Raw genomic sequence first — 113,153 nt, 5'->3', positions numbered from 1 at the left:
GCGTCGGTGAGGTCGGGCTCGGTGAGGCCGTAGGCGCGGAGCATGCCGTGGGTGATCTCGGCGGTGCGGCGCAGGGCGGGGGAGTCGGCGACGAGGGACTGGTCCATCCGGATCTGCGTCGCGGCGTAACGGCCGGGATGCCGCAGGGCGTAGGCGCGGTAGGCGCCCGCGAACGCGGCCAGCGCGTCCTTCCCGGCCCGGCCCGCCACCGCCGCCGCGATCTCGTCGATCAGCTCGCCGCCCGCCAGCAACGCCATCCGCACGCGCAGGTCCTGGAGGTTCCTTACGTGCGTGTACAGGCTCGCGTCGCGCACGCCGAAGTGCCGGGCGAGGGCGGACACGGTGACGCTCTCGAAGCCGCTCGCGTCGGCGAGTTCGGCCGCGGCCGCGACCACACGGTCCGTCGTGAGGCCCGCTCGGGGCATGCGCCACCTTCCTGACTCTCCGGGACTCCTGAAGATCCCGGGGCACATGCTAGGCCAGCGCCCGTAAACCAGGCTGCGCCGGACGCCTCCCGGTCCGTAGGGTGTCGCCGACCGCGGAGGGCGAGCAGGGGGAGACGACCGGTATGCGACAGCCGACGGCGACCCCGGGATGACCCAGGAGGCACACGACGCCGGGCGGGCCGCCGGACGCGCCCCCGAGGACCCCCGGCCCCTGTGGCGGCAACGGGACTTCGGCGTCTTCTGGGCCGCGCAGACCCTCTCCGTGCTCGGCGACTCCTTCGCCCTGATCGCGTTGCCCCTGCTGGTCCTCGAGGCCACCGGCTCGATCGCCCGGATGGGCCTGCTCACCGCCGTGGGCGGCGCCGCCGCGGTCCTCGCTGCCGTGTTCGCCGGTGCCGTGGTCGACCGCGTCGACCGCCGCAAGCTGCTCATCGGCTGCGACCTGGCGCGCATGGCCGTGTACGGACTGGTCCCGGTGGTCTGGCTGTTCGGCCCGCAGATCTGGCTGCTCTACGTCGTCCTGCCGCTGTGCGAGGCCGTGGGCATGCTGTTCGCCGTCGGCTACGTCACCGTCGTGCGCTCCCTGGTCGGCACGGAGCAGCTCACCGAGGCCAACGGGCGCCTCAACGCCACCGCCGCCGCGGCCGGCGTACTGGGACCGCTGTGCGCCGGAGTGGTGGCCGCCTGGTCGGGCCCGGCCACCGCCATCGGCGTCGACGCGGCCAGCTTCGGCGTCTCGGCCGCCTGCGTCGCCCTCGTCCGCTTCCGCTCCCGCCCCGCCGACGACGCCCCCGCCTCGGGGAAGCGGCCGGGACTGTGGCAGGACCTGCGCACCGGGGTCGTGTTCCTGTACGGGCACCCCGTGCTGCGCTCGCTCACCGTGCTGCTGTGCGGCTTCAGCTTCCTCACCCTCGGCCTGAACGACCTGGTCATCTACCACCTCAAGCACGACCTGGGCCGCGACGACGGCACCGTCGGCACCGTCATGGCGGTCGGTGCGCTCGGCACCATCACGGGCGCCCTGCTGGTGGCCCGCGCCCGGCGCCTGCTCGGCTTCGGCCCGACCTGGACCGGAGCGGTCGCGGTGTGCGGCCTGGCCTTCGCCGGCCTCGGCCGGGTGAGCGAGGTGCCCGCCGTCGCCCTCCTGAGCGCCGCGTTCCTCGCCTGCGTCGGCATGGCGGGCACCTGCTCGATGTCCCTGCGCCAGGAGGTGACCCCGGAGCACCTGCTCGGCCGGGTCACCTCCGCCTTCTGGACCCTCCAGTACTCGGTGGCCCCCATCGGCGCGGCCGTCCTCACCTGGGCGGCGGAGCACCACGGCACCACCCCGGTCGCCCTCACGGCGGGCGCCTGCTGCGTCCTCATCGCCGGCACGGCCCTGCTCACCCCGATCCGGCGGGCGGGGCGGGCCTGACCCGTACCGGGAATACGGCGGGCCTCGGCGGTACCGGGAATACGACGGGCCCCGCCGCCCTTCTTATGCGATAGGGGGGCCTCGTCCAGCAGCACAACGAGCCTCACGTCACGGGGACGATGCGCCATGAGTCCTGAAGACCGCACCGCGCTCGCGACCGCCGTCGACTCCGTGGTGGCGGGAGCGGGAGAAGGCGCGGCAGCGGCGCTCCGCTCCCTCCTCACCCGGTCGGACGCGGCCATCGCCACCTGGGACACCGACCTGAGATGCACCTGGGTGAACGACGCCCTCGAGCGCTACGACGGCATCCCGCGCGCCCGACGGCTGGGCCGCCCGCCCCAGGAGGCCCTGGCGGGTGACGCCTCCGAGCCGGCGGCGGTCATGCGGCGCGTACTGTCCACCGGGGAGAACGTGACCGGCCTCGAATACCGGGTACCGGCCGCCGGAACCGGCCGCGACAGAGCGCTGTCGGCCTCGTTTCTGCACCTGCGCGACGCGGCGGGCCGCACGCTGGGCGTGTGTCTCGTCGTCGAGGAGAAGTCGCCCTGGGCCGGAGACCGCCTCGCCGTGGTGAGCGAGGCCGGCGCCCGGATCGGCACCACGCTGGACGTCATGCGCACCGCGCAGGAGCTGGCCGACTTCACCGTGCCCCTGTTCGCCGACTACGTCACCGTCGACCTGACCGAGGCGGCCCGGCTCGGCGAGGAGCCGCTGGACCGGTACGGGCTGTCCGAGGGGCGCGTCCCCACCTTCCGGCGCGCGGGCAGGGCATCGATCCACCCCGGGGCCCCGGAGTCCCTGTGGACCACCGGTGACGTCGTCTACGTCCCTCGGCCCTCCCCCTTCCTCCAGGTGCTGTCCTCGGGCCGGCCCCTGCTGGAGCCGACGCTCGACCCCGCCTCCGACGCGTGGCTGGACAACGACCCCGCCCGCGCCCGGAAGATCATCGAGTTCGGCATGCACTCCCTGCTGATCCTCCCGGTCCTGGCCCGCGGGATCCTGCTGGGTGTGGCGGTCTTCGTGCGGACCGAGAACCCGGCCCCGTTCAACGAGCGCGATCAGCTGCTGGCCGAGGAACTGGTCGCCAGGGCCGCGCTGAGCCTGGACAACGCCCGCCGCTACACCCGCGAGCGGACGACCGCCCTGGCCCTCCAGCACAGCCTGCTGCCGCGCCACGTGGACGGCGGATCGGCCATGGACGTGGTGGCGCGCTATCTGCCGGCCGACGGCCGGGGCAGCGTCGGCGGGGACTGGTTCGACGTCATCACCCTGCCGCGGGGCCGCCTGGCCCTCGTCGTCGGCGACGTCGTCGGACACGGCATCGACGCCGCCGCCACCATGGGCCGGCTGCGCACGGCCGTACGTACGCTCGCCGACTTCGACCTGCCCCCGGGAGAACTGCTGACCAGGCTGGACCGTACGTTCATCCGGCTGGTGGAGGACGACGAGGCAGCCGGGGATGCCGTCCCGTCCATGGGGGCCACGTGCGTGTACGCCGTCTACGACCCCGCCACGCGGACCTGCTCGGTGGCCTCCGCCGGACACCCGCCGCCCGCCGTGGTGCGGCCCGGGGGCGGCGCCTCCTTTCTCGACGTGCCGCAGGGCACCCCGCTCGGGGTGGGGCTCGCGCCGTACGAGACCGCCGAGTCCGAGGTGGCTCCCGGAAGCCTGCTCGCGCTGTACAGCGACGGGCTGGTCGAGGAGCGCTACGAGGACATCGACAAGGGCATGCGGAGGGTGCGCGAGATCCTGGGACGGCGGGAGGAGTCGCTGGATGACCTCGCCCGCGCCGTGATCGGCTCACTGCCGGCGGAGGTACCCGACGACGACGTCACCCTCCTGCTGGCACGCGTCCTGCCGCCCGGTCACTCACCCAGCACCCCCCGCACGAACCCGTTGCCGAACTTCCCCGCCGGGTCCAGCGCCCGGGCCAGGGACCGGAAGTCGTCCAGTCGCGGGTAGAGCGCGCGGAGTGCGGCGGAGGGGGTGGTGAAGACCTTGCCCCAGTGCGGGCGGGGCGCGAAGGGGGCCAGGGCGCGCTCCAGCTCGCGCACCACCGGCAGCACCGCCGCCGTGTCCTCGACCCAGGTGAAGTGCGCCGCCACCGTGTCCCGGCCGTAGGACGGGCTCAGCCACTGCGCGTCCGCGGCGACCGTGCGTATCTCGCAGGTCTGGAGCACCGGCGCGACGACCTCCCGGATCGCGTCCATCGCGTGCAGGGCGGCCAGGGCGTGCTCGCGCGGCATCAGGTACTCCGACTGCAGCTCGGCGCCGCTGCTGGGCACGAAGTCCGCGCGGAAGTGCGGCAGCCGCTCGTGCCAGGGCCCCGGCACACCGGACTGCTCGGTGCAGTTCACCGCGGGCATGCCCGGCACCGGGTGCATCCTGTCGACGGCGGGCTTCGCGTACGGGAACTCCGGCAGCGGCTGGTCCGTGCGCCGCTTCAGCCACACCTGCCGGAAGCCCGGCGCCCGCCAGTCGGTGAACAGGCTCACGCTGTACGCCGACGCCATCACCGCCTCGAACGTCGCCGTGTCCAGACCCGCGAGCGGCATCTCCGTGAAGACGTGCTGCTCGACCTCGTAGGCCGGTTCCAGGCCGAGGGTGAGCGAGGTCACGACGCCGAGTGCGCCGAGCGAGGTCACCGCCCCGCCGAAGCGCCCGTCGCCCCGCGCGAGCGTCAGCGCCGAGCCGTCCGCCGTGATCAGCTCCACCTCGCGCACCGCCGACGCCAGCGAGCCGTTGCCCACCCCGGAACCGTGCGTGCCGGTCGCCACCGAGCCGGCCACCGAGATGTGCGGCAGCGACGCCAGGTTCGGCAGCGCCAGCCCCCGCGCGTGCACCCGCCGGGCCAGCTCGGCGTACCGGACGCCGCCGCCCACCCGCACCGTGCGGGCCGCCGTGTCGACGTCCACCACCGACGGCAGGTCGGCCAGCGACAGCAGGACGCCCCCGGCACCGGGCTGCGCGATCTCGTTGAAGGAGTGCCCGCTGCCCAGCACCCGCAGCCGCGCACTGCCCGCCACCAGGGCCCCCAGCGCCCGGGGCGAACGCGGCCGGAGCAGCTCCTCGGCCGTGTAGGTGATGTTGCCGGCCCAGTTGGTCACCGTGACGTCGCTCATACCGCGGAAACCTACCCGGCGCGCCTGGAGGGGCCCCCGCGCGGGAAGCCGCACGCCCGGGGGCATACCGTGAGAAGTCGAACGCCTGAGCCGGGAGGAGACACGGATGGGCAGCCGTACCGCGCTGGTCGAGGATCTTATGGAGCGCTTTCCGCACGTACCGCGGGAAGCCGTCTTCAAGGAGGACCTGCTCCGCGGCGGGGTGGCCTTCGACCCCTCCGCGCTGAGCGACAACGAGTCCGGCGAGGTCAAGCCGAAGTCGTACTTCATCTTCTCCTTCGACCACGGCACCCTGCCCGAGCTGGGCGAGGCCGCGCTGCGCCGCCCGCCCGAGGAGATCATCCTCACCGGCGGCCCCTACGACCTGCGCCGCACCGTCGTCTCGGTGCGCGTGAACCCGGGCTCCCCCTACCGGGTCGCCGCCGACGAGCACGGCCAGCTCGGCCTCTACCTCGACGGCAGGCGGATCTCCGACGTCGGCGTGCCGCCGATGCCCGAGTACTACCGCCACAAGCTCTCCAACGGGAAGTCCGTCATGGAGGTGGCCCCGACCATCCAGTGGGGCTACCTGATCTACCTGACCGCCTTCCGGGTCTGCCAGTACTTCGGCGCCAAGGAGGAGTGCCAGTACTGCGACATCAACCACAACTGGCGCCAGCACAAGGCGGCCGGCCGCCCCTACACGGGTGTGAAGGACGTCGACGAGGTCCTCGAGGCCCTCGACATCATCAACACCTACGACACGGCGAAGACGTCCACCGCCTACACGCTCACCGGCGGCGCGATCACGTCGAAGGTCCAGGGCCTGGACGAGGCGGACTTCTACGGGCGCTACGCCAAGGCGATCGAGGAGCACTTCCCCGGCCGCTGGATCGGCAAGGTCGTCGCCCAGGCGCTGCCCAAGGACGACGTCCAGCGCTTCAAGGACTACGGCGTCCAGATCTACCACCCCAACTACGAGGTGTGGGACGAGTACCTGTTCAAGATGTACTGCCCCGGCAAGGAGCGCTACGTCGGCCGCGACGAGTGGCACAGGCGCATCCTCGACTCCGCCGACGTCTTCGGCGCGCGCAACGTCATCCCCAACTTCGTGGCGGGCGTGGAGATGGCCGAGCCCTTCGGCTTCAAGACGGTCGACGAGGCCATCGCCTCCACCACCGAGGGCCTGCGCTTCTTCATGTCGCAGGGCATCACGCCCCGCTTCACCACCTGGTGCCCCGAGCCCACCACCCCGCTGGGCAAGACCAATCCCGACGGCGCCCCGCTGGAGTACCACATCCGGCTGCTCCAGGCCTACCGGCAGACGATGGAGGAGTTCGGTCTCTCCTCGCCCCCCGGCTACGGCCCGCCCGGCGCCGGCAACGCGGTCTTCTCGGTCAGCTCCTTCATGGACAGCCTCCCGGCGGACGCGCCCGTCGAGGTGTGAGCGGACGCGAGTTGAGTCCCCCGGCGTCGGCACGGTGCGTGACGGACGTTGTCGTGCTGACGTGCTCGGGGACTGCTCTCGCGGCACGTCGTACGGAGGCGGCGAACTCGGGCCACAAGGAGTGCTGGCCCATGCGGGTATGTTCCTGATCAGGTCTGTCAACGAATCTCGGTCAGTCGTCGATCACCGGCTGAAAGGTCTCGGAGAACTCGCCGTTCTCGATCAGTCCGGCGATCACGTCGGTGATGCTGTCGATGCCCGGTTCCCTGACGATCAGGCCGTCCGAGACCCAGAAGTACCGGCCGCCAAGCGCCTCGTCGGTCCCTGCCCAGAGTTTCAACAGGCGCTCGACTTCCGCGACGGTGAACACGGTCGCGGTCCAACGAGATCCATCCTTCAGAGTCACCAAGACATCGACGTTGCAGACCTCGTCCAGGGCCTCGCCGTCACTGGGCAGGAACGACGCTTCGAACCCCTCCATACGCACCCGATACCAGGGCTCGTCCCACCCTCGCTCGACCGGTTCGGGCGATGCGCTGCGGCTCATCGCGCGAGTGTCCCTGGTCGGGACATCGATCGCAATGGAGATCCCTGCCGGACTGCCACCACCCGCGACCGGAGTTGGGTCGCTGTGCCGTGACTGCCAGCCATCCGCGACCCGACTCACACAAGGGGGCACTCTTCCCGCGCCCCAGGTCGCTATCACTGCCGAGGGCCTTGGCGAACCCCTTGCGGTGGGCGGACTGGATCGGCCACGCACGCCGTTCTATGCGGCATCCGTCGACTCCAAGGCCGGCGCCGCCGGGGCCGGTGACTCGACTACGGCACTGGATGTCTGGGGCGGCGAGGTGCTCTCGGGACCTGTGGGCAGACCCGCGGGCTCTTTGGGGAGGCAGGAGAAGAGCCCCAGGAGAACGGCGAGCGCGGCCGCGCCCGCCAGGATGCGCCCGAGGCGATGTATTCGCCCTCGGGTGTCAAGGTGGCGCCATGGGGGTTCGGCCACTGGGTCGTCGCAGTACCAGGCGTCGCCGACATGGCTGTTCCCCGCCGGATGCCCAGTGCGTTCCCGGGCTGATGGCTCTCGCGGTGCGGACCGGGCGATGGCCTGCTCGCTGTCCGTCAGGAATTGTCTCCACACCGAATCAGCGGTTGGCTTCGGCACTTGTCGCTCATTTCGTCGTGTCGGTGTCTCAAGGGCGGCGCGGCGCGTCCGGCGGAGAGGCGTCTGTCTCGAGGCGCACGAAGGGGATCCTGCGCCCGGCTTCGCGTAGGGCGCTCTCGGTGCCGTCGGCGGGAAGTCCCAGGTAGGCGCATAGGCGACGGGCGGTGCGGGGGTGCCGTCGGCCGTAGTCCGTCATGACGTCGGCGCCGTCGTCGGAGGTGAGGAAACGGGCGGTGACGGCGTGGTGGCGGTTGCCGAACTGCACAACCGTCTTCGGCTGGGCACGCAGGTTTCGGTACCAGTCGGAGCGTGGTCCGAAGCCGGAGGCGATCGTCCAGCAGCGGTATGGCGCCTCGTACGCCACGACTTCGAGGACCACCCGGCGATCGCTTCCGCTGACCCGGCCCACATGGTGCAACAGCAGTAGCCGTCTGCCGAGCAGCGGCCCCAGGCCGGCCCGGAACAGGAGGATGGGCGCGCGAGCTGCCGTCCGACGCCAGCCGGTGGGAACGCGTGCTCTGGCGGGGTCCGCTTCGTCAGGTGTCATGCTCGCCTTCCAGAGGGTGGGCGGTGTCCACTCCCCGCCACAACGGGGCGGAAGACCCAGGGACGATCCGTTCGGTAGGTAAAATTTTGCACAGTCTAATAAAGAAATCTAGGTAGAAAGGATCCATGGTGGAGCGCGAGTCCCGCGAGGGGGCCATGGAGGACGTCGATGTCGTCACGCGGGAGGTGCTTACCGCTTCCCGACTGCTGGTGGCGGTCTCTGCCCGGTCCCTGTCCGCGGTCGAGGACCGGGTCACGCTGCCGCAGTTCCGGATGCTGGTCGTTCTCTCCACCCGTGGAGTCACCAAGCTCGTCGCTCTCGCGGATCTCCTCCGCGTAGCCCCTTCGACGGCCATGCGTATGGTGGACCGGCTCATCGCCACCGGACTGGCGGACCGCCAGGTCAATCCCGACAACCGGCGCGAGACTCTGCTGCGGCTGACGCCGGAGGGGCGCCGTACGGTCGAGGAGGTCACCGCCCGGCGGCGCACGGAGATCGCCGCCATCGTCGAACGTCTGAGACCAGAGCAGCGGATGGCGCTGATCGACGCCTTGGCCGCCTTCAACGAGGCGGGCGCGGAGCCCCCCGCCCCGGATGCCGGCGCCGTGCCGTCCCCGCTCGGCTGGGAATGACGACACCGTTCCCTGTTCTGCGGAGCGGGGCCCATGCGCGTTGAGGCTGCGCCGGAGCCCGCGTATCGCGCAAGCGGGTGGTGGCGGACGACTTCGACGAGCGGGTTCCTCTGAGAGGGACCCGCTCCGACATGGGACATCCGGGCCACGCGAACGGACGAGCGTCTCTGTGCTGACCGGCACACTCCGGGGTACCTGTCCACCCGAACACGGGCAAACTCGACGAACGGGCAGGGTGAACGGATGGAGCGTCATGTACAGCCGGCTGACTGGATCGAAGCGCTGGGTTGGTTCAGCCTCGCCGTTGCCTTCGCCAGTGCGCTCGTCGTCCTGGCCGACATCGTTCTCCGTGGCCACCGCCAGAAGATGTGGATCATGAATCTGGTGTATCCGGTCACCGCCCTGTACTGGGGGCCGGTCGCCCTCTGGTTCTACTTCACGCGCGGTCGGCGCACCTCGAAGCCGGTGGTCCGGGAACAGGGCATGCCCGACTCCGACAAGCTGCCCCAGTGGGACGTGCAGTCCAAGGCCGTCAGCCACTGCGGGGCCGGGTGCACTCTCGGAGACATCGGTGCCGAGTGGCTCGTGTACGCGGCCTCACTCACCCTCGCGGGCAAGGCCCTCTACGCCGACTTCGCCCTGGACTTTGCTTTCGCTTGGATCCTGGGCATCCTTTTCCAATACTTCACCATCGTTCCCATGCGCAACATCGGTCGGCTCAAGGGCGTCTGGGCAGCCGTGAAGGCCGACACCCTGTCCATCGTCGCCTTTCAGATCGGCCTCTTCCTCGGCATGTGGCTCTACCAGGAGGTCATCTTCTCGCCCGGCCTGCCGAAGACCAGTGCCGCTTACTGGATGTTGATGCAGTTGTCCATGGTTCTCGGCTTCTTCACCGCCTGGCCGGTCAACGCCTGGCTCGTACGGATCGGCTGGAAGGAGAGGATGTGAACCCGGGCGCAGCCTCTGCCAGGGTCACCGATCCGTGGCCCGGGACGTTCGCGATCCCACCCGTGCGCAGAAGGGCACCATGACAAGCACGCAGACCAAGCAAGCGGCGACCGCCATGCCGGGCCGGAGCATGAGCTGGTCGTCACCGATCGGGTGCTGGTGACGCTTGCGTCGTCTCGCGGTCAGGTCCGTGGTGGGCTGCCCATCTCTTGGGTGAAGAGGACAGGGTCACTGTCGAAGCCTCGCACCGCTTCGTGGAACTCCCAGGCCCCGGAGGCGTTGCGGGTGAACTCCGCCACCGTGGCGGCAGTGGCCCCGGAGACCTGCTGGAAGTCGTCCGTCAGAAGTTCCTCGTATCCCTCCGTGACGACCACCCCGGTGTTGGAGACATCGCCGAAGGTTTTGTGTCCGTCGTCCTGATGGATCGCCACTCCGACGACTACGCGTACGAAGGAGGTTGCCAGGCGGTCGAGTTCGAACGTCATCTCCTCGACGAAACCGAAACCCTGGCCGGTCCGGCTGTGCCGGCTCATGTTGATGGTCCCGTCCGGCGATCGCTTGTCGAACTGGACGACGTAGACGGGCCGCCCGTACGGCGCGTCCACGGCGTAGGTCGTGGCGATGATGTCGAGGTGGTGAGGCGGCCGGTCCCAGGCGCTCGGATCCCACTTGAGCCGCACATCGACCTTCTTCAGCCCCTTGGCGTCGCTGCTGCTCACCGGCTTGCTGTCCCCTCATTGCAGATCACCGCGGGGCGACCCCCGCATATCAAGTATGAGCCGTCCGGACCGCAGGGGCCGTGGTCATGGGCCGGGTCTGCCGCGGTCACCACGGAAACGTGCGCCGATTCCCGGAAATACCTCTCCTCTGTCACCGTGGAGGCGCGGCAGTCGGGGTGTCCTGAGGCGGATGCAGTGATCTCAGGGCGCCTTGATGGCTCAGCCAGCCCACCGGTTCGTCCCCTCCGGCGTCCAGGACCGGGAGTCCCGTGCCGGAGGCCGACAACAGTGGCTGCAGCGCGTGTACGAGTTGCTGGTCGGCGGTTACGCGGTGAGGCATCTCCACGAGATCGCCCGTCGTCGAAGGCGCGCCGTCGGGTTGTTCCGTCAGTGCTTCGGTCACGGCGCGCGCGGTGACGATGCCCAGGTAAGCGCCCTCGGGATCGCGGACCGGCAGAGCTCCGTGTTCGGAACGGCTCAGGAGAAGAGTGACTTCAGCCAGTTCCAGGGAGTCGGCCACCGGGGTCGGCAGCGGTTCCATGACACTGGCGACCGCCTCGCCGCCGATGGCCGCGCCTGCCGCCGGGCCCTCCAAATCGATGCCGCGACGGCGCAGTTTGAGGGTGTAGACGGTGTCCCTGCTCAACATCCGGCTGATGACGGTGGCCAGGACGATCGCCAGCATCAAGGACAGGATGATCGAGTACTCGCCGGTGAGTTCGAAGAGGATCACCACGGCCGTGATCGGGGCACGGGACGCGCCCGCGAAGACGGCCCCCATGCCGACCAGAGCGTACGCGCCGGCCGCGCCCGCGGACCCGGGCAACAGGGTGTGCGCGCCGGCACCGAAGGCCGCGCCCAGCGTCGCCCCGATGAACAGGCTGGGTGCGAACACTCCGCCCGATCCGCCGATGCCGATGGTCAGACTGGTGGCGATCATCTTGCCTGCGAGCAGGACCAGGAGGAAGCCGATCGCGTACTTGCCCTCGGTGGCGCCTTCCAGTACCGGGTAGCCGACGCCGTACATCTCCGGCAAGGCGAGCAGCACGATGCCGAGAGCCAGCCCGCCCACCGCCGGACGCAGCCACTCCGGCCCGCGCCAGACCCAGTCGCAGGCGTCCTCGATCGCGTACAGGACGCGCGTGAAGGCGACCCCGACCCCGCCCGCGAGGACTCCCAGGACGGCGAAGAGGGCGTACTGGATCAGGTGCTGGACATGAAAGGCCGGCAGGGTGAGGAAGGCGACGTCCTCGAAGGCGGCGCGGCCGATGATGCTTGCCACGACGCTGGCGAGGACGGTGGCACCGAACGCCTCGATGCTGAAGGCGGCCAATATCAGCTCCATCGCGAAGATGACGCCTGCCAGCGGGGCGTTGAAGGTCGCTGCGATGCCCCCCGCCGCGCCGCAGGCGACCAAGAGCTTCACCCGGTCCTCGGTCAGTCTGGTCAGGCGGCCCAGAGTCGACCCGAGCGCGGAGCCGATCTGCACGATCGGTCCCTCGCGGCCCACCGACCCACCCGAGCCGATGGTCAGGGCCGAGGCGAGGGTCTTGACCACGGCGACCTTGGGACTTATCCGCCCTCCGCGCTGCGCGACCGCGAGCACGACCTCCGGGACACCGTGACCGCGTGCCTCCTTGGCGAACCGGTTCACCAGCGGCCCGTACAGCAGTCCGCCGACGACCGGCACCACGAGCACGAAGAAGGGGCCCAGCCAGGAGACGTGCGGATTGCTGCTCCCGGGTGCCGCCGCGTAGTCGTCGTGTCCCGAGAAGAGCCGGGTGAAGGTCTGGATGCACCACCGGAAGGCGATCGAGCCCAGCCCCGTCCCGGCCCCGACCAGCATGGCCAGGCCCATCATCGAACCCCGGACGTCCGATGCCGGGTGTCTGGCCCGTCCCTCACCGTGTATGACGCTCACTGCTTCCCCTTCCGTACTTTTGCATTATGCAAATAGCGTCAAGGGGGGTGAGGAGTCGCGGCACGTGCGGCACCTCTGCAGCGGCGTCAGGCACCGCTGTGCGTCACCCCACTCGTCGCGTCCACGGGGTGGTCGGCTGGAGCCCGGCCTCGTCGAGTGCGCGGGATCTGAGAGAGGTGATCTCCCGGTGGGCGGGGTCGGCGACCATGCGGATGAACGCCTCACGGCTCGGATAGCGCACGAGAAGCACGGCGTCCCACGCCTGTCCCTGCGCGGCGACCAGAGGGGTGTCCCCGTCCGGAGCGATGCAGGGCGAACTCACGCCAGGCCGTCTTCGGGCGTGCTTGCCGAACGTGCGGTATCGCTTTGGCGGACGTCGCTCAATCGAAAAGACTTTTGCATAGTCTAAAGGTGGGAGGGCGTGTGAAGACAGCTACCGGGCCACTCGATGCCCAGAGACCGCAGGAGAGCACCGTGAACGTGGACAAGCCATCCGGTTCGGCGGTGCTGGCCTGGACGCCGTGGGCGGCGATGGCCGTGGTAGCGGTCGCGGACGTCATCGCGGGTCCCGACGTCGGCTTCCTGCCGCTGGTTTCGCTGGGGCCCGCCTTCGCCAGTCTGATCGGCGACTGGCGCCGTACCGCCCTGATCGGTGTGGTGGCACTCGCTCTGACGGTCGCCCTCGGCCTGTACGACGGTCTGTTCGAGGGGCGCCGGGGTCTTACCGCCTGCCTGTCGGTGGCTGGGGTCACCGGGGTCGGCTTGGCCGCCGCAGTACTCAGAGGACGCAGGGAAGCGGAGTTGGCCAGTGTTCGGTCGATCGCGGAGTCCGCCCAGCGTGTGCTGCTCCGCCCGGTGCCCTTGACGGTGGGCCCCTTGCAGATGGCCGTCTCGTACACCTCGGCCATCGCCGAGGCTCGCATCGGCGGAGACCTCTACGAGGTCGTCGCCTCGCCATACGGTGTCCGTGTGATCGTCGGCGACGTGCAGGGCAAGGGCTTGGCCGCGGTCGAGACGGCAGCGGTGGTGCTCGGCGCGTTCCGTGAGGCCGCCCACGACGAGCCTGACCTGGTCGCGTTGGGGGAGCGTCTGGAACGCAGCCTGTCCCGGGAACTGCAGGGCGAAAAGTTCGTCACCGCCGTCTTGGCGGAGATCCGCACCAGGGAAGAGGCGGTCTTCCTCAACTTCGGACACCCGGCGCCCATGGTCGTCCGCGCCGACAGCACGGTCGACTTCCCGGAACCCGCGTCCTACGCGCTGCCCTTGGGGCTGGGAATGCACGGAACCGACGGACCTCAGCCGTACAGTGTGGCGTTCGTGCCCGGTGACCAACTGCTGCTGTACACCGATGGTGTCACCGAGGCACGTGACGAGAACGACGCCTTCTACCCACTTGCCCAGCGGGCCTGCCTGCTCCATGAGCCGGATGTGCACGACGCCTTGGAGGCGCTGCGGCGAGATCTTTCGGAGCACGCCGTCGGGCCGCCGCACGACGACGCCGCGATGCTGCTGGTACGCCACCAGGGAGGAACAGTCGACGGCGAGTGGAGGAAGCTCCGATAGGGGACGTGGCGCAGCCCGGCCCGGAAACGCTGGGGGCCTCCCCCCGCTGCGTAGGTCGAGATCGCGCCGCCCTGTTTGTGCCTGCAGCGCCGGGGATACCCATTCAGCACCTTGTGTCGCTCGACGCCGTTGGTGCTGACCGCGCTGCTGTGGCCCATGGATCTCAGCCGTGGGGAGAAGACGTTCCTCGCCTTCACCGGGCTCAAGGGGTGCCGTGCCGGTTCTCCTCGGCAGCTACCTCGTGAGTCCGGCGTCGGGTACGCCGACCGGCTGTACGACGTCGTGTTCGTCGTCGTGGTCTTCTCCGTCGTCGTACAGGGCTCCCTGGTACCCACGGTCGCCCGCTGGTGCCGGGTGCCCATGCGGTCCGTGGAACTGGAACCGTGGGCGCTGGGGGTACGACTGCGGGACCGCCCGGAGGGCGTGGCCCGGCACTTGGTCGAGGAAGGGTCACCAGCCGAGAGCAGCACGGTCGACGGCTTGGCCATCGGCGAGGACGCCTGGGTCAGCATGGTTGTCCGGGAGGGCCGCATCGTGCCTGTCAGCGGTGCGACGCGCCTACGGGCCGGCGATGAGGTACTGCTGATCGCCGGTGAGGACGAGAACGCGATCGCGGACCTGTTCACCGCGCGGGGGACGTGAGAGGCGTAACGGGGCGTACTGCTCGGCCTCCTGCCCGGATCACGTGGATTCCGGGGTCGGCTTTCGTGTCAACTCAAGGGATCAGGCGCGGAGTAGCTGGGCCGAGACACTCCAGAGGCGCTTCGCGATGGCGGGATCGAGTGCCCATTCCTTGACACCATGAGGGTGTTGCGCGAGGTCGGCGTCGTTCGGCACGGTATAGGCCTCTTGCGCATCGTCGAGGTAGTGGCCTCCGGAGCGGGCGAACTCGGGGGTGACGGCCGCGACGATGCTGGTGGCGGCCCCCTGCTCGACCGTCTTGTAGGTGAAGACTCCGGCGGCCTCGGCTGCGGCGAGCGATTCCTTCTGTTCCGGTGTGAAGTTCCGCTGCAGGCCGGTTGCGATACCGCCGGGGTTCACCGCGTTGACGACGATGCCGTCCGACGCCCAGAGGCGGGTCGCTTCGACGGCGAAGAGAGAGTTCGCCGTCTTCGACTGGGCGTATGCGATCTGCGGGTCGTAGCCGCGGCGTTCGAAGTGGAGGTCGTCGAAGTCGATGCCGGAACGCATATGCGCGGTCGAACTGACGGAGACGATTCGCGCTCCGTCGCGGTCGGCCGCTCCCAGAGCCAGGGCGTCATGCAGGCCCGTGGCCAGGGCGAAGTGGCCAAGGTGGTTTGTCGCGAACTGCAACTCCCAGCCGTCATGCGTCCGTTCGAGGCCGCCGGTGACCACGCCGGCGTTGTTGATCAGTAGGTGAAGGGGGCCGTTCCAGGCGTGGACCAAACGTGTGACGGAAGTCCTGTCGGCAAGGTCGAGCCGGACTACTCGGGGGCGGATCCCTTCGGTCGATTTCTCGATCGCCTCAGCGACGGCCTCACCTGCCGTCGTGTTCCGGACGGCGAGCGTGACCTCCGCCCCCGCGGCGGCCAACGCGCGAGCCGTCTCGATCCCGAGTCCGGAAGAAGCTCCCGTCACGATCGTGCGGACGCCGGCGAGGTCAACGCCTCGCAGCACCTCGTCCGCGGTGCTGCGGGCAGTGAAGGCTGTGGAGATGAGTGCGCGAGTCACGACACCGACTATACGCACTAGACTCGACTTGTATAGTTCGATTCCCGCTCGTAGGCTCGCTCCATGAGCAGTCCCGATGCCGGCCACCAGCCGTCGACAGTCGCCGATACCGACCGCCGTACCCTGGTTCTGGACTCCGCGATGGTCACATTCGCGCGATTCGGTTACCGGAAGACGTCGATGGAGGAAGTGGCGCGGGCGGCGGACATCTCCCGGCCCGGGCTCTACTTTCTCTTCTCCTCGAAGGAGGCGCTGTTCCGCGCCGCGGTAACCCAGGCACTGGAACGGGACGTCGCAGCGGTCGAGCACATCCTGGGCGAGACCGACCGCCCTCTTCCGGAGCGCCTCGTCCGAGCATTCGACCAGTGGGCAGGTCGCTACATCGGCCCGCTGACGCGTGACGTCGCGGCGGTCATCGAGGGAAATCCCGACCTTCTCGGAGAGGTCGTGGAAACCGTGCCACGACGTTTCGAGGAATTGATCACGCGCGCAATCGCAGTCGAGTCAGGACAAGACGCGGCACCCCTGGTCGCACAGACGCTGATCAGCGCATCGATCGGCGTCAAGCATCAGGCCGCATCACGGGAGTTCTACCTCGGTCGGCTGAAGGTCGCTGTCGATCTCCTGGCGCCTCAGACATGATCGGGGCCGCTCCCCGCTCACCCGCCCGACTCGGCTTGCCGTCACCGCCGCGGTCATCCTCGTCGCGCCCGAGGCCCGCGCGGTAATTCGGTGGTGAGCTTCGAGAGAGGCCACTAGAGTTCTGTTCGTTCCCGCGGCTGTTCTGCCGCTGCTGCTCGCTGGTTGTGACCTGGGAGGTGTTGACCGATGGCTGTCGTTGCGACGGGCGTTGCCCGCATCCGGAAGTTCATCATCACGTCCACCTCCGTGGCAGCCGGCTGACACCGTTACCGCAAACTTCACCAGCCGGGGCCGCCCCTCGAAGGGTCACCCCTTGTCTTCCCACGCTTCCACCCCGTCCCACTCCACCTCCGCCTCCTCCGCCCTGGCCGCGTACGGCTGGGACGAGGACTGGGCCCGCGCCTTCTCCCCGTACGCCGCCGAAGGGCTGCTGCCCGGCCGGGTCGTCCGCGTCGACCGGGGCCAGTGCGATGTCGCCACCGCCGACGGGACCGTGCGCGCCGACACCGCGTTCGTCACCCCGCACGACCCCCTGCGGGTCGTCTGCACCGGCGACTGGGTCGCCCTCGAACCCGACGGCAACCCGCGCTACGTCCGCACCTGCCTCCCGCGCCGTACCGCCTTCGTCCGGTCCACCTCCTCCAAGCGGTCCGAGGGGCAGATCCTCGCCGCCAACGTCGACCACGCCATCGTCGCCGTGTCCCTCGCCGCCGAGCTGGACCTCGCCCGGATCGAGCGCTTCCTCGCCCTCGCCTGGGAGTCCGGGGCGCAGCCCGTGGTGGTCCTCACCAAGGCCGACCTCGTTCCCGACCCGGTGACCCTGGCGTATCTCGTCCAGGACGTGGAGACCACCGCGCCCGGCGTGCCGGTGCTCAGCGTCAGCGCCGAGCGGGGCGAAGGGCTCGACGTCCTGTCCGCCGTCGTCGGCGGCGGCACCGCGGTGCTGCTCGGCCAGTCCGGCGCCGGCAAGTCCACGCTCGCCAACGCCCTGCTCGGCGAGGACGTCATGGACGTCCAGCGGATCCGGGACGTCGACGGCAAGGGACGGCACACCACCACCACCCGCAACCTGCTCGCCCTGCCCGGCGGCGGAGTGCTGATCGACACCCCCGGGCTGCGGGGCGTCGGACTCTGGGACGCGGGCAGCGGCGTCGGCCAGGTCTTCGCCGAGATCGAGGAGCTGGCCCGCGACTGCCGGTTCCACGACTGCGCCCACGAGCGCGAGCCCGGCTGCGCCGTCCTCGGCGCCGTCGACTCCGGCGAGCTGCCGGTCCGCCGGCTGGAGAGCTACCGCAAGCTGCTGCGGGAGAACCAGCGCATCGTCGCCAAGACCGACGCCCGGCTGCGCGCCGAGATCCGCAAGGAGTGGAAGCGCAAGGGCGCCATGGGTCGCGCGGCGATGGAGGCCAAGCGCGGCGGCGCGCCCCGGTAGCGCCGGGCGCGGCCGCAGCCGCGGCCGCGGCCGCTCGGACGTCGTGTCCGATTTCCGCCAGCCCGGTCCGCCGGACTGGCGGAGACTGGACAGCGTGACCGGGACAGCACAGCGCACAGCGCACGAGGACAGCAGGTCCGAGGACAGCAGGCCTGAGGGCAGCAGGTCCGAGGACAGCAGGTCCGAAGACAGCAGGTACGAGGCCGTACGCAGCCGGGACGCCCGGTTCGACGGCGCGTTCTTCTTCGCCGTGCGCACCACCGGCATCTACTGCCGGCCCAGCTGCCCGGCCATCACGCCGAAGCGGCACAACGTGCGGTTCTTCGCGACGGCCGCCGCCGCGCAGGGCTCGGGGTTCCGGTCCTGCCGGCGGTGCCGCCCCGACGCCGTGCCGGGCTCGGCCGAGTGGAACGTCCGCGCCGACCTCGTCGGCCGGGCCATGCGGCTCATCGGGGACGGCGTCGTCGACCGGGAAGGCGTCACCGGACTCGCCGGCCGCCTCGGCTACAGCGCCCGGCAGGTGCAGCGGCAGCTCACCGCCGAGCTGGGCGCCGGACCCGTCGCGCTCGCCCGGGCCCAGCGGGCGCACACCGCGCGCGTCCTGCTCCAGACCACCGGACTGCCCGTCACTGAGATCGCCTTCGCCGCCGGATTCGCCAGCGTGCGGCAGTTCAACGACACCATCCGCGCCGTCTACGCGGCCACCCCGAGCGACGTCCGCGCCGCCGCCCCGGCGGCCGACCGGGCCGCCGCCCGCACCGCCACCCCGTCCGCCGGCGTACCCCTCCGGCTCGCCCACCGCGGCCCCTACCAGGCAGGCCCCGTCTTCGACCTGCTCCAGCGGGAGGCCGTCGCCGGCATCGAGGAGGTCGCCGGGCCGCCCGGCCGGCGCCGCTACCGGCGCACCCTGCGCCTGCCCCACGGCACCGGCATCGTCGCCGTCGAGGAGCACCGGGAGACCCGCGGCGGCAGCGGGGGCGGCTGGCTGGACGCCCGCCTCCACCTCACCGACCTCCGCGACCTGACCACCTCCGTGCAGCGGCTGCGGCGGCTGTTCGACCTGGACGCCGACCCGTACGCCGTCGACGAACGCCTCGGCGCCGACCCGCGCCTCGCCCCCCTGGTCGCCGCCCGCCCCGGACTGCGCTCGCCCGGCACCGCCGACCCCGCCGAACTCGCCCTGCGGGCCCTGGCCGGGCACGCCGCGGCCGAGCGCCTGGTCGAGCGGTACGGCGAGGCCCTCGACGCCCCCTGCGGCACCCTCACCCACCTCTTCCCCGAACCGGCGGTCCTCGCCGAGGCCGAACCGGACGGCCCCGTCGGCGCCCTCGCCGCCGCCCTCGCCAACGGCACCATTCGCCTGGACCCCGGCGCCGACCGCGACGACGCCGAGCGCGCCCTCCTCGCCGTACCCGGCATGGACGCCCGCACCGCGGCCGTCGTCCGCACCCGGGCCCTCGGCGACCCCGACACCGCCCCGCCCGACCCGACCGTGCCCGACAGCTGGCGCCCCTGGCGCTCGTACGCCGTGAACCACCTGCGCGCCGCAGGAGACTGGGAGCAGGACCGATGACCCCGACCACCACCGCCACCCCCGTGACGTACTGGACCGAGACCGACAGCCCCGTCGGCCCGCTGCTCCTGACGGCGGGCGCGGACGGCGCGCTCACCTCCCTGTCCGTGCCCGGGCAGAAGGGCGGCCGGACCGTCCAGGACGGCTGGCGGCACGACGCCGGGCCCTTCCGGGCGGCCGAGGAGCAGCTCGCCGCCTACTTCGCCGGGGAGCTGACGGACTTCCGGCTGCCGCTGCGCGCCGAGGGCACCCCCTTCCGGGAACGGGTGTGGGCCGCCCTCGACGACGTCCCCTACGGCGCGACCACCACGTACGGGGAGATCGCCGCGCGCATCGGTGCCTCCCGGCCCGCGGTGCGCGCCGTCGGCGGCGCGATCGGCGCAAACCCGCTGCTGATCCTGCGCCCCTGCCACCGGGTGATCGGCGCCGGCGGCGCCCTGACCGGCTACGCCGGCGGCCTGGACCGCAAGACCCGGCTGCTCACCCTGGAGGGCGCCCTGCGCGAGCGGCACTAGTCCGCCCTGGGTGCGCTCGCCCCCGTGCGTGGCCGGCCTAGCCCCCGGCCAGCACCGCGCCCACCCACGCCCCGGTGATCAGCAGGCAGGCGAACAGCTCCGTCAGGACGTCGGAACCGCCCGACCGCATCGCGGTGCGCAGCGCCGCCTTCGCCTCGCCGTGCCCGCCGAGCCGCAGCCGCTCGGCGAGGTAGATGCCGCCCATGAAGCCGGGGACCGCGCCGAGCACCGGGACCAGGACGAAGCCCAGGACCGCGCCCGCGCCGCCGTACGCGGTGAGCCGGCGCATCGCCTCGTCCCGGCGGCGCCTGCGGGTCGGCAGCGCCCAGCGCACCGCCCGGGCCAGCAGCAGGACCACGGTGGCGCCGACCAGCACCGCCCACGCGAGCGGCCGCGGATCCTTCAGCGCCCACCACAGCACCCCGGCCCACACCAGCCACGACCCGGGCACGCCGGGAAGCAGGACGCCGCACAGCCCGAGCAGTATCACCAGGCCGGCCAGCAGGAGGTCCCACGCTCCCATCTGTCCAGGGTGCAGGAGTCCGGCCCGCTCCGCAGATGTCGGGGCGGGAGGGAGCCGGCGGCCGGGGGTCAGGGCTTCCTGGCCACCCAGTTCCGTTCGTAGGCGTGCCAGCCCAGCTGGAGACGGGTGGTGACCCCGGTCAGCTCCATCAGGCGCTTCACCCGGCGCTGCACGGTCCGCAGGCCCAGGTCGAGCTGCTTGGCGACGCTGGCGTCGGTCAGCCCGGCCAGCAGCAGGGAGAGGATCTCCAGATCGGTGCCGTCCGGCGCCTCCGGGCCGTGCTCGGTCACCCCGGACGCGCCCAGGCGCAGCGGCAGCGCCTGCCGCCACACCTCCTCGAACAGGCCCGACAGCAGCTCCAGCAGTCCGCTGGCGTGCACCACCAGCGCGGCCGGCTCCGCGGAGCGCGTGGTGAGCGGCACCAGCGCGAGCGCCCGGTCGGCGACCACCAGCTTCGTCGGCACCCGGTCCACCACCCGCACCTGCTCGTCGCGGCCCAGCGCGGCGGTCAGTTCGGTGATCCCGGTCGGCTGGTCCAGCACCGACCGCTCGACGACCACCCGGTAGCGGACGCCGCGCCCGGTGGCCTGCTCCTCCGCGTCGTTCTCCATGCCGGTGACGGCGACCGGGTTGCCGGTGACCAGCGCGCAGACCTCCTCGGTCGCCCCGAGCTGGAGCTGGAGGAAGCGCCGGGCGACCGCCGCGCCGCCGGTCACCACCTCCACCAGGTCGTGCACCGCCGGTTCGGCCGCCGCCGCCCGGTACTCCTCGGCGAGCAGGGCCGCCGCCAGCTCCGCCTTCTCCAGTTCGTGCCGCCGCTGGGTGAGCAGCGCGCCCAGGGCCACCCCCGGCGGGGCCGCGACCCAGCGGCCGGGCCGGGCCGAGGACTGGGCGGCGAGTCCGTTCTGCTCCAGCAGACGCAGCGCGCGCTCGGTCTCCCGCTCGCCCAGCGCCAGCCGCCGGGCCAGGTCGGGCACGTCGGCGGCGCCCAGGGACACCAGCGCCCGGTACGCCGACTCGTGCGCGTCCTCCAGCCCCAGCACTTGCAGCATCAGCCGTCGTCCCTCCCCGGTCACCGGCGTCCGTGGCGGAAAACGGCCACGGCGCAAACCCGCCTCCGCACATCATCGCCGTACGGCCGGTCACTCTGCCAAGGTGGCGACGCCGGGCGGTTCTCCCGTGGGGGGTGGGACCGCTCGGCCACTTCGCTTCGCGAACCTGTTCGAGGTACCCCGCGACACGCCGCCCGGCGCGCACCGGCCCGCCGGAATTTCCCGATGCCCCGTTTCCATCCGGCCCCATCGGTGGACAATCAAGAGCATGAGTCAGCAGGGGGGAAGGCCCACCGGTCCTGAGGACGACTGGTGGGGGCAGCTGTACGACGACTCCACCGACGACACCGGCCCCGCGGCGGCCGCCGATTCCCTGGACGACCGCTTCGCGTCGGCGTCGGACACGGTCACCGACGGCACGGCGCCGCCCGCCGTCCCGGGCCCGCGCACCGGCCCGCCGACGTCCGCCACGGCCCCCGAACGCCCGCGGCCCGCCCCGCCCTGGCAGCCGCCGCCCGCCGCACCGCCGCCACCCACGTCGCCGCCACCCACCCCGCCACCGTCCCCGGCACCCCAGGCACCGCGGAAGGAGCCCGCACCGCCGGGTGCGGCGCCCGGCCAGCCGCGCGGGCGCACCGCCTCCGCGAGCGGGCCCGCGGACCTCCGTGAGCCCCGGGAGACGGAGCTGCCACCGCTGCCGCCGCCGTTCCGGCCCTCGGTGCCGCCGCGGCCGCTTCCGGAGCCCGGCGCCGCAACCGCCCGGGACTACGTAGGGTCCGGGCCGCCCACCTACGACGCCGAGCCCACCGCCCTGCCGCCCGCCGATCCCGACGGACTCGACGACCTGGTGCCGGACACCGTGCTGGAGGGCGCCCGGTACGGGACGTGCACCCTGCGGGCCGCCTCGGTGCGCGGCGACTCGGCCCGCTACCGGGGCGAGCCGCGCCGCGACGCGCTGCTCGTCGCCCGGTTCGGGACGGGCGAGGAGGCGCTGGTCCTGGTGGCCATGGCCACCGGCACGCGCGCGACCGCCGGCGCGCACCGCGCGGCGGCCGAGGTCTGCCGGTGGATCGGCCGCGCCGTGGGCCGCAGCCACGCCCGGCTCGCCGACGACCTGCGGGCCGCCCGGCGCGGCGAACTCAAGTCCGGCCTGCACCGCCTGACCGACCGCAGCCTCGGCCGGCTCCGCGCGGGCGCCGCCGAACAGGGCCTTTCCCCGCACGAGTACGACGCCTCGCTGCGCTGCCTGATACTCCCCGCCGACCCCGCCTGCCGCACCCGGGTCTTCTTCGGCGTCGGCCCCGGCGGGCTGCTGAGGCTGCGGGAGGGCGCCTGGCGGGACATGGAACCCAGCGCGGGCGACGTCAGCGGCGAGCCGGTCCTCGGCTTCGGCTCGGGGCCCCGGGGAGCGCCCGACGACCGGCCGAGCGAGACGCCCGACGGCGACCGGCTCACCATGGACCTCGGCGTCACCGCGGCCCCGGGCCCGTACGACGCACCGCCCCCCGACGAGCCTCCCCGGCGGCCGTTCCGCTTCCGGGCCTCCGTAGCCCGCCCGGGTGATGTGCTGCTGATGTGCACGACCGGCCTGGCCGAGCCGCTGCTGACCGAGCCCGAGCTGGGCGGGCTGCTCGCGACGCGGTGGACGGGCCGCACCCCGCCCGGACTCGGGGACTTCCTGGCCGACACCGGCGTCCGGGTCAAGGGGTACGCGGACGACCGTACGGCGGCCGCCGTTTGGGAGGCGTGAGGCCGCTCGCTGTGCCATAGCTAGAGCCATGGCCAAACAGAACGTCGCGGAACAGTTCGTCGACATCCTCACCCGCGCCGGGGTCGAACGCCTCTACGGAGTCGTCGGCGACAGCCTCAACCCGGTCGTGGACGCCGCGCGCCGGCACAAGGGCATCGAGTGGGTGCACGTGCGGCACGAGGAGACCGCCGCCTTCGCCGCCGGCGCGGAGGCCCAGATCACCGGCAGGCTGGCCGCGTGCGCCGGCTCCTGCGGCCCCGGCAACCTGCACCTCATCAACGGGCTCTACGACGCCCACCGGTCCATGGCGCCCGTCCTCGCCCTGGCCTCGCAGATCCCGTCCAGCGAGATCGGCCTGGGCTTCTTCCAGGAGACCCACCCCGACCAGCTGTTCCGCGAGTGCAGCCACTACAGCGAGCTGATCTCCAGCCCGAAGCAGATGCCGAGGCTGCTCCAGACCGCCATCCAGCACGCCGTCGGCCAGGGCGGCGTCAGCGTCGTCTCGCTGCCCGGCGACATCGCGGACGAGCCCGCCCCCAAGGAGGCCGCCGAGAGCGCCCTGGTCACCTCCCGGCCCACCGTCCGCCCCGGCGACGAGGAGATCGACCGCCTGGCGCGGATGATCGACGAAGCCGACAAGGTCACCCTGTTCTGCGGCAGCGGCACGGCGGGCGCGCACGCCGAGGTGATGGAGTTCGCCGAGAAGATCAAGTCGCCGGTGGGCCACGCCCTGCGCGGCAAGGAGTGGATCCAGTACGACAACCCGTACGACGTCGGCATGAGCGGACTGCTCGGCTACGGCGCCGCCTACGAGGCCACCCACGAGTGCGACCTGCTGATCCTCGTCGGCACCGACTTCCCGTACAACGCCTTCCTGCCCGACGACGTGCGGATCGCGCAGATCGACGTGCGGCCCGAGCACCTGGGCCGGCGATCCAAGCTGGACCTCGCGGTGTGGGGCGACGCCCGGGAGACCCTGCGGTGCCTGATCCCGCGGGTGCGGGAGAAGCGGGACCGGCGCTTCCTCGACCGGATGCTGAAGAAGCACGCCGAGGCGCTGGAGGGCGTCGTCAAGGCGTACACCCGCAAGGTCGACAAGCACGTGCCGATCCACCCCGAGTACGTCGCCGCCGTGCTGGACGACCTGGCCGACGACGACGCGGTGTTCACGGTGGACACCGGCATGTGCAACGTCTGGGCCGCCCGCTACATCTCGCCCAACGGGCGGCGCCGCATCATCGGTTCGTTCTCGCACGGCTCGATGGCGAACGCCCTGCCGATGGCGATCGGCGCCCAGTTCACCGACCGGCGCCGGCAGGTGGTCTCGATGTCCGGCGACGGCGGGTTCACCATGCTGATGGGCGACTTCCTCACCCTCGTCCAGCACGACCTGCCGGTGAAGGTCGTCCTCTTCAACAACTCCTCGCTCGGCATGGTCGAGTTGGAGATGCTGGTCGCCGGCCTGCCCTCGCACGGCGTGGCGAACCGGAACCCCGACTTCGCCGCGGTCGCCGAGGCGTGCGGCGCGTTCGGGGTGCGGGTGGAGAAGCCCAAGGACCTGGCGGGCGCGCTGAAGGCGGCGTTCCGGCACCAGGGGCCGGCCCTCGTCGACGTCGTCACCGACCCCAACGCGCTGTCCATCCCGCCGAAGATCAGCGCCGACATGGTCACCGGCTTCGCCCTGTCCGCCTCCAAGATCGTGCTGGACGGCGGCGTGGGACGCATGGTGCAGATGGCCCGCTCGAATCTGCGCAACGTGCCGCGGCCGTGACCGCACGGGCGGCCGCCGGCAATCGGTATGACTGGCGGGCGCCCGAACGGGCAAGGCTTCCCCCGTGAAGTTGTTCGACCGAGACGGGGTACGACCGGAAGGGGGAGCGGACATCAGCAGGCCGACGGGGGACACGAGGAAGCGATCCGGCCCGCAGCTCAGGCGGCGGCTCGGCCGGGCCGACCTGCGGGCGGTGCCCGAGGCCCGGCTCGCGCTGCGCGAGCTGCTGCGGCACTGGGGCGACCCCGGGCAGTCGGAGATCGCCGAGCTGCTCACCAGCGAGCTGGTCACCAACGCCCTGGTCCACACCGACGAGGGGGCCGTCCTGACCGCCACGGTCGGCCCGCGCGCCCTGCGGGTCGAGGTGCGGGACTACGTGGGCCGGCCGCCCCGGCCGCGCACCCCCGACCCGGAGGAGAGCACCAACGGCAGAGGACTGGTCCTGGTGCGCTCGCTGGCCGACGACTGGGGCGTGCGGCCCTGCGAGGTGGGCAAGTCGGTCTGGTTCGAACTGGACGCGGAAGCCGCTTGAGGCACCGGCGGCACCGGTCTCCCAAGCGGCTTCACACGCGCGTGCGGTCCGTCAGCCGAACTGCTGCTCCAGGTCCTTGAGCTTGCGCTCCAGCGAGTCCAGCCGGGGCAGGGCCTGGGTGTCGTCCTCCGCGGTGAGGTCGACCGTCACCGGGTCGGCGCTGCCGCGCACCGGCTGGAGGGACGGGCGCTGGCGCACGGGCAGCTCCGGAGCCGATATGGCAGGCTCCGCGGACGCGCGCTCGGCGCCCCGCTCCACCTGCTGCACCTCGACGTCGACCTGGCGGCCGCCGCGGCCGGGGAAGCCCCGGTGGCCGTGGCCCCGGCTGATGGCCTTGAGCTGGGCCCGCTCCAGGCGCTCCTGCTCGCGCCGCCGCTGCTTGGTCTCCTCCTTCTGGCGCCGGTCGTCGCGCACCTCCTCGACCGCCTCGTCGAGGCTGCGCACGCCCTCCAGGAGCATCAGCGACCAGGCGCGGTACGTCTCCCGGGGCGCCCGCAGCCAGCGCACCATGCGGATCTGCGGCAGCGGACGCGGCACCAGGCCCTGCTCGCGCAGCGCGGCCCGGCGGGTCTGCTTCAGGGCCCGGTCGAACAGCACCGCCGCCGACAGGGACATGCCCGCGAAGAAGTGCGGGGCACCGGCGTGGCCCAGACCGCGCGGCGCGTGCACCCAGTTGAACCAGGCCGCGGCGAACGCGAAGGTCCACACGAGTATGCGCGAGCCGAGCGCCGCGTCACCGTGGCTGGCCTCGCGCACCGCGAGGACGGAGCAGAACATCGCCGCTCCGTCGAGCCCGAACGGGACCAGGTACTGCCAGCCGCCGCTCAGACCGAGGTTCTGCTCGCCGAAGCCGACCAGGCCGTGGAAGGAGAGCGCCGCGGCGACCGCGGCACAGCAGAAGAGCAGGACGTAGGAGACGGTGCCGTACAGCGCCTCCTTGCGCCTGCGCCGCTCCTCCATCCGCTCCCACGAGTCGTCCGCGCCCGCGTCCTTCCCCGGGGCACGCTTGCCGCGCGCGAGCACCGCCACCGCCGCCAGCATGCCCAGGAGCAGCACGGCGCCCGGAAGCAGCCAGTTCAGCGATATGTCGGTCAATCTCATCTGGGGTCCCTTGCAGTGGGATAGGGCGTAACGCCCGCCATGGTGGCCCAAACCCAGCGGCCCTCAGAGGGTTTCGGGGCAAGAGGCCGCCAAGGGGGTGCGAGGGGGTGCCCAGGGCGGCATTCTGCTCGAACTGCCGCATGAGGGGCGGGAGTTGAGTTCGAATAAGACTACCCGTACGAGTGGTTCGGCGGAAAGTTGCCGCGACGCGTGGGGGAGTTGTGAATCGACGTCCGGGATCCTAGCCGACGATCTTGGCGCGGAATGTGCGGGGTGCGGCTCAACCCGCCGTGGCGAGCAGCTTGTTCACCCGGTCCGCGTCGCAGGTGCGCGGGCAGGTGGCGCAGGTGTCCTCGGGGCGCAGCGTGTAGAACATGCAGCAGCTCGCCCGGTCCCGGGTGTGCAGCGGTTCGCCGTCGGGCCCCTTCAGCTCGCGGAAGGCCGCGTCACCGACGTAGGGCTTGGTCGCGCCCGGCAGCAGCAGTTCCAGCTCGTGCCGCGCCCGCTCCTGCTCGCCCAGCAGGTGGGCGACGTACCACAGGCCCTCCACGACCTCGTCCGTCGCCATGCCCCACAGGGCCCGCCCGCGCCGCCGCGCACGGGGTCCGAAGCCGGCCAGGACCGGCTCCAGGTGCTCGGCGACCGACGCCCGCACCTCGGCGCGCAGCGCCTCCTCGTCGGCGACCACCCGGGCGCCGGGCAGCGCGGCGGCCGGGTCCCCGGGCAGGCAGGCGAAGCCCGCGCCGCGCACCGCCATGCGGCCCAGCGGGAGACCCTCGGCGGTGCGGTCGTAGGCGACGTGGTCCGCCGGGTAGCGGGGCACCCTGCGGTGCAGGAACCACGGCACGGTGATCAGCAGGCAGGCCGGCCAGGCGTACCGGTGCAGTCCGAAGCTCGCGATCACGTCCGGCCGGGCCCGCTGCCCGTAGTCCCGCAGCACCTGGGCCTCGTCCCAGGCGAGGAAGTCCGTCAGCTCGCTCCCGCCCGCCGCGAGCGCGGCGCCGGTGACCCAGCCGCCGCCCTGCGGGACCCCGCCGTCCGTGCCCAGCTCGGTGACGCCCAGGCCCGGGAGGACCTCCGACAGGCGCGCGTAGGCGTCCGTGAGGGCCGAGCGGGTGACGGGCATGCGGGACCACCGATCCGGGCCGGAGAGACGGGCTGCTTGGAGGTAAGCCTTACCTTACCCATACGGCTGGGGATTTGAACTGACGGCCGGTGCGCTTATGGTCTTGACGGACAGGTGACAACCCGCCGTAATGACCCCAAGTACCGACACGTCCCAGCAGGAGGACCCGTGAGGCCCAGCGCGCAGGGTGCCCCCGAGGCGGAGACCGCCGCGCGGGCGCGGGTGCCGGCCCAGCCCCGGGCCGCGGACGTGGACCGGGCCAGGGCCCGCGGCGCCGGGGAACCGGCCGCCGCGCGCGGCGAGCACACCCACGGCGAGCCCCCCGTGCCCCGCCCCCGTCCCCAGGTCCAGCGCTCCTCCGTGCGCGGCCAGGTCCTCGACGCCCTGCGCACCGCCCTGGTCACCGGCGAGCTGCGCCCCGGCGAGGTCTACTCGGGGCCCGCGCTCGGCGAGCGGTTCGGGGTCTCCGCCACGCCCGTCCGGGAGGCCATGCAGCAGCTCGCCCTGGAGGGCGCCGTCGAGGTCGTGCCCAACCGGGGCTTCCGCGTCGTCGAGCGCGGCGACCGCGAACTCGCCGAGCTGGCCGAGGTCCGGGCGCTGATCGAGGTCCCGGTGTGGCTGCGGCTGGCCCGTACCGTGCCCGCCGAGCGCTGGGCGGAGCTGCGCCCGCTGGCCGAGGCCGCCGTCCGCGCCGCGTCCGCCGGCTGCCCCGCCACGTACGCCGAGGCGGACCGCGCCCTGCACCGCGCAGTGCTCGCGCTGGCCGGCAACGAGCAGCTCGTCCACATCGCCGGCGACCTGCACCGCCGTGCCCAGTGGCCGCCGGCCGGCACCCCGGCTTCCCGCGGCCGGGCCGGCCTGATCGCCGACGCCCACGAGCACACGGCCCTGCTGGACGCGCTGATCGCCGGCGACCAGGACCTGGTGCGGACTCTGGTGGAGGAGCACTTCACCGGGGCCCACTGAGCGAGGCTCCCCGGGGAGACCCCCCGCCCGTTACGGGACCTCCTGCCGTCGCGTGCGGCCGGTCGGTACGCGCTCGCCGTTCTTCCCAGGTGTGCCGGACCCGCCGGAAGGGGATCCCGCACCGCGGCCGTGCAGCACGACGGCCAGCGGGGAGGCGGTGAAGACCGAGGAGTACGTGCCGACCGCCACGCCGATCAGCAGCGCCAGCGCGAAGTCGGTGAGCGAACCGTCGGCGAGGACCGCCAGCGAGGCGAGGACGAGCACCGCGCCCATGCCCGTGTTGACCGTGCGCGGCAGGGTCTGGAGGATCGCGTCGTTGGCCAGCCGGGCGAACGGTGTGCGCGGCGCCCGGCCCAGCAGCTCGCGCACGCGGTCGAAGAGGACCACCGAGTCGTTGACCGAGTAGCCGATCACGGTCAGCAGCGCGGCCAGGAACACCCCGTCCACCGGCTTGCCCAGCCAGGCGAACACACCCACCAGGACGACCACGTCGTGGGCGAGCGCGCCGACCGCCGCCGCGCCGAACAGCAGGCGGAACCGGGCCGCGAGGTACGCCAGCTGGGCGGCCAGGGCCAGACCGAGGGCGATCAGCGCGTCCCGGCGCAGCTCTTCGCCGAGGCTCGGGCCGATCAGCTCGTCGCGGATCCGCTCCGCCCCGCCGCCCAGCTCGGCGACGGTCCGGGTGACGGCCGCGGCCTCGGCGTCGGTCAGGTCCTCGGTGCGCACGGTGAGGTCGCCGTCGCCGGAGGACTGGACGACGGCGCGCGGGAAGCCCGCGTCGGCGAGGGCGTCCCGGGCCCGGTCGGGATCGACCCGGGTGGCGGTGGAGTACTCGACGAGCCTCCCGCCGGTGAACTCGATGCCGAAGTCCAGGCCGCGCACCAGGACGCCGGAGCCCGCCGCCACGAGGACGACCAGGGAGGCCGCCAGCCAGCGGCGCGGGCGGCGCATCAGGAACGGGGCGCGGCGCAGCAGGACGTCGCGGACCGGACCGGTGGACGAGATCCCGGTGACGCGCGGGCGGCGGAGGACGGCCGGGCGGCCGGCGGCGAACTCCGCCAGCACGCGGGTGATCACGAGGGCGCTGACCATGGAGGCCAGCACACCGATCCCGAGGGTGACGCCGAAGCCCTTCACCGGCCCGGAGGCGAGGAGGAACAGCAGCGCGGCGGCGATCAGGGTGGTGATGTTGGAGTCGGCGATCGCGCTGAAGGCGCCGCGGAAACCGGCGGTCAGCGCCGACCGCGTACTCGGCCGGCTACGGGCCGCCTGTTCCTCACGGGCCCGTTCGAAGACGAGGACGTTGGCGTCCACCGCCATGCCGATCGCCAGGACGAAGCCGGCCAGGCCGGGCAGGGTGAGGGTCGCGCCGACCGCGGCCAGGGCGGCGTAGGAGATCAGGCCGTAGCAGAGCAGGGCGACGGTGGCCAGGACGCCCATGAGCCGGTAGACGACGACGATGAACAGCGCGGTCAGCGCGGTGCCGACGACGGCGGCCCGGGCGGCGGCCGAGACGGACTCGTCGCCCAGGGTCGCGCCGACGGTGCGCTGCTCGACGGTCTCCACCGGCACGGGCAGCGCGCCGCCCTCGACGAGCAGGGCCAGTTCGCGGGCCTCGGCGTCGTCGAACGAGCCGGTGATCTGCGTGGAGCCGCCCTTGATGCCCGCCCCGCAGGCCACGGAGGGGTCGACCTGCGGCGAAGAGATGATCTTGTCGTCGAGCACGATGGCGACCCGGCGCCGTGCGTCGCCGGCCGGGTGGCAGGCCGCCTCGCCGGTCACCCGGGCCCAGCGGTCGCCGCCGCGGTCCTCGAAGTCGACGGTGACGTGCCAGCCCGCGCCGCCCTGCTGGTCGAAGCGGGCGTCGGCGCCCTTCACGTCCCGCCCGGTCAGCGCGGCGCCCTTCAGCCGCAGGTACTGCCCGGACTCGTCCGGCACCACCCGCTCGCCGTTCTCGGCGTCCGCGGCGCTCCGCGCCGTGCCGAGCACCGGGTGGACGGTCAGCTGCGCGGTGCGGCCGAGGACGCCGGCCGCCCGCTCGGGGTCCTGTACGCCGGGCAGCTCGACGACGACGCGGTTGTCGCCGGAGCGGACGATGCTCGGCTCGGCGACACCGAGGGCGTCGATGCGGCCGCGCAGCACCTCCACGGTGCGGTCGGTGGCCTCCCGGCCGGCCTCGGTGGTGTCGGTGGACCTGGTCTCCAGGACGATCTGGGTGCCGCCGCGCAGGTCGAGCCCGAGGCGGATCGGCAGGGTCAGGGCGATGGCCAGGGAAGCGGCCAGCACGGCGAGCGCGACGAGCGCGCGGATTCTCAGGGAACGGGAGCGTTTCAACACGGGCCTCCGGCGGGCACACCGCGGCGGCGGCCGAGCGCGGCCGCGGCGGAAGAAGGTGAGAGGTCGGGGTCTGAGGCGGCTCACGGGCCGGAGGAGAGGGGCGGCGCCCGACCGCTGTCGTGGTTCGTGCGGCCGGGGGAGACCGGCGCCGGACCCGGCATGGCCGCGGTCCGTGCGGGTGCCCCGTCGGCCGTGCCCGCGCCGTGCGCGGTGGTGGTCGCCCGGTGGTCCGGTGCCGCCGGGCCCTCGCCCGGTTGGTCGTGCCGGGCCCGGGGCTGGGCGGCGCAGGCCGGTGTGCAGCCGTCGTCCGCGTGCAGGTCCGGGGCGGGGTGCGGCACCGCCGCGGCGGTGGCCGCCGCGAGCGGACCACCGGGACCCGCATGGACGTCGGCGCCGGTCCCGGCGGGGACCAGCGGCAGCAGGACACCGAGCAGGACGGTCAGCACGGTCGCGAGCCGGCGGCGCATGCACCGTCCTCTTTCGTTGTGGGTGGCGGGTGTGCCGGGCAGAGCCAGGGGCTCCGGGACCGTCAGGGTTCGATGAGGCCGGCCCTGATGGCGTAGCGGGTCAGCTCCAGGCGGTCGCGCAGGCCGAGCTTCTGCAGGAGGTTGGCGCGGTGCCGCTGGACCGTCTTGACGCTGATGAAGAGGATCTCCGCGATCTCCTTCGACGAGTGGCCCTCGGCGACGAGCTTGAGCACCTCCTCCTCGCGCGGTGTCAGGACGTGGTCGGCGTTCTCCTCGCCGTGCCTGACCCGGTCGAGATAGTTGCGGATCAGCGCGGTCACCGCCCCCGGGTACAGGAACGGCTCGTCGCGCATCGCGGCGCGGCAGGCGGCCACCAGGTCGCGGTCGGCGACGGACTTCAGCACGTACCCGCAGGCCCCCGACTTGAGCGCCTGGAACAGGTACTGCTCGTTGTCGTGCATCGTCAGCATGAGGATGCGCAGCCCCGGCTTCAGCGCGGCCAGCTCCCGGGCGGCCTGGAGACCGGTGAGGCGCGGCATCGCGATGTCCAGCACGGCCAGGTCGGCGGTGTGCGCCCGCGCCATGTCGATGGCCTCCGCGCCGTCCCCGGCCTCGGCGACCACCTCCAGGTCCGGCTCCCGGTCGAGGATGAGGCGCACACCGCGGCGTACCAGCGCGTGGTCGTCGGCGAGCAGGATGCGGATCTTCGGGTCGGACATGGTCACGGCTGCTTCCTCGGGACGGGTGCGGTGAGCCGGATCCGGGTGCCGGCCCCCGGAGCCGAGGCGATGTCGAGGGCCGCCCCGATCAGCAGGGCCCGCTCGCGCATGCCGCGGATGCCGGCGCCCTCGCACGCCGCCTCCATGCCGCGGCCGTCGTCGGCGATGTCGAGGGTCACCGCGCCGTCGGCGGGGGAGAGGCTCACCTCCAGCCGCTCGGCGTCCGCGTGCCGGGCGGTGTTGGTCATGCTCTCCTGCGCCACGCGGTAGAGGACCAGCTCGGTCTCGGGGTCCAGGGCGGGCAGATCCGCGTCGAAGCGGCGCACCACCCGCAGACCGGTGTGGGTGGCGAAGTCGTGCGTCAGCGAGGACAGCGCGCTGATCAGGCCGAGGTCGTCCAGCACCCCGGGCCGCAGCCGGCGCACCAGGCGCCGCACCTCGTCGAGGCTCTCCCGGGTGATCTCCTGAGCCTGCTGCAGCTCCTCGCGCAGGGGCTCGTGGGCGTCGTCCGCCGCACGGCCCAGGACCAGCAGGATCGCGGTCATGCTCTGCCCGACCTCGTCGTGCAGTTCCTGGGCGATGCGCCGCCGCTCCGCCTCCTGGGCGAGCAGGACCCGGGCGGTGCTGGTGGCGCGCTCGTGCTCCAGCCGGTCGAGCATCGCGTTGAAGGTGCGGATCAGCTCGGGCACCTCACCGCCGCCGGCGACCGGCAGCCGCTGCCCCGGGCGGAGCAGGTCGACGGTGGTCATCAGCTTCGTCAGCCGGTCCAGCGGGGCCAGCCCCCATCGCAGCAGGGCGCCGTTGGCCACCAGCATCACGGCCAGGCCGCCCACGAGGATGACGGCCTCGGTCAGCAGGACCGGGACGGAGACGGTCACCGGAGCCCACAGCAGCAGTGCCGTGGCGAAGCCCAGCACCACCGCGTTGAGCCCGAAGATCCGCCAGAACAGGGACACCGGGGTTACGCCTCCTTCTGCGACGCCGCGGCCCAGGCCGCGACAGAGCAAGCGACCAGCTTCCCCCGTCCGCCGTCCCCGGGTCGATGGGGTCCGACCCCCATTTCCCGGCGGCCGCACACCCATCCGGCGGCCCGCGCACGCCGCCGAGTGGGCCCCGCGTCCCCACCGGAATGGGCTCCGCGCCCGATGGGCTTCCCCCCGCGGTCCGGCCATGGTGGGGAGGACCGGGTCCGGACGTCCCGGTGATCGCCGTACCCGCACCCCGCCCCCCATTTCGGCGGACCCTGTCAACTCCGAGAACGCGGACTCCGGGAACTCCGAGAAATCCCTGAACTCCGTGAACTCCGTGAAATCCGAGAACTCCGACAACACCGGGAACTCCGAGACTCCGAGAAAGAGGAATCACCGTGTCGCTCGACGCATCCCGCACCGAACCCCGCCCCGAGCGGCTGACCGCCCACGAGGCGCGTCAGCGCCTCGAACACGCCCGCGCCACCCGGATGACCCAGCTCCGGGCCCTCGACGAGAGCGGACAGGCGGACGACCGGCTCGTCGCCGCGCAGCAGGACGCCATCGGGCGGGTGCTCAAGGAGATCGAGGCGGCCTTCGCCCGCGTCGACGACGGGACCTACGGCGCCTGCCTGGGCTGCGGCAAAGCCGTGCCGGGGGAGCGCCTGGAGATCCTCCCGTACACGCGGTATTGCGTCGCCTGCCAGCGCCGTGCCGCCGCCTGAGTACGCCGGTCCCCGTCTCCCGCCCGGCCCGAGGGGTGAAGTGGTGAACACACGGATCACGGGCCGCCGCGACCGGCGGCTGACGCCCGAAGACCTCGCCGCGCTCCGGGACAGCATCCACGAGCAGCGGCTCTTCCGCGAGGAACAGGTGCGGCAGCTCACCGCGGCGCCGCCGCGCACCGACCCGGACCCGCGCGCCTCCGCCGCGCGGACCGAGGTGCGGACCGAGCCGGCGGCCTCCGCGCGCATGGTCCTCGCCGACGTGGAGGCGGCGCTGCGGCGCCTGGCGGAGGGCCGCTACGGTCACTGCCACCTGTGCCGGCGGCCCATCGACCGCGCCCACCTGATGATCGTGCCGCAGGCCCGCTACTGCGCCCGCTGCCGACAGGTACGGGAGGTCGCGCGATGACCGTGCTCCGGCCCCGGCGTGCCGTCCCGGGCCGCGCCCTTCCGTGGCCGGCGGGCCGCCGGTGCGCCGCCGTCGCCCTCGACCTGGGCAGCGCCCGCACCCGGGCCTGGGCCGTCGGGCGGGGCCTGATCCTCGACGTGCCGACGGTGACCTTCCCCGGCACCGGCGCGTCCTACCCCGTCCAGCGCGGCGCCATCGTCGACGTCCGGGGCACGGCGCGGATGCTCGACCGGCTCCTCGGCCACCGCCTGCCCCGCTTCACCCGGCCGCTGGTCGTGCTGACCGCTCCGGTGCTGGACGGGTACGCCTACCGGAACGCGGCCCGCACGGCCGTGGAGGTGCTGCGGCCGCGCGGCGTGGTCACCGTCCCCGCGGCGCGCGCCGTGGCCCTCGCGGCCGGCGCCGACCTGTCCGCCCCGCAGCTCGTGCTGGACCTCGGCGCGCACCTCACCGAGGTGGTGCTCCTGGTCGACGGCGCCGTCTTCGACGCGCGCCGCACCGCGCTGGGCACCACGGACGTCGACGACGCGACCCCGGCCGTACGGATCGCCGAGGCGGTGGCCGACATGACGGCGTCGATGCTGCGGCAGGACGGCACCTCCCTCACCGCCGACGCGCTCGCCCGGGGACCGCTGCTCGCGGGCGGCGGGGCCCTGCGCCCCGACATCACCCGGCACCTCGCCTACGCGGGCCCCCGCACCGTGCCGGCCCCGCACACGGCGGCCGTCCGAGGCGCCGCGCTGCTCCTGCAGGCCTCGCGCTCCCGCCCCCGCCCCCGGCCCGCGGACCCGGGCCCGGCGGGAGACCGCGGCGACTGAACCGGCGGCGGCCTTCGGTACCCGGGAACGCCGCCGTCCGCGGTGCCGCGCTGCTCCTGCAGGCCTCGCGCTCCCGCCCCCGCCCCCGGCCCGCGGACCCGGGCCCGGCGGGAGACCGCGGCGACTGAACCGGCGGCGGCCTCCGGTACCCGGGAACGCTCCCGCCCGGTCGTCGCGGAACCCGTACCGGTGCACGTGAAGAGTCCCGCCCTCCCGGGCACACCCCCGGCCGTCGTCGCCGTCCGGCGCCGCCGGCCCCGTTCCGGCCGCCCGAGCCGGGAAGGAGGCACACCGTGGCCGGTGAGATCCCGCCCGCCCAGCCACCACCGGGCGTCGGCGCCCCCCGTCCCGCACGGCAGCGCCCGTCGCTGCTGTGGCCGTGGCGCCGCAACCCCCTGCGGCGCCGCACCGACCGGGTGCGGGCCTGGCTGGCGGTCGGGCTGGTGCTCGGCGTGCCGGCGGCGGCTCCGGTGGCGATGTTCACCGTCGGCGACGCCGCCCACCGCCACTACCGGGGCGTCGCCGCCGACGAGGCCGCCTCCCGGGACCAGCACCCCGCCGTGCTCGTACGGGACGCCCCGCGGCATCCGGAACCCGGGTCGGACGAGGCGAGGCGGACCCGCTACCCGGTCGAGGTCCGCTTCACCGGTCCGGACGGGGTGCCCAGGACGGGGCGCACGGACGTCGAGCCGGGCAGTACCGCGGGCAGCACGGTGCTCGTCTGGGTCGACCCGTCGGGCGGCATCACCGGGCCCCCGCTGAGCACGGACCAGATCCGCAGCCGCACGATGGGCTGGGCGATCCTCGCCTTCCTCGGTGTCGTCCTCGCCGGCCTCGCCGCCCACGGTGCCGCCGGACTCGTCCTGTGGCGCCGCGACCTCGCCGCCTGGGACGCGGCATGGGCGGCCACCGCCCCGCGCTGGAGCGGGCCCCCGTGAGGGCGTCAGGCCGTCGCCGCGTCCGGGGCCGGCGGGGTGAGGTGCTGGGCCAGCCAGGTCGGTACGCCGCCCAGCAGCCGGAACAGCCGGCGCGCCTCCTCGCGCAGCCGGGACGCCTCCGGCTCCGTCTCGGCGTCCGCGAGGGACGCCAGCGCGGGCGCCGTACCGACGAGGTACCCCAGCTCCTCGCGGATCCGCAGGGACTCGGCGAAGCCGTGCCGGGCCTCGGCCAACTCACCCTCCCGCAGCGCGAGTCCGGCCAGGTGGCGCCAGGTGAACGACAGCAGCAGCGGCTGTGCGTGCGCCGTCGCCCCGGCGTGCGCGCGCCGGTAGGCCGCGCGGGCGGACTGCGGTGAGCGGCTCAGGTTCTCCGCGACCAGCCCGCGCCGGAAGTCCAGCAGGGCCCGCCCGCCGGCCCCCGGCGCGATGAGCGCCGCCGCCCGGCCGAGCGCGGCCCGCGCCTCGTCGGCCCGGTCGCGCACCTGGTGCACCGTGGCCGCGTACGCCAGCTGTCCGCGTTCACAGGCGGCGGCGCCCCGCTCGTCGTCGCTGTGCGCCAGCGCCTCCGCGGTGCGCAGCGCGTCCTCCGCCTCCGCCCAGCCCTGCTCGGTGTACAGGCACCGCTCCACCAGCAGCGCGGTCCGCTGCAGGGCGGTGGCCGCGGTCACCGGCTCCAGCAGGGCCGCCGCGTCGGCCCAGCAGGCGCGCGAGCGCAGCCGCCACACCGCGGTCTGGAGCGGATCGTCACCTTCGGTCGTTCCCCAGCCAGAACCAGCCATGGCGGAATGCGCCACGTCGCCCTCCCCTTAGCACGCCATCGAGCTCTCGAGTGGTGGCCGCATCTCAGCACGGATCGGGCGGCCCGGCCAAGGGGATGGGTGAAAGATTTCACAAAGTGGCGGGAGTTCCCGGGTCCGAGGTTTGCGGGCGCCCCGGACCCGGAACCGGCCGCGCCTCAGCTCATCCGCAGTGCGAGGAAGAAGTCCAGCTTGTCCTCCAGGCGTGAGAGGTCACGGCCCGTCAACTGCTCGATCCGCCCGACGCGGTAGCGCAGCGTGTTGACGTGCAGGTGGAGCCGGTTCGCGCAGCGCGTCCAGGAGCCGTCGCTGTCGAGGAAGGCCTCCAGCGTCGGGATCAGCTCGGCGCGGTGCCGGCGGTCGTAGTCCCGCAGCGGGTCGAGCAGCCGTGCGGTGAAGGCGCGCCGGACGTCGTCGGGGACGAAGGGGAGCAGCAGGACGTGCGAGGCCAGCTCCTGGTGGCCGGCCGCGCAGACCCGGCCGGGACGCGCCGCGGCCACCCGGCGGGCGTGCCGGGCCTCCTCCAGCGCCCCGCGCAGCCCCTCCGCCGAGTGCACGGCCGCGCTGACGCCCAGCGTGACCCGCCCGTCGCCGTCCAGTCCGGCGGAGAGCGGCTCGCGCACCGACTCCAGCAGCGCGTCCGCGAGGACGCCGGACTCGGACCCGTCGTGCTCGGTGGAGACCGCCGGCAGCGGCACGAGGGCGACGGCCTCGTCGCCGGTGTGCGCCACGGCGATGCGGTCGGAATGCTCGGGGCCGGTGGCGCGCGGGTCGACGAGGATCTCCTCCAGGAGCGACTGGGCGACCGGGCCGGTCTCCGCCGCCTCGTCCTCCCACTCGACGCGCGCCACCACCACCTGCCAGTGCGGGGCGGCGCCGAGGCCGGGCAGCAGCACCGGCGCCGCCACCCGCAGCCGGGCCGCGATCTCGGCCGGCGCGGCGCCCGTCTGGACCAGCTCCAGCACCTCCTGCGCCAGCCGCCGCCGCACCGTGCGCGCCGCGTCCCGGCGGTCCCGCTCGACCGCGATCAGCTGGGTGACGCCGTACAGCAGGTCGAGCCGCTCCTCGGCCCAGTCGCCCGCGTCCGCCTCCACCGCCAGCAGCCAGTCCGACAGCACCGTCTCGCGCACCTCGCGCGCGGCGGCCCCGGCCTGCGGGGAACGGGCGCCGGACCGCACCGGGAAGACGCTGTACGTACTGCCCGACACGGCCACCCGGTGCGGCGCGCGCCGCCCGCCGCGGGTGGCCGCCAGGTGCTCGGCCGCGAGCCGTGCGCAGACGTCGGCGGGCAGCGGGGGGCCCGCCGCCTTCGAGCCCGCGACCGGCCGCCCGGTCGGCGACAGCACCCAGGCCCGCAGGTCCAGGTCGGTGCCGAGCAGGTCCAGGACCACGTCCGGGCCGCCGCCCGCCGGCCCCGAGGTCATCATCCGGCGGTGCCGGTCCACCACCGCCGCCAGGTCGCCGGCCCGTTCCCCGGAGACCTGCCGCACGACGTGCTCGGTGATGGTGGCGAAGGCCACCGACTCGTGCACCGCGAACAGCGGCAGCCGGTGCCGCACGCAGGCCAGCACCAGGTCCTCCGGCACGCTCCCCAGCTCCGCCTCGCCGGCGGCCAGGGCGCTCACCCCGGACTGCACCAGCAGACGCACGAAGGGCTCGGAGTCGTCGGCGTCCCGCCGCCAGGCCAGGCCGGTCAGCACCAGCTCACCGCCCGAGAGGTAGCGGCTGGGGTCCCGCAGGTCGGTGGTCATCACGCCCCGGACCGAACGGTCCAGCTCGTCCTCGCCGCCGAGCAGCTCGAGGCCCAGCGCGTCGGTGTCCAGCAGTGCGCGCAGCCGCATTCTCGTCGCCGCCGTTCTCTGTCTCGAAGTGTTCCAGGTCACGCGGTTGTGGCGCGCGTTTCCGGAGAAAAACCAGGAGGCCGCTGAGGACCTCCGTTCATACGAATCTACAAGATGCCCGCCCTGGCCAGCCAACTCCTTCATGGTTTCTGCGACTGACCCCGGTGGAGCACAGGGCGGTGTACTGAGGCCAATCCACGTGAACAGCACATGAACGAGCCGGGCCCGCCGCACACGGATTGGCTCAATCTGTACGCCCCACAAGCAGACGAAGAAGAAAGAGCCGGTCATGGACTTCCTTCGCCCCGCCAGCTGGGAGGAGGCGCTCGCCGCCAAGGCCGAGCACCCCACCGCTGTGCCGATCGCGGGTGGCACCGACGTGATGGTCGAGATCAACTTCGACCACCGTCGGCCCGAGTACCTCATGGACCTCAACCGCATCGGCGACCTCTCCGAGTGGGAGGTCGGCGAGGACTCCGTACGGCTCGGCGCCTCCGTGCCCTACACCAGGATCATGGAGGACCTGAGCGCCGAGCTGCCGGGTCTCGCCCTCGCCTCGCACACGGTCGCCTCCCCGCAGATCCGTAACCGCGGCGGCGTGGGCGGGAACCTCGGCACCGCCTCCCCGGCCGGCGACGCCCACCCGGCGCTGCTCGCCGCCGGCGCCGAGGTCGAGGCCGAGTCGGTGCGCGGCCGGCGCCTGATCCCGATCGACGAGTTCTACAAGGGCGTCAAGCGCAACGCCCTGGAGCCCGACGAGCTGATCCGCGCGGTGCACGTGAAGAAGGCCGACGGCCCCCAGCAGTTCTCGAAGGTCGGCACCCGCAACGCCATGGTCATCGCCGTGTGCGCCTTCGGCCTCGCCCTGCACCCCGAGACCCGCACGGTGCGCACCGGCATCGGCTCGGCCGCCCCCACCCCCGTGCGGGCGAAGACGGCCGAGGAGTTCCTGAACGCGGCGCTCGAAGAGGGCGGCTTCTGGGACAGCGGAAAGATCATCACCCCGTCGGTCGCCAAGCAGTTCGCCGAGCTGTGCTCCGGTGCCTGCAACCCGATCGACGACGTCCGCGGCACCGCGAACTACCGCCGCCACGCCGTCGGCGTCATGGCCCGCCGGACGCTGACCTGGACCTGGGAGTCGTACCGCGGCGCCCGCAACGCCACGGAGGGAGCTGCGTAATGCGCGTCAACTTCACTGTCAACGGACGTCCGCAGGAAGCCGACGACGTGTGGGAGGGCGAGTCCCTCCTGTACGTGCTGCGCGAGCGGATGGGCCTGCCCGGCTCCAAGAACGCCTGCGAGCAGGGCGAGTGCGGCTCCTGCACGGTCCGCCTGGACGGCGTGCCGGTCTGCTCCTGCCTGGTCGCGGCCGGCCAGGCGCAGGGCCGCGAGGTCGTCACCGTCGAGGGCCTGGCGGAGTTCGCCAAGGACCGCGCCGAGGGCTGCGCCACCGGCGCCTGCGGAAGCGCCGCCGGCAAGGGAACCACCCTCGACCAGGCCAAGCGCTGGCAGGCCGGCGGCACCGACTCGCAGACCGGCGAGGGCACCGAACTGGCGCCGATCCAGCAGGCGTTCATCGACGCCGGCGCCGTCCAGTGCGGATTCTGCACGCCCGGACTGCTGGTCGCCGCCGACGAGATGCTGGAGCGCAACCCGAACCCGTCCGACGCGGACATCCGTGAGGCGCTGTCGGGCAACCTGTGCCGCTGCACGGGCTACGAGAAGATCATGGACGCGGTCCGCCTGGCCGCGGCCCGCCAGTCCGAGGGGGTCTGAACATGGCTGCCACCGGCGCACCCACCAAAATCACCCAGGGTTCCCAGACCAAGGGCGGCATCGGCGAGTCCACGCTCCGCCCGGACGGCACCCTCAAGGTCACCGGCGAGTTCGCGTACTCGTCCGACATGTGGCACGAGGACATGCTCTGGGGCCAGATCCTGCGCTCCACCGTCGCGCACGCCGAGATCGTCTCCATCGACACCGGCGAGGCCCTCGCCATGGCCGGCGTCTACGCCGTCATGACGTACGAGGACCTGCCCACCGAGGTACGCAACTACGGCCTGGAGATCCAGGACACCCCGGTCCTCGCCCACGGCAAGGTCCGCCACCACGGCGAGCCCGTCGCCATCGTCGCCGCCGACCATCCCGAGACCGCGCGCCGCGCCGCCGCCAAGATCAAGGTGGAGTACCGCGAGCTGCCCGTCATCACCGACGAGGCCTCGGCCACGGCGCCCGACGCGATCCTCGTCCACGAGGGCCGCGACGACCACCACATCGGCCACGTCCCGCACCCCAACATCGTGCACCGCCAGCCGATCGTCCGCGGCGACGCCGACGCGGCCGCCGCGCGCGCCGACGTGATCGTCAAGGGCGAGTACTACTTCGGCATGCAGGACCAGGCCTTCCTCGGCCCCGAGTCCGGCCTCGCGGTGCCCTCCGAGGACGGCGGCGTCGAGCTGTACGTCGCCACCCAGTGGCTGCACTCCGACCTGAAGCAGATCGCCCCGGTGCTCGGCCTGCCCGAGGACAAGGTCCGCATGACGCTCTCCGGCGTCGGCGGCGCCTTCGGCGGCCGCGAGGACCTGTCGATGCAGATCCACGCCTGCCTGCTGGCGATGCGCACCGGCAAGCCGGTCAAGATCGTCTACAACCGGTTCGAGTCCTTCTTCGGCCACGTGCACCGCCACCCGGCCCGCCTCTTCTACGAGCACGGCGCCACCAAGGACGGCAAGCTCACCCACCTCAAGTGCCGCATCGTCCTGGACGGCGGCGCCTACGCCTCCGCCTCCCCGGCGGTCGTCGGCAACGCCTCCTCGCTCGCCGTCGGCCCCTACGTGATCGACGACGTGGACATCGAGGCCATCGCCCTCTACTCCAACAACCCGCCCTGCGGCGCCATGCGCGGCTTCGGCGCGGTCCAGGCGTGCTTCGCCTACGAGGCGCAGATGGACAAGGTCGCCAAGGAACTCGGCATGGACCCGGTGGAGTTCCGCCGGATCAACGCCATGGAGCAGGGCACCATCATGCCCACCGGCCAGCCGGTCGACTCCCCGGCGCCGGTCGCCGAACTGCTGCGCCGCGTCAAGGCGATGCCGATGCCGCCGGAGCGCCAGTGGGAGTCCAGCGAGGGCTCCGACGTGCGCCAGCTGCCCGGCGGCCTGTCCAACACCACGCACGGCGAGGGCGTCGTCCGCGGCATCGGCTACGCGGTCGGCATCAAGAACGTCGGCTTCTCCGAGGGCTTCGACGACTACTCCACCGCCAAGGTGCGCATGGAGGTCATCGGCGGCGAGCCGGTCGCCACCGTGCACACCGCCATGGCGGAGGTCGGCCAGGGCGGCGTCACCGTCCACGCGCAGATCGCCCGCACCGAACTGGGCGTCACCCAGGTCACCATCGCCCCGGCCGACACCCAGGTCGGCTCGGCCGGCTCCACCTCGGCCTCCCGGCAGACGTACGTCACCGGCGGCGCCGTGAAGAACGCCTGCGAGCTGGTGCGCGAGAAGGTCCTGGAGATCGGGCGCCGCAAGTTCGGCTCCTACCACCCCGCCTGGGCCACCGCGGAACTCCTGCTGGAGGGCGGCAAGGTCGTCACCGACGGCGGCGAGGTCCTCGGCGACCTGGTCGACGTCCTGGAGGGCGAGGCCGTCGAGGTCGAGGAGGAGTGGCGGCACCGGCCGACCGAGCCCTTCGACCTGCGCACCGGCCAGGGCAACGGCCACGTCCAGTACTCCTTCGCCGCGCACCGCGCCGTCGTCGAGGTCGACACCGAACTCGGCCTGGTGAAGGTCGTCGAACTGGCCTGCGCGCAGGACGTCGGCAAGGCGCTCAACCCGCTGTCCGTCATCGGGCAGATCCAGGGCGGCACCACCCAGGGGCTGGGCATCGCCATCATGGAGGAGATCGTCGTCGACCCCAAGACGGCGAAGGTCAGGAACCCCTCCTTCACGGACTACCTGCTCCCCACCATCCTCGACACGCCGACGATCCCGGTCGACGTGCTCGAACTCGCCGACGACCACGCGCCGTACGGGCTGCGCGGCATCGGCGAGGCCCCCACCCTGTCCTCCACCCCGGCGGTCCTCGCGGCCATCCGGAACGCGACGGGGCTGGCGCTCGACCGCACGCCGGTACGACCGGAGCACCTCACCGGCACGGCGTGAACCGAACCTCCGGGCGGCGCACGGAACGTCACAGTCCGCGCCGCCCGGAGCACCTACCGGGTCCCGTCCGCTCGCGGGCCTCAAGGCACCACCCACCATGCGTTCGTCTCGGGCCGTCCCCCGGGTCGTGCACATCCCAAATCCCCGCAGCCGCCCCAGCGGCACGCGCGGGTGCCCCTTTGAACCTTGGGAGACGGCCCCATGACCCAGCAGTCCGTGGAGCCCAAGACCACCGCCGAGGAAGCGGGCGCGGGTTCCCGCGTCCCCTCCGGCCGGTCTTGGCTCGACCGCTACTTCCACATATCGCACAGAGGATCGACGGTCGCGCGTGAGGTGCGCGGCGGCATCACCACCTTCATGGCGATGGCGTACATCGTCCTGCTCAACCCGGTCCTGCTCGGCGGAAAGGACGTCGCGGGCGACACCCTCAGCCAGAAGGCCCTGATCACCGCGACGGCGCTCGCCGCGGCGGTCACCACGCTCCTCATGGGCTTCATCGGCAAGGTGCCGCTGGCCCTGGCCGCCGGACTCTCGGTGTCGGGCGTCATCGCCGGCCAGGTCGTCCCCCAGATGACCTGGGGCCAGGCCTTCGCCATGTGCGTGATGTACGGCGTGGTCATCATGCTGCTCGTGGTCACCGGGCTGCGCGAGATGATCATGAACGCGATCCCGCTCGCCCTCAAGCACGGCATCACGATGGGCATCGGCCTGTTCATCGCCATCATCGGCCTGGTCAAGGGCGGCTTCGTGCACGCCGGCGAGGCGACCCCGCTGACCCTCGGCCCCGCGGGCGAACTGGCCGGCTGGCCCGTGCTGCTCTTCGCGGGCACCCTGCTCCTGATCTTCATGCTCCAGGCGCGCAACACCCCGGGCGCGATCCTCATCGGCATCGTCACCGGCACGGTCGTCGCCCTGGTGCTGAACGCCGCCGGTGTCATCGACCCCAAGCAGTGGGCGAACGGCGCTCCGGAGCTGCACGGCAGCGCGGTCTCCATGCCCGACTTCTCGCTCTTCGGCACGCTGGAGTTCGGCGGCTGGGGCGAGGTCGGCGCGATGACGGTCGGCATGATCGTCTTCACGCTGGTGCTGGCCGGGTTCTTCGACGCGATGGCCACCATTATCGGCGTCGGCACCGAGGCCAACCTCGCCGACGAGAAGGGCCGGATGCCGGGCCTGTCGAAGGCGCTGTTCATCGACGGCGCCGGCGGTGCCATCGGCGGTGTCGCGGGCGGCTCCGGCCAGACCGTCTTCGTCGAGTCCGCGACCGGCGTCGGTGAGGGCGCCCGCACCGGCCTGGCCTCGGTCGTCACCGGTGTGTTCTTCGCGGCCTGCCTCTTCTTCACGCCGATCACCGCGATCGTGCCGCAGGAGGTGGCCTCCGCCGCCCTGGTCGTCATCGGCGCGATGATGATGATGAACGCGCGGCACGTGGACTGGGCCGACCGGGCCACCGCGATCCCGGTCTTCCTGACCGTCGTCCTGATGCCGTTCACCTACTCCATCACGGCGGGCGTCGCGGCCGGAGTGATCTCCTACGTCGCCATCAAGGTCGCCCAGGGCAAGGCCCGGGAGATCGGCGCGTTCATGTGGGCGCTGACGGTGATCTTCGTCGTCTACTTCGCCCTCAACCCGATCGAGAACTGGCTGGGCGTGCACTAGCCGCCACGACGGGAACCCTTTCACGTAACCCTCGTCCTAGGAGGACCGACAGATGCTGGACATCGCCGACGAGCTGAACCGGTGGGTCGAGCAGGGACGCGACTTCGCCGTGGCCACCGTGGTGGCCGTCGGCGGCAGCGCCCCCCGCCAGCCCGGCGCCGCCCTCGCGGTGGACGCCGAGGGCACGGCGATCGGCTCGGTCTCCGGTGGCTGCGTGGAAGGGGCCGTGTACGAGCTGTGCCGGCAGTCGCTGGAGGACGGCGAAACCGTCCTGGAGCGCTTCGGCTACAGCGACGAGGACGCCTTCGCCGTGGGCCTGACCTGCGGCGGGGTCATCGACATCCTCGTGACACCGGTCCGGGCGGACGACCCCGCCCGCCCGGTGCTGGCCGCCGCGCTCGCCGCCTCCGCACGGGGGGAGGCGGCGGCGGTGGCACGGGTCGTGAGCGGCCCGGCGGAACTGATGGGCCGCGCGCTCCTCGTCCACCCCGACGGCTCCCGGGCCGGCGGTTTCGGCGCCCACCCCGAACTGGACCGGACGGTGGCCGCCGAGGCGGGCGCCTTCCTGGACGCCGGCCGCACCTCCACGCTGGAGATCGGCGAGCAGGGGTCGCGCTGCGGGGCACCGCTCACGCTGCTGGTCGAGTCCTCCGTCCCCGCCCCTCGCATGATCGTCTTCGGTGCGATCGACTTCGCGTCCGCGCTGGTCCGCGCCGGCAAGTTCCTCGGCTACCACGTGACGGTGTGCGACGCCCGCCCCGTCTTCGCCACCCGGCTCCGCTTCCCGGACGCCGACGAGATCGTCGTCGAGTGGCCGCACGAGTACCTGCGGCGCACGGAGGTCGACGCGCGCACCGTGCTGTGCGTCCTGACCCACGACGCCAAGTTCGACGTACCCCTGCTCAAGCTCGCCCTGCGGCTGCCGGTCGCCTACGTCGGCGCCATGGGCTCGCGCCGCACCCACCTGGACCGCAACGCCCGGCTGCGCGAGGTCGGCGTCAGCGACCTGGAGCTGACCCGCCTCAGGTCGCCCATCGGCCTGGACCTGGGCGCCCGCACCCCCGAGGAGACGGCGCTGTCCATCGCCGCCGAGATCGTCGCCGCCCGCCGCGGCGGCACGGGCGCCTCCCTGACGGGCGCCCACACCCCGATCCACCACGACGGCCCGACGGCACCGGCGGGGCGGATCGGCTCGGTGGCCTAGAGCGGCCCATGCCCACCCCGGCCGGGCCACCCGCCCCCGGCGGGCCACCCACCCCGGCCGAGCCACCCGCTCCGGCCGAGCCACCCGCTCCGGCCGAGGCACCCGCTCCGGCCGTGCCACCCGCTCCGGCCGTGCCACCCGCCCCGGGCGGGCTCAGCCGCGTGTCAGCGACACGTCCGTCACCACCGGCCGATGGTCCGAGGCGGCCGCCTCCTCCGGTACGGCGGCCTCGCGCACCCGCACACCCCGGCCCACCGCCACGTAGTCGATCCGCTTCTCCGGTGCCGCGGCCGGGTACGTGCCGCCGGTGCCCGCGCCCGCGTCGCGCAGCTCCCGCCACAGCGGCCCCAGCTCGGGCGCCGAGGGCTCGGCGTTGAAGTCGCCGAGCAGCACCTGGCGCGCGCCGGGCCGCGCCGCCCGCTCCCGGGCCATGATCCGCCGCGTGTCGGCGACCTGCGCCACCCGCACGGCCGGGTCGGCCCGGTAGTCGAGGTGGGTCACGAACACCTGCACCGGCACCCCGCGCACCTTGAGCGTCACCTCACCGAACCCGGGCGCCGGAGCCGGCACCGGATTTTCGTCCTGCGTGGACAGGCGCGTGATCTCGTGGTTCGCCTCGGACCGGACCGGGAAGCGGGACAGCACCGCCACGCCGTACTCGCGCCGGGGGCTGCCGGCCGTCACGGGGTCCAGGCTGTAGATCGGCGCGAACGACACCCGCATCCCGAGCCGCCGGGCCAGCTCCCCCGCCACGTCGAGCCCCTGGCTGCGCTCCCCCCAGTGCACGTCGACCTCCTGGAGGCCGATCACGTCCGCGTCGAGGGCGCGCAGCGCGGCGGCCTGCCGGTCGAGGTCGAAGACGCCGTCCGACCCGGTCCCGGCGTGGATGTTGTACGTGGCGATGCGCAACGGCACCGCGTGGCCCTGGCCGGCGGCGGCGGGCGGCGCCGCCACGGCGAGGGTCAACAGGGCACCGGCGACGGACAGTTGGACGAGGCTGTGCGCTCTGGCAGACATGAGCGCACGGTACGTGGGAAACGGGCCCGGTGAGGCCCGCGGCGCGAGATGGCCGCCGGCCCGTACCCCGTCCGCCACCCCCGGTTCACGGCCGGCGCAGCAGGTGGTTGACGGCGCGTCCGAAGACGTAGCGCCCCGAGCCGCCGAGCGCCCGGTCGAAGGCCGACGGCAGGAGCCGGACGTCCAGTTCCTCGCGCCACAGGACCCGGGTCCGGCCGCCGGGACCCGGGCGCACCTCGATCTCCGCCCAGCCCCGCACCAGCCGGCCCCGCTTCTCCAGCCGGCACCGGCCCGGTGTCTCCTCGCCGGGCGGCTCCCAGACGGTGACCTCCATCCGGTCGTCGAAGGCCAGCGGCCCGGCGCCGCTGCGCGCCACGATCACCGTGCCCGGGCGGGTGGGCCCCGGCGTCTCGACGGTGACCCGGGTCAGCGGCACGGCGTCCCCGTGGCGGGGCCAGGTGGTGAGGCGGCGCCACGCCTCGTCGAGGGGGAGTGGCGCGGTGCGTTCCAGCGAGAAGGTGACCACGCGACGATCGTAGGGAACGCGGAGCCCCGGACGCGGCGGGTCCGTCCGGGTACGTCACATCGGTGGAAACTTCCCGGTTGATCCTCACTCTCGGTCACCTATGCGTACTTGTCCGGAAACGGAATGGTTCCCCGCGCGTTTGGGGCCGCCGCCCCGCGGCACCCGCGAAGCCGAGACGGACCCCCGCGACACCTCGCCGCCCGGAGCACCCCTCATGCGCAACCTCGGCACCGACGCCCGCGTCCACGATCCGCGCGACCCGCGGCAGAGCCCCGGCACCCCCGCGCGCCGGGGGAGGGCGGCCGCATGAGCGCGGAAGACGGACGCGGGGCCGCCGGGACGGCGTACGCCGTCGTCGTCCCCACCCTCGTACGCGACACGCTGGCCGACTGCCTGGCCGCGCTGGCCGCCGCCACCGGCCCGGGGCCGGAGCAGATCGTCCTGGTCGACGACCGCCCCGGGCCCGCCGCGGATCCCGGCGCGCTGGAGCACCCGCTCACCGTCCTCGGCGACCTGCGCGGACGCACGGTGGTCCTGCGCAGCGGCGGACGCGGCCCCGCCGCCGCCCGCAACGCCGGCCTCCGCGTGGTCACGGCGCCGTGGACCGCGTTCCTCGACGACGATGTCCAGGTCGGCCCGCACTGGTGCGGCGGGCTGGCCCGGGACCTCGCCGAGGCGGCCCCCGACACCGGTGCCGTGCAGGGCGTGATCGCCGTCCCGCTGCCCGGCGGGCGCCGCCCCACCGACTGGGAGCGCGACACCGCGGGGCTCGCCCGGGCCCGCTGGACCAACGCCGACATGGCCTACCGCACCGACGTGCTCCGCGAGGTCGGCGGCTTCGACGAGCGCTTCACCCGCGCCTTCCGCGAGGACGCCGACCTCGCCCTGCGCGTCCTGGACGCCGGGTGGCGGATCCGGCGGGGCCGCCGCACCACCCGCCACCCCGTGCCGCCGGCCGCCCGCTGGGTGTCCCTGGGGCAGCAGCGGGCCCACGCCGACGACGCCCTGATGCGGCGGCTGCACGGCCCCGACTGGTGTGCCAAGGCGGTGGCGCCCCGGGGCCGGATCCGGCGCCACGCGACGATCACCGCGGCCGGCGCGGCGGCCGTCGCCCTCGCCGCCGCCGGACGCCGCCACGCGGCCGCGGTCACCGGCCTCGGCTGGGCCGCGGGCACCGCCGAGTTCGCGTGGTCGCGCATCGCGCCGGGTCCCCGCACCCGCCACGAGGTCACGACGATGCTCGTCACCAGCGCGCTCATCCCGCCAACGGCGACCTGGCACCGGCTCAGCGGCCTGTGGCACCACCGCAACGCCCCGCCCTGGCGGGAGCCGGCCCCATGACCCCGACCACCACCGGATCCGACGGCCGGCTTCTGGGCCCGCCCCGCAAGGAGGTGGTCCGATGAGGATCGCCCTGGTGTCCGCGCACGCGAGTCCCCTCGATGTCCTCGGCCGTGACGCCGGCGGGCCGAACGTCTACGTGGCCCGCCTCGCGGAGCAGCTCGCCGCACGCGGCCACGACGTCACCGTGCACACCCGCCGCGACGACCCCGGCCTGCCCGACCGTGTCGTCCTGCCCGGCGGCGCAGTCGTCGAGCACGTGCCGGCCGGGCCGCCCGTCAGGCTCCCGGCGGACGCGCTCGCGGCGCACACCGTGGCCTTCGGCGCCCACCTGGCCCGGGCCTGGGCGCGGGAGCGGCCCGACGTGGTGCACGCCCACTTCTGGCCGTCCGGGACGGCCGCGCAGGTCGCCGTACGGCCGTACGGCACACCGCTCGTGCAGACCTTCCACACCCTGGCCGCCGAAGAGCGCCGCCGGGCGGGCGGGGACCACCCGGCGACGGACCCCGGCCGCCCCGAACGCGCCGCCGCCGAACGCCGGCTCGCCCGGACCTGCCGACACGTCCTGGCCACCAGCACCGACGAGGCCGACGCCCTCGTCACCCTGGGCGTACCCGCCCGCCGGGTGTCGGTGGTCCCCTGCGGCGTGGACGCCGAGCACTTCCACCCCGCCGCCGACACCGGCCGCACCCCCGAGCGACGCCACCGCCACCGCCTCCTCGCCTGCGGCCCGCCGACCCCCGGCACGGGGTACGACCAGGCCGTCCGCGCCCTCGCCGAGGTCCCGGACGCCGAACTCCTCGTCGCGGGCGGCCCGCCGGCCGGCGCCGTCGCGGACGACCCCGGGGCGCGGCACCTGACCGCGCTGGCCCGCCGCGCCGGTGTCGCCGACCGCGTCCGCCTGCTGGGCGCGGTCGCCCCGGACGACATGCCCGCCCTCCTGCGCAGCGCCGACCTGGTCCTGTGCACCGCGCTCCACGAGCCGTTCGGCTTCGTGCCGCTGGAGGCGATGGCGTGCGCGGTGCCCGTCCTCGCCACCGACGCCGGCGCGCACCGCGACTGCGTGGCCGACGGCACCACCGGCCGCCTGGTCGCCCCCGGGGACCCGGGCGCACTCGCGGACGCCGTGCGCGCGCTCCTCGCCGAGGAACGGCTGCGCCGCCAGTACGGCCGGAACGCCCGCGAACGGGTCCTGCGGCACCACACGTGGGCGCGGGTCGCCGACGCGGTGGAGCGGGTCTACCGCCTCGCCCTGCCCGAACCTTCCCCGGCGGCCGGGCCGCCGGCCTCCGGCGACCGGCCCGGACGCCTCGCGCACGCCGGCGCCGCAGAGCGTGACGGCCCGGTGTGACGGCGGGCCGGCGGCCGTCCGTTCACAGCGCGTTGGCCACGGTCACCGTGACCTGCGCGCCCGGCGCGGTCCCCGCCACGGCGGCGGTCACGGCGTCGCGGACCGCGCGGGCCACGGTCAGGGCGCGGTGGCCGCGGCGGACCACGATCTGCACGTCGACCTCCCACGGCCCCGCCGCGGAGCCCCGGGTCACCCGGACTCCCGCGGGCGCCCGCCCGGCCGCGCGCGGCGGTCCGGTGCGGGCGGAGCCGCGGACCAGGTCCGCGAGTCCCGGGCGCAGGAAGGCGACGCCGGGCACCTCCTCGGTCACCCGGGCGACGGTGCCGGCGAGTTCGTCACGGCCGGTGGCGGCAGCGGTCACGGTCGGGTCCCTTCTTCCGCGCCGGCCCGGCCGGGCTCCGCGCCGGCCGGGTCCGTCACGTCGGTGATGTGCACGTCCACATGGTCCACCGGCAGTCCCAGGGCCTCGTCCGCCGCCCCGCGCACCCGCCGCCGCACCTCCTCCGCGAGATCACGCAGCCCCGCCGTCAGCGGTACGACGACCTCCAGCCGCACCCGGACCGGGCCGCGCGAGGGCCCCGCGCCGGACTCGGCGGGACGGATCCGGCACGAGCCCGCGCGCACGCCCGGCACGGTCTCCGCGGCGGCCCGCAGCGCCCTGGCGGCCATCGCCTCCCGCACCCACAGGTCCTCCTCCCGCTCCCCGAGGGGCAGCGGCGGCCCGGGCCGCAGCTCCAGCCGTACGACGTCCATGACCCGCTCGGTCAGCGCCCCGGCGTCCCACGAGGGCTCCCGCCCGCCGCCCGCCGCGCGCACCGCGTCGCCGAGCAGGTCCAGTTGCCGGACCGCGGCCGAGCAGTGCGGGCAGTCCCGCAGGTGGAGGTCGTCCGCGCCGTCCTCCCGGGCGTCCCACACCGCGGACAGCAGCCGCCCGCAGCCCAGCCGTTCGTCGTCGCCGTCGTGCGCGCCGCCCGGCCCGGTGCCGGGCCCGGGCAGCTCAGCGCCGGTGTTCATCGCCATGCGGTCATCGCCTCCGTCAGGCAGCGTCGTGCGCGGAACACCCGGCCGCGGGCAGCCTCGGGGCTGATCCCGACCGTCTCCGCGATCGTCTCGTACGACTGGCCCTCCAGCTCTCTGAGCACCCAGCACACCCGCTGCTCGGGGGAGAGCTCGGACAGCGACCTGCCCAGCGCCACCGCGGCCGCGTGCGACTCGGCGGCCCGCGCGGGGGAGACCGCGTGGTCCGGGGCCTCGGGCTCGGGCACGCTGTCCAGGTCCGTGACGGGGCGTCTGGAACGCAGCATGTTCAGGCACCGGTTGACCACGATGCGGTGCATCCAGGTGCCGAACGCCGACTGCCCGCGGAACTCCGGCAGCCTGCGCCAGGCGCTGACGAACGCGTCCTGCACGGCGTCCTCCGCCTCGGCGGGACTGCCCAGCACGCTCGCCGCCAGCCGCAGCAGCCCCGGCGCGTGCCGGCGCACGAGCGTCTCGAAGGCGTCCTCGTCGCCCTCGGCGGCCCGTACCGCGAGCAGTCCGTCGTCGCCCGGCACGTGCGCTCCCTTCCGTCGTTCCCCACGGCTCCCGTGGGCGGGTTCCCCCGTTGGACACACCGACCGCACCCGCCGTTACGCGAGCACGAGAGAGGGCGCCGGAAAAAAATCCCCGCCCGACCGCGTAACGCCGCGCCGCGCCCGGGGTCCAACCTCCAGAAGCACCAAACGACCACCGTTGACGGAGGACACCATGACGACGACACCGCAGACGGCTCCCCTCGAGAAGAAGACCGGCGGCAGCGGCATCGGCGCGCAGAGCGGCGCGACCACCGTGAGCGGCGGCTCCACCGGCGCCACCGAACCGGCCGGCACGCGGGGCCGCACGTCCATCGCCGACGTCGTGGTCGTCAAGATCGCGGGCATGGCGGCGCGCGAGATCCCCGGCGTGTACGCCATGGGCGGCGGCCTGTCCCGCACCATCGGCGCCGTCCGCGACCGCGTGCCCGGCGGGCGGCCGAACGTGGGCCGCGGCGTGAAGGTCGAGGTCGGCGAGCGCCAGACCGCCATCGACCTCGACCTGGTCGTGGAGTACGGCGTCCCCATCGCGGACCTCGCCCGCGACGTCCGGGAGAACGTGATCGACGCCGTCGAGCGCATCTCGGGGCTCGAGGTCGTCGAGGTCAACATCACGGTCAACGACGTCCACCTGCCCGACGACGAGGACCCGGAGCGCCCGGTGGAGGCACGCGTGGAGTGAGGACCCGTTTCTGGAGCATGAGCAGGTGCGAGGCGGAGGTGCGTGATGAGTAGAGCGATGATCGGCATGCTGGTGGGCATGGCGCTGGCCTTCGCCGGGTTCTTCGGCGGATTCGGGGCGTTCCTGCTGGTGGCCGCCCTGGGCGCGGTCGGTGCCGTGGTGGGGCGGCTGCTGGACGACGGCACGGACTGGCGTGACTTCCTGGCTCCCCGCGACCGGAGGACCAGGTGACGGCGGCGCCGGCCGAGCGCGGCAGGACCGTCGTCGCCGACCGCGCCGTCCGCCGGATCGCCGAACGCGCCGCCGCCGAGGCCGACCTCGGCGGGCGGCGCGCCCGGGTGACGGACGGCACCGCGACCGTGCAGGGGGGCCGCGCCGACGTCCGCGTCGACGTGCTGCTGCCGTATCCGGCGGCGCTCGGCGAGACGGGGGAGCGGGTGCGCGGCCGGATGGCCGACCGGGTCGCCGAGCTGAGCGGCCTGACGGTGCGTACGGCGACGGTCCGCGTCCAGGCGCTGGCCGCCGACCGGGCGGCCCCGCCGGCACCCCCGGACGACCCGGCCGGCACCGTCCGCGGGGCCCGGCGGCCGTGGTCCTCCCGGCGGTTCCCGGCCGCGCTGACGGCCCTGGCGGCGGCGGCCGGGTGCGCGCTCCTGCTGTACGACGTCCTCGCCGTGCACCTCGCCGGCCGCGGCCCGGCCGGCTGGCGCACGCGGGTGATCGACTGGTCGGCGTCCCACGGCCCCGGGGACACCCCGGTCGTCGCGGGCGGAGCCGTCGCCGCCGTCCTCGGTGCCTGGCTGCTGTGGCTGGCGCTCACCCCGGGCCTGCGCGGGGTGCTGCCGATGGCGCCGGTACCCGGGAGCGGACCGCAGCGCGCGGTCCTGGAGCGGCGGGCGGTGGCCGAACTCGTCCGGGACGCCGTCACCGCCGTGCCCGGGGTGACGGACGTGCGGGTGCGCTGCGGCAGGCGGCGCGTCCGGGTCCGGGCCCGCCTCGGCTTCGGCGACCGCGCCGCGACCCACGGCGCCGTCCGCGCCGCCACCGCCACCACCCTCGACACCCTCGGCCTGGCCCGGCCCCTCACGTCCCGCGCCGGCCTGCGCCCGGAGCCCCACTGGCGCGCGCCGGGTGCGCTCCAGGCGCCCGGAGCCCCGCCCGGTGAGGGCCCGCCGGCGCCCGGTCACGGCACCCGAAGCGCCGACGGCACCGCGCCCGGGCCCCTACCCGGTGACAGTGCCCCGCCCGGCCCGCGAACCCCTGACGGCGGGCCGCCGCGAGCCGGTGGTGGTCGGCCCGCTTCCGTCGCCGAACCCGCGGACCCCGCCGCGCCGGGACCCGCCCCCGAGCCGCCGCCGCCCCCGAAGGAGACCCATTCGTGAACCCGTTGCGCAACGCCGTCAACCGGACGCTGCTCGCGCTGACCGGGGCGGCCCTGCTGGCCGGCGGCGGTTGGCTCGCGCTCGGCGGGAGTGGAACCGCCGACCGGCTGCCCACCTGGTGGCCGCGCCCCGAGGACGGCACCGCGCTGCTGGACCGCGCCCGCCTTGCCGACTGGCGCGCCGAGGACTGGTGGACCCCCGCGGTCGTCGCCGGCACGGCCGCCGCGCTGCTGCTGTGCCTGACCTGGCTCCTCGCCCAGCCGCGCCGCGGCGGCGACCGCCGGCTGCCGCTGGCCGGGCCGCCCCTCACCCTGCGCTCCCGGGCGCTGGCCGACGCGGTCGCCCGGCGCGCCGAGGCCACCCCCGGCGTCGCCCGCGCCCACGTGCGGCTGCCCGCAGGACCGAAGCGCTCACGGGCCCGCGTACGCCTCCTGTTGGAACCCGGCGCCGCCCCCGGCCCGGTCCTGCGGCGGCTCACCCACGGCCCCCTCGACGAGGCCCGCGCCTCCCTGGCGCCGCACCCCTTGCGCACCGAAGTCCGCCTGGGCGCACGCTCCCGTCGCGAACGGCGTACCCGATGACCACCGTGACGGCGTACCTGGAGACCCGCCTGACCCGGCTCCGCGACCGCTCCGTGCCGTGGGCCGGCGCGCTGCGCCGCGTGCCGCGCGCCATGTGGGACGACAACGACTCCGACTGGGCGGCGGCCCTCACCTACTACGCCGTCCTCGCCCTGGTGCCCGCGCTCGTCGTCACCGCCTCCGTCATCGGCCTGGTCGCACCCGACCTGACGGACCGGCTGATCGACGACGTGACCTCCTGGGCGCCCGCCCAGTCCGGCCCCGAACTGCACCGCACCCTGCACGAGATGGCGGGCGGGCGGTCCGCCGCGCTGACCGTGGCCGTGGCCGGCGGCCTCGGCGCGCTCTGGTCCGCCTCCAGCTACCTGGCGGTCTTCCGGCGCGCCCTGCACGAGATGCACGGCCTGCCCGACCGGCGCCCGCTGTGGCACCGGCTGCACCGCATCGTCCTCACCGCGCTGGGCCTGCTCGGACTGCTCGTCGCCAGCGCCCTGGTCCTGCTGCTGACCGGACCCCTCGCCCGGACGCTGGGCCGGCTGGCCGGCATCGGCACCACCGCGACCGCCGCCTGGTCGCTGCTGCGCTGGCCGCTGCTGTTGAGCCTGGTCGCGCTGCTGGTCCTCGTCCTGTTCCGGACCGGCCCCGCCCCGGCCCGCCGCACCCGGCAGGCGGTACCCGGCGGCGCCCTCGCCGCCCTGCTGTGGCTGGTCTCCTCCGCCGCCTTCTCCCTCTACGCCTCCGGCATCGGCACCTACGGCCGCCTGTACGGCTCGCTGGCCGGGGTGGTGGTCTTCCTGGTGTGGCTGTGGGTCTCCCACCTGTCCCTGCTGGCCGGCGCCCGCTTCGTGGTGGAACTGGCCCGCGCCGCGCACTGAGCGGGCCGGCGGATCGCGGACGCCCCCGCCGCGGACGCCGCTACCGTGCACCCATGACGACCAAGGCAGGCCCGGACGCCCCCGTCCTCGGCATCCGCGCCCTCAACCGCGCCACCCTCGCCCGGCAGTTGCTGCTCGGCCGCGCGGAGATGCCCGCCGAGGCCGCCGTCGCGCACCTCGTCGGACTCCAGGCCCAGAACGTCAAACCCCCGTACCACGCCCTCGCCGCCCGCCTCGACGGATTCACGCCGCGGGACCTGTCGGAGGCGATGGCCGGACGACGGGTCGCCCGCCTCGTCACCCTGCGCTCCACCATCCACACCCACACCGCCGACGACTGCCTCACCCTGCGCCCCCTGGTGCAGGCCGCCCGTGACCGGGAACTGCACGCCTTCCGCAAGGGCCTCGCGGGCGTCGACCTGGACCGGCTCGCCGTCCTCGCCCGCGAGCTGGTGGAGGAAGAGCCCCGCACCATGGGCCAGTTGCGCGAGGCCCTGCTCACCGAGTGGCCGCACGCCGACCCGCAGTCCCTGGCCGTCGCCGCCCGCTGCCGCCTCCCTCTCGTGCAGGTCACCCCGCGCGGCCTGTGGGAGCGGAGCGGCCAGGTCAGGCTCACCACCGCCGAGCACTGGCTGGCCCGCCCAGCACGGCCCGCGCCCGCACCGGACGGCACGGTCCTGCGCTACCTCGGCGCCTTCGGACCCGCCTCCGTGAAGGACATGCAGACCTGGGCGGGGCTGACCCGGCTGCGGGAGGTCTTCGAACGGCTCCGCCCCCGCCTGGTCACCTTCCGCGCCCCGGACGGCACCGAGCTGTTCGACCTCCCGGACGCGCCGCGCCCGGACCCGGACACCCCGGCCCCGCCGCGCTTCCTGCCCGAGTTCGACAACCTGCTGCTCTCCCACGCCGACCGCGCCCGCGTCGTCCCGCCCGCCCACAAGGGCCGCACCTGGACGGGGAACCAGGCCCACCGCGTGCTGCTCGTCGACGGCTTCGCGGCCGGACTGTGGAAGACCGAGGACGACACCCTCGTCGTCGAGCCCTTCGGCCGCCTCACCAAGGACGACCGGGCCCGGATCGCGGCCGAGGGGGAGCGGATGCTGGCCGTGCTGCACCCGGAGGCCGCGTACGGCGTCCGCTTCGGGACGGTACGCGGCTGACACGTTGGAGAGGGGGCGTTGCGGGCCGCTCGTGGAGGCTCGCAACGCCCCCTGGCTTGCACCTGAGGGGTACTCAGGAGATCAGGAGACCTGCCGGGGCGGGGCTACGAGGTGACCTGCGCGGTCACCTGGTCCGAGAACGTGGTCAGCCGGGAGTAGACCCCCGGGTAACCGGCCCGGGCGCAGCCCTCGCCCCAGGAGGTGATCCCTGCCAGGACGCCCCCGATGACCAGGGGTCCGCCGCTGTCGCCCTGGCAGGTGTCCACGCCGCCGGACGGCAGCCCGGCGCACACCATGTCGCTCGCGACGTAGTCGGAGCCGTAGGAGCCGCCGCAGTCCGCGTCCGACACGACCGGCACCGTCGCGGTCCGCAGCTGGTTGGAGGAGCTGCCGTTCTCCCGGGTGGTGCCCCAGCCGAGCACCCGGGCCTCGTTGCCGGCCGCGTAGACCGAGGTGTCCGAGGAGGAGACGTACTTCACCGGCTTGTACGGCATCGACGAGGCCAGGGTCAGCACCGCCACGTCGTCGCCGTTGGTGGCGTCGGTGTAGTCCGGGTGCACCCAGATCCGGCTGACCCGGGCGACCGTGCCGTTCGAGCCGTTGAGGTAGGTGCGTCCGCCGACCACACGGACGCTGCGGGCGCTCTCGCCGGCCATGCAGTGCGCGGCGGTGACGACCTTGGTGGGCGAGACCAGGGTGCCGCCGCAGAACTGGTTCTGGGAGGCGTCGGTGACCTGCATGACGTACGGGTAGGCGGCCGTCGTCGTGGTGGTGCCGCCGACGATCGGCTGCGGAGCGGCGACGGCGGAGGGGGCGGCGAGCAGCGCGGCGGCGGCGCCCGCGGTGGCCAGCGCGGCTGCCGCCGATCTGGCGCGGTTGATCCCGGACATGAGTCTCCTCAAGGGGTTGCCGGTGGGGGGTCGCACGGGCGTGGGGGGTTGCACGGGGGTCTCGGGACAGACCCCCGTATGCCCGGGCGAGCGGCACGTGTTCACGCTAGAACCGGCCGTCGGGGCACCCCAATGAGGGAACCCCCTAGGCCGGGCGGGCAGGGATAACCCTCGGTGCGCGCACGGCAAACCCCCGCCGTTCTCAGTCCGTTCGCCCGCCCGCCGCCAGCCGGACGAGGTCGACCCGGGACCGGATCCCGAGCTTGCGGTACACCCGGGTCAGCGTCGCCTCGACGGTCTTGACGCTGACGAACAGCCGGGCGGCGATCTCCCGGTTGGTCGCGCCCTCCATCACCAGCGCGGCCACTTGGCGCTCCATCGCGGCGAGCTGCGCGAGTCCGTCCGGCGCGGCGGTGGGCGGCGCCGGGGACGGCTCGGCCGACCGGGCCGCCGCGGCCGCCTCCACCCGCCGCAGCCACGGCAGCGCCCGGCACCGCCGGAACAGCCGCGTCGCCTCGTCGTAGGCCGCCGCGGGGGTACGGGCCGGCCGTTCGGCGTGCAGTTCGGCCAGCGCGAAGGCCGCCCGCGCCTCCTCCAGGCCGTACCCCAGTCCCGCCAGCCGCTCCCTGGCCGACGTCAACCGGGCGGCGGCGGCCCGGTGTTCGCCGCGCCCCGCGCGCACCAGGGCCTCGGCCCGGTCCAGCACGGCGAGGACGCTGCCGCGGCCGAGGCGCAGCGCGTGCGCGCGGCTGACCTCGATCACGTCCATCGCCTCGGCCGGCTCGCCGGTCCGCACCAGCGCCTCCGCCAGATCCCCCTGCCACCGGCCGCGCGCCGGGTCGGTGATGCCCGCGCCCGCCTCCAGCTCGCGCACCCGGCGCAGCGCCCGCACCGCCGCGCCCGCGTCGCCCGCCACCAGGCTCGCGTGACCGAGCGCGGCCAGCGCCCGCGACAGGTACACGGCGTCGCCGTCCTCCTCCGCCCGCCGCACCGCCTCCCGCGCCAGCTCCAGGGCGCGGTCCGGATCGCCGCCCGCGGCCTCGGCGAGCGCCGCCTGCATCGCGCCGGCGCCCTCGCCGATACCCGCGTCGCGGGCCAGCGTCAGGCTCTCCCGGGACAGTTCGAGGGCCCGGCCGCAGTGCCCGGAGTGCAGCTCGGTCTCGGCCAGGAAGCGCAGGTAGTGGACCTCGCTCTCGGCCATGCCCCGCCGGCGCACCTCGCGCAGCAGCGCGGTCACCGTGCTCCGCGCCTCGGCCAGCCGGTCGCTCATCACCAGCCACCGGAACCGGGACGAGCCGGCCCCGTTGTGGTGGCACGCCACCCGCGGGTCCTGCGGCTCGGCCAGTGCGCGTCCGATGGTCGCCGGGGCGTCCGGGTGGCCCATCAGCGTCTCGCACTGCGCCTGGAACGCCAGCGCCAGCAGCTCGGTGCGCCGGTCGGCCGCCCGTTCCGCCAGCCGCGCCGCGTGCGCGGCCTCCTCCCGGCCCTGGGCGAAGTCGCCCTGCACCACCAGGGAGCGCCAGGCGAGCTGGTAGTGCACCTGGGCCAGCAGCCGCGGGTCGTCGCCCGCGTCGGCCAGGGCCTGGGGGAACACGGCGTCGACCTCGCCGATGGCCTGGCCGGCGGCCTCGATCACCACCATCCAGGCGCGGACCCGGTCCCCGGGCGCGGTCGCCCGGGTCAGCACCTCGCGGGCGACGTCCCGGGCCAGATCCTGCTCGCCCGCGGTGATCGCGTCCTCCGCGGCCGCCAGCCGGCGCTCGTCCGGTCCCGGCACGCTGTCCGCCGGGGTGTGCCGGGCGGCGAGCAGGCCCATGGAGGCGGCCACCGACGGCGCCCCGCGGTCCCGGGCCAGCGAGGCGGCCTCGGCCAGCCGCGCCGCGACCTCCGGATCGGTGCCGGTGGCGGCGAGGGCGAGGTGCCGGGCGCGTTCGATCGGGTCCGAGGCGGCGGTGGACAGCGCGGCGTGCGCGGCCCGCCGTTCGGGCGCCGGCGCCTCCGCGTAGAGCGCGGCCGAGATCAGCGGGTGCGCGAACCGTACGGTCGGCCCCTCCGGGTCGGTCGCCAGCAGCCCCAGGGCCGCCGCCTGAGCCGTCTCGGCCTCGGCGTGCTCCCGGCCGGCCGCCCGCAGCAGGGCCGGTGTCGGCCGGGCGCCGGCGCTGGCCACCAGGAGGGTGCGGCGGGCCTCGTCCGACAGCATCTCCAGCCGGGACAGGACCAGCGCGCGCAGCGAGGTCGGCACCGGCAGCGGCTCGCCGGGCCGGCCGGCCGCGGGGCTCTCGGCCAGGGCCCGGCCCAGCTCCAGGGCGAACAGCGGGTTGCCGCCGCTGGTGCGGTGGATGTCGCGGACCGTGGCCCGGTGCAGGCCCGCGTAGCCGCGGTCGTCGAGCAGCGTCGCGACCTGGGCACGGGTCAGCGGACCGAGGCGCACCGCCCGGGTGTCCGGCGGTGAGGCGCGCAGATGGCGGTCGTACTCGGCGTCCTCCGTCTCGGGCCCCTCGGTGCGCACCGCGCACAGCATCCGCACCGGCGTCTCGCCCAGGCGCCGGGCAGCGAAGCCGAGGAGTTCCGCGCTGGCCGGATCCAGCCACTGGAGGTCGTCCGCGACCACCAGCACGGGGCCCGCGGCGGCGAGGGCGCGCAGGGCGGAGAGCACGGCAAGCCGCAGGGCCAGACCGTCGCGCTGGAGGGTGGACTCGCCGCGGCCGGTGAGCGCCGACTCCAGCGCGGTGCGCTGCGCTGCGGGCAGCGTCCGGGACACGTCGTCCAGGACCAGACCGAGGAGATCGGCGAGGGCAAGGAAGGGGAGATGCGATTCGGACTCGGTGGCGGAGCAGCGCAACACGGTGTGCGCGGTGCGGCCGTATTCCGCGGCCAGCGTCCGCAGGACGGTCGACTTTCCAATTCCGGCGGGCCCGTGCAGCAACACGCTGCCGCCCCGGGCCAGCTGCTCACGTGCCGCGCCGAACGACTCCTCCCGCCCGATGACCAGGTCGGAGCGGCATCCGGCAGACTCCGCGAAGTCCCGTGGCACGGTGACCGCTCCCTCCGAGTGTCGTGTCCGGGCCAATGTTAGGCAACGGCGCATTGAATGAAGGAGGGACGAGGAGGTGAGGCAAATAACAAACCGGCGGGCCCGGAAATCAAAGAGCCGGGGAAAATCCCGGCGCGGGCCTCCGCCCTACGGCAGCCACCCCGCACGGCGGGCCCGGGCGACCGCCTCCGTACGGGTGCCCGCGCCCAGCTTGCGCATCGCCGAGCGCAGATAGCTCTTCACGGTCTCCGCGCCCAGCCCGAGGCGTTGTGCGGCCTCGCCGTTGGTCGCGCCCGCGGCCACGCAGGCCAGGACGTCGACCTCGCGCGGTGCGGGCCGGGGCCCCGGCTCGGGTTCGCCCCCGGCCGCCAGCAGGCCGCAGGCCCGCAGCAGTTCCTCGCGCAGCTCGGGCTCCGCGATCCGCGGCGCCAGCGCCCGCAAAGCGGCGTGCGCCTCCCGCACCCGTTCCCGGGCCGCCGCGTCCGCCGGGCCGGGCGCGGGCGGCCGGGCCGCGGCCAGCAGCTCCTCGGTCTCCTCCCGCAGCACCAGGGCCTGCTCCACGTCCCGGGCCGCCGCCACCGCCGCGCCGAGCGTCCGGTCGCCCAGGGGCTGGGCCGTGCGCAGCGCGCCGTACAGCACACCGCGCACCCGGCGCCGTACGACCACCGGGACCGCCACCACGGAGCGCAGCCCCTCGGCGGCGACGGGGCGGTCGTACTCGTGGCTGATCTGCGCGGAGACGGAGTAGTCCGTCACCGCGCAGGGCCGCGACAGCGCCACCGCCCTGCCGCCCAGCCCGTTGCCCGAGGTGACCGCGAGGGCGCTGAGCGCGGCCGTCGCGGTGCCGCTCAGCTCGCTGATCCGCACCTGCCGCCGGCCCGCCTCCACCAGCCCGCCGAAGGCGACCGGCAGCCCCGTCGCCCGCCGCAGCCGCACCAGCGCACCGCGGATCTCCACTCCGTCGGCCGTGTCCACCGCCACCCGATCCGTCCTCCCTCGCGCCCGTCCCGGGGCGCACACCCCCGTTCGGGGGTAGTGAGACCTGCATCACGGATTACACGATGGCAGAGAGCCGCCCGGCAAGGTCCGGCACGAAGGAGGACAGATGACGACGGCCACGGAGCTGTTCCGCAGCGCACGGGACTTCCTGCTGGAGCACCGCGAGGACTACACCGCCGCCTACGAGGGCTTCACCTGGCCCCGCCCCCGGAACTTCAACTGGGCGCTGGACTGGTTCGACGTCATCGCGGACGGCAACGAGCGCACCGCCCTGCACATCGTCGAGGAGGACGGCACCGAGTCCCGGGTCTCCTTCGCCGAGATGTCCGCCCGCTCCGACCGGGTGGCCAACCGGCTGCGCGCGTGGGGCGTGCGTCCCGAGGACCGCATCCTCGTCATGCTCGGTAACCAGACCGAACTCTGGGAGACCGCCCTCGCCGCGATGAAGCTCCGCGCCGTCGTCATCCCGGCCACGCCGCTGCTCGGCCCCGCCGACCTGCGCGACCGCGTCGACCGCGGCCGGGTGCGGCACGTGATCGTCCGTGCCGAGGACACCGGGAAGTTCGACGATGTACCCGGCGACTACACGCGTATCGCGGTGGGCGGCGCGGCACCCGGCTGGCAGCCCTACGAGGACGCGTACACCGAAGAGGCGGCCTTCACCCCGGACGGCCCGACCGCCGCCGACGACCCGCTGATGCTGTACTTCACCTCCGGCACCACCGCCCGCCCCAAGCTGGTCGAGCACACCCACGTCTCGTACCCGGTCGGGCACCTGGCGACCATGTACTGGATCGGGCTGCGGCCCGGCGACGTCCACCTGAACATCTCCTCGCCCGGCTGGGCCAAGCACGCCTGGTCGAACCTGTTCGCACCGTGGAACGCCGAGGCGACCGTCTTCCTGTACAACTACACGCGGTTCGACGCGGCCCGCCTGATGGCCGAGATGGACCGGGCCGGGGTGACCACCTTCTGCGCCCCGCCCACCGTGTGGCGCATGCTCATCCAGGCCGACCTGACCCAGCTCGCCCGGCGCCCGCGCGAGGTCGTCGCCGCCGGCGAGCCGCTCAACCCCGAGGTGATCGAGCAGGTCCGCGAGGCCTGGGGCGTGACGGTCCGGGACGGCTTCGGCCAGACCGAGACCGCCGTGCAGGTCTCCAACAGCCCCGGACAGGTGCTGAAGACGGGCTCGATGGGCCGCCCCAGCCCCGGCTACCGCGTCGCACTCCTCGACCCGGTCACCGGCGCTCCCGGCGCCGACGAAGGCGAGATCGCCCTGGACCTGTCCGCGCACCCGGTCGGCCTGATGACCGGCTACCACGGCGACCCCGACCGCACGGCGGAGGCGATGGCCGGCGGCTACTACCGCACCGGCGACATCGGCTCCCGCGACGCCGACGGATACCTGACCTACGTCGGACGCAGCGACGACGTCTTCAAGGCCTCCGACTACAAGATCTCCCCGTTCGAGCTGGAGAGCGCCCTGCTGGAGCACGAGGCGGTCGCCGAGGCGGCGGTCGTGCCCGCCCCGGACGCCCTGCGCCTCGCGGTGCCGAAGGCGTACGTCGTGCTCGCGGCGGGCTGGGAGCCGGGACCGGACACCGCGAAGGTGCTGTTCGAGCACTCCCGCGACGTCCTCGCCCCCTACAAGCGGCTGCGGCGGCTGGAGTTCGGCGAGCTGCCCAAGACCGTCTCCGGCAAGATCCGCCGCATCGAGCTGCGCGAGGCCACGGCGGCCGGTTCCGCGAACGAGTACCGCGAGGAGGACTTCCGGTGACCCCGACCCCGCCCCCGTCGCCGTCCTACGCCCACGGCACCAGCACCACCCCGCTCCTCGGCGACACCGTCGGCGCCAACCTCGGCCGGGCGATCGCCGCCCACCCGGACCGCGAGGCCCTGGTCGACGTGCCCTCCGGACGCCGCTGGACCTACGCCGAGTTCGGCGCCGACGTCGACGTCGTGGCACGCGGCCTGCTCGCGAAGGGCGTCACCCCCGGCGACCGGGTCGGGATCTGGGCGGTCAACTGCCCCGAGTGGGTCCTCGTCCAGTACGCCACCGCCCGCATCGGCGCGGTCATGGTGAACGTCAACCCGGCCTACCGGGCGCACGAGCTGGAGTACGTCCTCCGACAGGCGGGCATCACCGTCCTCGTCGCCTCCCTCGCCCACAAGGGCAGCGACTACCGGGCGATCGTGGAGCAGGTCCGCGGCCGGTGCCCCGCGCTGCGCGAGACCGTCTACATCGGCGACCCGTCCTGGGACGCGCTCACCGAGGGCGCCGAGCGGGTCCCGCGGGAACGGGTCGACGAGATCGCCGCCGGGCTGAGCTGCGACGACCCGGTCAACATCCAGTACACCTCCGGCACCACCGGCTTCCCCAAGGGCGCCACGCTCTCCCACCACAACATCCTCAACAACGGCTACTGGGTGGGCCGCACGGTCGGCTACACGGAGCAGGACCGGGTGTGTCTGCCGGTGCCCTTCTACCACTGCTTCGGCATGGTCATGGGCAACTTGGGCGCCACCTCCCACGCCGCCTGCATCGTCATCCCGGCCCCGTCCTTCGAGCCGGCGGCGACGCTGGAGGCGGTGCAGCGGGAGAGGTGCACGTCCCTGTACGGCGTCCCCACGATGTTCATCGCGGAGCTGAACCTCCCAAAGTTCGCCTCCTACGACCTCACCTCCCTGCGCACCGGCATCATGGCCGGCTCGCCCTGCCCGGTGGAGGTGATGAAACGGGTGGTCGCCGAGATGCACATGGAGCAGGTCTCCATCTGCTACGGCATGACCGAGACCTCCCCGGTCTCCCTCCAGACCCGCATGGACGACGACCTCGAACACCGCACCGGCACCGTCGGCCGGGTCCTGCCGCACATCGAGGTGAAGGTCGTCGACCCGGTGACCGGGGTGGCCGTGCCGCGCGGCGACGCCGGCGAACTGCGCACCCGGGGATACAGCGTGATGCTCGGCTACTGGGAGGAGCCGGAGAAGACCGCCGAGGCCATCGACGCCGGCCGCTGGATGCACACCGGCGACCTCGCGGTCATGCGCGAGGACGGGTACGTGGAGATCGTCGGCCGCATCAAGGACATGATCATCCGGGGCGGCGAGAACATCTACCCGCGCGAGGTCGAGGAGTTCCTGTACGGCCACCCGAAGATCGCCGACGTCCAGGTGGTCGGCGTCCCGCACGAGCGCTACGGCGAGGAGGTCCTCGCCTGCGTCGTCCCGCGCGACCCCGCCGACCCGCTCACCCTGGAGGACCTGCGCTCCTACTGCGACGGACAGCTGGCCCACTACAAGGTGCCCAGCCGCCTCCAGCTCCTCGACTCCTTCCCGATGACCGTGTCGGGGAAGGTGCGCAAGGTGGAACTGCGGGAGCGCTACGGGGCGGGGGCCGAGCGGGGGTAGCGCCCCCGGCAGCGCCCCTCAGTCGGCCGTGGCGTCCAGCGTCACGGCCGGCGCGTTGGCCGGGCGCGGTACTCCCGTCGGGTCCAGCACGAACAGCGCCACCCCGAGCAGGTCGGCGCGGTCCCGGGCGTCCCGGGCGTAACCGGCCAGGGAGAAGTGGACGCACCGCGCCGACTCCGCCATGCCCGTCAGCCACAGGCACTCCACGTCCCGCGCCGTCGCCGGGCCCGCCGTCGGGTCCACCTGCACGACGAGGCCCGCCGCGGCCAGCCCGATGCCCGACAGCGGCCGCTGGTCGGCACGGCGGACGTCCCGGTGCCCCAGCCCGCGCAGATACAGCACCGCCGCGGTGACCGCGTCGCGCGCGGTGCGGATCGGCACCGCCCGGTGGGCCGGCACCCGTGACCCGGGGTCCCGCCCGGACCGTCCCGGCGCCGCCTCGTCCACCGGCACGCACAGCACCGCGCCGCACGGGCACCCCAGCTCCGGCCGCGGCCACCGGCCGCGCTCCCCGCAGGCCGCGCAGCGCACCCCGACCCATTCCTCGTCCCACGCCCGGTGGGTGACCACGGTCGCGGTCCCCCGCGGATCGAGCGCGGGCGCGACCGGCTTCCCGCACGCGCAGGGATACGAGGGCGCCGTGTAGCGGTGCCGGCGCCCGCAGGCGGTGCAGCACACCGAGATGGTCTCGGACATGACCCCATCGTCCTCTCTTGACTGCCCTCGGCTGCCCACTTACATTACTTCCAGATCGTAGAAAACAAATTTCGCTATACGGAAGTTGCTACGGAAGAAGCTCACCGCGGGGCGCGACGGGAGTGCGAATCCGACAGCCGGAGCAGGAGTACTCGATGGCTCGTATGACCGCTGCCCGAGCGGCAGTTGAGATTCTCAAGCGCGAGGGCGTCACCGACGCGTTCGGTGTGCCGGGCGCGGCGATCAACCCCTTCTACGCGGCGCTCAAGGCGTCCGGCGGCGTCCAGCACACCCTCGCCCGCCACGTCGAGGGCGCCTCGCACATGGCCGAGGGCTACACCCGCACCCACCCCGGCAACATCGGCGTCTGCATCGGCACCTCGGGCCCGGCCGGCACCGACATGATCACCGGCCTCTACTCGGCGATCGGCGACTCCATCCCGATCCTGTGCATCACCGGCCAGGCGCCGACCGCGGTGATCCACAAGGAGGACTTCCAGGCGGTCGACATCGCCTCCATCGCCAAGCCGGTGACCAAGATGGCCGTCACCGTCCTGGAGGCCGCGCAGGTCCCGGGCGTCTTCCAGCAGGCGTTCCACCTGATGCGCTCCGGCCGCCCCGGCCCGGTCCTGATCGACCTGCCGATCGACGTCCAGCTGACCGAGATCGAGTTCGACCCGGAGACCTACGAGCCGCTGCCGGTCTACAAGCCGGCCGCCAGCCGCGCCCAGGTCGAGAAGGCGATCGGCATGCTCAACGCCGCCGAGCGCCCGCTGATCGTGGCCGGCGGCGGTGTCATCAACGCCGACGCGGCCGACCTCCTGGTCGAGTTCGCCGAGCTGACCGGCACCCCGGTCGTGCCGACCCTGATGGGCTGGGGCCTGCTGCCCGACGACCACGAGCTGAACGCCGGCATGGTCGGCCTGCAGACCTCGCACCGCTTCGGCAACGCGACGTTCCTGGAGTCGGACTTCGTCCTCGGCATCGGCAACCGCTGGGCCAACCGCCACACCGGCAAGATCGACGTCTACACGGCCGGGCGGAAGTTCGTCCACGTCGACGTCGAGCCCACCCAGATCGGCAAGATCTTCGCCCCGGACTACGGCATCGCCTCCGACGCGAAGGCCGCCCTGGAGCTGTTCGTCGAGGTCGCCAAGGAGCTGAAGGCGGCCGGCAGGCTGCCCGACCGCTCCGACTGGGCCGCTTCCGCGCAGGAGCGCAGGGCGACCCTCCAGCGCCGCACGCACTTCGACGACATCCCGATCAAGCCGCAGCGCGTCTACGAGGAGATGAACAAGGCCTTCGGCCCGGAGACCCGGTACGTCTCCACCATCGGCCTCTCCCAGATCGCCGGCGCCCAGATGCTGCACGTCTACCGCCCGCGGCACTGGATCAACTGCGGCCAGGCCGGCCCGCTCGGCTGGACCGTCCCGGCCGCGCTCGGTGTCGCCAAGGCCGACCCGGACGCCCAGGTCGTGGCGCTCTCCGGTGACTACGACTTCCAGTTCATGATCGAGGAACTGGCCGTCGGCGCGCAGCACAAGATCCCCTACGTGCACGTCCTGGTCAACAACTCCTACCTGGGCCTGATCCGCCAGGCGCAGCGGGCGTTCGAGATCGACTTCCAGGTCAACCTGGAGTTCGAGAACATCAACTCGCCCGAGCTGGGCGTCTACGGCGTCGACCACGTCAAGGTCGCCGAGGGCCTCGGCTGCAAGGCGATCCGGGTGACCGACCCGAACGAGCTGGGCGCGGCCCTGGAGCAGGCCAAGAAGCTGGCCGCCGAGCACCGGGTGCCGGTCGTCGTCGAGGCGATCCTGGAGCGCGTCACCAACATCTCGATGTCGGGCACCAACGACATCTCGAACGTGGTGGAGTTCGAGGAGGTCGCGACCGAGCCGGGCCACGCCCCGACCGCGATCCGCACGCTGAAGGTCTGACCCTCCGCGGTACACCGAGAGCGGCCCGTTCCTGACGGACGGGCCGCTCTTCCGTGTGCGGCCGTACCCGGCTCTTGTGTGCCCGTGCGCGCCTCTTGTGCGCGGCCGTATCCGCCCGGCCCGGTCCCGCTCAGTCGGGGCCGCCGCCCGTGCCCCCGCCGCAGTGGAATGGGTCGGACGCGCCGCTCGGGCCGCCGCGCGACGAGTACCGCCGCGGTCCGCGGTCCGCCACCTCCGCCCGCTCCACCAGACCGGCCCTGAGGGCGAAACGGGGCAGCAGGAGGAGCAGCGCCGCCTCGTCGTGCAGGGCGACGGCGAGCAGCCGGTCGTCGGCCGTCAGACCGCGCCGGCCGCCGGGCAGCGGGTGCCGCTCGCGCAGGTCCCGCACCCGGCGGCGGGCGGCCCGGGTCGGGCCGAGCAGCGGGTAGCGCAGCAGACCGTCCTCCGCGAGCGGGATGCGCATCAGCGCCACCGCCAGGCGGACGTCCGGGTGCCGGGTCAGCCTCCTGATGCCCAGCGGCTCCTCTAGGCTCCAGCGCACCGCCTCGGCCAGCGGGGGAAGGGGCGTCGCGGCCGTCCCCGGCTCGGTCGGCAGCGCCCGTACGGTGCCCGGCGGGCCGGGTTCGACGGCGCCCCGCAGATACAGGTCCACCACCGCCACCGTGACGGCGGCGCGCGGCCCGCCCCGCAGCAGCGCCACCTCGTGCGGCTCCAGCCGAAGCGCCCCGTCCTCGTCCACCGACACCACCCCCGTGCCCCCGTGTTGCCGGGTTTGTGCCCGCTCCCCGGGGCGCCTACGCCCGGGTCAGCCCTCGTGGTGCTCGTGCAGTCCCGGCCACTCGTCCGGGCCGCCGCCCTGCCATTGGACCAGGTTGCTGTCCTCGACGTCGGTGACGTACAGGTCGGCCAGGCGCAGCAGTTCGGCGACGTCGTCGATGTGCGAGGCGACGCCGAGGGTCTCGTCGCCGGAGGTGACGCGGCGGGAGCCGTCGAGGGCGGGGGAGTGGACGACGATGTGCGGGTGCTTTGGTGGAAGTGCCATGTCTTCAGGCTGCTGCGGCGGCGCCGGACGCGCACCCCGGGCGAACGCCGGAGAGCGCCGGATGCGGGACCGTCCGCATCCGGCGCTCTCCAGCCGGTGAAGGTTCTTCACGTGGTGACCGTCCGGCGGCGCGAGGCTGGGCGCGACAGGTCGTTCGCGCCGCCGGACGGGGTTTGGGGGCCTCTGCTCACCAGAGGCGTGGTGTGGCTGGGACCGCGGCGGTGCGACGGGCGCGGAACGCTGCTCCCCTCAGGTCGTAGGAGAAGCGTCCGTGCCCTTCACCACCGCACTGGCTCGCAGGCCGCCGCGGTCCTCGCCCTGCCCGCGCCGGCACCTGGCTCTCACCCCTCATCCGGGCTGCTCCGGTGCCTGCGCGGGCCGCGCACACGGTCCGGCCTCCCCGCCGGGTCCGTGCGCGAGTCGTGGGTCAGTCCTCGCGCAGGGCGCGGACCGCCTCCTCCACGCGCTTGCCGTACTCGGTGTCGGCCGCGTGGAAGTGCGCGAGGTTCTTCTCGACCACGTCGTTGCGGGAGACCTGGGACAGGCCGCCGGCGATGGTCGCGATCAGTCGCTTCTTCTCGTCCTCGGTCATCAGCCGGTACAGCTCGCCGGCCTGGAAGAACGGGTCGTCCTTGGTGTGCTGCGGCGCCTCGTGGGTGCCGGTGTGGCCGGAGACGGCGAGCGGCGCGGCCAGCGGGCGGCCGGTCTCCACCGGGCCGTCGTGGGAGTTCGGCTCGTAGTTCTTGGCGTCACGGCCCTGCGGGTTGGACGCCATGAGGCCGTCGCGGCCGTAGTTGGCGGCGCCGCCGGGCACGGCCTTCGGGGCGTTCACCGCGAGCTGGGTGTGGTTGACGCCCAGGCGGTAGCGGTGCGCGTCGGCGTAGGCGAACAGGCGGCCCTGGAGCATCTTGTCGGGCGAGGGGCCGATGCCCGGAACGAAGTTGTTCGGGGAGAACGCGGCCTGCTCGACCTCGGCGAAGACGTTGTCCGGGTTGCGGTCGAGGACCAGGCGGCCCACGCGGCGCAGCGGGTAGTCGCCGTGCGGCCAGACCTTCGTCACGTCGAACGGGTTGAAGCGGTAGTTCGCCGCCTCGGCCGCCGGCATCAGCTGCACGTGCAGGGTCCACGACGGGTACACGCCCCGCTCGATGGCCTGCACCAGGTCCGTCTGGTGCGAGGTCGGGTCCTGCCCGGCCTGCTCGGCCGCCTGCTCGGCGGTCAGGCAGCGGATGCCCTGGTCGGTCTTGAAGTGGTACTTGACGAAGTACGACTCGCCCTTGGCGTTCGTCCACTGGTAGGTGTGCGAGCCGAAGCCGTCCATGTGGCGGTAGGACGCCGGGATGCCGCGGTCGCCCATCAGCCAGGTCACCTGGTGCGTGGCCTCGGGGGAGTGCGCCCAGAAGTCCCAGACGTTGTCCGGCTCCTGGCGGCCCGAGAACGGGTCGCGCTTCTGCGAGTGGATGAAGTCGGGGAACTTGATCGGGTCCTTGATGAAGAACACCGGGGTGTTGTTGCCGACGAGGTCGTAGTTGCCCTCCTCGGTGTAGAACTTCAGCGCGAAGCCGCGCGGGTCGCGGACCGCGTCCGCGCCGCCGAGCGAGTCGGCCACCGTGGAGAAGCGCAGGAAGACCTCGGTGCGCTTGCCGACGCTGCTCAGGAAGTCGGCGTGGGTGAAGTCGGTGACGTCGTCGGTCACCTCGAAGTGGCCGTACGCGCCGGAACCGCGGGCGTGCACCACGCGCTCCGGGATGCGCTCGCGGTTGAAGCGGGCGAGCTTCTCCAGCAGGTGCTGGTCCTGGATCAGGAGGGGGCCGCCGATGCCGGCGGAAGCGGAGTTCTGGTTGTCGGCGACCGGGGCGCCGGACTCTGTCGTGAGCACTCGCTGCGACATCGTGGACCTTCCGTGCGAGGGGCAGCGGAAACTTGTTTCCGCTTCGTGGAGCTTAAATTTGGAGCATCAGCACGTCAACAGTTTGTTGAAGTGGGTTCCGGGCGGCGCCACCGCTCGGGCGCGACAGGACAGGTGTCAGCGGCGGCGCCGCCCGGAGGTCTGGTGCGGTGCCTGCGGTCAGACCTGGTCGCCGGAGAGGCGCTCCACGGCCCGCAGCAGCGCCGAGTGGTCCAGGCCGCCGTCGCCCTGGGCGCGCAGCGACGCGACCAGCTGGGCCACCACGGCGCCGACCGGCAGCGCGGCGCCGACGTTGCGGGCGGCGTCGGTGACGATGCCCATGTCCTTGTGGTGCAGGTCGATGCGGAAGCCCGGCTTGAAGTCCCGGCCGAGGAAGTTGTCCTTCTTCCGGGTCAGCACGGTCGAGCCGGCCAGGCCGCCGTTGAGGACGTCGAGGGCGGCCTTCAGGTCGACGCCCGACTTCTCCAGGAAGACCACGGCCTCGGCGCACGCCTGGATGTTCACGGCGACGATGAGCTGGTTGGCGGCCTTCACGGTCTGGCCCGAGCCGTGCGGACCGCACAGCACGATGGTCTTGCCGAGCGCCTCCAGGAGCGGCTTGGCCTCGTCGAAGTCGGCCTGCTCACCGCCGACCATGATGGACAGCACGGCCTCGATCGCGCCGGCCTCGCCGCCCGACACGGGGGCGTCCAGGACGCGGATGCCCTTGTCCGCGGCGGCCTTCGCGAGGTCCACGGAGGTCTGCGGGGTGATCGAGGACATGTCGACCAGGAGCGCGCCGGACTTCGCGTTCTCCAGGATGCCGTCCGGGCCGTAGGCGATGGCCTCGACCTGCGGCGACGCGGGGACCATCGTCACGACGACGTCGGCGTCGCGCACGGCCTCGGCGATCGAGCCGGCCACGGTGCCGCCCGCGGCGGACAGGCGGTCCAGCTTCTCCTGCTCCAGGGTGAAGCCGGTGACCTGGTAGCCGGCCTTGATCAGGTTCTCGGACATGGGGGAGCCCATGATGCCGAGACCGATCCAGGCGACCTTGGGAAGAGTGCTCATGACGGGTACCTCTCTGCAAAAAGTTCTGTGCGGGGTGGCGCTCAGCGGGCCGCGCGGGCCTCGGCCGGCAGCCAGGAGAAGGACTGGGCGCTGGGGTCGTCGCCCGGCTTGTACTCGAGGCCGACCCAGCCGTCGTAGCCGGCCTTCGCGAGCCGGTCGAGCAGCTCCTCCAGGGGGAGCGAGCCGGTGCCGGGGGCGCCGCGGCCGGGGTTGTCGGCGATCTGGACGTGGCCGGTCTTCGCGGCGTACGCGTCGATCACCTGCGGCAGGTCCTCGCCGTTCATGGACAGGTGGTAGAGGTCCATGAGGAACTTGGCGTTGCCCAGTCCGGTGGCCTCGTTGACCTTGTCCACGACCGCGATCGCGGCCGGCGCCGACACCAGCGGGTACAGCGGCGACTCGGGCTTGTTCAGCGCCTCGACCAGGAGGATCGCGCCGATCCGGTCGGCCGCGCGGGCGGCCAGGACCAGGTTCTCCAGCGCGAGCCGGTCCTGCTCGGCCGGGTCCACGCCCTCGACGCGGTTGCCGTACAGCGCGTTGAGCGCCGTGCAGCCCAGGGACCGGGCGAAGTCGGCGGCCACGTCGATGTTGGCGCGGAAGCGGTCCGACTCCTCGCCCGGCACCGACAGGGCGCCGCGGTCGGGGCCCGGCAGCCGGCCGGCGTAGAAGTTCAGCCCGGTGAGCTGGACGCCCGCGTCCTCGATCGCCGACTTGAGGGCGTCGAGCTCGGACTGCTCGGGGGTGGGCGAGTCGATCCAGGGCCACCACAGCTCGACCGCGGTGAAGCCGGCCGCGGCGGCGGCCGCGGGGCGCTCCAGGAGCGGGAGTTCCGTGAAGAGGATCGACAGGTTGACGTTGAAGCGCTGGTCTGCGAAGCCCATCGGGTGCCGCGCTCCCTTCCGTTCGATCGTGTTCCGCATTACGGAAGTTCGTTTCTGCTTAATGGAAGATTGCCGTCGAGCCTCCGGCCTTGTCAAGAGGGGGCGGCGGAAACGGTCACCGCGCGTTAGGTTGACCGCGTGCGATTGAGAGTGGAGTTCACGACCGAACCCTTCGATCTGGACGAGGCCCCCGCCCACGCGGTGGTGGCCCGGGAGGTCGTCGAGGCCGCGCGGCTGGACGCCGTCGACGTCGGCCCGTTCGGCAACACCGCCGAGGGCGGCGCGGACCGGGTGCTGACCGCCGTGGACGCGCTGCTGCGCCGCACCCTGGAGGCCGGCGCCACCCGGATCTCGCTCCAGGTCAACGTGGTCGACGGGCGCGGGGACGCGGAGGCCGAGCGGTGACCGGTCCGGGGGAGGAGCCCTTCATCGCGGCCGTCAAGCCCCTGGTCGACGCCATCGGCGGCGAGATGCTCCCGCCCGACGAGGCGGGCCAGGACGACGTCGTGCTCTCCTGGGAGGGTGTCGACGTCGTCGCCGTACGCCTGCCGCAACTCGCCGACTCCCTGGACCACATCCTGGCGGCCCTGGAGCGCCGGCAGGGCAGGCCGCTGGCCGAGCTGGACCGCAGGGCCAAGCAGGAGGTGGTGCGGATGCTGGAGGCGCGGGGCGCCTTCTCGGTGCGCCACGGAGTGGAGACCGTCGCCGGCGCGCTGGGCGTCAGCCGGTTCACCGTCTACAACTACCTCAACCGCGAGAAGGGCGCCTGACTCGGGACACCCGCCTGACCAGGCACGACACCGTCGACGAGGAGCCGCCGTCCGTTCACCGGACGGCGGTTTTCGTTACCCCGAATTTTCAACAAAGTGTTGACGGCTTGTTTCCGAGGGCGTTAGCTATCGGCACGCCCGTTCAGCACAAGGCCACGGAGGCTCCCGTGACGTCCACTTCCGCGTCGGGCCTGGCCCGATTCAACACCCTCGAGGAGCCGGCGGCACGCGCCGAACTCCACGAGGCGTGCGCCTCCACGGCATGGGCCCGGCAACTGCTCGCCGCCCGTCCCTACGCCACCCCCGAGGACCTGTACGCCGCCAGCGACGCCGCCATGGCCGCCCTGACGGCCGACGACCTCGCGGAGGCGATGGCCGGACACCCGCCGATCGGCCGCCCCAAGCCCGGCGACCCGACCTCGTCCCGCGAACAGGCGGGCATGGCCGGAGCCACCGAGGCACTCAAGGCGGAGATGCTCGAACTGAACCTGGCCTACCAGGACAGGTTCGGCCACGTCTTCCTCATCTGCGCCACCGGCCGGACCGGCGAGCAGATGCGGGACGCGGTCAAGGAGCGGATCGGCAACTCGCCCGAGCAGGAGCGGGAGATCGTCCGCACCGAACTGGGGAAGATCAACCGCATCCGCCTGACCCGACTCGTCGAACAGGACGCCTGACCATGAGCACCAGCACCACCGCCTCCGTGTCCACGCACATCCTGGACACCAGCGTCGGCCGCCCCGCCGAAGCCGTCGCCGTCCACCTCTCTGCCCGCTCGGGCGGAGAGGCGGACTGGCAGGCGCTCGGCGGCTCCGCGACCGACGCCGACGGCCGGTGCAAGGACCTCCCGGCCCTGCCGGAGGGCACCACCCACGTACGCCTCGACTTCGACACCGAGACGTACTTCGCCAAGAAGCAAGCCGCGGCCCAGCAGGACGCCCCCGCGCTCCGGGACAGCGAGAACGGCCGGCCCGTGTTCTTCCCCGAGGTCACCATCACCTTCGCGGTGGTGCCCGGCGAGCACTACCACGTTCCGCTGCTGCTCAACCCGTTCGGCTACTCCGTTTACCGAGGGAGCTGACCGAAACCATGACCCGTTTCGTCCTGGGACAGAACCAGTACGGCAAGGCTGAGAACCGCGTCGTCAAGATCACGCGTGACGGCGACACGCACCACATCAAGGACCTGAACGTCTCCGTCGCCCTCTCCGGCGACATGGAGGACGTCCACCGCAGCGGTTCGAACGCCAACGTCCTGCCGACCGACACCACCAAGAACACGGTGTACGCCTTCGCCAAGGAGCACGGCATCGAGAGCGCCGAGGACCTCGGCGTCAAGCTCGCCCGCCACTTCGTGGACAACAACGAGCCCATCGGCCGGGCCCGCATCCGCATCGAGGAGTACGGCTGGGAGCGGATCGAGACCTCCAAGGGCGGCGCCCGCTTCGTCGGCTCCGAGGAGATCGCCCACTCCTTCGTCCGCACCGGCCAGGAGACCCGCGTCGCGGAGATCACCTACGACGGCCACGGCATCCAGGTGCTCTCCGGGTTCAAGGACCTCACCGTCCTGAACTCCACCAACTCCGAGTTCTTCGGCTACCTGAAGGACAAGTACACGACCCTCAAGGAGGACTACGACCGGATCCTCGCCACCACCGTCTCCACCTGGTGGCGGCACAACTGGGACGGCGTCGACTCGCACGCCCCGGACTGGGACCGCTCGTACAACGGGGTGCGCAAGCACGCGCTCCAGGCGTTCGCCGAGACCTACTCGTACTCGCTCCAGCAGACCCTCTTCGAGATGGGTGTGCGGGTGCTCAACTCCCGCGACGAGGTCGACGAGATCCGCTTCTCCATGCCCAACAAGCACCACTTCCGCTCCGACCTGTCGCCCTTCGGGATCGACAACGAGGCCAAGGACGGCGCCGTCTACTACGCCGCCGACCGCCCCTACGGCCTGATCGAGGCCACCATCCTGCGCGACGGCGCCGAGCAACTGATCCCGGTCGACATGACCAACCTCTGACGCGGTACGCGCGCCGCCGGCCCGGCCACCGAGGCCGGCGGCGCGCCACACCGGAGGGAACACCATGGCAGTGCCTGCATCGGAGCCGGCGAAAGGCTCCCGTTCCACCCCGCCGGTGCACACCGAGGACGCCGTCACGTCCGTGCACCCGGTGGACGAGAAGCTCCACCCCTCGCGGCTCGTCCCCGCCGCGCTCCAGCACATCGCCGCGATGTACGCCGGCGTCGTCACCCCTCCGCTCATCATCGGCCAGGCCGTCGGACTCGACCTGGAGGGCCGCACGCGGCTGATCGCCGCGAGCCTGCTCATCGCGGGCATCGCCACGCTGCTCCAGACCCTCGGGGTCAAGGGTTTCGTCGGCAACCGCCTGCCCTTCGTCAACGCCGCCTCCTCGGCCGGCATCGCCCCCATCCTCGCGATCGCCGAGACCAACGGCGACGGCGGCCAACTCCCCGCCATCTACGGCGCGGTGATGGTCGCGGGCGTGTTCTGCCTCGCCGTCGGCCCGTTCTTCGGGCGGCTGCTGCGCTTCTTCCCGCCGCTGGTCACCGGGGTGGTCATCACCCTGATCGGCGTCACGCTGATGCCGGTGCCCGTCGGCTGGGCCCAGGGCGGCGACAAGACCGCCGCCGACTTCGGCTCGATGCGCAACCTCGCGCTCGCCGCCTTCACCCTCGGCGTCATCCTCGTCGTCCAGCGCTTCGGCAGGGGCTTTTTCAAGCAGGTCGCCCTGCTCCTCGGGCTGCTCGTCGGCACCCTCGTCGCCCTGCCCCTCGGCATGGCCGACGTCGGCGCCCTCAAGTCCGCGCCGGTCGCCGCGCTGCCCACCCCGTTCGCCTTCGGCGCCCCCGAGTTCCAGCCCGCGGCCATCCTGTCGCTGTGCATCGTGATGCTGGTCCTGATGACCGAGTCGTCCGCCGGCATGCTCGCCCTCGGCGAGATCTGCGACCGCCGCGCCGACTCCAAGGTCATCACCCGCGGCCTGCGCACCGACGGCCTCGCCACCCTGATCGGCCCCGTCTTCGGCGGCTTCCCCACCTCCGCCTTCGCGCAGAACGTCGGCGTCGTCTCGCTCACCCGGGTGCGCAGCCGCTACGTGGTCGCCGCCGCCGGCGCCACCCTGCTGGTCCTCGGGGCCTTCCCGGTCCTCGGCGCGGTCGTCTCCCTGGTGCCGATGCCGGTCCTCGGCGGCGCGGGCATCGTGCTCTTCGGCTCCATCGCCGTCAGCGGCATCCGCACGCTGTCCGAGGCCGGCCTGGACGACAGCTCCAACATCATCCTGGTGGCCGTGGCGCTCGGTGCGGGCATCATCCCGCTGGCCGCACCGGCCTTCTACGCCGAGTTCCCCGCCTGGGCGCAGACCGTCCTCGGCTCCGGCATCAGCGCCGGCGCGATCGTCGCGGTCACGCTCAACCTCTTCTTCCACCATCTCGGCACCCGGAGCCGCCAGCCGGTTCCGGCACTCAAATCCTCCTAGGGTCCTGCCGTGCCCTCCCCGTGGGTACTCCCATCCCCGTCCACGGGCCCCACTGAAAGACAAGGAAGCAGCATGGCAGCATCATCGGCAGCCGAGCGCACGGTCATCGAGAACTGCGCGATCGCGACCGTCGACGCGGGCGACACCGAGTACGCCTCGGGCCATGTCGTCATCGCCGGCAACCGGATCGAGTCGGTCGGCGCGGGCAGCGCACCGGAGGGTCTGGACAACGTCGTACGCCGGATCGACGGGACCGGGCACCTGGTCACGCCCGGTCTGATCAACACCCACCACCACTTCTACCAGTGGATCACCCGGGGCCTGGCCACCGACCACAACCTGTTCAACTGGCTGGTCGCGCTGTACCCGACGTGGGCGCGCATCGACGAGCCGATGGCCTACGCGGCGGCCCAGGGGTCGCTCGCCATGATGGCCCGCGGCGGCGTCACCACCGCCATGGACCACCACTACGTCTACCCGCGGGGCTCCGGCGACCTGTCCGGCGCGATCATCCGCGCGGCCCGCGAGACGGGTGTCCGCTTCACCCTCGCCCGCGGCTCCATGGACCGCGGCGAGTCGGACGGCGGGCTGCCGCCGGACTTCGCGGTGGAGAGCCTGGACGGGGCGCTCGCCGCCACCGAGGCCACCGTCAAGGAGCACCACGACTCCTCCTTCGACGCGATGACCCAGGTCGCCGTCGCGCCCTGCTCCCCCTTCTCGGTCTCCACCGAACTGATGCGCCAGGGCGCGGAGCTGGCTCGCCGGCTCGGCGTGCGGCTGCACACCCACGGTTCGGAGACCGTGGAGGAGGAGAAGTTCTGCCACGAGCTGTTCGGCATGGGCCCGACCGACTACTTCGAGTCCACCGGCTGGCTCGGCGAGGACGTGTGGATGGCGCACTGCGTCCACATGAACGACTCGGACATCGCCGCCTTCGCCCGCACGAAGACCGGCGTCGCGCACTGCCCGTCCTCCAACGCCCGCCTCGCCGCCGGCATCGCCCGGGTCCCCGACATGCTCGCCGCCGGTGTCCCGGTCGGCCTCGGCGTCGACGGCACGGCCTCCAACGAGTCCGGCGAACTCCACACCGAACTGCGCAACGCCCTCCTCATCAACCGCCTCGGCGCCCACCGCGAGGCCGCCCTGAACGCCCGCAAGGCGCTGCGCCTCGGGACCCACGGCGGTGCGCAGGTGCTCGGCCGGGCCGCCGAGACCGGCTCGCTGGAGGCGGGCAAGCTCGCCGACCTGGTGTTGTGGCGGATGGACACCCTCGCCCACTCCGCGATCGCCGACCCGGTGACCGCCCTGGTCTTCGGCGCCGCGGCCCCGGTCACGGCCTCGTTCGTGAACGGCCGGCAGATCGTCGAGGACGGCCGCCTGCTGACCGTCGACGAGGACGCCATCGCCCGCTCCACCCGGGACGAGGCGCGGCGCCTGGCGCGGATCGCCGCCCAGGCCTGAACACCGCACGACAGCACACCATTTGATCTCCGGCCGAGAGGGACGGCTCCCGGCCGGTAGCCGTGGACCCGAGCGGGGCCCACGGCGGCCTACTCCGGGGCGTGCGCGCCCATGCGCACGCCCCGGGGACGGTCACCGTTTCCCCAGACGGTCCGTCACGGTCCCGCACGACCATCACCACCAGCTCCACCTCCATGACACCCGCGTCAGAGCCGACGCGTAACCGACCGGAGGGACGCCGCCGTGGCCGACCACCCTGTTGACGAGAAACTCCCGCCCCTGAAGATGGCGACGACCGGCCTGCAGCACGTGGCCGCGATGTACGCCGGAGTAGTCGCACCACCCCTGATAGTCGGCGCGGCCATCGGGCTGTCCGCCACCGAACTCACCTTCCTCACCGGCGCCTGCCTGTTCACCGCGGGCCTCGCCACCTTTCTGCAGACCCTCGGCATCTGGAAGATCGGCGCCCGGCTGCCGTTCGTCAACGGCGTCACCTTCGCGGGTGTCGCCCCCATGACCGCCGTGGTCGCCTCCACCGACGACAAGTCCGACGCGCTGCCGATCATCTTCGGCGCGGTCATCGTCGCCGGAGTCCTCGGCTTCTTCGCCGCGCCGTTCTTCAGCAAGGCGATCCGCTTCTTCCCGCCGGTCGTCACCGGCACCGTCATCACCCTGATAGGCATATCCCTGCTGCCCGTGGCCTTCGGCTGGGCGCAGGGACCCGATGCCGCGGCGGACGACTACGGCTCGGCCACCAACCTCGGACTGGCCGCGATCACCCTGGTCATCGTCCTCGTGCTGCGCCGCTTCACCCGCGGCTTCGTCAAGCAGATCGCGGTGCTCCTCGGCCTGGTGGCGGGCACGCTCATCGCGATCCCGTTCGGCGTCACGGACTTCGGGCCGGTCGCGGACGCCGACGTCGTCGGCTTCCCGACGCCCTTCCACTTCGGCGCCCCGCAGTTCCAGATCGCCGCGATCGTCTCCATGTGCGTGGTGATGGTGGTCTCGATGACCGAGTCCACCGCCGACATGCTCGCCCTCGGCGAGATCGTGGACCGCCCCGCCGACGAGAAGACCATCGCGGCCGGCCTGCGCGCCGACACCCTCGGCTCGGCCATCAGCCCCGTCTTCAACGGCTTCATGTGCAGCGCCTTCGCGCAGAACATCGGCCTGGTCGCGATGACGAAGATCCGCAGCCGCTACGTCGTCGCGGTCGGCGGCGGCTTCCTGGTCCTGATGGGCCTGTGTCCCATGGCGGCCTCGCTCATCGCCGTCGTCCCGCGCCCGGTCCTGGGCGGCGCCGGCGTGGTGCTCTTCGGCTCGGTCGCGGCCAGCGGCATCCAGACCCTGGTCCGGGCGAGCCTCGACAAGGACAACAACGTCCTGATCGTGGCGGTCTCGCTGGCCGTCGGCATCATCCCGATCGCGGCCCCGGAGTTCTACCACTCGTTCCCGGAGAACGCGAAGATCATCCTGGACTCCGGCATCTCCACCGGCTGTGTCGCCGCCGTCGTGCTCAACCTGCTCTTCAACCACATCGGCGGCCGCTCGCGCGAGGCGGAGGACGTGACCCACCCGATGGAGGCGGGAGAGGAGATCACCGAGGCCTCCCGGGAACGCGGTCACGCCGTGACCCCGGGCACCCCGTGACCCCGCGCACCTGACCCGGCGAACGGGCCGGCGCCCCTCCCCGAGGGGCGCCGGCCCGCGCGGCGCCCGGCCGCCGCCTACAGCCCGAACAGCCCCGGATCCGACGCCAGTTCCTTGAACCGCTCCCGGGGATCGGCCACCAGTCTGCGCGCCCGCAGATCCATGAGGCCGCCGACGCCCTCGACCTCGGCGGCCACCGTGCCGTCCGCCTTGCGGATCACCTGGTGGATCCCGAAGGTCTTGCCCTCGCCCCACTCGAAGGCGCAGGTCACCTCCACCTCGTCCCCGGCGAGCAGCTCGCGCCGGAAGCGGATGGTCGTCTCCAGGGCCACCGGGCCCACCCCGCGGGCGACCAGGTCGGCCTGCCGGATGCCGGCCGCGTCGAGCAGTGACCAGCGGGCGTGCTCGGCGTAGTTCAGGTACACGGCCTGGTTGAGATGCCCCTGGGTGTCGGTCTCGTACCCCCGGACCGTCACGGGTACGGAAAACGGCTCACTCACCGCTGCTGCCTCTCCTCGTCGGCGTACTGACCGGTCGATCCTGGCACGCCGGGGGAGCCTCACACCTTCCGCGGGGAGGCCAGCAGGTAACGCGTCCGGGTGCGCGGCTCGGTGTGCTCCCCGGCCTGCCACCCGGCCCGCTCCAGCGTCGCGGCGCACTCCCGCAGCGCCGCGGCGTCCGGCTGGTGGACGGCGACGGCGTCCGGCTGCGGGGTCGCGCGCACCCGGTACCCGTCGTCGCCCGCCGGGCCCGCGGGACGGTGCCCGGCCGCCTCCAGCGCGAGTGCGGCCGCCCGCACCAGGTGGGTGCGCTCCCAAGTACAGGGCAGCTCCGTGCTCCCGTCCGGGCGGGTCATCCGGCGCAGCTCCAGCAGCCCCTGCCAGGCGCCGCGCACCTCTCGCAGCCGGGCGGGTCCGGCGCCGTCCGGCACGTCCTCCTCGCCGCCCACCCGCGCGGCGAAGACGCCCCCGCCGGTGTCGGGGCGAGCGGCGGCGGGCACGGGCCCGGGCGGCGGGTCGGGCTCGGCGTCCGCGTCCCGTATCCGGTGCCCGGCCGGGGTCAGGAAGTGGTCGTGCGGCGGGCGCGGGTGCCGGAAGGCGAGCCCCCGCTTCACCAGCCCCGCGAGCTGCGCCTCCGTCCCGCGCAGCCGTCCGGTCGAGGGATCGGCGGCGTCGATGACGCGACGCTGCGCGGCTGTGGGCGACAGTGCCACGGCGTCCTCCCTTCCCCGCACCGTTGACGCTCTCGAAGACTACGACGGGGGTCTGACATTCCAGGCGGCGATCACCGGCCGCGCGTGCTCCGTGCCGAGCCGGCACAGGGTGCCGGTGCCGAGCTGGAACAGCGCCCCGTGCGACGGCGGCAGCCCCAGGTGCCGCGCGGTCAGCACCCGCAGGAAGTGCCCGTGCGCGACCAGCACCACGCACCCCTCGGTGTTGGCGAACGCCGCCTCCACCCGGGCCAGCACCCGGTCCGCCCGCTCCCCGACCTGCTCCGGGGACTCCCCGGGGTGCTCCGGCGGCCCGGGCTCGACCCCGTCGCTGAACAGGAACCAGTCCGGCCGCTCCCGGTGGATCTCGACCGTGGTGATCCCCTCGTACCCGCCGTAGTCCCACTCGTGCAGATCCGGGTCGACCCGCACGTCGTGCAGCCCGATCAGCTCGGCCGTCTCCCGGGCCCGCTGGAAGGGGCTGACGAAGGCGGCGCCGATCCGGTGCGAGCGGATCAGCGGCACCAGACTCCGCGCCTGGTCCCGCCCGTGCTCGGTCAGCGGCACGTCCGTCAGCCCGGTGTGCCGTCCCGACCGAGACCACTCGGTCTCCCCGTGCCGAACCAGAAAAAGATCACCCATGCCCCCAGGCTACGGTCCCGGCGGCGCTACTGCCGGTACCCGCCCAGGAACCGGCCGATCCGCCCGATGGCCGCCTCCAGGTCGTCCGCGTGGGGCAGGGTGAGGATGCGGAAGTGGTCGGGGGACGGCCAGTTGAAGCCGGTGCCCTGGACCACCTGGATCTTCTCCCGGAGCAGCAGGTCGAGGACGAACTTCTCGTCGTCGTGGATGCCGTGCACCTTCGGGTCGATGCGCGGGAACGCGTACAGCGCGCCCTTGGGCTTCACGCAGGAGACGCCCGGGATCTCGTTGAGCTTCTCCCAGGCCACGTCCCGCTGTTCGCGCAGCCGGCCGCCGGGGGCCGTCAGGTCGCGGATCGACTGGCGGCCGCCGAGCGCGGCCTGGATGGCGTACTGGGCGGGCGCGTTGGCGCACAGGCGCATGGAGGCCAGCATGGTCAGGCCCTCCAGGTAGTCCTTCGCGTGCTGCCTGGGCCCCGTGACGACCAGCCAGCCGGAGCGGAAGCCGGCCACCCGGTAGGTCTTGGAGAGGCCGCAGAAGGTGAGGACCACCAGGTCGGGGGCGAGCGCGGCGGCCGAGTGGTGCACGGCGTCGTCGTAGAGGATCTGGTCGTAGATCTCGTCGGCGAAGACCATCAGACCGTGCCGGCGGGCGAGGTCGAGGATGCCCTCGACGATCTCCTCGGGGTAGACCGCGCCGGTGGGGTTGTTGGGGTTGATGATGACGACCGCCTTGGTGCGGTCGGTGATCTTCGACTCCATGTCGGCCAGGTCGGGGTACCACTCGGCCTGTTCGTCGCAGAGGTAGTGCACCGCCTTGCCGCCCGCGAGGGTGGTCACCGCCGTCCAGAGGGGGAAGTCGGGGGCGGGGATCAGCACCTCGTCGCCGTCCTCCAGCAGCGCCTGCACGGCCATCGAGACCAGCTCCGAGACGCCGTTGCCGAGGAAGACGTCGTCGACGTCCACTTCCAGGCCGAGGGTCTGGTAGCGCTGGGCCACGGCGCGGCGGGCGGAGAGGACGCCGCGCGAGTCGGTGTATCCGTGCGCCCTGGGCAGCATGCGGATCATGTCCTGGAGGATCTCCTCCGGCGCCTCGAAGCCGAAGAGGGCCGGGTTGCCGGTGTTGAGCCGCAGCACGCTGTGCCCCGCCTCCTCCAGCGCGTCGGCGTGCTCGATGACCGGGCCGCGGATCTCGTAGCAGACCTCGCTGAGCTTGTTCGACTGCCGGAACTCCATGCGCCGCTTCCCCTCCGGTATCTGGTGTTGCTTGGTTTTACCAAGTGGGAGCTTGGAAAGTCCAACAACTTGTCTACACTGCGTCGCATGTCACCTCGCCGAAGCTACGACCAGTACTGTTCCGCCGCCCGCGCGCTCGACGCCGTCGGCGACCGCTGGACCCTGCTGATCGTCCGGGAGCTGCTCGCCGGGCCGCGGCGCTACACCGACCTGCACGCCGACCTGCCCGGCGTCAGCACCGACGTGCTCGCCTCGCGGCTGAAGGACATGGAGCGCGAGGGGCTGACGACCCGGCGCAGGCTGCCGCCGCCGGGAGCGGCGTACGTGTATGAACTCACCGCACGGGGAAGGGAGTTGCTGCCGGTGCTGGACGCGCTCGGCGTCTGGGGCGCCGGTGAGCTGGGGGAGCGGCGGCCCACGGACGCCCTGCGGGCCCACTGGTTCGCACTGCCCCTGCTGCGCGCGCTCGGAGAGGCCGGGGCGGCCGAGGGCCTGGTCGAGGTGCGGCTGGAGGAAGGGGACTTCCACCTGTACGCCGGCCTGCCGGACGACGGCCCCGTGTACGGCGACGGGCCCGCGCCCGGCGAACCCGACGCCCGGCTGGTGCTGGACGCCGGGACCTGCGCGGCGCTCGCCCGAGGGGAGACCGGGCTGCGGGACGCGGTGCGGGAGGGCCTGGTCGAGGTCACCGGCGAGGGCACGGCGGCGAAGGCGCTGCGGGAGGGATGAGACGGCGGGAGGCCCGCCCCGGTTGCCGCGGGGCGGGCCTCCCGAGCTGACGTCAGGCCGTCGGCGGCACCCGGGGCGGCCGCCCCGAACCGCGGGTCAGCGTGTAGCCGCCGATGCCCGCGAGCGCGGCCAGCACGGCACCGGCGCCGGTCCACACCCAGCGGTCCGACCACCAGCCCGACGACCAGCCGTCCTCCGGCTCGATCGCCGAGAGCACGGCACCGTGGTCCTCGCCGTCCTCCCCGCCCCCGTCGTCCTTGCCGGAGGACACCGCCACGCCCGGCACCAGGGGTTCGGCCAGCGAGCCGTCCACCGCGGCGGCGCCGCCCGCGTCCTTCGAGTCCACCCGCACCTCGGCCCCGACCGGGACGCCGAGGTCCGACGTCGGCAGCCGCACCGCCGTCAGCCGGACGTAGTAGGTGCCCGGCAGCGGGTCGTTGGCCCACGGTTCCGACCAGGCGCGCACCGTGCGCAGCACGCAGGCCAGCTCCAGGGTGGAGGCGTCCGCGGCGGCGGTGCGGTTCTCGGCGCCCCACTGGCAGGCCTGGCGGCGGCGCAGACCGTCGTAGACGTCGATCCGCCAGGTCTGCGGCGCGTGCGTCTCGGGCAGCCGCGCCGAGGCCCGCACGGTGGGCCGCCCGCCCGCGTCGGCGGGGAACGACCAGTACAGGTAGTCGCCCGCGGAGCCGTTCGCCGTGGCCCGCTGCCCCTGCTCGATCTCCGTCGCCGTACGGAAGGACGTACCCGCCTCGGTCGGCGCGCCGCCGTCCTGAGACGGGCTCGCGGACGGCGACGGGCCGGCCGCCGCCGGGCTCGCGGCGACGCCCAGCAGCAGTACCGCAGCGCTCAACGCTCGGGTGAATCGCATCAGTTGGTCCTCCAGACCGCGAACCGCCAGCGCGACAGCCAGCCCCACAGCAGACCGGCGAGGAAGCCGACGAGCACCAGTACGCCGAGCAGCCACCAGCCGCGGCCGAGGCCGAAGGAGGCCACGTCGTCGGCGTCGCCCGGGCCGTCCACCACGTCGACGGTCAGCTCCAGCGGCAGACCGGGCGTGGTCTTCACACCGGAGGCGACGGAGAAGGAGTGGGTGACCTGGAGGCACACGGCCTCGGCCGGCTGCTCGTCGGACCCGTCCTCCGCCTTGGGGTACCGCAGACCCGTGGAGAGCACGTCGGTGCGGCCGTCGCCCGCCGCCTCGCCGCGCACGATCTCGCGCCCGTGCGCCGTCACCGCCCGCAGCAGTACGCCGTGGGACGGGTTCACGGCCCGGTCGGCGCCCACGCTCACCGAGGCCCGCAGCTCCCGGCCGGGTGCCACGTCGACCCGGTACCAGCGCGGGGAGCCGAACTCCGCGCGGTCGGTGTACAGCCCCGACTTCAGCGTCGGCGCCTTCGCGCACGAGTCCGCGCCACGCGTGGCCACCGGCGTCACCACCGGGTCGGCCGCGCGGTCCACCAACTGGTTGACCTTCTCGGTCAGTTCGTCGGTGTGCTCCACGGACGTGTACGTGCCGCCGGTCGCCTCGGCGATGCAGCTCAGCTGCTGGCGCATCTTCGCGTTCGGGACCAGGCCCAGCGTGTCGATGGTGAGCCCGATGCCCTTGGCGGCGATCTCGCGCGCCACCTCGCACGGGTCGAGCGGCGCGCAGGTGTCCTCGCCGTCGCTGATCAGCACGATCCGCTTGGAGCCGGCGCCGCCGTCGAGGTCGTCGGCCGCCTTCAGCAGCGCCGGACCGATCGGCGTCCAGCCGGTGGGCGCCAGCGTGGCCACCGCCGTCTTCGCCTCGGTGCGGTCCAGCGGGCCGACCGGGTAGAGCTGCGCGGTGTCCTTGCAGCCGGTGCGGCGGTCGTCGCCCGGGTAGTCCGCGCCGAGCGTGCGGATACCCAGCTCGACCTCTTCCGGCGTCGCGTCCAGCACCTCGTTGAAGGCCCGCTTCGCCGCGGCCATCCGGGTACCGCCGTCGATGTCCCGCGTCCGCATCGAACCGCTGACGTCGAGCACGAGGTCGACCTTCGGCGCGTCCTCACCCGTGGGTTCACCGGCCACCGCCCCGGCCGGGAACGCCAACCCGGCCGCCAGCGCGGCGAGCAGGGCACAGGTACCCGCCGCCAGCCGTGTTCTTGTGATCATCGGCGGATCCTATTGATCACTCGCGCCGGGCTCCAAAACGAGACCGGCGCGACGCCCCGACTTCACCCCGCGTGCAGCGGATTGGGCAGCTCCGTCCACAGATCCCCCGCACTCGCCGGTGAAGTGCGCATCAGCGTCAGCGACTTCACCGGCAGCGGCTCGTCGCGCAGGGCCAGGACATCGGGGGTGGGCGGCAGTTCCCGCACCGCCTCCTCCAGCGCCGCGCCCAGCGCCGCGCCCGAACCCGCCGTCGCCGCCAGCGCACCGCCCACCAGCGAACCGAACAACTTGCGCCGCAGCGCCACCGGATCGTCGGTGAGCATCCGCGCGGGCAGGTCCGGGACGGCGATCCCGTGCCGGGCCAGGCGGGCCGGGCTGACGCGGATGTCGGCCAGGTCGCGGTAGACCAGGCGCAGCGGCGCGCCCGCCGCCGAGAGCACCACCAGGAGGTTCTGCCCGTGCGCCTCCAGGGCCACCCCCAGCTCCAGCAGGCGCAGCCCCACGCCGAGCGCCAGCCGCGCGAACGCCGCCCGCCACGCCGGAGACCCGGCCGGACCGATGCCCGCCAGCGCGGCCACCGGGACCACGTGCTCCCCGGGCGCCGCGTACGTCCGCGGCGACTCGCGCAGTACGGCCGCCAGGTCGGGGGAGCCCGCGGCCACCGCGCCCAGGGTGCCGGTGACGTGCAGCAGCCCGTCCAGGCGCGCCGCCAGCTCCTGCCCGAACCGGGACACGTCCGCGGACGCGCCGACGGAGGCGACCGAGATGTCGCGCACCGACGAGGTCAGGCGGGCGCTCAGCGCGGTCTTGACGTGCGGCCCGCCGGGCACCGCCAGCGTGCGCAGCGACATCAGCGGACGCGCGGAGATCCCCTGCTCGCAGCGCCGCTTGAGCACGTGCGCCGCCTGCCACGGATGCACGGGGACGAGCAGCGCCCGCCCGTCCCGCAGCTCCCGCGGCCACGCCCCCGTCACCAGGCACTCGTCCGCCGGGACCGGCACCAGGCCCAGCTCCACCACCGGCCCGTGCTCGGGCCCGTACGCGAGCTGCTCCGCCACCGAGAAGCCCGGCCGCGAGCGGCAGCCCGGGTGGTAGGGATGCCCGTCGACCACCCGCCGCTCCCAGCCCCAGTCGGACCGAGGCCACTCGTCCGGGTGATCCCGCGGCACCGCACCCGGCTGCCCCGCGCGGGAGAGCGCCAACGAGGCGGCGCTGTGCCCGAGTTCCGCCGCGAACCCGGCGGAGTGCGGTACGGCGAGGTCGGTCATCAGCCGCTCCGGATCGTCGTACGCGGCCTCGTCGAGGTGGACGACCCGTGCGTACGCGTCCGTGCGGTACGGATCCGCCGCCGGACCCGCCAGTCGCCGGCCGTCCGCGAGACGCAGCACGAGCCCGTCCCCGGCGGACTCCCGGCCCGCGATCCAGGGCAGCGGCTCATGCGCGAGGGCACGCCAGAGCCGGGTCAGCACCGCCGCGCGGGCTCCCGGGCGCTCGGCGTCGAAGCGGCCCGACAGAGCGGGGCGGACGGCCGCCAGCTCGTCGGCGACCTCGGCCTCTGTGCTGCTGGGACGGTGCACGGGCGGGCTCCTCGGGTACGGGTAGCGGGGCGGGCGGACGCACGACTGGGGACCGGACGACTACCGACATACTGATCGTCTCCGTCCCGTCCGCCATGGACAGACCGTAGGGAACGAGTGGAACGCGTGGATCTCCTGCCCCCGCCCGCCGGCGCCGACGCGGCCCGGGACGCCGCCTCCCCGGACGCCGTCGCCGCACGCGCCGACGCCTGCGCGGCCGTACCGCTGCTGAACTGCCTGCTGCGCGAGGTGGCCCGGCCGCTGCCCGGCACCGGACCCCGGCCGGTCTACCGGCTGCCCGGCGGCAGACTGCTGCGGGTGCGCGCCGGCCGGCGCCCCGCCGAACCGGAGATCCGCGCGGCGGGCGGCTGGCACCGCGTCGGACACGCCGAACTCGTCGGCCTCGTCGCCGAGGAACTGCACCGGCACACCGGCCTCGCCAACGGCGAACTCCCCGCCGAGATGACCGACAGCCGCGACACGGTCGCCGCGCTGCTCACGGCACGCGCGCGGGCCACCCCGCCGGAGGACGCCTACCTGCGCTCCGAGCAGTCCCTGCTCACCGGCCACACCCACCACCCCGCCCCCAAGGCCCGCGGCGGCGGCCCGGACACCCGCTGGCTGCCCTACGCCCCCGAGGCGTACGCCCGCTTCCCCCTGGTGCTGCTCGGCGTGCGCGAGGACACGGTCGTCGACGAGGGCGACACCGCCGCCCTGGACGCGCTCGGCCAGGCCCCGCCCGGCTACCGGACGCTGCCGGCCCACCCCTGGCAGCTGAAGCTGGCGGCGGACGCACTGGCCCCCGCCTTCGCCGACGGCCGGCTCCGCCGGCTGGGCACCACCGGCTTCTTCACCTGGCCGACGGCGGCGATCCGCACGGTGTACGCGCCCGAGTACCTGCCCGGGCGGGACCTCTTCCTGAAGTTCAGCCTCGACGTGCGCATCACCAACGACATCCGGCGCCTGTGGCGGCACGACCTGCTCCGGCTGCGCCGCACCGACACGGCCGTCACCGAGGCGTTCGCCGCCGCCGGGACCTCCGCGGCCTGGCTCGGCGACCGCGGCCACCGCACCGCGGACTTCGCCTTCGAGGAACTGGCCGTCGTCGTCCGCGACGGCCTGCGCGGCCGCGTCCTGCCCGGCGCGACCCCGCTGCTCGCCGCCGCGCTCGTGGAGGGCTTCCCCGGCAGCCCGCTGGCCCGGGCCGCCGACCCCGGGGCCTGGTGGCGGGCCTACCTCGACGCCGTCGTCCCGCCCGTCCTGACCGCCTTCGCCGACGACGGCGTCGTCCTGGAGGCCCACCTCCAGAACACCCTGGTCGCCGTGGACGCCGACGGCACGCCGGTGCAGGCCCTGTTCCGGGACGCCGAGGGCGTCAAGCTGGTGCCGGAGACCTCCCGGGCGGCCGGCTGGGAACGGCTGGTGTACTGCCTCGTCGTCAACCACCTCTGGGAGACCGGCGCCGCCCTCGCCGAACACCACCCCGGGTTCGACCCCTGGCCCGCCGTCCGCCACGCCCTCTCCCGCCACCCCCTCCCCGAGATCCCCGCCCTGCTCAACGCCCCGACCCTCCCGGCCAAGACCAACCTCCTCCTGCGCTGGACCGGCGCCGACGGCGCGGACGCCCGCTATCTGCCGCTGCCCAACCCCCTGCGGACGGCGTGAGCGCGCCGGGGCCCGCCGCGATATTCCGTGTCGGCGCGGGCCCCGGCGGTGCACACTCGCTGCATGGCGGACATCGAGGCGTTCCGGGACGAGGTCACCCACTGGGCGGCCGGCGGGACCGGCTCCACGGCGCGGGAGCTGGCGCGGCGGCTCGGACTGCGGACGGCGGTGCTGCTGGAGGGCCCGAGCGACCTCGCGGCCGTCGAGACGCTGGCCGCGCGGCTGGGCCGGGACCTGGTGGCCGAGGGGGTGGCCGTGGTGTCGATGGGCGGGGCGATGAGCGTCGGCCGCTACGCCGGACTGCTCGGCCCGCCCGGTCTCGGACTGCGCCTGACGGGCCTGTGCGACGTGGGCGAGGTCCGCTTCTACGACCGGGGCTGGCAGCGGGCCGGGGCGCCGCCGGACTTCTTCGTCTGCGAGGCGGACCTGGAGGACGAGCTGCTCCGCGCGATCGGCCCGGACCGGGCCGAGGAGATCATCCGCTCCGAGGGCGAGTCCCGCCCCTGGCAGACCTTCGTCGGCCAGCCCGCGCAGCAGGCCCGCCCCCGGCACCAGCAGCTGCGGCGCTTCCTGAGCACCAAGAAGGGCCGCAAGATCCGCTACGGCCGCCTCCTGGTGGAGGCCCTCGACCCGGCCCGGCCACCCGCTCCGCTCGACGGACTCCTCACGAACCTGTGACCGGGCGGGTGCCGACGGGACGACGCCGCGTCAGAACTGGGTGAGCCTGCCCACGTCCACCGGGTCGAGCCCGGTGAGCTGGGCGATCCGGGGCGCCGGGATCCCCGCCGCGTGGGCACGGTGCACGAGGGTCTCCCAGTCCTGGGTGACGTCGCGGAAACCGAGCAGCTCGCGTTCGAGGTCCGTGATGGACGCCGGGGTGCACTCCTGCTCCACCCGCAGCGACTCGTCCTCGGTCAGCGGCACGGGCAGCCGCTCCGCCTCCTCCGGGATGAGGACCTCGCTCGCCGCGGGAAGGATCCTGACCTGCTCGGACCCGGGAGCCGTACCGTGCGCGGAGAGCCAGCCGCGGACGGCCGGTGTCTCCAGGCACTCCAGGGGCCCGACCGCGGCCAGCGGCGCCGCGAGACGCGGATGACGCTCCGGCAGCAGGAACAGGTACGCGTCATCGGCCATCGCTCAGCTTCGCCCTTCGCGGCACGGGTGGGGCCACCGATATTAGTGCCGTCCGGGGACCCGGAGCGCCGCGAGGAGGTGCGCGTACCCTGGATGCATTCCCGTGCCTGCGAAAAGGTGACCGTGACTTCCATCCAGCCCTGGCCCGAGCCGGCAGAGGCGGCGCGCGTGACCTCCACGGCCGCCGAGCTGCTCGAGGTGGTCTGGGGCCGGGCGTCCACCGCTCCCGCCTCCGCGTCCCAGCTGCGCGTGCTGTTCATCATCGAGCACCAGGAGGGCATCAACCTGCGCACGCTCGCCGACTCCCTGGCCTCCACACCGCCCTCCACGAGCCGGCTGTGCGACCGCCTCCAGGCCGCCGGGCTGGTCGAGCGCGAGGTGAGCAGCACCGACCGGCGCGAGGTGCGGCTGCGTCTGAGCGGCAGTGGACACGCCTTCCTCGACGACCTCCGCTCCCGCCGGGAGCGGGAGCTGCAGGCGGTCCTGCGGCTGATGCCCGCCGCCAAGCGCGCGGCGCTGCTGGAAGGGCTGGAGGCGTTCTGCGCCGCGGCGTCCCCGCGGTCCCGGCACGGCGCCGCCGCCCCCGACACCCGGAGCGCCTGAGGTGCTGAGGGAGGTCACCGCGACGCGCTACGTCGCACCCCTGCACGAGGGCGGCTCGGTGCCGGGGATCGTCGAGGCCGACGACCTCGGCACCTACGTCCTGAAGTTCACCGGCTCCGCGCAGGGCCGCAAGGCCCTGGTCGCCGAGGTGATCGTCGGGGAACTCGCCCGCGAGCTGGGCTTCCGGGTGCCCGAACTGGTCCTCGCCCACTTCGACCCGGCGCTCGCCGAGGACCAGCCGCACCAGGAGGTCCGCGACCTGCTCGACGCCAGCGCCGGGCTCAACCTGGGCATGGACTACCTGTCGGGCGGCGCCGACCTCACCCCCGAGCTGGCCAGGACCTTCCCGGTGGACGCGCGGGAGGCCGGGCGGATCGTCTGGCTGGACGCGCTCACGGTCAACGTCGACCGCACGGTGCACAGCTCCAACCTCATGGTCTGGCCCACCCTCGGCGTCGCGCCCCCGCGCCTGTGGCTGATCGACCACGGTGCCGCGCTCGTCTTCCACCACCGCTGGGACACCTCCGCCCCGCAGAAGGCCTACGACTTCCGCCACCACGCCCTCGGCCACCACGCGCCCGACGTCCCGGCCGCCGACGCCGAACTCGCCCCGCGGGTGACGCGGGAGCTGCTGCGCGAGGTGACCCGGCGCGTCCCGGACGCCTGGCTGACCCCCGAGGCCGGCTTCGGCACCCCGGACGAGGTGCGAGCCGCCTACGCGGACTACCTGCACGCGCGCGTGCGGGCCTCCCGGCAGTGGCTGCCCACCGACTTCCCGGACCGCGACCAGCTGGCCGCCGAGAACGCCGCCCGCGCCGCCCGGACCGAGCGGGGCCGCCCGGCCTGGCTCAAGCGCGTCCCCGACCTGCACGGCAAGCCGTCCGCCGAACGGGACTGGTCGGCCCACCTGGACTGAGACACGACCGCGCCCCCGGTGCTGTGCGGTACCGGGGGCGCGGGTCGTCTCACGGGGTGCCGGGCGTTCAGCCCTTCAGCTGCTCGTACGCCGGCAGGGTGAGGAAGTCGGCGTAGTCCTGGTCGAGGGAGACCGTCAGCAGCAGGTCGTGGGCCTGCTGCCAGTTGCCGGCCGTGAAGGCCTCGTCGCCGATCTCCGCGCGGATGTTCGCCAGCTCCTCGGCGGCGACCTTGCGGGCCAGCTCGGCGGTGACCTGCTCGCCGTTGTCGAGGACGACCTCGGCGTTGATCCACTGCCAGATCTGCGAGCGGGAGATCTCGGCGGTGGCCGCGTCCTCCATCAGGTTGAAGATGGCGACGGCGCCCAGACCGCGTAGCCACGCCTCGATGTAACGGATGCCCACCTGCACGGCGTTGACCAGGCCCGCGTACGTCGGCTTGGCGTCCAGGGAGTCGATCGCGATCAGGTCGGCCGCCTTGACGTCGACGTCCTCGCGCAGCCGGTCCTTCTGGTTGGGCCGGTCGCCCAGCACCTTGTCGAAGGACTCCATGGCGATCGGGACCAGGTCGGGGTGGGCCACCCAGGAGCCGTCGAAGCCGTCGCCGGCCTCGCGGTCCTTGTCGGCGCGGACCTTCTCGAAGGCGACCTTGTTGACCTCGGCGTCCCGGCGCGAGGGGATGAACGCGGCCATGCCGCCGATCGCGTGCGCGCCCCGCTTGTGGCAGGTGCGGACGAGGAGTTCGGTGTACGCCCGCATGAACGGGGCGGTCATCGTCACGGCGTTGCGGTCCGGCAGGACGAACTTGGCGCCGCCGTCCCGGAAGTTCTTGACGATGGAGAAGAGGTAGTCCCAGCGGCCCGCGTTCAGCCCGGCGGCGTGGTCGCGCAGCTCGTAGAGGATCTCCTCCATCTCGTACGCGGCCGTGATCGTCTCGATCAGGACGGTGGCGCGGACGGTGCCCTGCGGGATGCCGAGGTAGTCCTGCGCGAAGACGAACACCTCGTTCCAGAGGCGGGCCTCCAGGTGCGACTCCGTCTTCGGCAGGTAGAAGTACGGGCCCTTGCCGAGGTCCAGCAGGCGCTGGGCGTTGTGGAAGAAGTACAGCCCGAAGTCGACCAGCGCGCCGGGGACCGGACGGTCGCCGACCTTCAGGTGGCGCTCGTCGAGGTGCCAGCCGCGGGGGCGCATGACGACGGTCGCCAGCTCCGCGTCCGGGCGCAGGGCGTACGACTTGCCGGTGCGCTCGTCGGTGAAGTCGATGGCGCGGTGGTAGGCGGCGGTGAGGTTGAGCTGGCCGCCGATGACGTTCTCCCAGGTCGGCGCGGAGGCGTCCTCGAAGTCCGCGAGCCAGACCTTCGCGCCGGAGTTGAGCGCGTTGATGGTCATCTTGCGGTCGGTCGGGCCGGTGATCTCGACCCGGCGGTCCTGGAGCGCGGCCGGGGCGGGGGCCACCCGCCAGGAGTCGTCCTCGCGGACGGCCGCGGTCTCGGGGAGGAAGTCGAGCGTGGAGGTGCGGGCGATCTCGGCGCGGCGCTCCGCACGGCGGGCGAGGAGCTCGTCACGCCGGGGCGTGAACCGCCGGTGCAGCTCGGCCACGAAGGCGAGCGCCGCATCGGTGAGGACCTCCTCCTGCCGGGGCAGGGGCTCGGCGTCGACGATGGCCAGCGGGGACGGCGCTGGTGCGGACATGAGCTGTCACTTCCTTCAGCGGTGGCACCGGGTGCCAGAGGGCGCGTATGGGGCATTACGCACTCGCTGTGCGGTCGAGTGCTTCTGGTCAGTGGATACTAGTTTCCTCATCGTGGAACTTCAATGGTTTGTTGACGTCGAGATTCTCCGGGTCGAGGGAAGGTGGCGCTCGGTGCCACGCCCTTCACTCAAGGTGGACCAGGTCGGCCTCGGTGTCGATGTCGTAGGGCTGCGCCACGTCCGCGCACTCCACGAGCGTGATCCGGTCCGCGTGCTCCCTCAGATAGGCGCGTGCCCCCCGGTCGCCGGTGGCAGTCGCGGCGATTCCCGGCCAGTGCGCGGCGCCGAGCAGGACCGGGTGTCCGCGCACGCCCGCGTACGCCGCCGAGACGAGCGACGTCTCGTCGCGGTAGCCGGCGCGGACCCGGGCCATCGCCTCGGCGCCGATGCCGGGCTGGTCCACCAGCGAGACCAGGGCCGCCCGCGCCCCCGTCCCGGCCAGCGAGCCGAGTCCCGTGCGCAGCGAGGACCCCATGCCCTCTTCCCAGGCGGGGTTGTCCACGAGCACGCAGCCGTCGAGCGCGGCCCGGGCCCGTACGTCCGCCGCCCGCGCCCCCAGGACGACGTGCACCCGGGCGCACCCGGCCGCGCGCAGTACGGCGACCGCGTGTTCGACGAGCGGATGTCCGCGGTGTTCGAGCAGCGCCTTGGGGCGTCCGCCGAGCCGCCGGCCGCCCCCGGCGGCCAGCAGAAGTCCCGCCACCTGGTCTTCGTTCTCCGTCATGGGTCCTGCATACCTGACGGGCCGCCAAACGCCCCGGGGCGGGCGGGATGTCCGGGGACTGAATTTCCGTCCGCGTGCTGGCGTGCCCGGTCCGGGGTGGCGTTTACTGGCCCGCGCACGACGGGGTGCGAGGGGGAGGGCCGTTTTGCGGAGCTTGGGGCAGAGGCGAGCGGCCGTCGGCGACGAGGACGTGAGAGTGACGGAACTGCGGGCGGCGGTGTCGCGCCTGCGGCGCCGGCTCGCCGTCCTGCCCGCCGACTTCCCGGACCGCGCGATCGCCGAGGACGAACTGGCCGACCTGGCCGCGATGGCGGGGCACGGAGTCCCCGAGGCGCCGCGGCTGCGCCGCTCCCTGCTGCTGATAGCGGGCGCGATCGGCTCGGTCAGCGCCCTGGCGCCGGGGCTGGCCGAGGTGCGCCGCGCGGTGGAGCTGTTCGCCGATCCGCCGCGCGGGTGAGGCCCGCCGGGCCGGGCCTCAGGCCGCCGGGTTGCCGTTCGACGTCAGCAGGGCCTCCGACAGCTCCGCGGCGACCTGCTGGAGCAGCGGCACCATCCGGTCGGTCGCGGCCTCGGTGACGCGGCCCGCCGGGCCGGAGATCGAGATGGCGGCGGCGGTGGGGGAGTCGGGCACGGAGACGGCGAGGCAGCGCACGCCGATCTCCTGCTCGTTGTCGTCGATCGCGTAGCCCTGGCGGCGCACGTCCTCCAGCGCGGCGATGAACCCGTCCGGCGTCGTGATCGTCTTGTCCGTCGCGGCGGGCATGCCCGTGCGGCCCAGCAGGGCGCGCACCTCGTCCGCCGGGAAGTCCGCGAGCAGCGCCTTGCCCACGCCGGTGGAGTGCGGCAGGACGCGCCGGCCGACCTCGGTGAACATGCGCATCGAGTGCTTGGACGGCACCTGTGCGACGTACACGATCTCGTCGCCGTCGAGCAGGGCCATGTTCGCCGTCTCGCCGGTCTCCTCCACCAGGCGGGCCAGGTGCGGGCGGGCCCAGGTGCCGAGCAGCCGGGAGGCGGACTCGCCGAGGCGGATCAGGCGCGGGCCGAGCGCGTACCGGCGGTTGGGCTGCTGGCGGACGTATCCGCAGGCCACGAGGGTGCGCATCAGGCGGTGGATGGTCGGCAGCGGCAGGCCGCTGCTGGCCGACAGCTCGCTCAGGCCGACCTCGCCGCCCGCGTCCGCCATCCGTTCGAGCAGGTCGAAGGCGCGCTCCAGGGACTGGACGCCACCGGTGGCGGACCTGGCGGAGTCGGTGGTGCTGGCGCTGGACGTCGGCACGGCACGTTCCTTTCGGGGCTGGCGGGAGGAAAGAAGCGTACCCGGCGGCCGGTTGACTACCGGCTTGTACATAGCTACGTTCTGCTTGCTGGAATTCTAATTCCGCTTTGTGGAAACGTCCAGGCCTTGGTCGCCGGGCATGCCCCCACAAAGGGTGCCTCTTGACGGGCCCCCGTGAGGAGTGAAGACTCCTTCAACAGAACGTTGAAACACCTGGCAGGGAAGAGAGGGGTTCGGGTGTCGCAGGCTGAACTCGTACTGCGCTCGACGCGCGTCGTCACTCCCGAGGGGACGCGCGCGGCGTCGGTCGCGGTGGCCGGAGGGACGATCACGGCCGTCCTCCCGTACGACGCCCCCGTCCCGGAGGGCGCCCGGCTCGAGGACGTCGGCGACCACGTCGTCCTCCCCGGACTGGTCGACACCCACGTCCACGTGAACGACCCCGGCCGCACCGAGTGGGAGGGCTTCTGGACCGCCACCCGCGCGGCCGCCGCCGGCGGCATCACCACCCTCGTGGACATGCCGCTGAACTCCATCCCGCCGACCACGACGGTCGACCACCTGCGCGTCAAGCGCGAGGTCGCCGCCGCCAAGGCCCACATCGACGTCGGCTTCTGGGGCGGCGCCCTGCCCGACAACGTCAAGGACCTGCGCCCGCTGCACGAGGCCGGGGTCTTCGGCTTCAAGGCCTTCCTGTCGCCGTCCGGGGTCGACGAGTTCCCGCACCTCGACCAGGAGCAGCTCGCCCGGTCGCTGGCGGAGATCGCCGCCTTCGACGGCCTGCTCATCGTGCACGCCGAGGACCCGCACCACCTGGCCGCGGCCCCGCAGCAGGGCGGTCCGAAGTACAGCCACTTCCTGGCCAGCCGCCCCCGCGACGCCGAGGACACCGCGATCGCGACCCTCCTCGCCCAGGCCAAGCGGTTCAACGCCCGCGTGCACGTCCTGCACCTCTCCTCCAGCGACGCCCTGCCGCTGATAGCCGAGGCCCGCGCGGACGGCGTCCGGGTGACGGTCGAGACCTGCCCGCACTACCTCACCCTGACCGCCGAGGAAGTGCCCGACGGCGCCAGCGAGTTCAAGTGCTGCCCGCCCATCCGCGAGGCCGCCAACCAGGACCTGCTGTGGCAGGCGCTCGCCGACGGCACCATCGACTGCGTCGTCACCGACCACTCGCCCTCCACCGCGGACCTCAAGACCGGCGACTTCGCCACCGCCTGGGGCGGCATCGCCGGCCTCCAGCTCAGCCTGCCGGCGATGTGGACCAAGGCCCGCGAGCGCGGACTCGGCCTGGAGGACATCGTCCGCTGGATGTCGGCCCACACGGCGCGCCAGGTCGGCCTCGACGGGCGCAAGGGCGCCATCGCCGCCGGCCACGACGCGGACTTCGCCGTCCTCGCCCCCGACGAGACGTTCACCGTAGACCCGGCCGCCCTCCAGCACCGCAACCGCGTCACCGCGTACGCGGGCAAGACCCTGTACGGCGTCGTGAAGTCCACCTGGCTGCGCGGAGAGCGCATCGTGGCGGACGGCGCGTTCACCGACCCGAAGGGACAGCTCCTCACCCGGACCTGAGACGTCCGGACCTCCTGCACCCAGATGACCCCGAACGACCCCGAGAGGAACACCTGATCACCGTGACGGCCCAGCAGAACTCCCAGTTGGCCAGCTTCACCGGCGACGCGAACCCCTACGGAGGCGGTGACCCGTACGCGGACTACCGCACGGCCGACCTCCCGTTCACCCATCTCGCGAACCTCGCCGACCGGCGGCTCGGCGCCGGTGTCGTCGCCGCCAACGACGAGTTCTTCGCCCAGCGCGAGAACCTGCTGGTGCCCGAGCCCGCCGAGTTCGACCCCGAGCACTTCGGGCACAAGGGCAAGGTCATGGACGGCTGGGAGACCCGCCGGCGGCGCGGCGCCTCCGCCGAGCACCCCTGGCCCACCGAGGACGACCACGACTGGGCGCTGGTCCGGCTGGGCGCGCCCGGCGTGATCCGCGGCATCGTCGTCGACACCGCGCACTTCCGGGGCAACTACCCGCAGGCGGTCTCCGTCGAGGGCGCCAACGTCGAGGGCTCCCCGTCGGCGGAGGAACTGCTCGCGGCCGACGTCAAGTGGACGACCCTCGTCCCGCGCACCGCCGTCGGCGGCCACGCCGCCAACGGCTTCGCCGTCTCGGCCGAGCAGCGCTTCACCCACCTGCGCCTCAAGCAGCACCCCGACGGCGGCATCGCCCGCCTGCGGGTGTACGGCGAGGTGCTGCCCGACCCGGCCTGGCTCACCGCGCTCGGCACCTTCGACGTGGTCGCCCTGGAGAACGGCGGGCAGGCCGAGGACGCCTCGAACCTCTTCTACTCGCCGGCCACCAACACCATCCAGCCGGGCCGCTCCCGCAAGATGGACGACGGCTGGGAGACCCGCCGCCGCCGCGACCAGGGCAACGACTGGATCCGCTACCGGCTGGTGGACCGCTCGCAGATCCGCGCCATCGAGATCGACACGGCCTACCTGAAGGGCAACTCGGCCGGCTGGGCCTCGGTGTCCGTGCGGGACGGCGACAGCGGCGAGTGGCGCGAGATCCTGCCGCGCACCCGCCTCCAGCCCGACACCAACCACCGCTTCGTCCTGCGGGAGGCCGCCGTCGGCACGCACGCGCGCGTCGACATCTTCCCCGACGGCGGCATCTCCCGCCTGCGCCTGTTCGGTTCCCTGACCGAGGACGGCGCGGCCCACCTGGCCGCCCGCCACCAGGAGCTGGGCGGCTGACCCGCCCCTCACACCCACGCGCGGGGCGCCCGGCCGGACAGCACCGGGCGCCCCGCGCGTGCGCTTTTCCCGTCCCGTCACGGGGACTTCGCCGCGCGGCGCGCGCATCCGCGGACGGTAGGGGCCGGGGCCCCGCGACGTCGGCACGAGCCGAACGGACGGCCTAGGCCGCGTGGCCGCCGTCCACCGCGAACTCCGCGCCCGTGACGTAGGTGGCCTGCGCCAGGTGCGCGACGGTCGACGCCACCTCGTCGGCCGTGCCGAAGCGGCCCAGGGCCGTCAGCGCCGCCTGCCCCGCGGCGAAGGGGCCGTCGGCCGGGTTCATGTCGGTGTCGATCGGCCCCGGGTGGACGATGTTCGCCGTGATCCCGCGCGGCCCCAGCTCCCTGGCCAGCGCCTTGGTCAGGCCGGCCAGCGCCGACTTGCTCATCGCGTACAGGGTGCCGCCGGGGCCGGGCACGCGCTGGGTCATGCAGCTGCCGACCGTGATGATCCGCCCGCCCTCGGTCATGCGGGCCGCGGCCGCCCGGGAGGCCAGGAAGACACCCCGGACGTTCACCGCGAGCAGCCGGTCCACGTCGGCGGCGGTCAGGGTCTCCAGCGGGCCCAGCAGACCCAGACCCGCGTTGTTGACCAGCACGTCGGGGCCGCCCCCGAGCGCGAGCGCCGCGCGCTCCACCGCTCCCTCCGCCTCCTTGGGGTCGGCGGAGTCCGCCCGCAGGGCCACCGCCCGGCGCCCCAGGGCCTCCACGGCGCGTACGACGTCCGCCGCCGCGTCCTTGCCGTTCACAAAGGTCAGCGCCACATCGGCGCCCTCCCGGGCCAGCCGCAGCGCGACGGCCGCGCCGATGCCGCGGCTGCCTCCGGTGACGAGGGCGGTCCGGCCGAGCAGGGGAGCGGCCGGGTGGGTGAGTGCGTTCGTGTTCGTGTTCATGGGTCCATCCCAGCGGGCGGCAGGCGCCGGTGCTGGCGGTGAACGGACGCCGAATCCCGGCGGCCGGGGCAACGGCCGCGCGGAGGGTGAACGCGCCGAAAACACATATGACGTCCAGGGAAACTCCACTTTCTTGTCATTGACATGCCATGGTCTACGCGCGTCATCATGAAGCCATGCGATTCCCCCCACACGCCGCCCGGCTCGGCGCGGCAACCGCAGTCCTGTCCGCCCTCCTCGTGGGCGGCACCGTCTCCGCGACCACCGCCGGCGCCGCTCCGGCGGCGGTCGGCGACATCTGCTACAGCGCCCTGCCCTCCCAGGCGCACGACACCCTCGACCTGATCGAGCAGGGCGGTCCCTACCCGTTCGAGCAGGACGGGACCGTCTTCCAGAACCGGGAGGGCATCCTGCCCGGTCAGTCCAGCGGCTACTACCACGAGTACACCGTGATCACCCCGGGCTCCGACACCCGCGGCGCCCGGCGCATCGTGACCGGCGAGGCGAACCAGGAGGACTACTACACGGCCGACCACTACGAGTCCTTCGACCTCGTGGACCACGGCTGCTGAAGCCGGACCAGAAGGCCGGTGGCCGCCGGCCGGGAGCCCGGCGGCCACCACCGGCCGGGTCCAGCCGGGTCCGGCCCGCCCGCGGCGGCCGGGGCGGGTGACTCAGCCGGGCTTTCTGCTCTCGGCCGCCGCGAACAGCGCGGCGCCGAGCACGAGCAGCGCCACGCTCGCGTAGAGCTCGGCACCGTCGAGGAAGCCGACCTTCTGCACCAGGCCCCACTTCCAGTCGGTGAACTCGTGCACCAGCCCCATCACGCCCTGGATCACGGCCAGCAGTCCCAGGAACTCCAGCAACTCCTTCATGCCACCGACTCTCGCCCCGCGGACCCCCCACCCACATCGGCCGCGGGGCGAGATCTCCCCGACCGAAGGCCCTCCGTCCCGGCCTCCGGTGAGCCGAAAGTCTGCGATCCCGCGACTTCGGTCGGTGATCCCGCGCGCGGGATCGTCGCCGCGCCGGGCGCTGCGTAGATTTGTCGACCGTGAGCGACAACAGCCCCGAGCGGATCCCCGCGGCGTTCCCAGGGCGCCGCTGGCTGCTGCCGTCGGCGCTGATCGAACAGCTCGACCCCCGTCCCGGCCCGGGCTCCCCGGGCGGCCGGCTCCGGCGGCCCAGGCGCACCGCCCGCGACTGGATCGTCGACTTCTCCTGCTTCCTGATCGCCGTCGTGATCGGTCTCCTCGCGGCGGAGCAGCTGGAGAACGAGCCCGGCCTCTCCCACGCCCTGCAAGTCGCCGACCAGCTGATCGGCGCCCTCGCCTGCGCCGCGGTCTGGCTCAGGCGCCGGTGGCCGGTCGGGCTCGCCGTCGCGATGCTGCCGCTCGGCTTCGTCTCCGTCACCTCGGGCGGCGCCACGCTGGTCGCCCTGTTCACCCTGGCCGTGCACCGCCCCTTCCGGTACGTGGCCTGGGTGGCCGGCGTCCAGATCGCGCTCCAGCCCCTGTACTACTGGCTGCGCCCCGACCCCGAACTGCCCTACCTCGGCTCCCTCGTCTTCGGCACCCTGCTCACCGCCGCCGTGGTCGGCTGGGGCATGCTCGCCCGCTCCAAGCGGCAGCTCATGCTCAGCCTCCGCGACCGCGCCCGGCGGGCCGAGACCGAGGCGCGGCTGCGGGCGGAGCAGGCCCAGCGGCTCGCGCGGGAGGCCATCGCCCGGGAGATGCACGACGTCCTCGCCCACCGGCTGACCCTGCTCAGCGTGCACGCGGGCGCCCTGGAGTTCCGCCCCGACGCGCCCCGGGAGGAGGTGGTGCGGGCGGCCGGCGTCATCCGCGAGAGCGCGCACGAGGCGCTCCAGGACCTGCGGGAGATCATCGGCGTCCTGCGGTCGGCGGAGTCCGACGACGCGAGGGGCCGCCCGCAGCCCACGCTCGCGGCACTCGACGCGCTGGTCACCGAGTCCCGGGAGGCCGGCATGAAGGTCACCCTCGCGGGCCGGGTCGACGACCCCGCCGCGGTCCCCGCCTCCGTCGGCCGCACCGCCTACCGCATCGCCCAGGAGGCCCTCACCAACGCCCGCAAGCACGCCCCCGGCACCGAGGTCACCGTCTCGGTCGGCGGCGCCCCGGGCGACGGCCTCGCGATCTCGGTGCGCAACGCCCCGGCGGACGGCGAGGTGCCCCACGTGCCCGGCTCCGGACAGGGACTGATCGGCCTGACCGAGCGAGCCGTCCTCGCCGGCGGCACCCTGGAACACGGCGCCACCCCCGAGGGGGGCTTCGAGGTGCGGGCGCGGCTGCCGTGGGGGTGAGCGGGTGTTTTGAACGTGGTCTTCTGTGACCTCTCCGTCTCCCGAGCGTTCCCAGAGCCGCCGGTGCCGTCGGCTCGTGGTGCTACTGGTTCCGAGGTGGTCGCCTGGAGACTCACTGGAGGCTGAAGGGGGCCGCGGCATCGCCCCACCGTGTACTGGGAGAGGCGTCCCCCCTACTCGATTTCACGCCGATTCAGCCGCGTACAGCCCCATGTGCCTGCCGCGATGATCAGCGCCGCCAGGCAGCCGATCGCCATCCGGTACGAGTCGGGTTCAAGCTCCGCGTCCGCCTCCTCCAACGGACCGGCTGCCCCCTTGGGGTCGTACAGCACACGCAACTTGTCGCCCGGCTCGACCCAATCGGCTTCGCAGCCGTCGCCCTCCGACAGCTGAGGTGAGATCTTCCGCCCGTCGCGGGTTCGGAGCGTGCACTTGTCGGTTTTGCGGTTCTCGACGTCTATCACGACAGCCTCGGCCCACCGGCCGCGTTCTTGCAGCGCCCGCTCGTTGCCGGCCTGGCGGGTGATGACCGCCAGCACGACTGCGGCAACGAGGGCAACGGCGAGCGCAACGATGGCTAGTCTCGGCGGCTTCTTATGAGGGATACGGCGGAGCAAGAGGGCTGGTACCAGGACGAGAGCCAGGGGTATGAGCAGCGCGGAGGCGGGGAAGGCCATGCCGCGCAGCAGGCCCGGCAACGGAATCACCGGCGCGAGCCACGTCAGACTCACCGAGGCCGCGACGCTCGCGCTGTTGAACAGAAGCCATTGAAGGGGGCGCGTACGTAGCCGGGGATGGGCGTTCTCGGCAGGTTGGGCGGCTCTGTCGGCCCCCGCCGCGAGCCCGTGCGAGTCCTTGTCCCCCGTCATGCGCTCCTACTCCCTCTCCAGTCTGCGTCGGACGGTCGGCGAACGAGCGTACGCGGTGCCGAAGTCGGACTGATGGGCGAGGTCGGACCCTCCACTGACGCTCCTCAATCCGGGGCACGGATGCTCAACTCACCTCGGTGCCGGTGCGGTCGTTCGGTATCACGTGGAACCCCACACGGATCGGCTCCTCTGTAGGCTCCTCGGCTCAGGAGGTGTGCGGAAATGGCGGGCAGTGCAGGAGGTGGGCGCAAGTACGCCTTGACGAGCGACGAGGACGAGAGCGATTTCTGGGGATTCGCGCAGGAGGCCCGGGGTTTGTTCACCTCAAGTGAGGACGGTCTGCGCCAAGTCGAGCTCCTGGGGTGCCTGCCGCAGGGAACACTCCTGAAGTGCATCGACCACCTTGGCGGCCGCCGCGCATCTGCGGGGAGCGCGGACGTGGCCTTCCTGGACGCTCAAGGCGTCGAGATGGGTTCCTACTTCGTCACCGGTGTCACCGTGACGGCCGCCGAACCGTCACTGCATGGAGAGGGTCTTCTCGATGTCACTGTGCGTCTGTGGTGCGATCAGCTTCTCCCGGGCTCGGCATGGGTGTGGGAACTTCTTAGAACGGGCCGACTGAGCCGGAAGGGTTTGTGGCACTCTCTCGACGCGGAAGGACGAATAGCCTGGTTGTCCGTGGCTCTGTGGTCCCGGCGATACCAGCGTCGCGAACGCCCCGAGGACACCGCGCCAGGACAGGTGTTCACCTTGGACGGCCGACAGGTCGTTGACGCGGCCGGCTTCTACTGTGCGCTGGGTGAGGCCATCAACGGGCCTGGCGGGTACTTCGGGTGGAATCTCGCTGCCGTGGACGACTGCCTCCGAGGAGGCTTTGGTGCCGCACCTCCGTTTACTCTGGCGTGGGAGAACTCGGACATCGCGAGGTCACGAATGGTCGGCGACCGAGCAAGCGACAGGCGAGCCGGGGCCGATTTCGGGGTGCTCCAAGAGATCTTCGCGGATCATGGCGTCGACGTCCTGTTGCGGTGAAGCGGAGCATGCCCTCTTCTCCCAGCTGGTTCGCATGTGGGTCGGACACCCGGTACTGAGAGTCATGAGCGACCCGTTCAAGCAGGCCCCTCCGCGACCGTAGTGTCGCAGCGACGAGCCCGCACAGGCCGGACCCCGTCACCGGCAGCCGTGATTACGTAGGGCCCATGACTGCGATCAGACTGCTCGTCGTCGACGACGACCCGTTGGTGCGGGCCGGGCTGTCCCTGATGCTGGGCGGTGCCGAGGACGTCGAGATCGTCGGGGAGGCGGCCGACGGCGGGGAGGTCGAGGCCCTCGTCGACCGCACCGGCGCGGACGTCGTCCTCATGGACATCCGGATGCCGGTCGTCGACGGCCTGACGGCGACCGAGCGGCTGCGGGCCCGCGCCGACGCCCCGCAGATCATCGTGCTCACCACGTTCCACGCCGACGACCAGGTGCTCCGCGCCCTGCGCGCCGGCGCCGCCGGGTTCGTCCTCAAGGACACCCCGCCCGCCGAGATCCTCGAGGCCGTGCGGCGGGTCGCGGCCGGCGATCCCGTGCTGTCGCCCGCCGTGACCCGGCAGCTGATGGACCGGGCGGCCGGGGGCGTCGCCGACACCCGCCGCACCCGCGCCCGTGAGCGCGTCGGCACGCTCAACGACCGCGAACGCGAGGTCGCCGTCGCGGTCGGCCGGGGCCTGGCCAACGCCGCCATCGCCGCGGAGCTGTACATGAGCGTGGCCACCGTCAAGACCCACGTCTCCCGCATCCTGGCCAAGCTGGACCTCGGCAACCGCGTCCAGATCGCCCTGCTGGCCCATGACGCGGGCCTGCTGGAGGAGTACCAGGAGGACGGGGGCCGGAGCCGGGGGAGCGGACCGTGACCCGACCGGGTCAGCCCGCCGCGGCCGCCGCGGCCCCGGGGACCTCGGCCAGCCGCACGGGCCTGCGCTCGCGGCGGGAGACGTCGCAGGCCTCGGCGACGCGCAGCGCCTGCAGCGCCTCGCGGCCGTCGCACGGGTTGGCCCGCTCACCGCGCACCACCTCCACGAAGGTGGCCAGCTCCGCCTCGTAGGCGGGCCCGAACCGCTCCACGAAGCCCGTCCACGGCTTGTCCGCGGCCGGGGGACCGGTCGGCTCGGTGGACGCGATCGGCGTACGGTCGTCCAGGCCGACGACGATCTGGTCCAGCTCCCCGGCCAGCTCCATGCGCACGTCGTACCCCGCCCCGTTCAGCCGCGTCGCCGTCACCGTGGCCAGCGTGCCGTCGTCCAGCGTGAGCAGCGCGGCACCGGTGTCCACGTCGTCCGCCGCGCGGAACATCGGCGGCCCGGCGTCCGACCCGGCGGCGTACACGTCGGTGACCTCCCGCCCGGTCACCCAGCGCAGCACGTCGAAGTCGTGGATGAGCGTGTCCCGGTACAGCCCGCCGGACTGCGGCAGGCAATCGGCCGGCGGCGGCGCCTGGTCGCTCGTCACCGCCCGCACGGTGTGCAGCCGTCCGAGCCGCCCGGCCCGCACCGCCTCCCTGGCGCCCCGGTACCCCGCGTCGAAGCGCCGCTGGAACCCCATCTGCAGCACCGTCCCGGCCGCCTCCACCTCGGCGATCGCCTGTAACGTGCCGGCCAGGTCCAGCGCGATGGGCTTCTCGCAGAACACCGGCAGCCCCGAGCGCGCCGCCCGGCCGATCAGTTCCGCGTGGGCCGGGGTCGCCGTGGTGATCACCACCGCGTCCACGCCCCACCGGAAGATCTCGTCCACTCCGGGCGCCGCCGTCTCCCCGAGCCGGTGGGCCAGATCCTGGGCCCGCGGGAGGTCGGCGTCCGTGAGGATCAGGGATCCGACGTCGCGGTGGCGGCTGAGTGTGTTGGCGTGAACGGTGCCGATGCGGCCCGTCCCGATGACCCCGATGCGCATGGAATCAAAGTGGGCTCACCGCACGCACCCTGTCAATGCGTATGTCCGGACAATCGAACTACACAACTTCCCGTCACCACCGCACGGAGCTACGCTCGGGCCGTGCCGAAACCAGAAGTGGACCCCACCGTGTCGCTGGACCTCAGCGTGGATCGCAGCAGCCCCGTGCCGCTGTACTTCCAGCTGTCGCAGCAGCTGGAGGCGGCGATCGAACACGGCGCGCTCACCCCGGGCAGCCTGCTCGGCAACGAGATCGAGCTGGCCGCCCGGCTCGGTCTGTCCCGGCCCACCGTCCGCCAGGCCATCCAGTCGCTCGTCGACAAGGGGCTGCTGGTGCGCCGCCGCGGCGTGGGCACCCAGGTGGTGCACAGCAAGGTCAGGCGCCCGCTGGAACTCAGCAGCCTCTACGACGACCTGGAGGCCGCGGGCCAGCGACCCGCGACCAAGGTGCTGGTCAACACGGTCGTCCCGGCGCCCGCGGAGGCCGCCGCCGCACTCGGGGTGGCCGAGGGGGCCGAGGTGCACCGCGTCGAGCGGCTGCGGCTGACCCACGCGGAGCCGATGGCGTACCTGTGCAACTACCTGCCCTCCGGCCTCCTGGACCTCGACACCGGCCAGCTGGAGGCGACGGGCCTGTACCGGCTGATGCGCGCCGCCGGCATCACCCTGCACAGCGCCCGCCAGTCCATCGGCGCCCGCGCCGCCACCGCCGGCGAGGCCGAACGGCTCGGCGAGGACGAGGGCGCGCCCCTGCTCACGATGGAGCGCACGACCTTCGACGACACGGGACGCGCGGTGGAGTTCGGCACCCACACCTACCGCCCCTCCCGGTACTCCTTCGAGTTCCAGCTCCTCGTACGGCCCTGACCCACCCCCGGAGGACGCCGCTCGCCGTGCGGGTTCGTCGCAATGTCCGGACAATGTGACCGTCGTCCGGTCCCCGGAGGCAAAGGCTCCGCTTGTGTGTCGGACAATGGGGCGTTTGGGGTCTCCGGACCCCGGGCCGGAGCCTTCGGCGCCCGGCACGCACAGCACGGCACAGCAAGAAGGGCACGGCCTCGTGGCACGGTTTCGGACCTGGGTAGGCATAGCGCTGGCGGGGGCACTGTCGGTGTCCCTGGCCGGGTGCAGCAGCACTGGCGGCAAGCGCGCCGAGGACGCCCGCAAGGCCGCGTCGGCCCAGGGGCAGGCGGCGGTGAACACACCCCGCTGGACCTTCGCGATGATCACCCACTCGGGCGACGGCGACACCTTCTGGGACATCGTCCAGAGCGGCGCCGAGCAGGCGGCGGTCAAGGACAACATCAACTTCCTGTACTCCCACGACGACGAGGCCCAGCAGCAGGCGCAGCTGGTGAACGCCGCCATCGACAAGAAGGTCGACGGGATCATCGTCACGCTGGCCAAGCCCGACGCGATGAAGTCCGCCCTCGACCGCGCCCGCAAGGCGGGCATCCCGGTGATCACGGTGAACTCCGGCTCCGAGGTGTCCAAGAAGTTCGGCGCCCTCACCCACATCGGCCAGGACGAGACGATCGCCGGCGAGGCGGTCGGCGAGGAACTGAACCGGCGGGGCCGCGAGCAGGCCCTCTGCGTCCTCCACGAGCAGGGCAACGTCGGCCACGAGCAGCGCTGCGACGGCGTCGAGAAGACCTTCGACGGCAAGGTCCAGCGCCTCTACGTCAACGGCACCAGCATGCCGGACGTGCAGTCCGCCATCGAGGCCAAGCTCCAGACCGACAAGGCCGTGGACGCCGTGGTCACCCTCGGCGCCCCCTACGCCGACACCGCGGTGAAGGCCAAGCAGGGCGCCGGCAGCAAGGCGGAGATCGACACCTTCGACCTCAACGCCAAGGTGGCCGGCGGACTCTCCGACGGCACCCTCGGCTTCGCGGTCGACCAGCAGCCGTACCTCCAGGGCTACGAGGCCGTCGACCTGCTGTGGTTGTACAAGTACAACGCCGACGTCCTCGGTGGCGGCCGCCCCGTGCTCACCGGCCCGCAGATCATCACCAAGGACGACGCCGCCGCGCTCGCCGAGTACACCAAGCGGGGCACCCGATGAACGCCACACAGGCCAACGACGCTGACGAAAGGATTCTGCGGACCTCGCCGCTGCGGAAGCTCCTGGGCCGTCCCGAACTGGGATCGGTCGTCGGGGCCGTCGCCGTCTTCGTCTTCTTCGCGTTCTTCGCCGACAGCTTCCTGCGCGCCGCGAGCCTGAGCACCGTGCTCTACGCCGCCTCCACGATCGGCATCATGGCCGTCCCGGTGGCCCTGCTGATGATCGGCGGCGAGTTCGACCTGTCGGCCGGTGTCATGGTCACCTCGTCGGCGCTGGTGTCGTCGATGTTCAGCTACCAGATGACCGCGAACGTCTGGGTGGGCGTCGGGGTGTCGCTGCTGGTCACCCTGGCGATCGGCGCGTTCAACGGCTTCATGCTGACCCGCACGAAGCTGCCCAGCTTCATCATCACGCTGGGCACGTTCCTGATGCTGACCGGCCTGAACCTGGGCTTCACCAAGCTGATCGACGGCACCGTCTCCACCAAGTCGATCGCCGACATGGAGGGCTTCCCCTCCGCCCGCGACGTCTTCGCGTCCACGATCACCGTGGGCGGCGTCGGCTTCAAGGTGACCATCCTGTGGTGGCTCGCCCTGGTCGCCGTCGCCAGCTGGATCCTGCTGCGCACCCGCGCCGGAAACTGGATCTTCGCGGTCGGCGGCAACCAGGACGCCGCCCGCGCGGTGGGCGTCCCGGTCACCAGGACCAAGATCGGCCTCTACATGGGCGTCGGGTTCGGCGCCTGGATCTCCGGCCAGCACCTGCTCTTCTCCTACGACGTCGTCCAGTCCGGCGAGGGCGTCGGCAACGAGCTGATCTACATCATCGCGGCCGTCATCGGCGGCTGCCTGATCACCGGCGGCTACGGCAGCGCCGTGGGCTCGGCGGTCGGCGCGTTCATCTTCGGCATGACCAGCAAGGGCATCGTCTTCGCCGAGTGGAACCCCGACTGGTTCAAGTTCTTCCTCGGAGCGATGCTGCTCCTCGCGACCCTGCTCAACGCCTGGGTCCGCAAGCGCGCGGAGGCCACCGCATGACCGAGACCACCGAGACCCCAGCACGCGAGGCGCTCGTCGAGCTGTCCGGCGTCAGCAAGAACTACGGCAACGTACGCGCCCTGGAAGGCGTGTCCCTCCAGGTGCACGCGGGCGAGATCACCTGCGTCCTCGGCGACAACGGCGCGGGCAAGTCCACCCTCATCAAGATCATCTCCGGGCTGCACCAGCACGACGGCGGCACTCTCGCCCTCGACGGCGAGGAGACCCGGCTCTCCTCCCCGCGCGAAGCCCTCGACCGCGGCATCGCCACCGTCTACCAGGACCTCGCCGTCGTCCCGCTGATGCCGGTCTGGCGCAACTTCTTCCTCGGCTCCGAGCCCCGCAAGGGCGTCGCCCCGTTCAAGCGCATGGACGTCGACCACATGCGCCGCACCACCCACGCCGAGCTGCTGCGCATGGGCATCGACCTGCGCGACGTCGACCAGCCCATCGGCACCCTCTCCGGCGGCGAACGCCAGTGCGTGGCGATCGCACGCGCGGTGTACTTCGGCGCGAAGGTACTCGTCCTGGACGAGCCGACCGCCGCCCTCGGCGTGAAGCAGTCCGGCGTCGTCCTGAAGTACGTGGCGGCCGCCCGCGACCAGGGCCTCGGTGTCGTCCTCATCACCCACAACCCGCACCACGCGTACCTGGTGGGCGACCGCTTCGTCCTCCTGAAGCGCGGCACGATGGTCGGCAACCACGAGCGGGACGACATCACCCTGGACGAGCTGACACGCCAGATGGCGGGCGGAACGGAGCTGGACGATCTACGCCATGAACTGGAACGCCGATAAGGGGCGCGGGGAACCGCGCGGGTAACCACGACGGACCCGCACCCGGCGACGAACCGGTCACGCCACCCCCGTCCCATTCGGCACCCGGCGGAGCCGTGCGGCACAATCGCACCCGATGAGCACCTACCGCGACTTCACCGCCCCCATCGGTTCCCGCCGCGCCCCGGTCCTGCGCACCGTGGGCACGAGGGAACGCCGCTCGCACCTGACGGCGCCCCGCGTCCCCACGGTCGGCATCGACATCGGCGGCACGAAGGTGATGGCGGGCGTCGTCGACGCCGACGGCAACATCCTGGAGCGCCTGCGCACGGAGACGCCGGACAAGTCCAAGAGCCCCAAGGTGGTCGAGGACACCATCGTCGAGCTGGTCCTGGACCTCTCCGACCGGCACGACGTCCACGCCGTCGGCATCGGCGCGGCCGGCTGGGTCGACGCCGACCGCAACCGCGTGCTCTTCGCACCGCACCTGTCCTGGCGCAACGAGCCGCTGCGCGACCGCATCGCCGGCCGCCTCGCGGTGCCCGTCCTGGTGGACAACGACGCCAACACCGCCGCCTGGGCCGAGTGGCGCTTCGGCGCCGGCCGCGGCGAGGACCACCTCGTCATGATCACCCTGGGCACCGGCATCGGCGGCGCGATCCTGGAGGACGGCCAGGTCAAGCGGGGCAAGTACGGGGTCGCGGGCGAGTTCGGGCACATGCAGGTGGTGCCCGGCGGCCACCGCTGCCCGTGCGGCAACCGCGGCTGCTGGGAGCAGTACAGCTCCGGGAACGCCCTGGTCAGGGAGGCACGCGAGCTGGCCGCGGCCGACTCGCCGGTGGCGTACGGGATCATCGAGCACGTCAAGGGCAGCATCGGCGACATCACCGGCCCGATGATCACGGAGCTGGCCCGCGAGGGCGACGCCATGTGCGTCGAGCTGCTCCAGGACATCGGCCAGTGGCTCGGCGTCGGCATCGCCAACCTGGCCGCCGCCCTCGACCCCTCCTGCTTCGTGATCGGCGGCGGCGTCAGCGCCGCGGACGACCTGCTCATCGGCCCCGCGCGCGACGCCTTCAAGCGCCAGCTGACCGGCCGCGGCTACCGCCCCGAGGCCCGCATCGTCCGCGCCCAGCTGGGCCCCGAGGCCGGTATGGTGGGCGCCGCCGACCTGGCCCGCCTGGTCGCCCGCCGGTTCCGCCGCGCCAAGCGGCGCCGCGTGGAGCGGTACGAGCGCTACGAGCGGTACGCCGAGTCCCGCCGCACCTCAGGGGAGTCGCTGTGACCGAGACCCTGCCCCACCAGGCCGGAACCCCGGAGGACCACGGGCCCCCGGGCGAGGACCGCCGGCACATGATCCGGCGGCGCGCGCTGACCCTGCTCACCATCGTGCTGCTCATCGGCGTCCCCGCCGGCTACCTCGTGATCTCCGCCAACCAGAGCCGCGACAGCGGCCGGGAGAAGGAGGCGAAGTACGCGGCGACCGGCATGACGCGGGGCTGGCCGTCCAAGCTCCAGCGGCGCATCTACGAGCTGCCCGTCCCGGTGCCCTCGGAGAAGATCGCGTACTACGAGACGAACAACTGGAAGACCAGCCGCCTCTACGTCCAGTTCCAGACCACCAACGCCGGCCTGGACGCCTTCCTGGCCGGGCTGGGCCTCGACCGGGACGCGCTGCAGAAGGACCGGATCGCCATCAGCGACCGGGCCCAGCGGGTCACAGGCTGGAACTTCCGGTCGTCCAGCACCTGGTGGGGCGTGGTCAACGAGCAGCGGAACCCGGCCCCGACCCAGGACGTCGTCGTGGACCTGGACGACCCGGATTACCCGATGGTGTACGTCGTCTCGCGCACCGTTCCCTGACCGGCGCAGGCGTCCCGCACGCGCCCGGGAGCCGTCCGGGGCCGATTGTCAGACCCCGCCCGTAGAGTCGAAGACAGCTGATCGGGCAGGCGGGCGGGAGGTGACAGGACGTATGGGCGACACGGCACTGGCGGAGACGACCGTCTCCGGACGCGCGGGGGAGTGGCGGCGGACGAGCGGGCGGACCGACCCCCCGCCCTCCGTCCCGCTCCGGCTGGCGGCCGTCTTCCTGCCCGCGCCCCTCCCGCGCGACGCCCGGATCGCCTTCTGGGACCCGGACGGACGCGCGGACGGCGACACCTTCTCCGCGCACGCCCCGGCACCGGACGACGGCCCGCACCCCGGACCCGGGGCAGACGGCCCCGCGCCCGGGACGTACTCCGCCGACCCGACCGACCCGTCGGGGCCCGCGGACCCCACGGACGTCACGGAACTCACGGTCGTGCGGCGGCACGGCTCAGGCGTGCGGCGCGGCACGGCACGCGCGCTGTCCCTGCCGCTCGGCGAGGCCCTGCCCCTCCTGGTGCGGGCGCGGCACGACCCGGCCGCCCACCCGGCGACCGCCTGCTGGGGAGCGGCGGCCCTGCACGCGCTGCGGCTCATCGCGCGCGGGCGGCTGCTGCCCGGCCTCACCGCGACCGGACACGACGCCTGGCGCGCGGGACCGCTGGACTCCGACGACATCGCGCACCTGCGCGCCGTGGCCGCCGCCCTGCCCCCGGAGGGCCACGCGGTGCCACTGGACGCGCCGGGCCCGATCCGGCTGCCCGAGCCGGAGGCGCTGGTCCGCGCCTTCCTCGACGCCGTCGCCGACACCCTGCCCCGCACCCCGGCCGCCCCCCACGCCTCGGGCCGCCCCTTCGCCGCCCGCGAGGGCCGGCACCTGCCCGGCGCCCACGACTGGGCCGCCGAGGTCGCCGCCGGGATGGACGCGGGCGTGCGGATCTCCCTGCGCCTGGACCTGTCGGCGTACGACCTCTTCGACCGGGACGCCACCGGTCCGGAGGGCGGCGGCGTGCGCAGCGCCGGCGCCGCGATCGTCCAGGTGCACAGCCTCGCCGACCCCACCCTGGTCGCCGACGCCGCCGACCTGTGGTCGGGGGAGGCCGACGCGGCCTTCGGCCCCCGCGCGCGCGTGGACGCCGCCCTCGGGGTGCGCCGGGCGGCCCGGGTCTGGCCGCCGCTCGACCGCCTCGCCGAGCAGGACGTGCCCGACGTCCTCGGGCTGTCCGAGGAGGAGGTCACCGACCTGCTCGGCGTGGCGGCGGGCCGGCTCGCCGCGGCCGGCGTCGCCGTGCACTGGCCCCGCGACCTGGCCCAGGACCTCACCGCGACCGCCGTGGTCAGGAACGCGCCGGGCTCGGCGACGGACGGCACCGGCTTCTTCGAGAGCGAGGACCTCCTCCAGTTCCGCTGGCAGCTGGCGATCGGCGGGGACCCGCTCACCGAGGCCGAGATGGACGGCCTCGCCGAGGCCCACCGACCCGTCGTCCGGCTGCGCGACCGGTGGGTGCTGGTCGACCCGGAGCTGGTCCGCCGCGCCCGCAAGCGCGACCTGGGCCTGCTCGACCCGGTCGACGCCCTCTCGGTCGCCCTCACCGGCAGCGCCGAGGCCGACGGCGAGACCGTCGACGTGGTGCCGGTCGGCGCGCTGGCCGCCCTGCGCGACCGGCTCACCGCGGGCGTGCGCCCCGCCGAACCACCGCCCGGCCTGCACGCCACCCTCCGCGACTACCAGCTGCGCGGACTGGCCTGGCTCGACCTCATGACCTCCCTCGGCCTCGGCGGCTGCCTCGCCGACGACATGGGCCTCGGCAAGACGGTCACCGTCATCGCCCTGCACCTCAAGAGGGCCCGGACCGAGCCCACCCTGGTGGTCTGCCCGGCCTCACTGCTGGGCAACTGGCAGCGGGAGATCACCCGCTTCGCGCCCGGCGTCCCCGTCCGCCGCTTCCACGGCGCCGACCGCACGCTCGACGGCCTGGCCGGCGGGTTCGTGCTCACCACCTACGGCACGATGCGGTCCGCCGCCCCGGACCTCGCCGAACGCCCCTGGGGCATGGTCGTCGCCGACGAGGCACAGCACGTCAAGAACCCGTACTCGGCGACGGCGAAGGCCCTGCGCACCATCCCGTCCCCCGCGCGCGTGGCCCTGACCGGCACCCCGGTGGAGAACAACCTCTCCGAGCTGTGGGCCCTGCTCGACTGGACCACCCCGGGACTCCTCGGCCCCCTCAAGTCCTTCCGCGCCCGCCACGCCCGCGCGGTGGAGAACGGCGAGGACGAGGAGGCGGTGGCGCGCCTCGCCCGGCTGATCCGCCCCTTCCTGCTCCGCCGCAAGAAGTCCGACCCGGGCATCGTCCCCGAGCTGCCGCCGAAGACCGAGACGGACCACCCCGTCCCCCTCACCCGCGAACAGGCCGCGCTGTACGAGGCGGTGGTGCGCGAGTCGATGCTCGCCATCGAGGAGGCCGAGGGCATCGGCCGTCGCGGCCTCGTCCTCAAGCTCCTGACCTCGCTCAAGCAGATCTGCGACCACCCCGCGCTCTTCCTCAAGGAGGAGCATGCGCCGGGCACCCCGGGCGGGGGCGGCACCGACCGCATGACCGACCGCTCGGGCAAACTGGCCCTGCTGGACGAGCTGTT

109 protein-coding genes (2 of these 109 cut by a window edge) are annotated in these 113,153 nt (G+C 73.4%); 62 read left to right on the top strand and 47 right to left on the bottom strand.

Annotated features, from left to right (window positions below; genetic code table 11):
- Positions 1–425 carry the 5' portion of a TetR/AcrR family transcriptional regulator gene (locus IE108_RS16035; protein ID WP_064730435.1) on the bottom strand. 148 nt of this gene lie to the left of the window's left edge, so 425 of the gene's 573 nt are visible here — the first part of the coding sequence; the start codon lies at positions 423–425; the stop codon falls past the left edge of the window.
- 169 nt (positions 426–594) lie between these two features.
- On the opposite strand from IE108_RS16035, the gene IE108_RS16030 reads away from it, so the two are divergent.
- Positions 595–1,860 (top strand): MFS transporter, encoded by a 1,266-nt coding sequence (locus tag IE108_RS16030; RefSeq protein WP_064730436.1) that lies wholly within the window; start codon positions 595–597, stop codon positions 1,858–1,860.
- A 126-nt stretch (positions 1,861–1,986) separates the two neighbouring features.
- Positions 1,987–3,822, top strand: coding sequence for a SpoIIE family protein phosphatase (locus tag IE108_RS16025; protein WP_229851867.1), 1,836 nt, complete (start codon positions 1,987–1,989; stop codon positions 3,820–3,822).
- Here the strand turns inward: IE108_RS16025 and IE108_RS16020 are convergent.
- Positions 3,726–4,982, bottom strand: a complete 1,257-nt coding sequence (locus tag IE108_RS16020) for an FAD-binding protein (protein ID WP_064730437.1) — start codon at positions 4,980–4,982, stop codon at positions 3,726–3,728. The genes IE108_RS16025 and IE108_RS16020 overlap by 97 nt on opposite strands.
- Positions 4,983–5,088: 106 nt before the next feature.
- On the opposite strand from IE108_RS16020, the gene IE108_RS16015 reads away from it, so the two are divergent.
- A complete protein-coding gene (locus IE108_RS16015; protein WP_064730438.1) occupies positions 5,089–6,408 on the top strand; it encodes a radical SAM protein in 1,320 nt (439 codons plus the stop codon).
- Between the two features lie 172 nt (positions 6,409–6,580).
- Here the strand turns inward: IE108_RS16015 and IE108_RS16010 are convergent, their stop codons facing one another.
- Both IE108_RS16010 and IE108_RS16005 read right to left on the bottom strand, forming a co-directional pair.
- On the bottom strand, positions 6,581–6,955 hold the full coding sequence (locus tag IE108_RS16010) for a hypothetical protein (protein ID WP_064730439.1): 375 nt from the start codon (positions 6,953–6,955) through the stop codon (positions 6,581–6,583).
- Between the two features lie 643 nt (positions 6,956–7,598).
- The gene (locus tag IE108_RS16005; protein ID WP_064730440.1) at positions 7,599–8,117 is read right to left on the bottom strand and encodes a nitroreductase family deazaflavin-dependent oxidoreductase; all 519 of its coding nucleotides are present in this window, start codon (positions 8,115–8,117) and stop codon (positions 7,599–7,601) included.
- Between the two features lie 125 nt (positions 8,118–8,242).
- Between IE108_RS16005 and IE108_RS16000 the strand changes: the two genes are divergently transcribed.
- Together IE108_RS16000 and IE108_RS15995 are read left to right on the top strand one after the other, a co-directional pair.
- Positions 8,243–8,749: a MarR family winged helix-turn-helix transcriptional regulator gene (locus IE108_RS16000; RefSeq protein WP_064730441.1), complete on the top strand. Its 507-nt coding sequence runs from the start codon at positions 8,243–8,245 to the stop codon at positions 8,747–8,749.
- A gap of 243 nt (positions 8,750–8,992) precedes the next feature.
- Positions 8,993–9,697: a DUF4396 domain-containing protein gene (locus IE108_RS15995; protein ID WP_064730442.1), complete on the top strand. Its 705-nt coding sequence runs from the start codon at positions 8,993–8,995 to the stop codon at positions 9,695–9,697.
- A gap of 182 nt (positions 9,698–9,879) precedes the next feature.
- Here IE108_RS15995 and IE108_RS15990 read toward each other — a convergent pair whose 3' ends face one another.
- The 3 genes from IE108_RS15990 to IE108_RS15980 all read right to left on the bottom strand — a co-directional run bounded on the left by IE108_RS15990 (position 9,880) and on the right by IE108_RS15980 (position 12,659).
- Positions 9,880–10,416, bottom strand: coding sequence for a TerD family protein (locus IE108_RS15990; protein WP_064730443.1), 537 nt, complete (start codon positions 10,414–10,416; stop codon positions 9,880–9,882).
- A 151-nt stretch (positions 10,417–10,567) separates the two neighbouring features.
- Complete coding sequence (locus IE108_RS15985; protein ID WP_064732027.1) at positions 10,568–12,274, bottom strand: chloride channel protein; 1,707 nt, start codon at positions 12,272–12,274, stop codon at positions 10,568–10,570.
- A gap of 166 nt (positions 12,275–12,440) precedes the next feature.
- On the bottom strand, positions 12,441–12,659 hold the full coding sequence (locus IE108_RS15980) for a DUF1330 domain-containing protein (protein ID WP_203237563.1): 219 nt from the start codon (positions 12,657–12,659) through the stop codon (positions 12,441–12,443).
- Positions 12,660–12,811: 152 nt separating this feature from the next.
- On the opposite strand from IE108_RS15980, the gene IE108_RS15975 reads away from it, so the two are divergent.
- Positions 12,812–13,900, top strand: a complete 1,089-nt coding sequence (locus tag IE108_RS15975) for a PP2C family protein-serine/threonine phosphatase (protein WP_064730444.1) — start codon at positions 12,812–12,814, stop codon at positions 13,898–13,900.
- A gap of 156 nt (positions 13,901–14,056) precedes the next feature.
- Entirely contained in the window at positions 14,057–14,542 is a 486-nt protein-coding gene (locus IE108_RS15970; RefSeq protein ID WP_159394634.1) for a TrkA C-terminal domain-containing protein, read from the top strand.
- Positions 14,543–14,623: 81 nt separating this feature from the next.
- On the opposite strand, the gene IE108_RS15965 is transcribed toward IE108_RS15970, so the two are convergent.
- Positions 14,624–15,592, bottom strand: a complete 969-nt coding sequence (locus tag IE108_RS15965; RefSeq protein ID WP_229851853.1) for an SDR family NAD(P)-dependent oxidoreductase — start codon at positions 15,590–15,592, stop codon at positions 14,624–14,626.
- Positions 15,593–15,655: 63 nt separating this feature from the next.
- On the opposite strand from IE108_RS15965, the gene IE108_RS15960 reads away from it, so the two are divergent.
- From IE108_RS15960 to IE108_RS15945, 4 genes are all read left to right on the top strand, one after another.
- A complete protein-coding gene (locus tag IE108_RS15960) occupies positions 15,656–16,234 on the top strand; it encodes a TetR/AcrR family transcriptional regulator (RefSeq protein ID WP_064730446.1) in 579 nt (192 codons plus the stop codon).
- 313 nt (positions 16,235–16,547) lie between these two features.
- The gene (gene rsgA, locus IE108_RS15955) at positions 16,548–17,666 is read left to right on the top strand and encodes a ribosome small subunit-dependent GTPase A (RefSeq protein ID WP_064730447.1); all 1,119 of its coding nucleotides are present in this window, start codon (positions 16,548–16,550) and stop codon (positions 17,664–17,666) included.
- Positions 17,667–17,760: 94 nt separating this feature from the next.
- On the top strand, positions 17,761–19,239 hold the full coding sequence (locus IE108_RS15950; protein WP_064730448.1) for a bifunctional transcriptional activator/DNA repair enzyme AdaA: 1,479 nt from the start codon (positions 17,761–17,763) through the stop codon (positions 19,237–19,239).
- Complete coding sequence (locus tag IE108_RS15945) at positions 19,236–19,754, top strand: methylated-DNA--[protein]-cysteine S-methyltransferase (RefSeq protein ID WP_064730449.1); 519 nt, start codon at positions 19,236–19,238, stop codon at positions 19,752–19,754. Before IE108_RS15950 ends, IE108_RS15945 begins: the two co-directional genes overlap by 4 nt.
- A 37-nt stretch (positions 19,755–19,791) precedes the next feature.
- Here IE108_RS15945 and IE108_RS15940 read toward each other — a convergent pair whose 3' ends face one another.
- Together IE108_RS15940 and IE108_RS15935 are read right to left on the bottom strand one after the other, a co-directional pair.
- Positions 19,792–20,277 carry a DUF456 domain-containing protein gene (locus IE108_RS15940; protein ID WP_064730450.1) on the bottom strand — a complete coding sequence of 162 codons (486 nt, stop codon included), beginning with the start codon at positions 20,275–20,277 and terminating at the stop codon, positions 19,792–19,794.
- 68 nt (positions 20,278–20,345) lie between these two features.
- The gene (locus IE108_RS15935) at positions 20,346–21,329 is read right to left on the bottom strand and encodes a TrmB family transcriptional regulator (RefSeq protein ID WP_064730451.1); all 984 of its coding nucleotides are present in this window, start codon (positions 21,327–21,329) and stop codon (positions 20,346–20,348) included.
- Positions 21,330–21,597: 268 nt separating this feature from the next.
- On the opposite strand from IE108_RS15935, the gene IE108_RS15930 reads away from it, so the two are divergent.
- From IE108_RS15930 to IE108_RS15920, 3 genes are all read left to right on the top strand, one after another.
- On the top strand, positions 21,598–23,079 hold the full coding sequence (locus IE108_RS15930; protein ID WP_064730452.1) for a protein phosphatase 2C domain-containing protein: 1,482 nt from the start codon (positions 21,598–21,600) through the stop codon (positions 23,077–23,079).
- Between the two features lie 28 nt (positions 23,080–23,107).
- Positions 23,108–24,850: a pyruvate dehydrogenase gene (locus IE108_RS15925; protein ID WP_064730453.1), complete on the top strand. Its 1,743-nt coding sequence runs from the start codon at positions 23,108–23,110 to the stop codon at positions 24,848–24,850.
- Positions 24,851–24,962: 112 nt separating this feature from the next.
- Positions 24,963–25,382, top strand: a complete 420-nt coding sequence (locus IE108_RS15920; RefSeq protein WP_064732029.1) for an ATP-binding protein — start codon at positions 24,963–24,965, stop codon at positions 25,380–25,382.
- A 51-nt stretch (positions 25,383–25,433) separates the two neighbouring features.
- Here the strand turns inward: IE108_RS15920 and IE108_RS15915 are convergent, their stop codons facing one another.
- Together IE108_RS15915 and IE108_RS15910 are read right to left on the bottom strand one after the other, a co-directional pair.
- Positions 25,434–26,483: a DUF2637 domain-containing protein gene (locus IE108_RS15915; RefSeq protein WP_064730454.1), complete on the bottom strand. Its 1,050-nt coding sequence runs from the start codon at positions 26,481–26,483 to the stop codon at positions 25,434–25,436.
- A gap of 280 nt (positions 26,484–26,763) precedes the next feature.
- Complete coding sequence (locus IE108_RS15910; protein ID WP_064730455.1) at positions 26,764–27,609, bottom strand: (2Fe-2S)-binding protein; 846 nt, start codon at positions 27,607–27,609, stop codon at positions 26,764–26,766.
- Positions 27,610–27,777: 168 nt separating this feature from the next.
- Between IE108_RS15910 and IE108_RS15905 the strand changes: the two genes are divergently transcribed.
- Entirely contained in the window at positions 27,778–28,575 is a 798-nt protein-coding gene (locus IE108_RS15905; RefSeq protein ID WP_064730456.1) for a GntR family transcriptional regulator, read from the top strand.
- Positions 28,576–28,605: 30 nt separating this feature from the next.
- Here the strand turns inward: IE108_RS15905 and secD are convergent, their stop codons facing one another.
- The 4 genes from secD to IE108_RS15885 all read right to left on the bottom strand — a co-directional run bounded on the left by secD (position 28,606) and on the right by IE108_RS15885 (position 33,054).
- Positions 28,606–30,912 carry a protein translocase subunit SecD gene (gene secD, locus IE108_RS15900; RefSeq protein ID WP_064730457.1) on the bottom strand — a complete coding sequence of 769 codons (2,307 nt, stop codon included), beginning with the start codon at positions 30,910–30,912 and terminating at the stop codon, positions 28,606–28,608.
- 80 nt (positions 30,913–30,992) lie between these two features.
- On the bottom strand, positions 30,993–31,379 hold the full coding sequence (locus IE108_RS15895) for a hypothetical protein (RefSeq protein WP_064730458.1): 387 nt from the start codon (positions 31,377–31,379) through the stop codon (positions 30,993–30,995).
- A gap of 62 nt (positions 31,380–31,441) precedes the next feature.
- Positions 31,442–32,098, bottom strand: a complete 657-nt coding sequence (locus IE108_RS15890; protein WP_064730459.1) for a response regulator — start codon at positions 32,096–32,098, stop codon at positions 31,442–31,444.
- A 2-nt stretch (positions 32,099–32,100) separates the two neighbouring features.
- Entirely contained in the window at positions 32,101–33,054 is a 954-nt protein-coding gene (locus IE108_RS15885) for a HAMP domain-containing sensor histidine kinase (RefSeq protein WP_064730460.1), read from the bottom strand.
- A 410-nt stretch (positions 33,055–33,464) separates the two neighbouring features.
- On the opposite strand from IE108_RS15885, the gene IE108_RS15880 reads away from it, so the two are divergent.
- The 4 genes from IE108_RS15880 (at position 33,465) to IE108_RS15865 (ending at position 35,956) form a co-directional block, all read left to right on the top strand.
- Positions 33,465–33,791 (top strand): TraR/DksA C4-type zinc finger protein, encoded by a 327-nt coding sequence (locus tag IE108_RS15880; RefSeq protein ID WP_064730461.1) that lies wholly within the window; start codon positions 33,465–33,467, stop codon positions 33,789–33,791.
- Positions 33,792–33,831: 40 nt separating this feature from the next.
- Positions 33,832–34,200 (top strand): TraR/DksA family transcriptional regulator, encoded by a 369-nt coding sequence (locus IE108_RS15875; protein WP_064730462.1) that lies wholly within the window; start codon positions 33,832–33,834, stop codon positions 34,198–34,200.
- Positions 34,197–35,018 (top strand): rod shape-determining protein, encoded by an 822-nt coding sequence (locus IE108_RS15870; protein WP_064730463.1) that lies wholly within the window; start codon positions 34,197–34,199, stop codon positions 35,016–35,018. The genes IE108_RS15875 and IE108_RS15870 overlap by 4 nt, the downstream gene beginning before the upstream one ends.
- Before the next feature lie 293 nt (positions 35,019–35,311).
- A complete protein-coding gene (locus IE108_RS15865) occupies positions 35,312–35,956 on the top strand; it encodes an Rv1733c family protein (protein ID WP_064730464.1) in 645 nt (214 codons plus the stop codon).
- Between the two features lie 5 nt (positions 35,957–35,961).
- Here the strand turns inward: IE108_RS15865 and IE108_RS15860 are convergent, their stop codons facing one another.
- A complete protein-coding gene (locus IE108_RS15860; protein WP_064730465.1) occupies positions 35,962–36,750 on the bottom strand; it encodes a hypothetical protein in 789 nt (262 codons plus the stop codon).
- A 161-nt stretch (positions 36,751–36,911) separates the two neighbouring features.
- The gene (locus IE108_RS15855) at positions 36,912–38,594 is read right to left on the bottom strand and encodes a PucR family transcriptional regulator (protein WP_064730466.1); all 1,683 of its coding nucleotides are present in this window, start codon (positions 38,592–38,594) and stop codon (positions 36,912–36,914) included.
- Between the two features lie 289 nt (positions 38,595–38,883).
- Here IE108_RS15855 and IE108_RS15850 point away from each other — a divergent pair, with 289 nt between their 5' ends.
- From IE108_RS15850 to IE108_RS15830, 5 genes are all read left to right on the top strand, one after another.
- Entirely contained in the window at positions 38,884–39,774 is an 891-nt protein-coding gene (locus IE108_RS15850; protein ID WP_064730467.1) for an FAD binding domain-containing protein, read from the top strand.
- Positions 39,774–40,370 carry a (2Fe-2S)-binding protein gene (locus tag IE108_RS15845; RefSeq protein WP_064730468.1) on the top strand — a complete coding sequence of 199 codons (597 nt, stop codon included), beginning with the start codon at positions 39,774–39,776 and terminating at the stop codon, positions 40,368–40,370. The genes IE108_RS15850 and IE108_RS15845 overlap by 1 nt, the downstream gene beginning before the upstream one ends.
- Positions 40,371–40,372: 2 nt before the next feature.
- Positions 40,373–42,757, top strand: a complete 2,385-nt coding sequence (locus tag IE108_RS15840; RefSeq protein WP_064730469.1) for a xanthine dehydrogenase family protein molybdopterin-binding subunit — start codon at positions 40,373–40,375, stop codon at positions 42,755–42,757.
- A gap of 201 nt (positions 42,758–42,958) precedes the next feature.
- A complete protein-coding gene (locus IE108_RS15835) occupies positions 42,959–44,416 on the top strand; it encodes an NCS2 family permease (RefSeq protein ID WP_064730470.1) in 1,458 nt (485 codons plus the stop codon).
- 52 nt (positions 44,417–44,468) lie between these two features.
- Entirely contained in the window at positions 44,469–45,620 is a 1,152-nt protein-coding gene (locus IE108_RS15830) for an XdhC family protein (protein WP_064730471.1), read from the top strand.
- A 153-nt stretch (positions 45,621–45,773) separates the two neighbouring features.
- On the opposite strand, the gene IE108_RS15825 is transcribed toward IE108_RS15830, so the two are convergent.
- A complete protein-coding gene (locus IE108_RS15825) occupies positions 45,774–46,637 on the bottom strand; it encodes an endonuclease/exonuclease/phosphatase family protein (RefSeq protein ID WP_064730472.1) in 864 nt (287 codons plus the stop codon).
- 85 nt (positions 46,638–46,722) lie between these two features.
- Positions 46,723–47,163: an SRPBCC family protein gene (locus IE108_RS15820; RefSeq protein ID WP_064730473.1), complete on the bottom strand. Its 441-nt coding sequence runs from the start codon at positions 47,161–47,163 to the stop codon at positions 46,723–46,725.
- A gap of 306 nt (positions 47,164–47,469) precedes the next feature.
- On the opposite strand from IE108_RS15820, the gene IE108_RS15815 reads away from it, so the two are divergent.
- Positions 47,470–48,504 (top strand): glycosyltransferase, encoded by a 1,035-nt coding sequence (locus IE108_RS15815; protein WP_064730474.1) that lies wholly within the window; start codon positions 47,470–47,472, stop codon positions 48,502–48,504.
- A gap of 61 nt (positions 48,505–48,565) precedes the next feature.
- Positions 48,566–49,855: a glycosyltransferase gene (locus IE108_RS15810; RefSeq protein WP_079163711.1), complete on the top strand. Its 1,290-nt coding sequence runs from the start codon at positions 48,566–48,568 to the stop codon at positions 49,853–49,855.
- 22 nt (positions 49,856–49,877) lie between these two features.
- Here IE108_RS15810 and IE108_RS15805 read toward each other — a convergent pair whose 3' ends face one another.
- From IE108_RS15805 to IE108_RS15795, 3 genes are read right to left on the bottom strand one after another with little or no spacing between them, the layout of a single operon-like run.
- The gene (locus IE108_RS15805) at positions 49,878–50,216 is read right to left on the bottom strand and encodes a hypothetical protein (RefSeq protein ID WP_064730475.1); all 339 of its coding nucleotides are present in this window, start codon (positions 50,214–50,216) and stop codon (positions 49,878–49,880) included.
- A complete protein-coding gene (locus IE108_RS15800) occupies positions 50,213–50,875 on the bottom strand; it encodes an Asp23/Gls24 family envelope stress response protein (RefSeq protein ID WP_064730476.1) in 663 nt (220 codons plus the stop codon). Before IE108_RS15800 ends, IE108_RS15805 begins: the two co-directional genes overlap by 4 nt.
- The gene (locus tag IE108_RS15795) at positions 50,866–51,408 is read right to left on the bottom strand and encodes an RNA polymerase sigma factor (RefSeq protein ID WP_064730477.1); all 543 of its coding nucleotides are present in this window, start codon (positions 51,406–51,408) and stop codon (positions 50,866–50,868) included. The genes IE108_RS15800 and IE108_RS15795 overlap by 10 nt, the downstream gene beginning before the upstream one ends.
- Positions 51,409–51,601: 193 nt before the next feature.
- On the opposite strand from IE108_RS15795, the gene IE108_RS15790 reads away from it, so the two are divergent.
- Genes IE108_RS15790 through IE108_RS15765 form a run of 6 tightly spaced genes read left to right on the top strand, consistent with a single transcriptional unit; the run spans position 51,602 to position 56,106 of the window.
- Positions 51,602–52,108 carry an Asp23/Gls24 family envelope stress response protein gene (locus tag IE108_RS15790; protein WP_064730478.1) on the top strand — a complete coding sequence of 169 codons (507 nt, stop codon included), beginning with the start codon at positions 51,602–51,604 and terminating at the stop codon, positions 52,106–52,108.
- Positions 52,109–52,153: 45 nt separating this feature from the next.
- Positions 52,154–52,339, top strand: coding sequence for a hypothetical protein (locus IE108_RS15785; protein ID WP_079163712.1), 186 nt, complete (start codon positions 52,154–52,156; stop codon positions 52,337–52,339).
- The gene (locus tag IE108_RS15780; protein ID WP_064730479.1) at positions 52,336–53,490 is read left to right on the top strand and encodes a DUF6286 domain-containing protein; all 1,155 of its coding nucleotides are present in this window, start codon (positions 52,336–52,338) and stop codon (positions 53,488–53,490) included. The genes IE108_RS15785 and IE108_RS15780 overlap by 4 nt, the downstream gene beginning before the upstream one ends.
- Positions 53,487–54,071, top strand: coding sequence for a hypothetical protein (locus IE108_RS15775; protein WP_064730480.1), 585 nt, complete (start codon positions 53,487–53,489; stop codon positions 54,069–54,071). The genes IE108_RS15780 and IE108_RS15775 overlap by 4 nt, the downstream gene beginning before the upstream one ends.
- The gene (locus IE108_RS15770) at positions 54,068–54,946 is read left to right on the top strand and encodes a YihY/virulence factor BrkB family protein (protein ID WP_064730481.1); all 879 of its coding nucleotides are present in this window, start codon (positions 54,068–54,070) and stop codon (positions 54,944–54,946) included. The genes IE108_RS15775 and IE108_RS15770 overlap by 4 nt, the downstream gene beginning before the upstream one ends.
- 53 nt (positions 54,947–54,999) lie before the next feature.
- The gene (locus IE108_RS15765; protein ID WP_064730482.1) at positions 55,000–56,106 is read left to right on the top strand and encodes a winged helix DNA-binding domain-containing protein; all 1,107 of its coding nucleotides are present in this window, start codon (positions 55,000–55,002) and stop codon (positions 56,104–56,106) included.
- Positions 56,107–56,210: 104 nt separating this feature from the next.
- Here the strand turns inward: IE108_RS15765 and IE108_RS15760 are convergent, their stop codons facing one another.
- The 3 genes from IE108_RS15760 to IE108_RS15750 all read right to left on the bottom strand — a co-directional run bounded on the left by IE108_RS15760 (position 56,211) and on the right by IE108_RS15750 (position 61,011).
- On the bottom strand, positions 56,211–56,996 hold the full coding sequence (locus IE108_RS15760; protein WP_064730483.1) for a S1 family peptidase: 786 nt from the start codon (positions 56,994–56,996) through the stop codon (positions 56,211–56,213).
- Positions 56,997–57,198: 202 nt separating this feature from the next.
- Complete coding sequence (locus IE108_RS15755) at positions 57,199–60,084, bottom strand: ATP-binding protein (RefSeq protein ID WP_064730484.1); 2,886 nt, start codon at positions 60,082–60,084, stop codon at positions 57,199–57,201.
- Positions 60,085–60,177: 93 nt separating this feature from the next.
- Positions 60,178–61,011, bottom strand: a complete 834-nt coding sequence (locus IE108_RS15750; protein ID WP_107420314.1) for a helix-turn-helix domain-containing protein — start codon at positions 61,009–61,011, stop codon at positions 60,178–60,180.
- A gap of 124 nt (positions 61,012–61,135) precedes the next feature.
- On the opposite strand from IE108_RS15750, the gene IE108_RS15745 reads away from it, so the two are divergent.
- Positions 61,136–62,806, top strand: a complete 1,671-nt coding sequence (locus tag IE108_RS15745; RefSeq protein WP_064730485.1) for an AMP-binding protein — start codon at positions 61,136–61,138, stop codon at positions 62,804–62,806.
- A complete protein-coding gene (locus IE108_RS15740; protein ID WP_064730486.1) occupies positions 62,803–64,440 on the top strand; it encodes an AMP-binding protein in 1,638 nt (545 codons plus the stop codon). Before IE108_RS15745 ends, IE108_RS15740 begins: the two co-directional genes overlap by 4 nt.
- Positions 64,441–64,458: 18 nt before the next feature.
- On the opposite strand, the gene IE108_RS15735 is transcribed toward IE108_RS15740, so the two are convergent.
- The gene (locus IE108_RS15735) at positions 64,459–65,136 is read right to left on the bottom strand and encodes a hypothetical protein (protein WP_064730487.1); all 678 of its coding nucleotides are present in this window, start codon (positions 65,134–65,136) and stop codon (positions 64,459–64,461) included.
- A 155-nt stretch (positions 65,137–65,291) separates the two neighbouring features.
- Here IE108_RS15735 and gcl point away from each other — a divergent pair, with 155 nt between their 5' ends.
- On the top strand, positions 65,292–67,076 hold the full coding sequence (gcl, locus tag IE108_RS15730; protein WP_064730488.1) for a glyoxylate carboligase: 1,785 nt from the start codon (positions 65,292–65,294) through the stop codon (positions 67,074–67,076).
- 130 nt (positions 67,077–67,206) lie between these two features.
- Here the strand turns inward: gcl and IE108_RS15725 are convergent, their stop codons facing one another.
- The 5 genes from IE108_RS15725 to IE108_RS15705 form a co-directional block, all read right to left on the bottom strand.
- Positions 67,207–67,815 (bottom strand): DUF2207 domain-containing protein, encoded by a 609-nt coding sequence (locus IE108_RS15725; RefSeq protein ID WP_064732031.1) that lies wholly within the window; start codon positions 67,813–67,815, stop codon positions 67,207–67,209.
- Between the two features lie 66 nt (positions 67,816–67,881).
- On the bottom strand, positions 67,882–68,118 hold the full coding sequence (locus IE108_RS15720; protein ID WP_064730489.1) for a hypothetical protein: 237 nt from the start codon (positions 68,116–68,118) through the stop codon (positions 67,882–67,884).
- 427 nt (positions 68,119–68,545) lie between these two features.
- Positions 68,546–70,009: a catalase gene (locus tag IE108_RS15715; RefSeq protein ID WP_064730490.1), complete on the bottom strand. Its 1,464-nt coding sequence runs from the start codon at positions 70,007–70,009 to the stop codon at positions 68,546–68,548.
- A 177-nt stretch (positions 70,010–70,186) separates the two neighbouring features.
- Positions 70,187–71,077 (bottom strand): 2-hydroxy-3-oxopropionate reductase, encoded by an 891-nt coding sequence (locus IE108_RS15710; protein WP_064730491.1) that lies wholly within the window; start codon positions 71,075–71,077, stop codon positions 70,187–70,189.
- Positions 71,078–71,118: 41 nt separating this feature from the next.
- Complete coding sequence (locus IE108_RS15705; protein WP_064732032.1) at positions 71,119–71,958, bottom strand: TIM barrel protein; 840 nt, start codon at positions 71,956–71,958, stop codon at positions 71,119–71,121.
- 138 nt (positions 71,959–72,096) lie between these two features.
- Here IE108_RS15705 and IE108_RS15700 point away from each other — a divergent pair, with 138 nt between their 5' ends.
- The 8 genes from IE108_RS15700 (at position 72,097) to IE108_RS15665 (ending at position 79,341) form a co-directional block, all read left to right on the top strand.
- Complete coding sequence (locus IE108_RS15700) at positions 72,097–72,363, top strand: thiamine-binding protein (protein WP_079163713.1); 267 nt, start codon at positions 72,097–72,099, stop codon at positions 72,361–72,363.
- Entirely contained in the window at positions 72,360–72,728 is a 369-nt protein-coding gene (locus IE108_RS15695; protein ID WP_064730493.1) for a helix-turn-helix domain-containing protein, read from the top strand. Before IE108_RS15700 ends, IE108_RS15695 begins: the two co-directional genes overlap by 4 nt.
- A gap of 167 nt (positions 72,729–72,895) precedes the next feature.
- A complete protein-coding gene (gene uraD / locus IE108_RS15690) occupies positions 72,896–73,405 on the top strand; it encodes a 2-oxo-4-hydroxy-4-carboxy-5-ureidoimidazoline decarboxylase (protein ID WP_064730494.1) in 510 nt (169 codons plus the stop codon).
- Positions 73,406–73,407: 2 nt separating this feature from the next.
- Positions 73,408–73,809, top strand: a complete 402-nt coding sequence (gene uraH, locus IE108_RS15685; RefSeq protein ID WP_064730495.1) for a hydroxyisourate hydrolase — start codon at positions 73,408–73,410, stop codon at positions 73,807–73,809.
- 8 nt (positions 73,810–73,817) lie between these two features.
- Entirely contained in the window at positions 73,818–74,753 is a 936-nt protein-coding gene (pucL, locus tag IE108_RS15680; protein ID WP_064730496.1) for a factor-independent urate hydroxylase, read from the top strand.
- Between the two features lie 64 nt (positions 74,754–74,817).
- Positions 74,818–76,230 (top strand): nucleobase:cation symporter-2 family protein, encoded by a 1,413-nt coding sequence (locus IE108_RS15675; RefSeq protein ID WP_064730497.1) that lies wholly within the window; start codon positions 74,818–74,820, stop codon positions 76,228–76,230.
- 72 nt (positions 76,231–76,302) lie between these two features.
- Positions 76,303–77,691: an 8-oxoguanine deaminase gene (locus IE108_RS15670; RefSeq protein WP_064730498.1), complete on the top strand. Its 1,389-nt coding sequence runs from the start codon at positions 76,303–76,305 to the stop codon at positions 77,689–77,691.
- 243 nt (positions 77,692–77,934) lie between these two features.
- Positions 77,935–79,341 (top strand): nucleobase:cation symporter-2 family protein, encoded by a 1,407-nt coding sequence (locus tag IE108_RS15665; RefSeq protein WP_064730499.1) that lies wholly within the window; start codon positions 77,935–77,937, stop codon positions 79,339–79,341.
- Between the two features lie 77 nt (positions 79,342–79,418).
- Here the strand turns inward: IE108_RS15665 and IE108_RS15660 are convergent, their stop codons facing one another.
- The 4 genes from IE108_RS15660 to IE108_RS15645 are packed head-to-tail and all read right to left on the bottom strand — an operon-like array spanning position 79,419 to position 82,428.
- Positions 79,419–79,841, bottom strand: coding sequence for an acyl-CoA thioesterase (locus IE108_RS15660; RefSeq protein WP_064730500.1), 423 nt, complete (start codon positions 79,839–79,841; stop codon positions 79,419–79,421).
- Between the two features lie 59 nt (positions 79,842–79,900).
- Positions 79,901–80,554 (bottom strand): hypothetical protein, encoded by a 654-nt coding sequence (locus tag IE108_RS15655; RefSeq protein WP_064730501.1) that lies wholly within the window; start codon positions 80,552–80,554, stop codon positions 79,901–79,903.
- A gap of 39 nt (positions 80,555–80,593) precedes the next feature.
- Entirely contained in the window at positions 80,594–81,193 is a 600-nt protein-coding gene (locus IE108_RS15650; RefSeq protein WP_064730502.1) for a histidine phosphatase family protein, read from the bottom strand.
- A 26-nt stretch (positions 81,194–81,219) separates the two neighbouring features.
- Entirely contained in the window at positions 81,220–82,428 is a 1,209-nt protein-coding gene (locus IE108_RS15645) for a pyridoxal phosphate-dependent aminotransferase (RefSeq protein WP_064730503.1), read from the bottom strand.
- Between the two features lie 87 nt (positions 82,429–82,515).
- Between IE108_RS15645 and IE108_RS15640 the strand changes: the two genes are divergently transcribed.
- A complete protein-coding gene (locus IE108_RS15640) occupies positions 82,516–83,157 on the top strand; it encodes a winged helix-turn-helix transcriptional regulator (protein WP_064730504.1) in 642 nt (213 codons plus the stop codon).
- A 52-nt stretch (positions 83,158–83,209) separates the two neighbouring features.
- On the opposite strand, the gene IE108_RS15635 is transcribed toward IE108_RS15640, so the two are convergent.
- From IE108_RS15635 to IE108_RS15625, 3 genes are all read right to left on the bottom strand, one after another.
- Positions 83,210–84,025, bottom strand: a complete 816-nt coding sequence (locus tag IE108_RS15635) for a hypothetical protein (RefSeq protein WP_064730505.1) — start codon at positions 84,023–84,025, stop codon at positions 83,210–83,212.
- Positions 84,025–85,290, bottom strand: coding sequence for a VWA domain-containing protein (locus IE108_RS15630; RefSeq protein ID WP_064730506.1), 1,266 nt, complete (start codon positions 85,288–85,290; stop codon positions 84,025–84,027). The genes IE108_RS15635 and IE108_RS15630 overlap by 1 nt, the downstream gene beginning before the upstream one ends.
- A 62-nt stretch (positions 85,291–85,352) precedes the next feature.
- The gene (locus IE108_RS15625; protein WP_064730507.1) at positions 85,353–86,867 is read right to left on the bottom strand and encodes an IucA/IucC family protein; all 1,515 of its coding nucleotides are present in this window, start codon (positions 86,865–86,867) and stop codon (positions 85,353–85,355) included.
- A 117-nt stretch (positions 86,868–86,984) separates the two neighbouring features.
- On the opposite strand from IE108_RS15625, the gene IE108_RS15620 reads away from it, so the two are divergent.
- Together IE108_RS15620 and IE108_RS15615 are read left to right on the top strand one after the other, a co-directional pair.
- Positions 86,985–88,532: an IucA/IucC family protein gene (locus IE108_RS15620; RefSeq protein WP_064730508.1), complete on the top strand. Its 1,548-nt coding sequence runs from the start codon at positions 86,985–86,987 to the stop codon at positions 88,530–88,532.
- Between the two features lie 63 nt (positions 88,533–88,595).
- Positions 88,596–89,210, top strand: a complete 615-nt coding sequence (locus IE108_RS15615) for a TOPRIM nucleotidyl transferase/hydrolase domain-containing protein (RefSeq protein ID WP_064730509.1) — start codon at positions 88,596–88,598, stop codon at positions 89,208–89,210.
- 30 nt (positions 89,211–89,240) lie between these two features.
- Here IE108_RS15615 and IE108_RS15610 read toward each other — a convergent pair whose 3' ends face one another.
- Complete coding sequence (locus IE108_RS15610; RefSeq protein ID WP_064730510.1) at positions 89,241–89,666, bottom strand: DUF6003 family protein; 426 nt, start codon at positions 89,664–89,666, stop codon at positions 89,241–89,243.
- Between the two features lie 117 nt (positions 89,667–89,783).
- Here IE108_RS15610 and IE108_RS15605 point away from each other — a divergent pair, with 117 nt between their 5' ends.
- Positions 89,784–90,269, top strand: coding sequence for a MarR family winged helix-turn-helix transcriptional regulator (locus IE108_RS15605; protein WP_064732033.1), 486 nt, complete (start codon positions 89,784–89,786; stop codon positions 90,267–90,269).
- A gap of 1 nt (position 90,270) precedes the next feature.
- Positions 90,271–91,185 (top strand): HipA family kinase, encoded by a 915-nt coding sequence (locus IE108_RS15600; protein WP_064730511.1) that lies wholly within the window; start codon positions 90,271–90,273, stop codon positions 91,183–91,185.
- A 67-nt stretch (positions 91,186–91,252) separates the two neighbouring features.
- Here the strand turns inward: IE108_RS15600 and aceB are convergent, their stop codons facing one another.
- Both aceB and IE108_RS15590 read right to left on the bottom strand, forming a co-directional pair.
- The gene (aceB, locus tag IE108_RS15595; RefSeq protein WP_064730512.1) at positions 91,253–92,875 is read right to left on the bottom strand and encodes a malate synthase A; all 1,623 of its coding nucleotides are present in this window, start codon (positions 92,873–92,875) and stop codon (positions 91,253–91,255) included.
- A gap of 184 nt (positions 92,876–93,059) precedes the next feature.
- Positions 93,060–93,659, bottom strand: coding sequence for a nucleotidyltransferase family protein (locus IE108_RS15590; RefSeq protein ID WP_064730513.1), 600 nt, complete (start codon positions 93,657–93,659; stop codon positions 93,060–93,062).
- A gap of 145 nt (positions 93,660–93,804) precedes the next feature.
- Here IE108_RS15590 and IE108_RS15585 point away from each other — a divergent pair, with 145 nt between their 5' ends.
- On the top strand, positions 93,805–94,116 hold the full coding sequence (locus IE108_RS15585; RefSeq protein WP_079163714.1) for a DUF5955 family protein: 312 nt from the start codon (positions 93,805–93,807) through the stop codon (positions 94,114–94,116).
- Positions 94,117–94,134: 18 nt separating this feature from the next.
- On the opposite strand, the gene allR is transcribed toward IE108_RS15585, so the two are convergent.
- Positions 94,135–94,938: an allantoin degradation transcriptional regulator AllR gene (gene allR, locus IE108_RS15580; protein ID WP_064730515.1), complete on the bottom strand. Its 804-nt coding sequence runs from the start codon at positions 94,936–94,938 to the stop codon at positions 94,135–94,137.
- A gap of 237 nt (positions 94,939–95,175) precedes the next feature.
- On the opposite strand from allR, the gene allB reads away from it, so the two are divergent.
- Both allB and alc read left to right on the top strand, forming a co-directional pair.
- Positions 95,176–96,513 (top strand): allantoinase AllB, encoded by a 1,338-nt coding sequence (gene allB / locus IE108_RS15575; protein ID WP_064730516.1) that lies wholly within the window; start codon positions 95,176–95,178, stop codon positions 96,511–96,513.
- Between the two features lie 62 nt (positions 96,514–96,575).
- Positions 96,576–97,706, top strand: coding sequence for an allantoicase (gene alc, locus IE108_RS15570; RefSeq protein WP_064730517.1), 1,131 nt, complete (start codon positions 96,576–96,578; stop codon positions 97,704–97,706).
- 163 nt (positions 97,707–97,869) lie between these two features.
- On the opposite strand, the gene IE108_RS15565 is transcribed toward alc, so the two are convergent.
- Positions 97,870–98,640 carry an SDR family oxidoreductase gene (locus IE108_RS15565; protein ID WP_064730518.1) on the bottom strand — a complete coding sequence of 257 codons (771 nt, stop codon included), beginning with the start codon at positions 98,638–98,640 and terminating at the stop codon, positions 97,870–97,872.
- Positions 98,641–98,816: 176 nt separating this feature from the next.
- On the opposite strand from IE108_RS15565, the gene IE108_RS15560 reads away from it, so the two are divergent.
- Entirely contained in the window at positions 98,817–99,212 is a 396-nt protein-coding gene (locus IE108_RS15560; protein WP_064730519.1) for a guanyl-specific ribonuclease, read from the top strand.
- Between the two features lie 102 nt (positions 99,213–99,314).
- On the opposite strand, the gene IE108_RS15555 is transcribed toward IE108_RS15560, so the two are convergent.
- Positions 99,315–99,515, bottom strand: coding sequence for a hypothetical protein (locus IE108_RS15555; RefSeq protein WP_064730520.1), 201 nt, complete (start codon positions 99,513–99,515; stop codon positions 99,315–99,317).
- A 170-nt stretch (positions 99,516–99,685) separates the two neighbouring features.
- Between IE108_RS15555 and IE108_RS15550 the strand changes: the two genes are divergently transcribed.
- On the top strand, positions 99,686–100,963 hold the full coding sequence (locus tag IE108_RS15550) for a sensor histidine kinase (protein ID WP_064730521.1): 1,278 nt from the start codon (positions 99,686–99,688) through the stop codon (positions 100,961–100,963).
- Between the two features lie 173 nt (positions 100,964–101,136).
- On the opposite strand, the gene IE108_RS15545 is transcribed toward IE108_RS15550, so the two are convergent.
- The gene (locus tag IE108_RS15545) at positions 101,137–101,832 is read right to left on the bottom strand and encodes a hypothetical protein (RefSeq protein ID WP_079163715.1); all 696 of its coding nucleotides are present in this window, start codon (positions 101,830–101,832) and stop codon (positions 101,137–101,139) included.
- Positions 101,833–102,054: 222 nt separating this feature from the next.
- On the opposite strand from IE108_RS15545, the gene IE108_RS15540 reads away from it, so the two are divergent.
- Together IE108_RS15540 and IE108_RS15535 are read left to right on the top strand one after the other, a co-directional pair.
- Positions 102,055–102,864, top strand: a complete 810-nt coding sequence (locus IE108_RS15540; protein WP_064730522.1) for a barstar family protein — start codon at positions 102,055–102,057, stop codon at positions 102,862–102,864.
- Positions 102,865–103,031: 167 nt separating this feature from the next.
- Positions 103,032–103,733, top strand: coding sequence for a response regulator transcription factor (locus IE108_RS15535; protein WP_064730523.1), 702 nt, complete (start codon positions 103,032–103,034; stop codon positions 103,731–103,733).
- A 10-nt stretch (positions 103,734–103,743) separates the two neighbouring features.
- On the opposite strand, the gene IE108_RS15530 is transcribed toward IE108_RS15535, so the two are convergent.
- The gene (locus tag IE108_RS15530) at positions 103,744–104,766 is read right to left on the bottom strand and encodes a Gfo/Idh/MocA family protein (protein ID WP_064730524.1); all 1,023 of its coding nucleotides are present in this window, start codon (positions 104,764–104,766) and stop codon (positions 103,744–103,746) included.
- 129 nt (positions 104,767–104,895) lie between these two features.
- Between IE108_RS15530 and IE108_RS15525 the strand changes: the two genes are divergently transcribed.
- From IE108_RS15525 to IE108_RS15495, 7 genes are all read left to right on the top strand, one after another.
- Positions 104,896–105,633, top strand: a complete 738-nt coding sequence (locus IE108_RS15525; protein ID WP_107420500.1) for a myo-inositol degradation transcriptional regulator — start codon at positions 104,896–104,898, stop codon at positions 105,631–105,633.
- Positions 105,634–105,826: 193 nt separating this feature from the next.
- On the top strand, positions 105,827–106,831 hold the full coding sequence (locus IE108_RS15520) for a sugar ABC transporter substrate-binding protein (RefSeq protein WP_064730526.1): 1,005 nt from the start codon (positions 105,827–105,829) through the stop codon (positions 106,829–106,831).
- Positions 106,828–107,868, top strand: a complete 1,041-nt coding sequence (locus IE108_RS15515; protein WP_064730527.1) for an ABC transporter permease — start codon at positions 106,828–106,830, stop codon at positions 107,866–107,868. Before IE108_RS15520 ends, IE108_RS15515 begins: the two co-directional genes overlap by 4 nt.
- Positions 107,865–108,665, top strand: a complete 801-nt coding sequence (locus tag IE108_RS15510; protein WP_064730528.1) for an ATP-binding cassette domain-containing protein — start codon at positions 107,865–107,867, stop codon at positions 108,663–108,665. The genes IE108_RS15515 and IE108_RS15510 overlap by 4 nt, the downstream gene beginning before the upstream one ends.
- 115 nt (positions 108,666–108,780) lie before the next feature.
- Positions 108,781–109,929, top strand: a complete 1,149-nt coding sequence (locus IE108_RS15505) for an ROK family glucokinase (RefSeq protein ID WP_064730529.1) — start codon at positions 108,781–108,783, stop codon at positions 109,927–109,929.
- Positions 109,926–110,507, top strand: coding sequence for a hypothetical protein (locus IE108_RS15500; RefSeq protein ID WP_064730530.1), 582 nt, complete (start codon positions 109,926–109,928; stop codon positions 110,505–110,507). Before IE108_RS15505 ends, IE108_RS15500 begins: the two co-directional genes overlap by 4 nt.
- Positions 110,508–110,619: 112 nt before the next feature.
- Positions 110,620–113,153: the 5' portion of an SCO1167/SCO6262 family helicase gene (locus IE108_RS15495; RefSeq protein ID WP_064730531.1), read on the top strand. Its footprint extends 493 nt past the window's final position; the window shows 2,534 of its 3,027 coding nt (coding positions 1–2,534); the start codon lies at positions 110,620–110,622; its stop codon lies beyond the right edge, outside the window.

Origin of the sequence: Streptomyces parvulus, from assembly GCF_014648855.1 — a bacterium.
GTDB lineage: Bacteria > Actinomycetota > Actinomycetes > Streptomycetales > Streptomycetaceae > Streptomyces > Streptomyces parvulus.
The sequence above is the reverse complement of the archived record's forward strand: the minus strand, read 5'-3'. Positions and strand labels throughout refer to the sequence as shown.

Coding starts and splice junctions, on each gene's coding strand:
- IE108_RS15710 (WP_064730491.1), bottom strand. CDS start 71,077: ATGAGCACTCTTCCCAAGGTCGCCTGGATCGGTCTCGGCATCATGGGC.
- IE108_RS15635 (WP_064730505.1), bottom strand. CDS start 84,025: ATGCGATTCACCCGAGCGTTGAGCGCTGCGGTACTGCTGCTGGGCGTC.
- IE108_RS15650 (WP_064730502.1), bottom strand. CDS start 81,193: ATGGGTGATCTTTTTCTGGTTCGGCACGGGGAGACCGAGTGGTCTCGG.
- IE108_RS15850 (WP_064730467.1), top strand. CDS start 38,884: ATGGACTTCCTTCGCCCCGCCAGCTGGGAGGAGGCGCTCGCCGCCAAG.
- IE108_RS15610 (WP_064730510.1), bottom strand. CDS start 89,666: ATGGCCGATGACGCGTACCTGTTCCTGCTGCCGGAGCGTCATCCGCGT.
- IE108_RS16005 (WP_064730440.1), bottom strand. CDS start 8,117: ATGACACCTGACGAAGCGGACCCCGCCAGAGCACGCGTTCCCACCGGC.
- IE108_RS15915 (WP_064730454.1), bottom strand. CDS start 26,483: ATGAGATTGACCGACATATCGCTGAACTGGCTGCTTCCGGGCGCCGTG.
- IE108_RS15560 (WP_064730519.1), top strand. CDS start 98,817: ATGCGATTCCCCCCACACGCCGCCCGGCTCGGCGCGGCAACCGCAGTC.
- IE108_RS15540 (WP_064730522.1), top strand. CDS start 102,055: ATGGCGGGCAGTGCAGGAGGTGGGCGCAAGTACGCCTTGACGAGCGAC.
- IE108_RS16025 (WP_229851867.1), top strand. CDS start 1,987: ATGAGTCCTGAAGACCGCACCGCGCTCGCGACCGCCGTCGACTCCGTG.
- IE108_RS15815 (WP_064730474.1), top strand. CDS start 47,470: ATGAGCGCGGAAGACGGACGCGGGGCCGCCGGGACGGCGTACGCCGTC.
- IE108_RS15925 (WP_064730453.1), top strand. CDS start 23,108: ATGGCCAAACAGAACGTCGCGGAACAGTTCGTCGACATCCTCACCCGC.
- IE108_RS15935 (WP_064730451.1), bottom strand. CDS start 21,329: ATGCTGCAAGTGCTGGGGCTGGAGGACGCGCACGAGTCGGCGTACCGG.
- IE108_RS15970 (WP_159394634.1), top strand. CDS start 14,057: ATGGATCTCAGCCGTGGGGAGAAGACGTTCCTCGCCTTCACCGGGCTC.
- IE108_RS16030 (WP_064730436.1), top strand. CDS start 595: ATGACCCAGGAGGCACACGACGCCGGGCGGGCCGCCGGACGCGCCCCC.
- IE108_RS15770 (WP_064730481.1), top strand. CDS start 54,068: ATGACCACCGTGACGGCGTACCTGGAGACCCGCCTGACCCGGCTCCGC.
- IE108_RS15855 (WP_064730466.1), bottom strand. CDS start 38,594: ATGCGGCTGCGCGCACTGCTGGACACCGACGCGCTGGGCCTCGAGCTG.
- IE108_RS15630 (WP_064730506.1), bottom strand. CDS start 85,290: ATGATCACAAGAACACGGCTGGCGGCGGGTACCTGTGCCCTGCTCGCC.
- IE108_RS15505 (WP_064730529.1), top strand. CDS start 108,781: ATGAGCACCTACCGCGACTTCACCGCCCCCATCGGTTCCCGCCGCGCC.
- IE108_RS15960 (WP_064730446.1), top strand. CDS start 15,656: ATGAGCAGTCCCGATGCCGGCCACCAGCCGTCGACAGTCGCCGATACC.
- IE108_RS15715 (WP_064730490.1), bottom strand. CDS start 70,009: ATGTCGCAGCGAGTGCTCACGACAGAGTCCGGCGCCCCGGTCGCCGAC.
- IE108_RS15515 (WP_064730527.1), top strand. CDS start 106,828: ATGAACGCCACACAGGCCAACGACGCTGACGAAAGGATTCTGCGGACC.
- IE108_RS15720 (WP_064730489.1), bottom strand. CDS start 68,118: ATGGCACTTCCACCAAAGCACCCGCACATCGTCGTCCACTCCCCCGCC.
- IE108_RS15930 (WP_064730452.1), top strand. CDS start 21,598: ATGAGTCAGCAGGGGGGAAGGCCCACCGGTCCTGAGGACGACTGGTGG.
- IE108_RS16015 (WP_064730438.1), top strand. CDS start 5,089: ATGGGCAGCCGTACCGCGCTGGTCGAGGATCTTATGGAGCGCTTTCCG.
- IE108_RS15765 (WP_064730482.1), top strand. CDS start 55,000: ATGACGACCAAGGCAGGCCCGGACGCCCCCGTCCTCGGCATCCGCGCC.
- IE108_RS15790 (WP_064730478.1), top strand. CDS start 51,602: ATGACGACGACACCGCAGACGGCTCCCCTCGAGAAGAAGACCGGCGGC.
- pucL (WP_064730496.1), top strand. CDS start 73,818: ATGACCCGTTTCGTCCTGGGACAGAACCAGTACGGCAAGGCTGAGAAC.
- IE108_RS15755 (WP_064730484.1), bottom strand. CDS start 60,084: ATGCGCCGTTGCCTAACATTGGCCCGGACACGACACTCGGAGGGAGCG.
- uraH (WP_064730495.1), top strand. CDS start 73,408: ATGAGCACCAGCACCACCGCCTCCGTGTCCACGCACATCCTGGACACC.
- IE108_RS15735 (WP_064730487.1), bottom strand. CDS start 65,136: ATGTCCGAGACCATCTCGGTGTGCTGCACCGCCTGCGGGCGCCGGCAC.
- IE108_RS15830 (WP_064730471.1), top strand. CDS start 44,469: ATGCTGGACATCGCCGACGAGCTGAACCGGTGGGTCGAGCAGGGACGC.
- IE108_RS15945 (WP_064730449.1), top strand. CDS start 19,236: ATGACCCCGACCACCACCGCCACCCCCGTGACGTACTGGACCGAGACC.
- aceB (WP_064730512.1), bottom strand. CDS start 92,875: ATGTCCGCACCAGCGCCGTCCCCGCTGGCCATCGTCGACGCCGAGCCC.
- IE108_RS15555 (WP_064730520.1), bottom strand. CDS start 99,515: ATGAAGGAGTTGCTGGAGTTCCTGGGACTGCTGGCCGTGATCCAGGGC.
- IE108_RS15615 (WP_064730509.1), top strand. CDS start 88,596: ATGGCGGACATCGAGGCGTTCCGGGACGAGGTCACCCACTGGGCGGCC.
- IE108_RS15545 (WP_079163715.1), bottom strand. CDS start 101,832: ATGACGGGGGACAAGGACTCGCACGGGCTCGCGGCGGGGGCCGACAGA.
- IE108_RS15590 (WP_064730513.1), bottom strand. CDS start 93,659: ATGACGGAGAACGAAGACCAGGTGGCGGGACTTCTGCTGGCCGCCGGG.
- IE108_RS15985 (WP_064732027.1), bottom strand. CDS start 12,274: ATGGGCCTGGCCATGCTGGTCGGGGCCGGGACGGGGCTGGGCTCGATC.
- IE108_RS16010 (WP_064730439.1), bottom strand. CDS start 6,955: ATGAGCCGCAGCGCATCGCCCGAACCGGTCGAGCGAGGGTGGGACGAG.
- IE108_RS15825 (WP_064730472.1), bottom strand. CDS start 46,637: ATGTCTGCCAGAGCGCACAGCCTCGTCCAACTGTCCGTCGCCGGTGCC.
- IE108_RS15845 (WP_064730468.1), top strand. CDS start 39,774: ATGCGCGTCAACTTCACTGTCAACGGACGTCCGCAGGAAGCCGACGAC.
- IE108_RS15895 (WP_064730458.1), bottom strand. CDS start 31,379: ATGCGCCGCCGGCTCGCGACCGTGCTGACCGTCCTGCTCGGTGTCCTG.
- IE108_RS15530 (WP_064730524.1), bottom strand. CDS start 104,766: ATGCGCATCGGGGTCATCGGGACGGGCCGCATCGGCACCGTTCACGCC.
- IE108_RS15840 (WP_064730469.1), top strand. CDS start 40,373: ATGGCTGCCACCGGCGCACCCACCAAAATCACCCAGGGTTCCCAGACC.
- IE108_RS15535 (WP_064730523.1), top strand. CDS start 103,032: ATGACTGCGATCAGACTGCTCGTCGTCGACGACGACCCGTTGGTGCGG.
- IE108_RS16000 (WP_064730441.1), top strand. CDS start 8,243: ATGGTGGAGCGCGAGTCCCGCGAGGGGGCCATGGAGGACGTCGATGTC.
- IE108_RS15835 (WP_064730470.1), top strand. CDS start 42,959: ATGACCCAGCAGTCCGTGGAGCCCAAGACCACCGCCGAGGAAGCGGGC.
- IE108_RS15910 (WP_064730455.1), bottom strand. CDS start 27,609: ATGCCCGTCACCCGCTCGGCCCTCACGGACGCCTACGCGCGCCTGTCG.
- IE108_RS15995 (WP_064730442.1), top strand. CDS start 8,993: ATGGAGCGTCATGTACAGCCGGCTGACTGGATCGAAGCGCTGGGTTGG.
- IE108_RS15800 (WP_064730476.1), bottom strand. CDS start 50,875: ATGGCGATGAACACCGGCGCTGAGCTGCCCGGGCCCGGCACCGGGCCG.
- gcl (WP_064730488.1), top strand. CDS start 65,292: ATGGCTCGTATGACCGCTGCCCGAGCGGCAGTTGAGATTCTCAAGCGC.
- IE108_RS15745 (WP_064730485.1), top strand. CDS start 61,136: ATGACGACGGCCACGGAGCTGTTCCGCAGCGCACGGGACTTCCTGCTG.
- IE108_RS15705 (WP_064732032.1), bottom strand. CDS start 71,958: ATGGGCTTCGCAGACCAGCGCTTCAACGTCAACCTGTCGATCCTCTTC.
- IE108_RS15785 (WP_079163712.1), top strand. CDS start 52,154: ATGAGTAGAGCGATGATCGGCATGCTGGTGGGCATGGCGCTGGCCTTC.
- IE108_RS15645 (WP_064730503.1), bottom strand. CDS start 82,428: ATGGAGTTCCGGCAGTCGAACAAGCTCAGCGAGGTCTGCTACGAGATC.
- IE108_RS15810 (WP_079163711.1), top strand. CDS start 48,566: ATGAGGATCGCCCTGGTGTCCGCGCACGCGAGTCCCCTCGATGTCCTC.
- IE108_RS16020 (WP_064730437.1), bottom strand. CDS start 4,982: ATGAGCGACGTCACGGTGACCAACTGGGCCGGCAACATCACCTACACG.
- IE108_RS15760 (WP_064730483.1), bottom strand. CDS start 56,996: ATGTCCGGGATCAACCGCGCCAGATCGGCGGCAGCCGCGCTGGCCACC.
- IE108_RS15670 (WP_064730498.1), top strand. CDS start 76,303: ATGGCAGCATCATCGGCAGCCGAGCGCACGGTCATCGAGAACTGCGCG.
- IE108_RS15640 (WP_064730504.1), top strand. CDS start 82,516: ATGTCACCTCGCCGAAGCTACGACCAGTACTGTTCCGCCGCCCGCGCG.
- IE108_RS15890 (WP_064730459.1), bottom strand. CDS start 32,098: ATGTCCGACCCGAAGATCCGCATCCTGCTCGCCGACGACCACGCGCTG.
- IE108_RS15565 (WP_064730518.1), bottom strand. CDS start 98,640: ATGAACACGAACACGAACGCACTCACCCACCCGGCCGCTCCCCTGCTC.
- IE108_RS15675 (WP_064730497.1), top strand. CDS start 74,818: ATGGCAGTGCCTGCATCGGAGCCGGCGAAAGGCTCCCGTTCCACCCCG.
- IE108_RS15870 (WP_064730463.1), top strand. CDS start 34,197: ATGACCGTGCTCCGGCCCCGGCGTGCCGTCCCGGGCCGCGCCCTTCCG.
- IE108_RS15510 (WP_064730528.1), top strand. CDS start 107,865: ATGACCGAGACCACCGAGACCCCAGCACGCGAGGCGCTCGTCGAGCTG.
- IE108_RS15940 (WP_064730450.1), bottom strand. CDS start 20,277: ATGGGAGCGTGGGACCTCCTGCTGGCCGGCCTGGTGATACTGCTCGGG.